The sequence below is a fragment of the Shewanella sp. 125m-1 genome (assembly GCF_052977065.1).
Window position 1 is genome coordinate 115,344 of record NZ_JBRILT010000001.1, and the last position, 115,343, is coordinate 230,686.

Annotated in this window: 91 protein-coding genes and 6 tRNA genes (2 of these 97 cut by a window edge); 52 read left to right on the plus strand and 45 right to left on the minus strand. The window is 44.0% G+C overall.

All coding sequences use genetic code 11. From position 1 onward, the window contains the following. Positions 1–1,095 carry the start of a phosphoketolase family protein gene (locus ACVBIK_RS00515; RefSeq protein WP_447160451.1) on the minus strand. The gene continues 1,272 nt to the left of window position 1, outside the view, so 1,095 of the gene's 2,367 nt are visible here — the first part of the coding sequence; the start codon lies at positions 1,093–1,095; its stop codon lies off the left edge, out of view. Positions 1,096–1,518: 423 nt separating this feature from the next. Here ACVBIK_RS00515 and ACVBIK_RS00520 point away from each other — a divergent pair, with 423 nt between their 5' ends. Both ACVBIK_RS00520 and yaaA read left to right on the plus strand, forming a co-directional pair. Next, positions 1,519–2,988: an alanine/glycine:cation symporter family protein gene (locus ACVBIK_RS00520; RefSeq protein ID WP_447160452.1), complete on the plus strand. Its 1,470-nt coding sequence runs from the start codon at positions 1,519–1,521 to the stop codon at positions 2,986–2,988. Between the two features lie 113 nt (positions 2,989–3,101). Further along, a complete protein-coding gene (yaaA, locus tag ACVBIK_RS00525) occupies positions 3,102–3,875 on the plus strand; it encodes a peroxide stress protein YaaA (RefSeq protein WP_447163711.1) in 774 nt (257 codons plus the stop codon). An 88-nt stretch (positions 3,876–3,963) separates the two neighbouring features. Here the strand turns inward: yaaA and ACVBIK_RS00530 are convergent, their stop codons facing one another. Beyond that, entirely contained in the window at positions 3,964–5,364 is a 1,401-nt protein-coding gene (locus tag ACVBIK_RS00530) for a M28 family metallopeptidase (RefSeq protein ID WP_447168836.1), read from the minus strand. Positions 5,365–5,499: 135 nt separating this feature from the next. Between ACVBIK_RS00530 and ACVBIK_RS00535 the strand changes: the two genes are divergently transcribed. Next, positions 5,500–5,814: an ArsR/SmtB family transcription factor gene (locus tag ACVBIK_RS00535; protein ID WP_012276241.1), complete on the plus strand. Its 315-nt coding sequence runs from the start codon at positions 5,500–5,502 to the stop codon at positions 5,812–5,814. A gap of 199 nt (positions 5,815–6,013) precedes the next feature. Here the strand turns inward: ACVBIK_RS00535 and rpsT are convergent, their stop codons facing one another. Continuing rightward, on the minus strand, positions 6,014–6,280 hold the full coding sequence (gene rpsT, locus ACVBIK_RS00540) for a 30S ribosomal protein S20 (RefSeq protein WP_447160455.1): 267 nt from the start codon (positions 6,278–6,280) through the stop codon (positions 6,014–6,016). 256 nt (positions 6,281–6,536) lie between these two features. Here rpsT and murJ point away from each other — a divergent pair, with 256 nt between their 5' ends. The 12 genes from murJ to ACVBIK_RS00600 all read left to right on the plus strand — a co-directional run bounded on the left by murJ (position 6,537) and on the right by ACVBIK_RS00600 (position 20,267). Then, positions 6,537–8,096 (plus strand): murein biosynthesis integral membrane protein MurJ, encoded by a 1,560-nt coding sequence (gene murJ, locus ACVBIK_RS00545; RefSeq protein WP_447160456.1) that lies wholly within the window; start codon positions 6,537–6,539, stop codon positions 8,094–8,096. A 65-nt stretch (positions 8,097–8,161) separates the two neighbouring features. Beyond that, entirely contained in the window at positions 8,162–9,097 is a 936-nt protein-coding gene (ribF, locus tag ACVBIK_RS00550; protein ID WP_447163709.1) for a bifunctional riboflavin kinase/FAD synthetase, read from the plus strand. Positions 9,098–9,128: 31 nt separating this feature from the next. Next, positions 9,129–11,951, plus strand: coding sequence for an isoleucine--tRNA ligase (gene ileS, locus ACVBIK_RS00555; protein ID WP_447163708.1), 2,823 nt, complete (start codon positions 9,129–9,131; stop codon positions 11,949–11,951). 10 nt (positions 11,952–11,961) lie between these two features. Beyond that, positions 11,962–12,474, plus strand: a complete 513-nt coding sequence (lspA, locus tag ACVBIK_RS00560) for a signal peptidase II (protein WP_447160459.1) — start codon at positions 11,962–11,964, stop codon at positions 12,472–12,474. A 13-nt stretch (positions 12,475–12,487) separates the two neighbouring features. Continuing rightward, complete coding sequence (gene fkpB, locus ACVBIK_RS00565; protein ID WP_447160517.1) at positions 12,488–12,901, plus strand: FKBP-type peptidyl-prolyl cis-trans isomerase; 414 nt, start codon at positions 12,488–12,490, stop codon at positions 12,899–12,901. Positions 12,902–12,903: 2 nt separating this feature from the next. After that, on the plus strand, positions 12,904–13,833 hold the full coding sequence (gene ispH, locus ACVBIK_RS00570; RefSeq protein ID WP_447160460.1) for a 4-hydroxy-3-methylbut-2-enyl diphosphate reductase: 930 nt from the start codon (positions 12,904–12,906) through the stop codon (positions 13,831–13,833). 240 nt (positions 13,834–14,073) lie between these two features. Continuing rightward, positions 14,074–14,589 carry a type IV pilus modification protein PilV gene (gene pilV / locus ACVBIK_RS00575; protein ID WP_447160461.1) on the plus strand — a complete coding sequence of 172 codons (516 nt, stop codon included), beginning with the start codon at positions 14,074–14,076 and terminating at the stop codon, positions 14,587–14,589. Positions 14,590–14,591: 2 nt separating this feature from the next. Then, positions 14,592–15,581: a PilW family protein gene (locus ACVBIK_RS00580; RefSeq protein ID WP_447160462.1), complete on the plus strand. Its 990-nt coding sequence runs from the start codon at positions 14,592–14,594 to the stop codon at positions 15,579–15,581. Positions 15,582–15,583: 2 nt separating this feature from the next. Further along, positions 15,584–16,021, plus strand: coding sequence for a pilus assembly PilX family protein (locus ACVBIK_RS00585; RefSeq protein ID WP_447160463.1), 438 nt, complete (start codon positions 15,584–15,586; stop codon positions 16,019–16,021). Between the two features lie 2 nt (positions 16,022–16,023). Then, positions 16,024–19,569, plus strand: a complete 3,546-nt coding sequence (locus ACVBIK_RS00590) for a pilus assembly protein (protein ID WP_447168837.1) — start codon at positions 16,024–16,026, stop codon at positions 19,567–19,569. A 9-nt stretch (positions 19,570–19,578) separates the two neighbouring features. Then, positions 19,579–19,968 (plus strand): type IV pilin protein, encoded by a 390-nt coding sequence (locus tag ACVBIK_RS00595; RefSeq protein ID WP_447160465.1) that lies wholly within the window; start codon positions 19,579–19,581, stop codon positions 19,966–19,968. Further along, positions 19,968–20,267 (plus strand): TapY2 family type IVa secretion system protein, encoded by a 300-nt coding sequence (locus ACVBIK_RS00600; RefSeq protein WP_447160466.1) that lies wholly within the window; start codon positions 19,968–19,970, stop codon positions 20,265–20,267. The genes ACVBIK_RS00595 and ACVBIK_RS00600 overlap by 1 nt, the downstream gene beginning before the upstream one ends. A 166-nt stretch (positions 20,268–20,433) precedes the next feature. Here the strand turns inward: ACVBIK_RS00600 and ACVBIK_RS00605 are convergent, their stop codons facing one another. After that, complete coding sequence (locus ACVBIK_RS00605) at positions 20,434–20,979, minus strand: GspH/FimT family pseudopilin (RefSeq protein WP_447160467.1); 546 nt, start codon at positions 20,977–20,979, stop codon at positions 20,434–20,436. A gap of 164 nt (positions 20,980–21,143) precedes the next feature. Then, positions 21,144–21,656: a GspH/FimT family pseudopilin gene (locus tag ACVBIK_RS00610; protein WP_447160468.1), complete on the minus strand. Its 513-nt coding sequence runs from the start codon at positions 21,654–21,656 to the stop codon at positions 21,144–21,146. 239 nt (positions 21,657–21,895) lie between these two features. On the opposite strand from ACVBIK_RS00610, the gene ACVBIK_RS00615 reads away from it, so the two are divergent. Beyond that, a complete protein-coding gene (locus ACVBIK_RS00615) occupies positions 21,896–22,234 on the plus strand; it encodes a P-II family nitrogen regulator (RefSeq protein ID WP_012154353.1) in 339 nt (112 codons plus the stop codon). 82 nt (positions 22,235–22,316) lie between these two features. Here ACVBIK_RS00615 and ACVBIK_RS00620 read toward each other — a convergent pair whose 3' ends face one another. Beyond that, positions 22,317–23,333: a LacI family DNA-binding transcriptional regulator gene (locus ACVBIK_RS00620; protein WP_447160469.1), complete on the minus strand. Its 1,017-nt coding sequence runs from the start codon at positions 23,331–23,333 to the stop codon at positions 22,317–22,319. Between the two features lie 419 nt (positions 23,334–23,752). Here ACVBIK_RS00620 and ACVBIK_RS00625 point away from each other — a divergent pair, with 419 nt between their 5' ends. After that, positions 23,753–26,389 carry a TonB-dependent receptor gene (locus ACVBIK_RS00625; protein ID WP_447168838.1) on the plus strand — a complete coding sequence of 879 codons (2,637 nt, stop codon included), beginning with the start codon at positions 23,753–23,755 and terminating at the stop codon, positions 26,387–26,389. Positions 26,390–26,572: 183 nt separating this feature from the next. Then, entirely contained in the window at positions 26,573–28,093 is a 1,521-nt protein-coding gene (locus ACVBIK_RS00630) for a tryptophan halogenase family protein (RefSeq protein WP_447168839.1), read from the plus strand. A 120-nt stretch (positions 28,094–28,213) separates the two neighbouring features. Here ACVBIK_RS00630 and ACVBIK_RS00635 read toward each other — a convergent pair whose 3' ends face one another. Both ACVBIK_RS00635 and ACVBIK_RS00640 read right to left on the minus strand, forming a co-directional pair. After that, entirely contained in the window at positions 28,214–29,773 is a 1,560-nt protein-coding gene (locus tag ACVBIK_RS00635; RefSeq protein WP_447168840.1) for a tryptophan halogenase family protein, read from the minus strand. A gap of 59 nt (positions 29,774–29,832) precedes the next feature. Further along, entirely contained in the window at positions 29,833–30,561 is a 729-nt protein-coding gene (locus ACVBIK_RS00640; protein ID WP_447168841.1) for a SapC family protein, read from the minus strand. Positions 30,562–31,447: 886 nt separating this feature from the next. On the opposite strand from ACVBIK_RS00640, the gene ACVBIK_RS00645 reads away from it, so the two are divergent. The 5 genes from ACVBIK_RS00645 (at position 31,448) to ACVBIK_RS00665 (ending at position 39,755) form a co-directional block, all read left to right on the plus strand. Then, a complete protein-coding gene (locus tag ACVBIK_RS00645) occupies positions 31,448–34,117 on the plus strand; it encodes a family 20 glycosylhydrolase (protein WP_447168842.1) in 2,670 nt (889 codons plus the stop codon). 237 nt (positions 34,118–34,354) lie between these two features. After that, positions 34,355–35,251 (plus strand): N-acetylglucosamine kinase, encoded by an 897-nt coding sequence (gene nagK, locus ACVBIK_RS00650; RefSeq protein WP_447160475.1) that lies wholly within the window; start codon positions 34,355–34,357, stop codon positions 35,249–35,251. Positions 35,252–35,316: 65 nt separating this feature from the next. Further along, complete coding sequence (gene nagA, locus ACVBIK_RS00655) at positions 35,317–36,450, plus strand: N-acetylglucosamine-6-phosphate deacetylase (RefSeq protein WP_447168843.1); 1,134 nt, start codon at positions 35,317–35,319, stop codon at positions 36,448–36,450. 523 nt (positions 36,451–36,973) lie between these two features. Next, entirely contained in the window at positions 36,974–38,131 is a 1,158-nt protein-coding gene (gene nagX / locus ACVBIK_RS00660; protein ID WP_447160477.1) for a transmembrane glucosamine N-acetyltransferase NagX, read from the plus strand. A 310-nt stretch (positions 38,132–38,441) separates the two neighbouring features. Further along, on the plus strand, positions 38,442–39,755 hold the full coding sequence (locus tag ACVBIK_RS00665) for a sugar MFS transporter (RefSeq protein ID WP_447160478.1): 1,314 nt from the start codon (positions 38,442–38,444) through the stop codon (positions 39,753–39,755). Between the two features lie 278 nt (positions 39,756–40,033). On the opposite strand, the gene ACVBIK_RS00670 is transcribed toward ACVBIK_RS00665, so the two are convergent. From ACVBIK_RS00670 to ACVBIK_RS00695, 6 genes are all read right to left on the minus strand, one after another. Then, positions 40,034–40,109: transfer RNA gene (locus ACVBIK_RS00670), tRNA-Thr, on the minus strand. Between the two features lie 53 nt (positions 40,110–40,162). After that, positions 40,163–40,238 (minus strand) — tRNA-Phe (locus tag ACVBIK_RS00675). A 906-nt stretch (positions 40,239–41,144) separates the two neighbouring features. After that, positions 41,145–41,220, minus strand: a tRNA-Thr gene (locus ACVBIK_RS00680). A 53-nt stretch (positions 41,221–41,273) separates the two neighbouring features. Then, a tRNA-Phe gene (locus tag ACVBIK_RS00685) sits at positions 41,274–41,349 on the minus strand. A gap of 826 nt (positions 41,350–42,175) precedes the next feature. Beyond that, positions 42,176–42,251, minus strand: a tRNA-Thr gene (locus ACVBIK_RS00690). 53 nt (positions 42,252–42,304) lie between these two features. After that, positions 42,305–42,380 (minus strand) — tRNA-Phe (locus tag ACVBIK_RS00695). Positions 42,381–42,790: 410 nt separating this feature from the next. On the opposite strand from ACVBIK_RS00695, the gene ACVBIK_RS00700 reads away from it, so the two are divergent. Then, on the plus strand, positions 42,791–43,339 hold the full coding sequence (locus tag ACVBIK_RS00700; RefSeq protein ID WP_447160479.1) for a cytochrome b: 549 nt from the start codon (positions 42,791–42,793) through the stop codon (positions 43,337–43,339). A 92-nt stretch (positions 43,340–43,431) separates the two neighbouring features. Continuing rightward, positions 43,432–44,019: a YceI family protein gene (locus tag ACVBIK_RS00705; protein WP_447168844.1), complete on the plus strand. Its 588-nt coding sequence runs from the start codon at positions 43,432–43,434 to the stop codon at positions 44,017–44,019. Between the two features lie 136 nt (positions 44,020–44,155). On the opposite strand, the gene ACVBIK_RS00710 is transcribed toward ACVBIK_RS00705, so the two are convergent. Continuing rightward, positions 44,156–44,434 carry an oxidative damage protection protein gene (locus ACVBIK_RS00710; protein ID WP_012276265.1) on the minus strand — a complete coding sequence of 93 codons (279 nt, stop codon included), beginning with the start codon at positions 44,432–44,434 and terminating at the stop codon, positions 44,156–44,158. A 2-nt stretch (positions 44,435–44,436) separates the two neighbouring features. Next, positions 44,437–45,501: an A/G-specific adenine glycosylase gene (mutY, locus tag ACVBIK_RS00715; RefSeq protein ID WP_447168845.1), complete on the minus strand. Its 1,065-nt coding sequence runs from the start codon at positions 45,499–45,501 to the stop codon at positions 44,437–44,439. Between the two features lie 232 nt (positions 45,502–45,733). Here mutY and trmB point away from each other — a divergent pair, with 232 nt between their 5' ends. The 6 genes from trmB to ACVBIK_RS00745 all read left to right on the plus strand — a co-directional run bounded on the left by trmB (position 45,734) and on the right by ACVBIK_RS00745 (position 53,219). Beyond that, positions 45,734–46,447: a tRNA (guanosine(46)-N7)-methyltransferase TrmB gene (gene trmB / locus ACVBIK_RS00720; RefSeq protein ID WP_447168846.1), complete on the plus strand. Its 714-nt coding sequence runs from the start codon at positions 45,734–45,736 to the stop codon at positions 46,445–46,447. Positions 46,448–46,497: 50 nt separating this feature from the next. Next, positions 46,498–46,824, plus strand: coding sequence for a YggL family protein (locus tag ACVBIK_RS00725; RefSeq protein WP_447160483.1), 327 nt, complete (start codon positions 46,498–46,500; stop codon positions 46,822–46,824). Next, complete coding sequence (gene glsB, locus ACVBIK_RS00730) at positions 46,824–47,738, plus strand: glutaminase B (protein ID WP_447160484.1); 915 nt, start codon at positions 46,824–46,826, stop codon at positions 47,736–47,738. Before ACVBIK_RS00725 ends, glsB begins: the two co-directional genes overlap by 1 nt. Positions 47,739–48,008: 270 nt before the next feature. Then, a complete protein-coding gene (locus ACVBIK_RS00735; protein ID WP_447160485.1) occupies positions 48,009–48,824 on the plus strand; it encodes a YggN family protein in 816 nt (271 codons plus the stop codon). Positions 48,825–49,190: 366 nt separating this feature from the next. Then, a complete protein-coding gene (locus ACVBIK_RS00740; RefSeq protein WP_447160486.1) occupies positions 49,191–50,132 on the plus strand; it encodes a LysR family transcriptional regulator in 942 nt (313 codons plus the stop codon). 816 nt (positions 50,133–50,948) lie between these two features. Further along, entirely contained in the window at positions 50,949–53,219 is a 2,271-nt protein-coding gene (locus ACVBIK_RS00745) for a hypothetical protein (RefSeq protein ID WP_447168847.1), read from the plus strand. Between the two features lie 101 nt (positions 53,220–53,320). On the opposite strand, the gene ACVBIK_RS00750 is transcribed toward ACVBIK_RS00745, so the two are convergent. From ACVBIK_RS00750 to ACVBIK_RS00790, 9 genes are all read right to left on the minus strand, one after another. Next, on the minus strand, positions 53,321–54,439 hold the full coding sequence (locus ACVBIK_RS00750; RefSeq protein WP_447160488.1) for a TDT family transporter: 1,119 nt from the start codon (positions 54,437–54,439) through the stop codon (positions 53,321–53,323). A gap of 411 nt (positions 54,440–54,850) precedes the next feature. Next, positions 54,851–56,734 carry a DUF885 domain-containing protein gene (locus ACVBIK_RS00755; RefSeq protein ID WP_447168848.1) on the minus strand — a complete coding sequence of 628 codons (1,884 nt, stop codon included), beginning with the start codon at positions 56,732–56,734 and terminating at the stop codon, positions 54,851–54,853. Positions 56,735–56,889: 155 nt separating this feature from the next. Then, on the minus strand, positions 56,890–58,041 hold the full coding sequence (gene hemW / locus ACVBIK_RS00760; protein ID WP_447168849.1) for a radical SAM family heme chaperone HemW: 1,152 nt from the start codon (positions 58,039–58,041) through the stop codon (positions 56,890–56,892). Next, the gene (gene rdgB, locus ACVBIK_RS00765; RefSeq protein ID WP_447160491.1) at positions 58,041–58,640 is read right to left on the minus strand and encodes an RdgB/HAM1 family non-canonical purine NTP pyrophosphatase; all 600 of its coding nucleotides are present in this window, start codon (positions 58,638–58,640) and stop codon (positions 58,041–58,043) included. The genes hemW and rdgB overlap by 1 nt, the downstream gene beginning before the upstream one ends. A 134-nt stretch (positions 58,641–58,774) precedes the next feature. Beyond that, complete coding sequence (locus ACVBIK_RS00770) at positions 58,775–59,209, minus strand: DUF4426 domain-containing protein (RefSeq protein ID WP_447160492.1); 435 nt, start codon at positions 59,207–59,209, stop codon at positions 58,775–58,777. An 83-nt stretch (positions 59,210–59,292) separates the two neighbouring features. Beyond that, positions 59,293–59,580: a DUF167 family protein YggU gene (yggU, locus tag ACVBIK_RS00775; RefSeq protein ID WP_447160493.1), complete on the minus strand. Its 288-nt coding sequence runs from the start codon at positions 59,578–59,580 to the stop codon at positions 59,293–59,295. Continuing rightward, positions 59,580–60,128 (minus strand): YggT family protein, encoded by a 549-nt coding sequence (locus ACVBIK_RS00780; RefSeq protein ID WP_447160494.1) that lies wholly within the window; start codon positions 60,126–60,128, stop codon positions 59,580–59,582. The genes yggU and ACVBIK_RS00780 overlap by 1 nt, the downstream gene beginning before the upstream one ends. Positions 60,129–60,163: 35 nt before the next feature. Next, positions 60,164–60,982: a pyrroline-5-carboxylate reductase gene (gene proC, locus ACVBIK_RS00785; protein ID WP_447160495.1), complete on the minus strand. Its 819-nt coding sequence runs from the start codon at positions 60,980–60,982 to the stop codon at positions 60,164–60,166. Positions 60,983–61,138: 156 nt separating this feature from the next. Then, a complete protein-coding gene (locus tag ACVBIK_RS00790) occupies positions 61,139–61,834 on the minus strand; it encodes a YggS family pyridoxal phosphate-dependent enzyme (RefSeq protein ID WP_447168850.1) in 696 nt (231 codons plus the stop codon). A gap of 35 nt (positions 61,835–61,869) precedes the next feature. Between ACVBIK_RS00790 and ACVBIK_RS00795 the strand changes: the two genes are divergently transcribed. The 3 genes from ACVBIK_RS00795 to hemH all read left to right on the plus strand — a co-directional run bounded on the left by ACVBIK_RS00795 (position 61,870) and on the right by hemH (position 65,171). Continuing rightward, on the plus strand, positions 61,870–62,907 hold the full coding sequence (locus tag ACVBIK_RS00795) for a type IV pilus twitching motility protein PilT (RefSeq protein WP_447160497.1): 1,038 nt from the start codon (positions 61,870–61,872) through the stop codon (positions 62,905–62,907). A 16-nt stretch (positions 62,908–62,923) separates the two neighbouring features. Continuing rightward, entirely contained in the window at positions 62,924–64,036 is a 1,113-nt protein-coding gene (locus tag ACVBIK_RS00800) for a PilT/PilU family type 4a pilus ATPase (protein ID WP_447160498.1), read from the plus strand. 121 nt (positions 64,037–64,157) lie between these two features. Then, positions 64,158–65,171, plus strand: a complete 1,014-nt coding sequence (gene hemH, locus ACVBIK_RS00805; protein WP_447160499.1) for a ferrochelatase — start codon at positions 64,158–64,160, stop codon at positions 65,169–65,171. 92 nt (positions 65,172–65,263) lie between these two features. Here the strand turns inward: hemH and ruvX are convergent, their stop codons facing one another. The 4 genes from ruvX to ACVBIK_RS00825 all read right to left on the minus strand — a co-directional run bounded on the left by ruvX (position 65,264) and on the right by ACVBIK_RS00825 (position 67,108). Then, positions 65,264–65,686: a Holliday junction resolvase RuvX gene (gene ruvX, locus ACVBIK_RS00810; RefSeq protein ID WP_447163675.1), complete on the minus strand. Its 423-nt coding sequence runs from the start codon at positions 65,684–65,686 to the stop codon at positions 65,264–65,266. A gap of 49 nt (positions 65,687–65,735) precedes the next feature. Further along, on the minus strand, positions 65,736–66,296 hold the full coding sequence (locus ACVBIK_RS00815) for a YqgE/AlgH family protein (protein WP_447160501.1): 561 nt from the start codon (positions 66,294–66,296) through the stop codon (positions 65,736–65,738). Between the two features lie 23 nt (positions 66,297–66,319). After that, entirely contained in the window at positions 66,320–66,649 is a 330-nt protein-coding gene (yciH, locus tag ACVBIK_RS00820; RefSeq protein ID WP_447160502.1) for a stress response translation initiation inhibitor YciH, read from the minus strand. Between the two features lie 138 nt (positions 66,650–66,787). Continuing rightward, on the minus strand, positions 66,788–67,108 hold the full coding sequence (locus ACVBIK_RS00825; RefSeq protein WP_447168851.1) for a hypothetical protein: 321 nt from the start codon (positions 67,106–67,108) through the stop codon (positions 66,788–66,790). Positions 67,109–67,277: 169 nt separating this feature from the next. Between ACVBIK_RS00825 and ACVBIK_RS00830 the strand changes: the two genes are divergently transcribed. Continuing rightward, on the plus strand, positions 67,278–67,841 hold the full coding sequence (locus tag ACVBIK_RS00830; RefSeq protein ID WP_447160504.1) for a DUF4136 domain-containing protein: 564 nt from the start codon (positions 67,278–67,280) through the stop codon (positions 67,839–67,841). 117 nt (positions 67,842–67,958) lie between these two features. On the opposite strand, the gene ACVBIK_RS00835 is transcribed toward ACVBIK_RS00830, so the two are convergent. Next, positions 67,959–68,837, minus strand: a complete 879-nt coding sequence (locus ACVBIK_RS00835; protein WP_447160505.1) for a LysR family transcriptional regulator — start codon at positions 68,835–68,837, stop codon at positions 67,959–67,961. Positions 68,838–68,921: 84 nt separating this feature from the next. Between ACVBIK_RS00835 and ACVBIK_RS00840 the strand changes: the two genes are divergently transcribed. The 3 genes from ACVBIK_RS00840 (at position 68,922) to ACVBIK_RS00850 (ending at position 71,100) form a co-directional block, all read left to right on the plus strand. Then, the gene (locus tag ACVBIK_RS00840; protein WP_447160506.1) at positions 68,922–69,335 is read left to right on the plus strand and encodes a PACE efflux transporter; all 414 of its coding nucleotides are present in this window, start codon (positions 68,922–68,924) and stop codon (positions 69,333–69,335) included. Positions 69,336–69,643: 308 nt separating this feature from the next. Beyond that, complete coding sequence (locus ACVBIK_RS00845; protein WP_447168852.1) at positions 69,644–70,246, plus strand: OmpA family protein; 603 nt, start codon at positions 69,644–69,646, stop codon at positions 70,244–70,246. A gap of 29 nt (positions 70,247–70,275) precedes the next feature. Further along, entirely contained in the window at positions 70,276–71,100 is an 825-nt protein-coding gene (locus ACVBIK_RS00850; protein ID WP_447168853.1) for a mechanosensitive ion channel family protein, read from the plus strand. A gap of 88 nt (positions 71,101–71,188) precedes the next feature. On the opposite strand, the gene ACVBIK_RS00855 is transcribed toward ACVBIK_RS00850, so the two are convergent. Continuing rightward, positions 71,189–71,827 (minus strand): trimeric intracellular cation channel family protein, encoded by a 639-nt coding sequence (locus tag ACVBIK_RS00855; RefSeq protein ID WP_447162685.1) that lies wholly within the window; start codon positions 71,825–71,827, stop codon positions 71,189–71,191. A gap of 338 nt (positions 71,828–72,165) precedes the next feature. Here ACVBIK_RS00855 and ltaE point away from each other — a divergent pair, with 338 nt between their 5' ends. After that, positions 72,166–73,182 carry a low-specificity L-threonine aldolase gene (gene ltaE / locus ACVBIK_RS00860; protein ID WP_447168854.1) on the plus strand — a complete coding sequence of 339 codons (1,017 nt, stop codon included), beginning with the start codon at positions 72,166–72,168 and terminating at the stop codon, positions 73,180–73,182. A gap of 109 nt (positions 73,183–73,291) precedes the next feature. Here ltaE and ACVBIK_RS00865 read toward each other — a convergent pair whose 3' ends face one another. From ACVBIK_RS00865 to ACVBIK_RS00875, 3 genes are all read right to left on the minus strand, one after another. After that, positions 73,292–74,137: a hypothetical protein gene (locus ACVBIK_RS00865; RefSeq protein WP_447168855.1), complete on the minus strand. Its 846-nt coding sequence runs from the start codon at positions 74,135–74,137 to the stop codon at positions 73,292–73,294. 142 nt (positions 74,138–74,279) lie between these two features. Then, positions 74,280–75,875 (minus strand): alkaline phosphatase, encoded by a 1,596-nt coding sequence (locus ACVBIK_RS00870; RefSeq protein WP_447168856.1) that lies wholly within the window; start codon positions 75,873–75,875, stop codon positions 74,280–74,282. 162 nt (positions 75,876–76,037) lie between these two features. Then, positions 76,038–77,543 (minus strand): alkaline phosphatase, encoded by a 1,506-nt coding sequence (locus tag ACVBIK_RS00875; RefSeq protein ID WP_447162686.1) that lies wholly within the window; start codon positions 77,541–77,543, stop codon positions 76,038–76,040. A gap of 302 nt (positions 77,544–77,845) precedes the next feature. Between ACVBIK_RS00875 and ACVBIK_RS00880 the strand changes: the two genes are divergently transcribed. Beyond that, positions 77,846–78,214 (plus strand): acyl-CoA thioesterase, encoded by a 369-nt coding sequence (locus tag ACVBIK_RS00880; RefSeq protein ID WP_447162681.1) that lies wholly within the window; start codon positions 77,846–77,848, stop codon positions 78,212–78,214. Positions 78,215–78,317: 103 nt separating this feature from the next. Here ACVBIK_RS00880 and ACVBIK_RS00885 read toward each other — a convergent pair whose 3' ends face one another. The 3 genes from ACVBIK_RS00885 to ACVBIK_RS00895 form a co-directional block, all read right to left on the minus strand. After that, positions 78,318–78,527, minus strand: coding sequence for a hypothetical protein (locus ACVBIK_RS00885; protein ID WP_442529678.1), 210 nt, complete (start codon positions 78,525–78,527; stop codon positions 78,318–78,320). 372 nt (positions 78,528–78,899) lie between these two features. Beyond that, positions 78,900–80,201, minus strand: a complete 1,302-nt coding sequence (locus ACVBIK_RS00890; protein ID WP_447168857.1) for an NAD(P)/FAD-dependent oxidoreductase — start codon at positions 80,199–80,201, stop codon at positions 78,900–78,902. Between the two features lie 433 nt (positions 80,202–80,634). Continuing rightward, positions 80,635–80,997 (minus strand): cytoplasmic protein, encoded by a 363-nt coding sequence (locus ACVBIK_RS00895; RefSeq protein WP_447162679.1) that lies wholly within the window; start codon positions 80,995–80,997, stop codon positions 80,635–80,637. Positions 80,998–81,458: 461 nt separating this feature from the next. On the opposite strand from ACVBIK_RS00895, the gene ACVBIK_RS00900 reads away from it, so the two are divergent. Together ACVBIK_RS00900 and ACVBIK_RS00905 are read left to right on the plus strand one after the other, a co-directional pair. After that, positions 81,459–82,613, plus strand: coding sequence for an efflux RND transporter periplasmic adaptor subunit (locus ACVBIK_RS00900; protein ID WP_447168858.1), 1,155 nt, complete (start codon positions 81,459–81,461; stop codon positions 82,611–82,613). A 489-nt stretch (positions 82,614–83,102) separates the two neighbouring features. Beyond that, positions 83,103–86,258, plus strand: a complete 3,156-nt coding sequence (locus ACVBIK_RS00905; protein WP_447168859.1) for an efflux RND transporter permease subunit — start codon at positions 83,103–83,105, stop codon at positions 86,256–86,258. A gap of 649 nt (positions 86,259–86,907) precedes the next feature. Here the strand turns inward: ACVBIK_RS00905 and yiaY are convergent. Next, positions 86,908–88,056, minus strand: coding sequence for an L-threonine dehydrogenase (gene yiaY, locus ACVBIK_RS00910; RefSeq protein WP_447168860.1), 1,149 nt, complete (start codon positions 88,054–88,056; stop codon positions 86,908–86,910). 511 nt (positions 88,057–88,567) lie between these two features. Between yiaY and malQ the strand changes: the two genes are divergently transcribed. The 6 genes from malQ (at position 88,568) to ACVBIK_RS00940 (ending at position 101,337) form a co-directional block, all read left to right on the plus strand. Continuing rightward, complete coding sequence (gene malQ / locus ACVBIK_RS00915) at positions 88,568–91,030, plus strand: 4-alpha-glucanotransferase (protein ID WP_447168861.1); 2,463 nt, start codon at positions 88,568–88,570, stop codon at positions 91,028–91,030. Then, a complete protein-coding gene (gene glgB, locus ACVBIK_RS00920; protein WP_447168862.1) occupies positions 91,027–93,303 on the plus strand; it encodes a 1,4-alpha-glucan branching protein GlgB in 2,277 nt (758 codons plus the stop codon). Before malQ ends, glgB begins: the two co-directional genes overlap by 4 nt. A gap of 3 nt (positions 93,304–93,306) precedes the next feature. After that, entirely contained in the window at positions 93,307–95,562 is a 2,256-nt protein-coding gene (gene glgX / locus ACVBIK_RS00925; RefSeq protein WP_447168863.1) for a glycogen debranching protein GlgX, read from the plus strand. After that, positions 95,559–98,081 carry a glycogen/starch/alpha-glucan phosphorylase gene (locus ACVBIK_RS00930; RefSeq protein ID WP_447161898.1) on the plus strand — a complete coding sequence of 841 codons (2,523 nt, stop codon included), beginning with the start codon at positions 95,559–95,561 and terminating at the stop codon, positions 98,079–98,081. The genes glgX and ACVBIK_RS00930 overlap by 4 nt, the downstream gene beginning before the upstream one ends. 79 nt (positions 98,082–98,160) lie before the next feature. Beyond that, on the plus strand, positions 98,161–99,423 hold the full coding sequence (gene glgC, locus ACVBIK_RS00935) for a glucose-1-phosphate adenylyltransferase (protein WP_447161905.1): 1,263 nt from the start codon (positions 98,161–98,163) through the stop codon (positions 99,421–99,423). 132 nt (positions 99,424–99,555) lie between these two features. After that, positions 99,556–101,337: a glycogen synthase gene (locus tag ACVBIK_RS00940; RefSeq protein ID WP_447168881.1), complete on the plus strand. Its 1,782-nt coding sequence runs from the start codon at positions 99,556–99,558 to the stop codon at positions 101,335–101,337. Between the two features lie 126 nt (positions 101,338–101,463). Here ACVBIK_RS00940 and ACVBIK_RS00945 read toward each other — a convergent pair whose 3' ends face one another. The 7 genes from ACVBIK_RS00945 to ettA all read right to left on the minus strand — a co-directional run bounded on the left by ACVBIK_RS00945 (position 101,464) and on the right by ettA (position 111,521). Next, on the minus strand, positions 101,464–101,937 hold the full coding sequence (locus tag ACVBIK_RS00945; RefSeq protein ID WP_447161896.1) for a LabA-like NYN domain-containing protein: 474 nt from the start codon (positions 101,935–101,937) through the stop codon (positions 101,464–101,466). Positions 101,938–102,075: 138 nt separating this feature from the next. Continuing rightward, a complete protein-coding gene (locus ACVBIK_RS00950; protein WP_447161895.1) occupies positions 102,076–102,279 on the minus strand; it encodes a hypothetical protein in 204 nt (67 codons plus the stop codon). Between the two features lie 194 nt (positions 102,280–102,473). Further along, positions 102,474–105,587, minus strand: a complete 3,114-nt coding sequence (locus ACVBIK_RS00955; RefSeq protein WP_447168864.1) for a multidrug efflux RND transporter permease subunit — start codon at positions 105,585–105,587, stop codon at positions 102,474–102,476. Further along, the gene (locus ACVBIK_RS00960; protein WP_447168865.1) at positions 105,588–106,703 is read right to left on the minus strand and encodes an efflux RND transporter periplasmic adaptor subunit; all 1,116 of its coding nucleotides are present in this window, start codon (positions 106,701–106,703) and stop codon (positions 105,588–105,590) included. A gap of 482 nt (positions 106,704–107,185) precedes the next feature. After that, complete coding sequence (locus ACVBIK_RS00965; protein ID WP_447163658.1) at positions 107,186–108,280, minus strand: shewanella-like protein phosphatase; 1,095 nt, start codon at positions 108,278–108,280, stop codon at positions 107,186–107,188. Positions 108,281–108,372: 92 nt separating this feature from the next. After that, positions 108,373–109,551, minus strand: coding sequence for an acyltransferase family protein (locus tag ACVBIK_RS00970; RefSeq protein WP_447168866.1), 1,179 nt, complete (start codon positions 109,549–109,551; stop codon positions 108,373–108,375). A gap of 302 nt (positions 109,552–109,853) precedes the next feature. Then, positions 109,854–111,521: an energy-dependent translational throttle protein EttA gene (gene ettA / locus ACVBIK_RS00975; RefSeq protein ID WP_447161890.1), complete on the minus strand. Its 1,668-nt coding sequence runs from the start codon at positions 111,519–111,521 to the stop codon at positions 109,854–109,856. A 279-nt stretch (positions 111,522–111,800) separates the two neighbouring features. Between ettA and glyA the strand changes: the two genes are divergently transcribed. The 4 genes from glyA to ACVBIK_RS00995 all read left to right on the plus strand — a co-directional run. After that, the gene (glyA, locus tag ACVBIK_RS00980; RefSeq protein ID WP_447161889.1) at positions 111,801–113,057 is read left to right on the plus strand and encodes a serine hydroxymethyltransferase; all 1,257 of its coding nucleotides are present in this window, start codon (positions 111,801–111,803) and stop codon (positions 113,055–113,057) included. Between the two features lie 148 nt (positions 113,058–113,205). Further along, positions 113,206–113,655: a transcriptional regulator NrdR gene (gene nrdR / locus ACVBIK_RS00985; RefSeq protein WP_012276315.1), complete on the plus strand. Its 450-nt coding sequence runs from the start codon at positions 113,206–113,208 to the stop codon at positions 113,653–113,655. 68 nt (positions 113,656–113,723) lie between these two features. Further along, a complete protein-coding gene (gene ribD / locus ACVBIK_RS00990) occupies positions 113,724–114,845 on the plus strand; it encodes a bifunctional diaminohydroxyphosphoribosylaminopyrimidine deaminase/5-amino-6-(5-phosphoribosylamino)uracil reductase RibD (RefSeq protein WP_447168867.1) in 1,122 nt (373 codons plus the stop codon). A 3-nt stretch (positions 114,846–114,848) separates the two neighbouring features. Continuing rightward, a protein-coding gene (locus ACVBIK_RS00995) for a riboflavin synthase (RefSeq protein ID WP_447161887.1) crosses the window boundary here: on the plus strand, positions 114,849–115,343 show its 5' portion. It continues 171 nt past the right edge of the window; only the first 495 of its 666 coding nucleotides appear in the window; the start codon lies at positions 114,849–114,851; the stop codon falls past the right edge of the window.

Here is a 115,343-nt window from a genome sequence, read left to right on the forward strand (position 1 = left end):
ATAACTTAAATGTTGGCGACCACAAGTCAGTTCTTTAGGTGGTAGAAGGGACTGAATATCTGCGTCGAAGATCAGCTCACCTTTGTCATTAATGCTATAAAGCTCATCAAATTTGTAGCTTGCAAGCCAAGTATTGAGTGCATCTAGCTGACCTTTGTCGCTAGCACACTTGTTGACGATAACTTGGTGTGACTCGCAGTTACCTTCTAGTTTCTTACCATTATACTCTGCAGTTCCCGTCCAACCCTTGGCTGTACGCATTAAGATCACTGGCCAGCGTGGCTTAACGATATCTTCACCTGCGCGTGCGCGGGTTTGGATGTCGTTAATCATTTCGTATGACTTATCCATGGCGGCAGTCATCTGCAGGTAAACGTCTTCTTCTAATTGGTCATCAACAATAATTGGATGGTAGCCTAGACCTCTAAATTCAAGGTCAAGTTCTTCATGGCTCATACGGCCCATACGAGTTGGACCTGAAATCTTATAACCGTTGATATGAACAATCGGCAGTACCGCACCGTTATTTTTTGGAGAAACTAAGCGGTTCGCATACCAAGAGGCTGCTAGTGGACCCGTTTCAGACTCGCCGTCACCGATAAGGCAGGCTGCAATCAGGTCTGGATTGTCTAAAACGGCGCCCCAGGCAACTGAAAGTGAATAACCTAATTCACCACCTTCAAGAATTTGACCAGGCGCTTCTGGGTTTGCATGGGAAGGGTAACCATAAGCAGCAGAGAATTTCTGACAAATATCGGTGATCCCGTCTTCATTATATGGAATGGTATCGGGGTAGAAGTGGCTTAATGAGCCTTCCATAAATAAGTTTGCTTGAACAGCAGGAAAACCGTGGCCAGGACCTACTAAGTAAACGAATGAGCGATTGTGCTTGGTGATAAGTCTGTTAACGTTAGCGTAGACAAAATTGATACCAGGGCATGTTCCCCAGTGACCAAGTAGCCTTGGCTTGATATCCGTGTGTTCAAGTGCGCGTTTATGCAGCACGTTTTTCTTTAAGTAAATTTGTGATGTCGCTAAAAAGTTAGTTGCTCTAACAAATTTCTTAAGTGCGACAATTTCTTGCTGATGTGCCATAAATAACCCCATTTACGTAATCATAAAGTTAAACAAATTTCATATAACTCACTATATTTGTAATTTTATTACAAAAACGTGTGCTATCTCTGATTTATTGAAAGAATTTTGTACAATTAAATGTAGCTAACTTGCGTGTAACTGTTGTGTTAATTTGGTTAAGTTTGGTGGGGGTGTTTTGGGGTGAGTGTGATGTAGATGTCGGCTAAATGAGAAACTGTGATCTATATCGCTCGGGGTTGAAGCAATGCTATGCTATTTTGCTGCGCGGAATACAGCAGGCGTGATGTAATTTTTTCACGTTTAAGACAATTTTAAAATAAAATCTGCTGTTATTTAAATACTTTAAGAAGGATAAACACAGGACAAACCTAATCTAGTGTTCGACTCGCTAGATTATGCTTGTCATGGGGATTGAATTATATGATAGAAACAACGATTAATTTTCTCAATGCGCTGCTTTGGGGAAAGTTATTAGTATACGGTCTGGTTGGCGCCGGACTGTATTTTACGATTCGACTGACATTTATTCAGATCACTCACTTTAAGCATTCTGGTGAAATTATGCTTAAGAGTCGACAGGGTGAGAGTAAAGGTGGCCTTTCATCTTTTCAGGTATTTTGTACTAGCATGGCGGCTCGCGTTGGCGCGGGTAACATGGCGGGAGTTGCTGTCGCCATCGGTGCGGCGGGCCCGGGTGCCGTTTTCTGGATGTGGCTTATCGCTGTCTTAGGCATGGCTACGGCAATGGTCGAATCGACCTTGGCACAGGTTTACAAGGTACGCGACGAAGATGGTCAGTATCGTGGCGGGCCAGCTTATTACATGGAAAAGGGCCTTGGTCAGCGTTGGATGGGGATCTTATTCTCTATCTTCCTAATTATCGCATTTGGCCTAGTATTTAACGCTGTTCAAGCCAATACGATTACTGGTGCGATGACACAGGTCTTCGGCCTAGATCCTACTTATGTCGGTATCGGCATTGTGATTGTTAGCGCGTTCGTCATTATGGGCGGTTTACGTAAAGTCGCTAAAGTGTCGGAGATCATCGTTCCGGTGATGGCGGTTGCGTATATATTGATCGCTTTTGTCGTTGTAGCAATGAACATCGAAAAACTACCTGACGTATTCATGTTGGTGATCAAGAGTGCATTTGGTTTGCAAGAAGTGGTAGCTGGTGGTGTGGCATACACCATAGCGCAAGCGATGCAAGCGGGTATTGCGCGTGGCCTGTTTTCTAACGAAGCGGGTATGGGTAGTGCTGCAAACGTTGCGGCAAGTGCTTCACCTAATCCAAACCATCCAGCATCACAGGGCTTTGTGCAGATGATGGGCGTGTTTGTTGATACGATTGTTATCTGTACTGCGACGGCTGCGATTATTTTACTTGCGGGCGACGTTGGGGCAAATAGTGATGGCATCAAGCTTACAATCGATGCGCTTACAATGCATGTTGGCCCATGGGGCGGCGGATTTGTAGCATTAGCGATTTTGTTATTCTGTTTTACCTCTATTATTGCCAACTACTCTTACGCTGAAACCAACGTGATGTACTTATCGGGTAACAGTAAGAAGGCGTTACCGGTATTTAGAGTTTGTGTTTTAGGTATGGTGATGTTCGGTGCCGTAGCAAAAATTGGCCTAGTTTGGAACCTGGCCGATGTGTCTATGGGCTTAATGGCCACGGTTAACATCATTGCATTGTTGCTATTGTCTGGCGTGGCTATCCGCGTTATTAACGATTACCGCCAACAATTAAAGAGCGGCAAAACGCCAACATTTGATGCAAGCAAATTCCCTGAGTTATCTAACTTGGAAGGGGACATTTGGACCAGTAAAACGGTAGCTGAAGAGATTAAGTCACAAGAAGTTGCCGATGCAAATCGTGCTTAATCTATAAGCTTTATCAGCACAATCTAAAAAACCACGCCGTTAAAGCGTGGTTTTTTTGTTTTTGATCAGTATGATTGTGTCAGTTTAAGAATATCTCTTTATAGGAATTAGCGATGCTGATTTTAATTTCTCCTGCAAAAACGTTGGACTTTGACAATCCACCAGGCAGCGAAAGCTATTCAATGCCGACGTTACTCGATCAAAGTGAGCAGCTTATCGAGGTGTGCCGTACGCTTACTCCTACAGATATCGCGACTTTGATGAAGGTAAGCGATAAAATAGCTGGGTTAAACGTAGCAAGGTTCGACAGTTGGCAAAAAGATTTCACCCCGAACAATGCTAAGCAAGCCGTATTTGCTTTTCGTGGTGATGTGTATACCGGTCTTGATGCCGATACTCTGCCTGAGGCCAGCTTACAAAAAGCGCAAAAGCAGCTGAGGATCTTATCGGGCTTATATGGGTTGCTTAAGCCTTTAGATTTGATGCAAGCATACCGATTAGAGATGGGGACTCGACTTGCCAATGATAGAGGAGCCAATCTTTATCAGTTCTGGGGCGATATCATTACCGATGAAATCAACCAGACTACACAGGCACAAGGCGAAGAGTTTATTATTAACTTAGCGTCGAACGAGTATTTTAAAGCGGTTAAACCTAAGAAACTTACTGCGAACCTGATAACGCCTGTCTTTAAAGATTGCAAGAATGGCCAGTACAAGGTCATCAGTTTCTTTGCCAAAAAGGCCAGAGGCATGATGGTCCGATATATTCTGGATAATAATATCGACTCGTTAGAAGCACTCACTCAATTTGATACAGCGGGTTATTACTACAGTGAGAAAGACTCGAGCGTTAACGAGCCAGTATTTTTACGCGAAGAGCAATAACGAACCTGCTATTTGAAGCGTAATTTGCAAAAAAGCGGCCATCGGCTGCTTTTTTGTTTAGACGTCGATCTTGAAACTGAGAGTTCTATTATTTTGCCACTATCGGACGTAGCTCTATTGTCGACTGTGCCATTAAATAAGCAAACTGAGCATAAGCAGCCACATTTTGTTGCAGCGCCGCGGGATCAATTTTGTCTAACGTATCGTTAGGCGTGTGGTGATAATCGAAGTAGTCGCTACCATCCTGCCTAAGGGATGCTACAGGTACACCTTTAGATGGCAGCATGGATACATCTGGGCCACCTGAAGCGGTGTTACTGCCCATAACGACCCCATTAGCCGTCATTGGCTGACTTAGCTTAATAAGTTCTTCATATCCTTGCTCACTGGCTCTAAAGTCAATTTGATAGATACGACCCGCACCAAAGTCAGATTCCGCGGCAATATAATGCCTGTCAAGTTCAGCTTCATGGGCTTGAGCATAAGCTTTTCCACCGACAAGCCCTAGTTCTTCAGCGGCGTACAGTACAACCCGAATTGTGCGAGCGGGTTTTACGCTAAGGTCTTGGATCAGTTTTCCTGCAGCGGTTACAATTGCAACACCAGCGCCGTCATCGATAGCGCCAGTGCCTTCATCCCAAGAATCTAAATGCGCGCCAATGAGCACGATTTCATCAGGCTTGGTTGAACCCGTTACTTCTGCTATTACATTGTATGAAGTCGCAACGCCGTGATTCTCAGAGGAAAGCTGCAGTTTCACACTGACCGTTTTATCTCGTTTTAGCATAGCGTTGATTAGATCAGCATCTGGGTTTGACATCGCTGCAGCAGGTATTTTATCCACCCCGTCTTTATAGCGCATCATGCCTGTATGAGCCATGCGGTCATGATCGGTGCCGATTGAGCGGATGATAATCGCGACGGCGCCTTTTTCTGCCGCAGCAACTGCTCCTCTTGAGCGTCCGCCAACACTTTTACCGTAACCTTTACCCGTTTTATGACGCTCTGTGACGTGATCAATAAAGACTATCTTGCCTTGTACATCGGCAATATTGGCTTGCTTTAGAGCATGTAAACTATCAAAGCGGATAATATTCGCTTCTATGCCAGCTTTAGGCGTTGCTATGCTGCCACCTAAGGCTGTTATGACTAGAGGTTGAGGAAATGGCGCTGTGATAGCAGCTTTTGCGCTGCCGCGAGACCATACAGGGACTTGCACCGCTTCTTTATATACATTGTCGAATCCGAGTGAGGCTAATTTTGTTTCGGCCCATTGCACTGCAATAAGATCTTGCTCACTACCTGCTAACCGAGGGCCGACTTCAACCGTTAAAGATTCAACCAGCTCGTAAGCAAGATTAGAGCTAAGCGCTTTTTGTTGTAACGCTGCTGTTACTGCATTGTCTTTATTGTCAGTTGTGATGTGTTGACAGCCAATCAAGGCAAGAAAAACTAACCCAGAGAGTAAGTTGGTGTAGATGCTTTTCATGAGTTTCCTTTGTTTTTATTATGTATGTCCCATTTTTTAAAACAATCTAGCAAAAAGTGTGCTTTATGTCCCGACTATATCTGTAAGGCAACGCTATATTAGGGCGTCGGTTTGTTTTAGGAGAAATAGCTCGTAATGAATATAGAATTAATGCAGCAACGAGCAGACCATGCCGTTGTATTGTTGAAAGCATTGGCTAACGAACGTCGTCTGTTTATCTTGTGTTATCTTCTTAATGAAGGCGAGATGTGCGTTGGTGAAATGAACAAAAAGTTGGGATTAAGCCAATCGGCTTTGTCTCAACATTTAGCTTGGTTACGTAAAGATAATTTGGTTGAAACACGCAAAGAAGCTCAAACGGTTTATTATTCGTTAAAGAGTGAAGAAGTTGCAGAGATCATTAAATTACTGAATAACATCTATTGTGAAAGCTTAAAGACAGTTGCTTAGTCAAACTAAGACCAGTTGTTAGCAAAATTTGCTATGGCTGGTTTTATAGGCTTTGCAGAAGCGATGTAATGGATGACTGATAGAGAGGCTTGCCTCTCTATTTTTTTGCTTGAATTTTGATGATGCGAGTTGTGTACATAAATTACAGGCATAAAAAAACCGGCCGAGGCCGGTTTTTAATTTGCTTTAAAACTAAAAATTAAGCAGCAAGTGCTTTAATTTTAGCATTTAAGCGTGACTTATAACGAGCAGCCTTATTCTTGTGAATAAGACCTTTAGTCGCCATACGGTCAACAATTGGTTGTGCTTTAGCGAAAGCAGCAGTAGCTGTCGCGTGATCACCTGCATTGATTGCAGCAATTACTTTTTTAACGAAAGTACGTAACATTGAGCTACGGCTAGCGTTGTGTTGGCGACGCTTTTCAGACTGAAGCGCGCGCTTCTTTGCAGACTTGCTATTAGCCAAGGTGCAACTCCTAAAACTGGGTTTGGTATTTTTAAGGTCGAGGAATATGCCTTATTTTTGTCACTTTGTCAATGACAATGATTGAATCAATCTGATTAACTCAAAATAATCCAACCAGCTTGGCTATCTTCAACCTAACTCGTGTAATATGTGGCGCAATTCTAGCAGGTATTGCTATGAGACAATAGAGCTAATACTGATTTTTACGTGATATTAGCAAAAGTAATTTAGCTCTGTAGTAGGGGTGGGAGACGTTTTGAGCAAAAAGTTAGTAAAGTCAGGCCTGATTGTGAGTGCCATGACGTTGATTTCCCGTGTTTTAGGTTTAGTTCGAGACGTGGTTATCGCGAACCTCATGGGAGCGGGAAGTAGTGCGGATGTGTTTTTTTTCGCCAACAAGATCCCCAATTTTTTAAGACGCTTGTTTGCCGAAGGTGCTTTTGCGCAAGCATTTGTGCCTGTATTAACGGAGTATCAAGAAAAAAATAGCAGTGAAGAGGTTAAAGATCTCATTTCAAAGGTTGCCGGAACCTTAGGTGTACTTGTTAGCATTGTGACATTAGTCGGCGTGATTGCTTCACCTATCTTGGCGGCTCTATTTGGCGGCGGTTGGTTTTTAGCTTGGCTCAATGACGAACCTAATGGGGCAAAGTTTGAACTCGCTTCGTTAATGCTAAAGATTACTTTCCCTTATTTATGGTTTATCACCTTTACTGCGTTAGCTGGCTCGATATTAAATACTCGCGGCCGTTTTGCGGTGTCAGCGTTTACACCGGTATTTTTAAATATTGCCATTATCGCTGCGGCTATTTTCCTTGCACCAAATATGCAGCAGCCTGAAATTGGCTTGGCATGTGGTGTGTTTTTGGGTGGCTTAATCCAGTTCTTGTTTCAAATCCCTTTCCTGATGAAAGAGAAAGCGTTGGTGAAACCGAGCTGGGGGTGGAGTCACCCTGGCGTGACCAAAATACGCACTTTGATGATCCCGGCACTTTTTGGAGTCTCGGTGTCACAGATTAACTTATTGCTTGATACCTTTATTGCCAGCTTCTTGATGACTGGTTCGATTAGCTGGCTTTATTACTCCGATAGACTATTGGAGTTTCCTTTAGGATTATTTGGCATTGCGATCGCGACAGTTATTTTGCCTGCTTTATCTAAAAGACATGTTAATGCGGAAAGTGCTGAGTTTGCCAAAACCATGGATTGGGGAGTAAAAGCGATAATATTACTTGGGTTACCCGCAATGTGTGGTCTTATTTTGCTCGCCAAGCCAATGCTGATGGTGCTATTTATGCGCGGCGCATTTAGCTATGAAGATGTAGAAATGGCGTCATACAGTTTAATGGCATACGGTAGCGGCTTATTAAGCTTTATGTTGATAAAGATTCTTGCACCTGGTTATTACTCAAGACAAGATACCAAGACGCCTGTGCGTTATGGCATTATTGCTATGGTCAGTAACATGGTATTTAACCTGATTTTTGCGATTCCATTTGGTTATGTCGGTTTAGCTATCGCCACCTCTATGTCGGCGCTGCTTAATGCGGGGTTATTGTATCGTGGGCTACATAAGGCTAATGTTTACCGAGTGAATAAGGCGACGCTGGTCTTTTTAGCCAAGTCTGTGCTTGCGGCTGGGGTGATGTTGCTCGTGTTATTCCAATTCGATCCAACAACCGCTCAATGGCTTGATCTATCCTTTATAGAGCGCAGCTATACTTTGGTTAAGTTGATTGTATTTGCAGCAGTCGCTTACTTTATTTGCTTAGTTTGCCTCGGAATTCGCCCTTGGAAGATGAAAGCTGCTGTTTGAGTGCTGATTATAAAGCCTAGCTGGTATATAATCCGCCCATTTACTCTCATGTGTCGTGTAAGATAATGGAATTAATCCGCGGTATTCATAATATTTTGCCGAAACATCGAGGTTGCGTATTAAGCATAGGTAACTTCGATGGTGTTCACCGTGGTCATGCGGAAGTGATTAATCGGCTCGTCAAAAAAGCAGAGCAGTTAGGTCTGCCTGCTGCTGTAATGACGTTTGAACCGCAGCCACGAGAGTTGTTTCAAGGCGAAAATGCGCCAGCTCGCTTAAGTTTGCTGCGAGATAAAATCGTTTTACTCGATGAGTTAAAGATTGATCGTCTGTTATGTGTCAACTTTAACAAAAAGTTTTCAAGCTATAGTGCCGAAGACTTTATCGAGCAACTGTTAGTTAAGGCCTTAGGCGTTAAGTACTTAGTTGTAGGCGACGACTTTTGTTTTGGTAAGCAGCGTAAAGGTAATTTTGAGATGCTGCGTAAGGCCGGAGAGAAGTTTGGTTTTGTGGTGGTGAGCACTCAGAGCTTTATTCTTGGCGACAAGCGTGTGAGTTCGACCGAAATAAGACAGCAGCTTGCAAAAGGTAACTTAGAGCAGGCTCGGCGTTTGTTGGGGCATCCTTTTACATTAAGCGGTAAGGTTGCTCACGGTGAAAAAATAGGGCGAACCATAGGTTTCCCTACCGCTAACATTGCCTTAAAACGTAAAGTGACGCCGGTAAGAGGCGTGTTTGCAGTAAAAGTCTATTGGGATAATAGCGATATATATGAAGGCGTAGCCAACGTTGGTTTTAGACCTACGGTAAATGGTCAAGTCTGTCAGTTAGAAGTCCATTTGTTTGATTTTGATGGTGACCTTTATGGTAAAGCCGTTGAAGTTGAATTAGTGGCAAAGATTAGAGACGAGCAGCCATTTGGATCGTTAGATGCGCTGAAAAAACAAATTAAAGATGATGCCAATAGAGCGAAAGCCCTACTTGGTAGCGATGCAGGCTGAACAGCTTAGCTAACAAAACGGTAAAGGATCAATGAGCGACTATAAATCTACTTTGAATTTGCCGGAAACAGAGTTTCCGATGCGTGGTAATTTGGCTAATCGTGAGCCAGAGATGTTGAAATCTTGGAACGAGAATGGACTGTACCAGCAGATCCGTGAAAGCCGTAAAGATGCTAAACCGTTTATTTTGCATGATGGTCCTCCATATGCGAACGGTGATATTCATATTGGTCACTCAGTAAACAAAATTCTTAAAGATATTATTATTAAGTCAAAGACCATGTCTGGTTTTGACGCGCCTTACGTTCCTGGGTGGGACTGTCATGGTCTACCTATTGAGCTTAAAGTTGAGCAAAAAGTAGGTAAGCCTGGCCACAAGGTCACAGCGGCTGAGTTTCGCCAAAAGTGCCGTGAATATGCTGCTAAGCAGGTTGACGGTCAGCGTGATGATTTTATTCGTTTAGGTGTATTTGCTGATTGGCAAAACCCATACCTAACAATGGATTTCAGCACTGAAGCTAATATCGTGCGCTCACTGTCTAAGGTGATCGATAACGGCCACCTGCATAAAGGCGTTAAGCCAGTACATTGGTGTACAGATTGTGGTTCTGCTTTAGCTGAAGCTGAAGTTGAATATGAAGACAAGATGTCTCCTGCGATCGATGTTGCTTTCATCGCTGTAGATAAGAGCGCTTTACTGGCTAAGTTTGGTTTGACTGATTACGCTCACGATATCTCAATGGTTATCTGGACGACGACGCCATGGACTCTGCCGGCTAACCGCGCGTTAGCAGTAGGCGCTAATGTTGAGTATACCTTAGTTGAGATGGTGAAAGATGGTCAGACTCAAGCATTAGTATTGGCGACTGATTTGTATGAATCATGTGTTGAGCGCTTTGGCGCACAATCACACACTGTACTGGGTACTGTAGCCGGTAGTGATTTAGAGCTACTTCGTTTTAATCACCCATTCTATGATTTTGATGTGCCTGTTATTTTAGGTGATCACGTCACCGTTGATTCAGGTACCGGTATCGTTCATACCGCACCGGGTCATGGTCAAGACGACTTTGTTGTTGGTCAAAAGTACGGTCTAGAAGTGGCTAACCCTGTGGGTGATAACGGCGTTTATAAGCCAGATACTGAAATCTTCGCTGGTTTACATGTATTTAAGGCAAACAAGAACGTTGTTGAATTGCTAGAAGAGAAAGGCGCGCTGCTTAGTCATGTACAAATTAAGCATAGCTACCCGCATTGTTGGAGACATAAAACGCCAATTATCTTCCGCGCTACGCCGCAGTGGTTTATTTCTATGGATCAAAAGGGTCTGCGTACGCAGGCAATCAGTGAAATAGAGCAAACTAAATGGATCCCTGATTGGGGCCAGAGCCGTATCGAGAAGATGGTAGAGAACCGTCCGGACTGGTGTATTTCACGTCAACGTACATGGGGCGTACCAATTACCCTATTCGTACACCGTGAAACAGAAGAGTTACACCCAGATAGTGTGTCTTTGATGGAGCGCGTAGCTGCTCGTATCGAACAACAAGGCATTCAAGCTTGGTGGGATCTCGATGCATCAGAACTCTTAGGTGAAGAAGCAGACCAGTACCGCAAAGTGACTGACACATTAGACGTTTGGTATGATTCAGGTTCAACATTCTCGACTGTTGTTGCTGCACGTCCAGAGTTCCATGGCCATGATATTGACCTTTACCTAGAGGGTAGCGATCAACACCGTGGTTGGTTTATGTCATCACTCATGATCTCGACAGCGATGAATGGCAAAGCGCCGTACAAGCAAGTGCTTACTCACGGTTTCACCGTTGATGGTCAAGGCCGTAAGATGTCTAAGTCTGTTGGTAACGTGATTTCACCGCAGCATGTGACTAATAAGTTAGGCGCAGACATTCTACGTTTGTGGGTTGCAGCGACAGATTACAGTGGCGAAATGACGGTATCTGACCAGATCTTAAACCGTAGCGCTGATGCATACCGTCGTATCCGTAACACGGCTCGATTCCTACTGGCTAACATCAATGGCTTTAACCCAGCAACAGATATGGTTGCAGTTGAAGACATGGTTGCACTTGATCGCTGGGTTGTTCGCCGTGCAGCTGCACTGCAACAAGAGCTACTAGAAGCATACGAACAGTATAACTTCCACTTAGTAACGCAAAAACTAATGCAGTTCTGTTCAGTTGAGCTAGGTAGTTTCTACTTAGATATTATTAAAGACAGACAGTACACAGCAAAAGAAGATAGCAACGCGCGTCGTAGTTGTCAGTCTGCACTGTACCTCATCTCAGAAGCAATGGTGCGCTGGATGGCGCCAATCCTAAGCTTTACTGCTGATGAGATCTGGAAACTGCTGCCTGGTGAGCGCGGTGAATACGTATTTACTGAAACCTGGTATGAAGGCCTTAAGTCAGTGACACTTGAATCTGATTTGAGTGATGAGTACTGGGATCAGTTATTAGCCGTTCGCGCCGAAGTGAACAAGGTTATTGAAAATGCTCGTCGTGAGAAGCAGATCGGTGGTTCATTAGAAGCTGAAGTGACTTTATTTGCCGATGAAGCATTAGCAGCAATCCTTGAAAATCTTGGTGATGAGCTGCGCTTTGTGTTGCTAACGTCTAAGACTGAAGTCGTTGCATTAGCGGCAGCACCAGCTGATGCGATTGAAACAGAGCTTGCTTCACTTAAGCTGAGCTTGAAAAAGTCTGAAGCAGAAAAGTGTGAGCGCTGCTGGCACCATAGAGAAGATGTTGGCACCGTTGCTGAGCATCCAACACTATGTACTCGCTGCGTGACTAACATCGAAGGCGAAGGCGAAGTTCGCCAATTTGCATAAAGGAACTGTCATGCCCACTACATGGAAAGACAGTGGCCTGCGTTGGTATTGGATAGTTGTGTTGGTATTTGTTGCCGACCAACTATCTAAGCAATGGGTGTTGTCGAATTTTAATCTTGGTGAATCGATTCAGTTACTGCCGGTTTTTAACTTTACCTATGTGCGTAACTATGGTGCTGCATTTAGCTTTTTAAGTGATGCAGGCGGTTGGCAGCGCTGGTTATTTACCTTTGTTGCAGTCGGCTTTAGCGTATTATTATCAGTTTGGCTGCGTCAGCAGCCAAGCAAGATGTGGCGCTTAAACCTTGCTTATACTTTAGTTATTGGTGGGGCGCTAGGTAATCTGATCGATCGTCTGCAGCATGGCTATGTAGTAGACTTTTTACATTTCTATTGGAATACCAGCCATTTTCCTGCATTTAATATCGCCGATTCGGCAATTTGTGTGGGCGCAGCACTTATCATTTTAGACTCATTTATTACGGGTAAAGATGATAAAAAAACTGATGGCGTAAAGGAGTAACTAAGTGTCTGAGATGCATTCAATTTTATGTCATATGAATATAGTGCTTGAAGATGGTTCAACCGCTGAAAGCACACGTTCAAGTGGCAAGCCTGCACGATTTAATGTCGGTGATGAAAGCTTAAGTCCGGCATTTGAAGCTGAGATTATCAACCTCAAAGAGGGAGATAAGCACAACTTTACATTGCAAGCCGCTGATACATTTGGCGAATCAAATCCAGATGCTGTACATCATATGGATAAAAGCCGTTTCCCTGCCGATATGAAGCTTGAGCCTGGTGTGATAGTGAGTTTTGCAGGCCCAGGTGGCAGTGAAATTCCTGGCATGGTAAGAGATGTGGTGGGCGACTCGGTAACAATCGATTTGAACCATCCATTGGCGGGACAAGTGCTCACCTTTGAACTAGAAGTGGTACAGGTACTGTAATTATGAATATTCTTCTGGCCAATCCCCGAGGATTCTGTGCTGGCGTAGATCGCGCGATTAGCATTGTAGAACGTGCGTTAGAGCTTTTCTCTCCGCCAATCTACGTACGCCACGAAGTGGTCCATAATCGCTATGTGGTGCAGAACTTAAAAGATCGCGGTGCAGTGTTTGTCGAAGAGTTAGACCAAGTGCCTGATGAAAGCATCGTGATCTTCAGTGCTCATGGTGTGTCTCAAGCGGTTCGCTCTGAAGCCAAGAAGCGTGGTCTTAAAGTATTTGATGCGACTTGTCCGCTGGTCACTAAAGTTCATCTTCAGGTTGCACGTGCCAGCCGCAAGGGCATTGAGTGTATCTTAATTGGCCATGCAGGCCATCCAGAAGTGGAAGGCACCATGGGGCAATACGATAACCCAGCAGGTGGTGTTCATTTGGTTGAGTCGCCTGAAGATGTCGCGCGGCTTGTGGTTAACGATCCAGAGAACTTATGTTTTGTCACGCAAACAACCTTATCAATGGATGATACGGCCGATGTCATTGCTTCGCTGCAAAAGAAGTATCCTTCGATTGAAGGCCCGCGCAAAGATGATATCTGTTATGCGACACAAAATCGTCAAGATGCTGTGCGTAATGTGGCTGAAAAGGTAGAGTTGTTTATTGTGGTCGGCTCGAAAAACAGCTCCAATTCAAATCGTCTGCGAGAATTAGCTCAGAAGAAAGGAACGCAAGCTTTCTTAGTCGACAATGCTGATGATGTTGACGCAACTTGGTTCAATGGTGTTCAACGCGTAGCGGTAACCGCAGGAGCATCGGCCCCAGAAGTATTGGTTAAACAAGTTGTTGATGCTATCGCTAATATGGCGCCAAGTGTGGTGACAGAAGTCGAAGGACGTCTAGAAGACACCGTTTTTGCTGTACCTGCCGAGCTTCGTTAATACCTAACGACACTCAGATACAAATTGAAATAAAAAAGAGGCCTAGGCCTCTTTTTTTTTGATCAAAATTCAGGTTAACTTTGACTGTTAATCATGTTTATGACTTAGTCACTACAGTTCAACATTCGACTAATTTACTATTAACCTGTATGTTTTTGTATTACTATAAGTTGCCGTTTTTAAACGCTAAAGTAACATCTTTAACGTCAACAATATGACAAACGTAAAGGAATTGACGGAATGGGAACCAGGGAGAAAGGACTTTCATTGATCGAAGTGCTCGTTGCTTTGGTTATTTTAACCGTCGGCTTGATTGGTGTTTTCAATCTCCACGTGGTTTCTAAGCGTGGTAGTTTCGAGTCCTTCCAGCAAACCTTAGCCGCTTATTCAGCGAATGATATTGTCAATAGACTGCGTTTAAACCGCACTCAGATGGCCGCTTATAGCGGAGAGTATACCGGTACTTTGACCAAGCCTGGGAAGTCTTGTGATGTTGCTGTTGGCGCCGTCGTCACCTGCTCAAATGCTGAGACGTTAGCGTGGGATATCTATCAATGGAAGCTGTTGATGGATGGATTAGATGATGTAACTGCGTGCATAGATGCAAACGTGAACGGTAATGTATCGATAGCGGTTACTTGGCGAGGGATCAGAGAAGTCAATGACGGCGCAGAAAATAGTACCTCGTTTGTCAAGGCGTGTGGTGTGGCAAGTGATCGCCGCAGAATATACCTACTTGAAACTGTGATTATATAAATATGAAAAAGTTAGTTAACGCTTATTCACAACAAGGCTTCTCATTAGTTGAGTTGATGGTTGCTATGCTAGTGAGTTTATTTCTAACCGCTGGTTTATTCTCAATGTTTGCCATGTCTTCTTCCAATGTCACAACCACTAGCCAATTTAATCAGTTACAAGAAAATGGGCGTATAGCTTTAGCATTAATTGAGCGTGATGTGAGTCAAGCTGGCTTTATGGCTGAGTTAACAGGTGTTGATCTGAATGTGGGGTCAAGCACCAGTATTATCGCTCCAGCTATCGCCGCTGCCAGTGATTGTATTGGCGGTGGTCCAAACAATGCCAGCTTTCCTGCGAGCGTTACATCTTCAAACTTTAGAAAAATTTGGGGCTACGAAAGTGGAGTGGGTGGAGAGGCCATAGCCTGCTTAGGCACTGTGGTAGCGAATACCGATGTACTTCAAATAAAACGCTTAATTGGGCCGAGTACCACATCCTTTAACGCCAACCGGTATTACATGGGGACTAATTCAAGTGAAGCGGTGATTTTTGCTGGTAGTCAAACTCCCCCGAGTCTAGATAACGGACGGTTTTGGGAATACCAGCACCATATATATTTCATCCAATTGAGTAATGGCGTGCCGGTTTTAATGCGGAGGGTTCTCGGTGTTGGTGGCATGACTGGTTCAAACTCATTAGAGCAACTGGTAGAAGGGGTTGAGGACTTCCGTGTTATGTATGGCTTCGACACGAATGGTGACAGAACAGCCGATAGTTTTATGCCAGCACAAAATGTCACTTCTCCTATTTGGGATGGTTCTCCTAATCAACGATTAGTCGCACTTAGGTTATACCTACTGGTTCGCACTGTAGAAGAAGATAATAGTTATACCGATGAGCAAACTTATGTACTCGGCGATAAGACTATTGCCGCGGCAAACGATGGTTTTAGGCGACGAGTGTTATCGACAACTATCGTACTTGAAAACCCGATATTAGTAGGAAGCTAATCATGCAAAAGCAGAAAGGGATCGTGCTATTTTTTTCACTAATTGTACTGCTGATTATGACGGTAATTGGTGTTGCGTTAGCAGTGAACTCTACGCAATCAATTCGAATGGCAGGCGCCGGTTCTGAGCGGGTAGAAGCCGTTGCTGTGGCTCGCGGTGCGCAAGACCGAGTTATTGCCAATAACCGGGGGACGAATTTAGCGCAGATTAGTAACGTTACAGTTATTGCTGATGGCACATTTGATGTGACTAATACACTAACGCCGTTATCAGATGGAGATGTCGACTGTATGAGAATGCTTCACCCAAATCAAGCCGGGATGATTGATTGCGTGCCAATGGAAATATCTAGTGAAGCAACCTTTGGTCGTAACGATATGGGGCGATTAACGTTAGTTACTGGAATTGAACAAGAAGTTCTCGGTGGAACAGGGAATTAATGATGAAAATAAACAAGTGTCTTAAGTCCATTGTTGTATCTATTTCCATGGCAATGACAGTCGTTTCTGGTGTGAGTTATGCTGATGATACCGAGCTATATGTATTTGAATCGTCTGCACGTTCAGGTTCTCGCCCTCAAGTTCTTATTATCTTTGATAACTCAGGCAGTATGAGTACGGATGAATATACTGAGGAGTTTTATGATAGAGGGGAAACCGTCGATAACTCTACCAAGATTTATTACAGCAAAGGTGGAATAGGGGTTCCAGAGCTCACCAGCCCTAATCACTTCTTTGGCTCTGTTAATGGCTGCCAGTCATCGCGCAGGTATTTACGTTCTTATGGTATGTTCACTGGTTTTGTTCGCCAATATAGCTATACCGGTGAAAATGGTGAGTGGACAGAGCTCCCTGATACTTTAAATGGCAACGTCACTACGCTCGATTGTTTTGAGGACTTTGAAGATCGCGACAAACTGTATTTCGGCAATGCTAGCGGGATCGATAAAGGATTTCCGGTTGATAGCTTAGGCTCTAAAGAAAGTCCGGTTTTGTATACCTATGTTAATAAAAATTCAAATTCATCTGATATTGACTCTTCAGTTGAAACTGCAAAATTGACAAAATTTGGTACCGGTAAGTCAGTGACTTTTTATACTGAGCGTTACGTTAATTGGTATAACTCGACTAAAAGTAAGGGGTGGGAGTCGCGTTTAGATATTGCCAAACGGGTAATGGAAGATACGGTTGTTGCAACGCCTGGCGTAGATTTTGGTTTAGCGGTATTTAACGGAAACTATTACAGTGACCAAAATGGTGGGCGCGTGATCTCAGGGATAAAGCGTCTTAATCCAGCCGATAAAGTGTCTTTGATTAATACTATTAACGATCTTGGTGCTGATACTTGGACACCACTTTGTGAAACCTTATATGAATCTTACCGCTATTTTGCTGGTTTATCAGTTAAATACGGCTTGCAAGCTTCTGGCTTAACGCCTGATAGGGATACCTCAGTAGAAAAAAATGGTATCTATGAGTCGCCATTTAACGCGATGCAATGCTCTAGTAATGCCTATGTTGTTTACATTACGGATGGCTCTCCGACAAACGATACCAATGCTGATTATTATGTTAGCCGTATGAATGGTTACCGTTCATCAGATCGTGAAGGAGGCAGTTATTTGCCTGCACTGGCGAGTATTATGAACCGTAAAGACGTTAATACGTCAATGGATGGTGACCAGCATGTCTCCACTTTTACTATTGGCTTCAGTGATGGGGCTAACAGCGCTGCGCCTATTTTGAAGAAAACGGCAGAATTAGGTGGCGGTAAGTATTTTGCGGCTAAAGATGCATCGGCACTGCAATCCGCTTTACAAGAGGTTTTCTCTCAGATCCTAGAAGTTAATGCCAGTTTCACCTCTCCTTCCATTGCCAGCAATAACTTCGATAGAACACAAACCTTCGATTCTGTTTACTACGCAATGTTCTTGCCGAATAAAGGGCCGCGATGGCTTGGCAATATCAAGAAATTTAAGGTGACGGGTAATGGTGATATTGTCGATAAAAATGGTGCAAATGCTATTGGTGATGACGGTAACCTAAAGGATTCAGCTTGTTCGTATTGGACGCCTAATTCAGTTTGCTCTGCAGCAAGCGGTGGTGGTGACGGTAACGATGTGCGTACCGGCGGCGTGTTACATGAGTTACAAACTACAAGTACCAGTGACCGAACTATTTATGGTGATTTTGGTAACAATGGGAGCCTGTCTGCATTCAGCCGAAGTAATGCGGTAGCCAAAGCGGGCAGTGAAACAGCATTGGCAGCCTATATGGGCATAGATAAGTCGCAAATATCTAGCTACATTGATTGGGTAAAGGGTAAAGACACCGATGATGACGATAATGATAATTCGACATCTGATATTCGAGAAGATGTGTTTGGAGACCCGCTGCATTCTAAGCCGTTAGCGATTAACTTTGGTACTGAAGGCAATCCTGATATTCGGATTGTATTAGGGACTAACCACGGCTTCCTGCACATGTTTAAAGATGAGGGTAACACCGTCTCAGAAACTTGGTCATTTATGCCCTATGAGCTGTTACCCAATATCAGAGAGTTAAGAGCCAATGTCCCAACTGGATTGCATTCAGTGTATGGCTTTGATAGTTCAACAGTGTCATTTGTGAAAACCAAAAGCTCTGGTGAAGTAGAAAAAGCTTGGCTATTTGCAGGAATGAGACGTGGTGGCAAGTCCTATTATGCGTTAGATATTTCCAACCCAGATAGCCCTAAAAAGCTTTGGAAGGTCAGTGCTAATGATCCCGGAATGGCTGAACTTGGGCAAACTTGGTCTGAACCTGTTGTGACTTACATTCCGGGCTGGCCAGCAGGCAATACTGAATACTCTAAAGCAAAACCGGTATTGATTTTTGGTGCAGGTTATTCACCAGCAACTAAAGATAGTGCAGCCGTTGGCACGAACGATTCTCAAGGTCGTGGAGTATTTATATTGGATGCCGAAACGGGGGCGTTAGTGCATTCGTTTGGTCCAAATAGCGGTGCTAATATCACTCAGATACCTGGTATAACAGACAGTATTCCTAATGCGGTAGCTATATTAGACAGTAATGGTGATAAGTTAACTGACCGCATCTATGCATCAGATACAGGTGCGAATGTATGGCGTATAGACTTACCAAGCGCTAATCCTAAGGATTCTAATAAACCATGGACAGCATTTAAATTTGCAGATTTAGGCGGGAATTCCGTCACCAGTGATAGACGTTTTTTCGTTGAGCCTGCAGTAGCCCAAACGGTGTTTACTAATATTGCCGAAGTTGATGTCACTGTTGGAGGGCAAACAAGCAGCACTACAACGTATCAAAGTGTGCCATATGATGCGGTGGTGATTGGCTCGGGCCATCGCCCACACCCTTTGGATGTAAAGCGAAATGATTACTTCTTTACCTTGCAAGATCGTAATGTAGTTACTCGCTCGTTTACCGGATCGGGTGATAATACTATCCCAAGTCCAATTAGCTTTAATAACCTCTACGATGTGACTTCAGGCTCCCCGGCAACAGATACCGAAAATATCGAGTTTGGCAAGACACTCGGTTGGTACTATAGCTTTGGCGGCGTGGGAGAAAAGAGTTTAGCTGCGGCAACAATTATCGAAGGGCGGGTGTTCTTCACTTCTTATGTGCCAGGCCAAGCCTCAGATGCTAACCAATGTTTAGTTAGCGGCGTTGGTCGTCTATATGGATTTGATCTTCACCGCGGGATCCGCTCATATACTCATGAGTATTTAGAAATGGGTGAGAGAGTACCCGATACCCCGCAGCTAGTTGTGCCACCAAATGGTTCAGATGACAGCTACATGTACCTTATTGGTATCGGTGCAGCAGGAGATAAAATGGAGCTTAAAGATTGCCCTGCAGGTAGTATAGATTGCCCACCGCCTCCTCCTTGTGCACCTGGTGACAATAAGTGTGTTGGTGGCGCATTAGGGGTAAACCGAATTTATTATCATGTAGACGAGTAGGTTAGATAGATGTTGAAACATAAAGGTTTTACCTTAATTGAGTTAATGATTACGGTCGCAATTATCGGCATTTTGGCATCAATCGCTTATCCATCATATGTAGAGTATGTGGCAAAAGGTGTTAGAGCTGATGGTTTATCGCTACTTGTTGAGGCGGCAAATAGACAGGAGCAGTTTTATTTAGATAATCGTGTTTATACAACAGACATGACCAATCTGGGCTTTGATAAAAGCCCATATGTGAGTGAAAGTGGTGATTACAGCCTGAGTAGCTCAACCGGAACGGGTAGCTTTACTTTGACGGCGACAGCATTGGCTGGACAAGCTAAAAGAGACAGCGAATGCGCGACAATAAAAATCACTGAAACTGGAGCAAAAACTCCTAAGGCGTGTTGGTAATGAAATGGCTTCTATTTCCTATATTGTCTTTTTCTGCGGCTGCAGTTGCACAGGACCAGCCAGTAGAAAAAGCAGAATATAAGTGTTTTGTAGAAACATCTGTGAGTAAGAAAGTAGTGTTTTATCGTTGGGAGGTTAATCGCTTTCAACGCAACATGAACCGTTTATCTGCTCGTAAAGTTCCAAATGATGGTCGCAGTAATAGACCTTATATTAAAGATGTCTTTGAGTGTGTTTTACTTGATGAGCCTTTCAAGAGTGCTGAAGCTAACGCGTTGGATAAAGTTACACCTAGATAAACATTTCTAGGTAAAAGAGGGGGGAAGTCATCGCAGTGGCTTTCAACTTGCAACCTAATAACCTTTAATGAACTTACCTCTTGATATATTTAAACATCAAAAGGAGTGTATTGCTGTTGCCATTTAGCTGCTACTTTTATTCTATTGTGGCAGCTAAAGATAGCAATTAGCTGCAAGTTAAGCCAGTGGCAGAAGAAGTACGCAGCTTTCCTGATGACATAATATCGACCGCTTTCGCATTCTCGTTGCTTTTACTAGAAGGGCAATAAATAATTTGTCTAGTACCGCCTGATGAAATTCCTGTCAACATCCCTTCGGGGTTAAAGCTGATAGAGCTTAAGTTATAGCTAACAAAGTCATTAGAGTTGAATGCATCGACCTCTCGAATAACCTGATCTTTCACACCATTAGTACTATCAATCGTACCAATAGTGCCGTTATCGATAAAAATACTATAGCCACCTTGCCAGTTTGTGCCACAACTTGTACCTGATAATGGACAGACGGTAACGATAGCGCCGTAACTAATAGCATGGCTTCGAGCGACGGTTAAAGATTGCTGAATATTTCTAATGCTTGAGTCGCTACGAGAAGCTTCGTACATAGCTGTAAAGGAAGGGACGGCAATACTGATCAATATGGTTGCAACGGCTAACGTCACCATTAGCTCAACAAGAGTGAAAGCTTTTATTGTATTTTTGTACTTTCTCATGGCGATTTCCTTTGCCTAATAACGCCATCAGTATATTACACTTTCGATGTATTTTCAGTAACCAAATCCGCCACTTTACATGCCAATATATTGGCTCGAAAGACTTTTTTGACTTTATGCGAGAAGACATTAACTGTATTAATTAGCAAAGGTTCTACAAGCCTTTAGTCACAACTGATATCCGTTTTCTTTGAGAAGCGGATTCGTCCCGACTGACTGACAATGATAGCTCTCGAGTATTCACTGTTTGCTGAGTCTGGACAGTATTTTAATGTGCCGTTAGTACCAGAGGCGAGACCTTCAGGTTGAAACCGAATTGCCGATCGATTGTAACTAATGTAATCCTTTGAGTTAAATGGACCTATTTGATAAATAATTTTGTCATTACCATCAATAATATTAGACTGGCCTGAATCAGTAAAAATACTGATATTACCTTGCCAATCATTGCCACAGGCATGCGCCGTTAACGGACAGACTGTCACCCTAGAACCATAGGCAACCGCATGGTTTCTTGCCATCTGAATTGACTGCTGAATTTTTCTAATATTAGAATCGGATCGCACGCCTGCATATATAGAGTTAAAAGAAGGCACTGCAATTACTGTCAAGATGGTGGCAACAACTAAAGTCACCATGAGTTCAACTAGAGTGAATCCGCTTGATTTATAGTACATATTAACTCTTCCTTGAGTTGCATATTTACATCCTGTAAATATTAAGTGGGGTACAGCCGAAGTATAGTCTACTGATGACGAATTTAAGTGCGCATTGGTATATTGTTCGGTTATATGAAGACTGCGTTTACTTTTGTGCTAACCCATAAATCACTTTAGACTTCATAGTTTTGCTACTGCGTGATAAGCTACCGCGCAGTCAAATTAAGCCTTTCAGCAAGTTTTTAGGGAGTTTTACAATGAAAAAAGTCGAAGCCATTATTAAACCATTTAAGTTAGATGATGTGCGCGAATCACTTGCTGATATAGGTATTACTGGTATGACTGTTTCTGAAGTAAAAGGCTTCGGTCGTCAGAAGGGGCATACCGAGCTTTATCGTGGTGCTGAGTACATGGTTGATTTTTTGCCAAAAGTTAAAATTGAGCTAGTGATTCAAGATGAACTGCTTGAGCAGGCTTTAGAAGTCATCGTTGATACGGCGCGAACCGGTAAGATTGGCGATGGTAAAATTTTCGTGACAGATATTGAGCGTGTTATTCGTATTCGTACCGGTGAAGAGAACGAAGAAGCGGTATAAGCGTTAACGACTTTTTCGCATTATCTGATTGTACAAATAATGCGAAAAAGCAGCTACAGAGTTTAGTTGAACATAGCCGACATTAAATTCGTGGCTTGGCTGATGAGTCTCTGATGACAGGCTCTGGCTGGAAGATTTTAGCTACATCAGACTTTTGTTCTCGGCGTTTAGCGATGAGTAACTCTGTCGCAATATGTGCGATCTCTTCATTGGGTTGATGCACTGTGGTTAGCTTAGGCCAAGTCTGACGTGAAAAAGGACTATCCTCAAACCCTACAATAGATATGTCTGACGGAATATCTACACCTTCGAGTCTTGCTGCAAATAATGCACCTGCGGCGATCTCATCATTACAAGCTACAATAGCTGTCGGTCTCACCTGTTTCTTAAGTAAGACTTTGGCTCCTTCAACACCAGACTCAAATGAATACTTGCCATCTATGATATAGCTTTCATTGAGTGAGATATGGTTATCTTTCAATGCCTGCTTAAATCCGGCTAAACGTTCTTTGGTCGACTCATGCTCATGATCACCGCTTAAGAATGCGATATCTTTATGGCCAAGATCAATCAGATGCTGAGTAATGGAAATTGCACCGGATCTATCGTTAACCATAACGGCTAAGCCTGTGTCTGCTTTGACTTTATCCCCTGCGATAATGCGCACATAGCTAGCATCGATTTTGTCTAGCTCAGCTAAGATAATAGGATCTTCAGATAACGGCGGGGTTAGCACCAAACCGGATAAACGGTTGTGCTTAACTAATTTAGTCAGCTCTTCACAAATATTTTTTGATTTAGAGTTGCAAGGGTGAATGAGCAGCTCGTAACCCAAATCTTTGCAAGCAGAAAGAATGCCATTTTGCATATCGATGATGTAATAAGCATTAGGGTTATCATAAATAAAACCAATTACATATGACTTTGTTCCAGCCAGATTTCGCGCAGCCAAGTTGGGCTGGTAATTAAGTTCTGCAATCGCGGTATTCACTTTGTCGATAGTCTCTTGCTTTACCGAAGGCTCATTATTGGTAACCCGTGACACGGTTTTTATCGATACGCCTGCATGTTTAGCGACATCATTTATGGTGACTTTCATTAAGCGAGATTCTCTTCGTTACACATTCTGCGTTGCCAAACCATGGTAACACAAGATTAACAATTGGCGCTGAGATGGTGCCATTTGCCCGTAAATTTAGCGGTATAGTGCGAAGTTTTATCCAAATTAGCAATGATAAGCAGGCAACTTTTATGTTTTTTTACTCGGATTAAAAAAAAATCACTTATTAGTCACAATGCTTTCTGTGATTTAACTATATGTATTTTAATGACTATTAAGTCGTGCAATATCGGTCATTGTTATTTTATACAATTATAATGAGCTCGGTGGTTATTTTGTTGTGGCGCGACTGTTAATAATTGTGTAATGTTTGCCCTAGACATGACAGCGTTGTCATTCCGCTTCTGGAATGGTTATGGATATAAAAAAAAGATAATAAGTTATGGAAGGGAAACGAGATGCGACCATCTACCTTTAAGAAAAGTGTACTAGCTACAAATATCGCGCTGCTAATGAGTGGCGCTATGTCAGTTTCTGCAATAGCAGCAGAGGCTGATGCGAAAGCTGCAGCAGACGAAAACATTGAAAAAATTGAAGTTCGCGGCATGCGCGCTTCAATGAAAGCGTCAATCAATGAAAAAAGATTTTCAGATTCTGTTGTTGATGCCATTACCGCAGAAGATATTGGTAAGTTTCCCGATGGTGATGTGGGTGAGTCACTCGCTCGTATTCCGGGTGTTACTGTTAACCGTCAGTTTGGCCAAGGCCAACAGGTTTCCATTCGTGGTGCATCAAGCCAATTGACCCGTACTTTATTAAATGGCCACGCTGTTGCATCAACAGGTTGGTTTGATCAGCAAGCTATCGACCGCAGCTTTAACTATTCACTGCTACCGCCTGAAATGGTGAGTGGCATTGAGGTTTACAAGTCATCTCAAGCAGACCTTCCTGAAGGTGGTATTGGTGGTACGGTAATCGTTAAGACTCGTAAACCACTGGATTTAGATGCAAACACCGTTTTTGTTAGCGCAAAAGGCGATTATGGTACGATTTCAGAAAGTATCGACCCTGAGCTTTCTGGTCTTTATAGCTGGAAAAATGATGATGAAAACTTTGGTGTTTTAGTCTCAGCAGCAGGTTCTGAAACTGACTACCAGCGTAACGGTATTGAAACACTGCTTGGTTGGGGTGAAATAGTCCCATCTACTTTCCAGCAAGACCGTAAACGTACCGCTATCAATGTGGCTGCACAGTATCGTCCAACCGATGCGCTAGAGTTTGGTCTGACTTATACCGGCTTAGAGATGAAAGCCAATAACGCCAATACCTCTATCTTCCTATTCCCGACTCAGCAAGGCGTGAATACCTGTAATCAAGTCAATGCCGCAGGCGTTTGTACTGATATTACTCATACTGGTGAAGGTGGATTTGCTTGGGCCCAAACGTGGGCACGTAAAGCAAAAATGACATCTGACACGCTTGATTTTGATTTTAACTATGAAGCTGAAAACTTTACTGTTGATGGCCGTGTGGGTAACACTAAATCAGATGGTGGTACCAGCTTAACCTCTAACTACGGTGGCTCAATTGGCCAACCGGGTGACTTTGCTGGTCGTTATGATGCCACCGGTAAGATTATTGACATCGATATCGCTAAGCAAGACTTTGATGCAGGTGATTTCAATGGCGACCTGTCAACATCTGCTTGGGCATTGAAGAAGCAGCCAAACAGTGACGAAGAAACCTATGCAGATTTAAACTTCACGATCCCTGTTGAGTTAGGTGCAATTACCTCATTTAAGACGGGCGTTCGTTATGCTGATCATGACGTAACTCAGCAAACTGATATCGCAACTGTTGGTGACATTGCAGTGCGTGATCCATCATATTATTACAACGGTACAATTTCATCAGGTGCAGGCTTTACTCTGCCAAAACCTAACTTTGACGCAATGATCAACGATGCGAATGCCGCTATTACAGGTTTTGAGCGTGATAAGTCAGGTTATGGAACGCTGAATGAGAAAAATTTCGCTATGTACGCCATGGCAACATTCCAGTCTGAAGGTATTCGCGGTAACGTCGGTCTACGCTATGTATCTAGTGATGTGAGGTCAGATTATTATGCATTGAGCGATACCGGCCAGTTTGCTGATAATTTAAGTACTGATAAAGCCAGCTACAGCGACGTGTTACCAAGCATTAATATTGCCTTTGATTTAACTTCAGATTTGATTTTACGTACAACCGCCGCGCAGGTGATGTCTCGTCCTAATTACTCTGAGTTGTTTGCGACATCGACCTTACCAGGTTTAAACGATGGTACGCCGCATAACGAAAAGTTAAACATTGGCTCTGTTTCACTTGACCCATTTAAAGCGACGCAGGCTGACGTGAGCCTTGAGTGGTATTTCGGTGGCGAAGGGCTTGCGGCGATTACCTACTTTATTAAAGACGTAAACTCATTTGTCTCTACTAAACAGAAGCTTAAACAACAGATTGGTATTGACGATAATGATGTAAAAGCTGATTGGGAAAATAATGGTAACCCAAGTGCTTGTGGTGAAGGCGTATTTGACTGCTGGACAGTGAGTGAGAAATACAACGCCGATGGTGGTCGAATTGAAGGTGTTGAACTACAGCTTCAAGACTCTTTCGATAATGGTCTAGGTTACTCGGCTAACTATACCTTCGCTGATGCGAGCTCTCCATCAGAAAACTATCCAGATCAAGTGGGTGTGTTCTCTGATTCATCTAAGCACACTGTTAACTTGGTTGGCTTTTATGAGATGGATGCGTTATCTGCACGTGTAGCCTATAACTGGCGTAGTGAGTACATGATGCGTGAGCTGCCAGGTTTCTACGGTAACCGCCAGCACGAAGCATATGGGACACTTGATTTGAGTGCATCATACAGCGTAACAGAGTGGATGGACGTGACGTTCGAAGCGGTTAATATTTTGGAAGAAGATAGCGTTCAAACGGGTGTAGCCCCGCTTGATGCAGAGGTTATCCCAGAGTTTAAAGCTGACTACCCAGTGTGGAGCTTTGAGGGCGAAGCACGTTACAAAGTTGGCGTAGCATTGCGCTTCTAATCAATACAATATAGTCGTCATCAAAAAGCCCAGCATTTGCTGGGTTTTTTATTAAATAACAATCTGATAATTAGCATTTTTTATTGGAGTGCTAAGAACTAAATGCTAAATGCCAAATATTAAATACTTAGTGTGTGCTAGTTTGGTATTGGTCTTTTTGACTCAAGAATATTGAGAGGGTCTATGGATATTAAAAGAATTGCTATCGTAGGTGGCGGCACAGCAGGTTGGCTGGCTGCGAATCACTTAGGTAAGGCTGCGCTAAGCAATCAGCACTTATCGGTAACTTTAATCGAGTCTCCTGATATTCCTACTATAGGGGTCGGTGAGGGCACTGTCCCTGCTATTCGTCAATCGCTTAACAGTTTTGGGATCAGTGAGGCAGAGTTTATTCGTCGCTGTGATGTGACTTTCAAGCAATCAATAAAGTTTGTTAATTGGCTTGATAAAAACAGCCATGGTGAGGAAAACTTTTATCATCACCTCTTTGATATGCCTGCGGCAATGGGAGAAGCGTTAACGGCTCAATGGTTGTCTAAAAAAGATCGCGCTTACGCAGGAACTATATCGCCTCAACACGCAGTTTGCGAGGCATATAAAGCCCCTAAAGCGATCACAGATCCAGAGTACAGTGGTCGTTTGGGGTATGCCTATCACCTTAATGCGGCAAAGTTTGCTGAGCTGTTAGGAGAAAATGCAACAGAGCGCTTTGGAGTCGAACATATTCGTGCGAACGTAAAACAGGTCGTATTAGGTGAAGAGGGTGAAATCAAGTCTTTAGTGACAGATACCAGTGGTACGCTTGATTTTGACTTTTATATCGACTGTTCAGGCTTCGCTTCATTGTTAATTGACGGTTCATTAAAGGTGCCGTTTATCAGTAAGGCTGAGGAGTTGTTTGTCGATAAAGCTGTTGTGGTTCAAGTCGCTACCGCAAGTGACGATATTATTCCTCCCTTCACCGTTTCTACGGCGCATCAAGCCGGTTGGATTTGGGATATTGCATTAAGCAACCGACGTGGAGTGGGCTTTGTTTACTGTTCTAAATACATGGATGATGCGACTGCGGTGAGCAAACTGGACAAGTATTTAGGTGGAAAGCTTTCTGAGCATCAGCACAGAGTTATTCCTATGACGGTCGGCTACCGTGAGCGCTCGTGGGAGAAAAACTGCGTAGCATTGGGTTTAGCGCAGGGTTTCTTAGAGCCCCTTGAGGCCACATCAATCTTATTAACTGACTTTGCAGCAGGTTTGTTAGCGAGTCGTTTTCCTACCTCGACAGAACAATTACCTGTTCTGAAACAGCGTTTTAACCATGTAATGGAGTATGCCTGGGAGCGAGTGGTTGATTTTATCAAGTTGCATTATTGCTTGTCAGATAGAGCCGACTCTCAGTTTTGGATTGATAATCGTTGCCCCGCAACAATGTCTGATACGCTTAAAAGTCGCTTGGCCCTTTGGCAAGATTTTGTACCTAATAGAGAAGACTTCTTTAGTAAATTTGAGGTTTTCGATTTAGAAAACTACCTCTATGTGCTTTATGGCATGCACTATACCACTGAGGTTAATCAGGATAAAAGCGAACTGAATAACAGCGCCTATCAGCAAAGGCTAGATGAGGTTTCAGCTCAGTTAATTACCGCTCTGCCAGAACACCGAGAGCTACTTGAAAAAATTAAGCGCTATGGTCTACAAAGGGTGTAGCGTCTAGCGATGCTCAAATAGCGCTTACGGAGAGCATCTAAGAATCGTGCACCTGGGAATAGTACTCAGAGGAATAGTACTCAGGGATAATATCTAGGGATAACATCCAGGGATAACGTACTAAGAGTACGGATTAGAACCTCTCCACTCTTTACCGTAAAGGGATTGGAGCTGCTGCTGATGTGACGGAAAGTGCTGTGTGACGGTATTAAAGTATTTGATAATATTATCAAGTTTAACCGCTTTATCGCTTGCCAGCTTGTTGGTGTTTTGTGGGTTAAAACGTTCTTTCCCGGCTAACAGGCAGTACCAACTCGGAGTCAGGTAGGCCGTATGGCTTTGTGTCGCTTGTAGCACTGTCTCTAGATCGCCATCAGGTGAATCCCAAACCGCTATGATTTGCTTTAGCTTGTCAGAGCAGGTTTGCAGGTTTCGTGCATCAAGCCAATATTGGCTATCGGTGCGAGTATTTAAAAAATAATGTGCCTGAATGTAGTCTTTAATGGCATCAAACATCGCATTAATCTTGCTGTTAAATAGGTTTTGCTGGCTTAACTCAGCTCTTGCATAGCTGCGAATAAACTCTTCTAGCGTATATTGCACTGCCATTAAGGCTGTGGCCTCAAGAGGCTCGATAAAGCCTTGAGAAAGGCCCACCGCTAGCACATTTTTATGCCAATGTTTTTCAACTCTTCCGAGTCGCATAGATAAATGCTTGGCAGGCATACCTTCACAGTCATTGCCAATATGTGCCCTCAATTCTGCTTCAGCTGTGTTGCTATCAATATACTTTGAGGAATATACATAACCATTACCATAACGGCTACTTAAGGGGATCTTCCATGCCCAACCTGCACTTAAAGCCGCGGACTCAGTGAAAGGTGGCATAGGCTCACAGTTATTGATATTCGATGGGATCGCGATTGCGCTATCGTTGAGCAAACTGTCTGAATAGTCTTTAAATGATGTTTTTAGGGTTTTACCAATTAATAAAGCGCTAAAACCTGTGCAATCAACAAATAGCTCGCTGGTAAGTCTTTCACCGGACTGAGTGAGAAGCTGCTTTATATTATTTTTTTCATCAGTTTCAATATGTTCGACTGTATCTGAGACATGCTTTACCCCTAGTTTTATTGCGCGCTCTTTTAGATATTCACCTAATAATGCAGAATCAAAATGATAGCCATATTCCATAGTGCCATTGAGCGCTATATCGGTGTTTGGACTGCGGTTTTCTTTTGCTAAAAAGCTTTGTAACCAGTAATTATCAGGATGTGCATCGACCGCAAAACCTTGACGCTTTAGGTCAGTGTTATGGATAAACGCCTGACCTGTTTTGGTATCAATATCAGAATAAAACGGATGAAAGTAGCTATTGTGTTCAATGTTAGACAGCCAGTTAGGGAAGCTAATACCACATTTGTAAGTGGCATTACATCTGGGCATCCATTCAGATTCTGCTATTTCTAGGGTTTCAAAAAAACGTTTTAATGCTGGAGTGGAGCCTTCTCCTACACCAATCTTTGCAATTTCGGCAGAATCGATAACGGTAATGTTACAGCCAGCACTGCCCCAAGCATGATGCAAAAGACTTGCGCTCATCCAACCGGCGGTGCCTCCACCTATAATAATTATCTTTTTTGGAGGAGTCGTAGCGATCATTTGGTCTACCTTTGGCATTTGCGAACTATCAGCCGTAGCAACCACAAAGATGCTTTACGGCTGAACTCTCACATTAACTAATGAGTTAAGTCGTACTGATTTTGTTTTTCGATAAGGCGAGGGATCTGCTGCAGTGATAGCAGATGGGCGTAGATAAGCGGTAGTAATCCATTATCTTTTAGTGATAAAAATTCATCATTACTCAGCTGGTTTAAAGTCTGTTCATCAACGACATAGACACCATCAATATTGATAGGTTGCTCACTTTGCGCAAGCTTTATTGTTAGCTGCTTTACGCTAAATAACCCTTTTGCGGCGAGCAACTGACAGATATTGTTTGTTTGTTCATTAAAGGCGGCTATTTCGAGCAATGCTTGAGTACGCTTTTTTAGGTATTCACTTTGCTCTTTGTCGTCGTTAAATACCCGCTGAGCACTGTCATCAGACTCGGTAACTAAAGGGCTGCTAGTATCAATACAGACGAGAACATTATCACTGTCTTGGTTGGGTTTGACTAAAGACAGTGGTGCATTATTAAAACCACGAGGTTTAACTGCTGCGGGCCAGTTACTATTTTGGCAGTACAGATTGAGGCTATCTTTAATCCCCATCATAGCGACGGGAATAAATTGGCCTGTTTCGCTATTTTTTACAAATACTAGCGGAAACTCTATCGCCAAATGATGAAGCTCATGAAAAACCACTGGTATCAGGTTTTGATCGGCAAAACGGCTGTAATCTTGTGACTCGCTAATGAGCAAGTTAAGGTGATGGTCAGAATTAAGAGGGACGATATTATTGTTCATTCTACTGAGTCCTTTGGTACAGCCATTTAGACTGTGGCATAAATAGCTGTGAGTACAGCTTCGTAAATACAGCTTCAATAAATACAGCTTTGTATATACTGGCTCGATAAATACAGCTTCAATAAATATAGCTTTGTAAATACAGGCTCGATAAATACAGCTTTGTAAATACAGGCTCTATAAATACAGCTTCAATAAATACAGCTTTGTAAATATTGCGTCGTTAAATATTATTTAGCCTAAAGTAGGGCAACACTCATGTGTGTTACTTGTTAACGATAGGTATACTAATAAGTGACAGCGCTGTCAATAATTGACCTTAAACAGCTAAGCAATTTGTTGTCTTCGAGTGATACTGGCAATAGAGGAATGAAATGGGGTTAACGTTACTCGCATTGAGTGCTTTTTAATCCTCAGGGGGGAGATCGCTTTAACCGGGGGGATTTCTTAACTACATGTTTAAAAGAAGCTTTATTAGATATTTTTAATTGCTAACAGTGATTCAGGGCTCAAGTGTCAAATAAATGTAGTTGTTTTGTACACTTTTGTGTATATTTAAATGACAGCGTTGTCATCTGCTTGTGTGACAGGTTGTTTGTAAGGTCTACATGAAGAGGATGAGGTCTCCTACTTCATGTTTTGGCAAACATGATGTTTGTTACTCCTATATAGTCTCTCCCCAGAAACTAGTATGGGCCGAGTGCTTTATGAGTACTCGGCCATTTTTTTATCTGGCACAATGGAAGAGACGCGTAGGTTGGTATAGGGGTTCGCTTACTTCTAAAGGGGAGGAAGTGGCGAGACTAAATCCAAATAAATCCAAATAAATCAAAATAAATTAAATTATTTCACCTTTGATATAAGAATATTGATAACGAGGAAAGTAATGAAAATTAACGTGGTAGTCGCCGCAATAGCATTGGCACTAGCGGCAAGTGCTTGCTCTAACCCAAATGAAGCCCCAGCAAGTTCAAAGGCATCCAGCCCGCAAACTTTCAATCAAGGTGTTTTGACGCAATCAATTCTTAATAACATTGCCGATACCCTCGATGTTCAATATACCGTTGTAACCAATGTTCCCGATGATAACTGTGATAAAAACGTTAGTGATGGACGATGCTTCTTAGCCGAAATTGCGCTCACTTCCCAAATGGATATCAGCAATAAAGACTGGTCTATCTATTTCTCTCAGATGCGTCCGATTCAAAGCATCGTTGGCGATGAGTTTGATATTACGCGAGTGCAAGGCGATCTACACAAGATAACACCCGCTGCAGGCTTTAAAGGGCTTACACTCGGCGAAACTAAAACCATCCAGTTTAGAGGCGAGCTGTGGCAACTTTCTGAAATTGATGCCATGCCAAATTACTATATCGTTGCTGAAGGCCTTGAACCCGTCATTATTCGTAGTACACAAGTCACGGTTGATCCTGAAACAGGCATGGAGGTGCGTCCCTATGTCAGTGCCTTTAGTAATAGCGAAACCCAATATAAACGCCGTGAAATCGACAAGCTAGAATGGGCTACAACAGGAGTGTTGTATCGCAATAACTTAGCTATGCCTAATAACGTGGCCTTGGCTGAAAACAGTATTTTACCAACACCCGTTAAGGTTGAAATTAAAGCCGCGAGTCAGCCTGTTTCGCTGCAATCTGGGTTAAATGTCGAGCTCAATGACGTCAGCTTAGCTGCGGTTGATGCTGCGCTACAAAGATTAGCGCGAATTGGTGTGAGTCAAAGTGATAAAGGGCTCAAGACCGTGCTATTGCCATTAACCTCAGCAGCGACTACAGGACAATATCGTTTGGATATTTCTCCTGAGATGATCAGTATTTCTGCCGCCGATGACGCGGGCTTCTCATATGGTCTTGCCTCATTGGCATCTCTTGTCGATGCCAATACGTTAGAGGTTAACCCAATGCTGGTGGAAGACTCACCACGTTACGATTTTCGCGGCATGCATATCGATGTCTCGCGTAACTTCCATAGCAAACAGTTGATTTTAGACCTGCTAGATCAAATGGCAGCATACAAGCTTAACAAGCTGCACCTGCACATGGCCGATGATGAAGGTTGGCGTTTAGAGATTGCAGATCTTCCTGAGCTAACAGAGGTTGGCAGTAAGCGTTGTCATGATCTCAATGAAGATAGCTGTTTATTGCCTCAGCTGGGCAGCGGCCCCTTTAGCGATGCTAAAGTGAATGGCTACTATAGCAAAGCCGATTACATTGAAATTCTAAAATACGCTAACGCAAGACAAATCCAAGTGATCCCATCGATGGATATGCCGGGTCACTCACGCGCAGCGATTAAGTCAATGGAAGCAAGGTATCGCACTTTGATGGCTGCAGATAAAGCCGAAGCTGCAAAACAATATCTATTGTCCGACAGCGAAGATAAAACGGTTTATTCATCAATACAGTACTACAACGACAACACCTTGAATGTGTGTATGGAATCGACCTTTACCTTTATTAATAAAGTCATTGATGAAATCGCTGCTATGCACAAACAAGCGGGTGTGCCGCTTAACCTTTATCACATAGGTGCCGATGAAACGGCAGGTGCTTGGTTAGCGTCTCCAGCATGTAAGGCCTTTATTGCTAACAATGATAAAGGCGTAACTAGCATGGAAGAGCTCGGTGCTTACTTTATCGAAAGAACGGCTAAGTTACTTGCTGACAAAGGTATAGAGGCTGCCGGCTGGAGTGATGGTATGAGCCATACACGCCCTGAAAACATGCCCAAACAAGTCCAATCAAATATTTGGGACGTAGTCGCTCATGGCGGTCATCAACGCGCTCACACCCAGGCTAATCTTGGTTGGCAGGCTGTGTTAGGTCAGCCTGAAGTCTTATATTTTGACTTCCCGTATGAGGCCGACCCTAAAGAGCACGGCTATTACTGGGCGAGTCGTAATACCAACTCACAGAAAATACATAGCTTTATGCCGGGTAACTTGCCAGCCAATGCAGAGCAATGGACTGACATCGAAAACTTGCCTTTTGAAGCCGATGATACGCTTAAAAAAGATGAGGCGGGTAACATCATTAGCGGACCATTAAAAGCCTCAATGCAATTTACGGGTATTCAAGGTCAGCTATGGAGCGAAACCGTGCGCAGTGATGATGTTGCTGAATACATGATGTTTCCTCGAGTAATGATGCTCGCTGAGCGTGCATGGCATAAGCCACAGTGGGAAGTACCTTATCAATACCAAGGCGCGGTTTATAATCAACAAAGTGGCTTCTTTACTAAAGAGATGCGTCAAGCTCAGGCTGATGATTGGCACCGTGTGGCAAACACCTTAGGTGCTAAAGAACTTCTTAAGCTAGATAAAGCAGATATCGCCTATCGAGTTCCTACAGCTGGTGCTGTCATCAAAGATGGAAAATTGTTTGCCAATGTGATTTTTCCAGGTCTTAGTATTGAATATCGTGATGCAACAGGACAATGGCAGGCATATTCAGATGGTGTAGCAGTTACCGCGCCAGTTGAGGTGCGTGTTATTGCAGCTGACGGTAAGCGTAAAGGGCGCGCTCTAATTGTTAGGTAACAATTACTTAACAGGTGTGTTGGTTGTAAATGTAAGTATTAACTAAGCTTGAACGTAGCAGTGCTAAGGCGTTGCTGCGTTTTTTTGGTTTTTGTGAGCAAGTTTAAAAAACAAATGACAACGCTGTCATTGTTGTTGTAACATGAGGTTAACTTGGTGGGCTTTATTCGCAATTCGCGTATATAAAACCTAGATCCATTCTGCACTAAAAGAATGAGAACAATAAAGAGGTCTGTCATGGGCATGAGCCAGACGAAAGAAGAGTCCCTATACATAGGAATCGACGGTGGTGGTAGTAAGTGCCGTGCAACAATTTACACTCGTGACTATCGAGTTCTCGGTACGGGTGTCGCAGGGCGCGCCAATCCCCTTCATGGTTTAGCTCAAACATTTCAATCCATTGAAGAGTCTAGCCAACTGGCATTGGCTGATGCGGGTCTGACTCCCGCCGATAGCAAGCGTTTAATCGCAGGCCTTGGATTAGCCGGAGTGAATGTGCCTAGGCTGTATCAAGATATCGCCACTTGGCAGCATCCGTTTGCCAGTATGTATTTGACTACCGACTTACACACAGCCTGTATTGGTGCACATCAAGGCCTAGATGGCGCGGTTATTATCACAGGTACAGGCTCTTGTGGTTACGCTCGCGTAGCAGATAAAGAGCTGTTTTTAGGCGGCCACGGCTTTGCCTTAGGTGATAAGGGAAGTGGCGCTTGGCTGGGGCTTAAGGCGAGTGAAAGCGCGTTATTAGATTTAGATGGCTTTGGTGAGAAAACCTTATTAAGTCAGCGACTCTATGAATACTTTGAGGTTAATAGTGCATTAGGCATTGTTGAAAACCTCGCTGGGCAGTCATCAAGTACCTACGCCAAGCTTGCTAGAATCGTGTTTGAATGTGCGGCGCAAAATGATGGCGTCGCTCTGGACATAGTGCGTGAAGGCGCAGGCTATATAAGCGAACTAGCTAGAAAGTTATTTGAGTTAAATCCGCCTCGATTTTCTATGATTGGTGGATTAGCTGAACCATTAGCAGCTTGGTTAGACGAAGATGTATTAGGTAGACTTTCACCCACACTGCAGCCGCCAGAGTGGGGCGCAGCCTTTTATGCTCAGCAGCAAGATGCGAAGGCTTAAGCGCGGGCATGTATAGCAGATAGAAAACAATTCAATGGCGCCATATTTGAGTAAGCGAGAATAAAATGAAGCAGACGATAATTGCAGATCGCGTGTTTGACGGAACTCGATTCCATACTGACTTGCCTATCACGTTTGAAGACGGCCATATATTGGCGTTTGATACGGTGCAGGGGGCCAGCGAGTCACGCGTAAGCGGCCTTATTGCACCAGGCTTTATTGACGTACAAGTTAATGGCGGTGGTGGGGTGTTATTTAATGCCTCTCCGAGCTTACGAGGCATTGAAGCCATTGGCCAAGCTCATGCTAAATTTGGCACTACGGCTTTTCTACCGACGTTAATTACCGATGATGTCAGTGTTATGCGTCAAGCTGCTGATGCCGTTGCAGAGGCGATAACGATAAACAGTGCAGGAGTTGTAGGTGTTCACTTTGAAGGGCCCCATTTAAGTGTGCCTAAAAAAGGTGTGCACCCACAGCCTCATATTAGACGCATTTCAGATGCGGAACTTGAGGTTTTTAGTCGTCAAGATTTAGGCATCAAAGTCGTTACTCTCGCACCTGAAAATGTGAGTCCTGAAGTCATAGAGGCCTTAGTTAAAGCTGATGTAAGAGTGTGTCTAGGCCACTCTAATGCAGATTACGAGACGGTGAAAAGAGCACTAAAAGCTGGCGCTTCAGGTTTTACTCATCTATTTAATGCCATGTCTGCACTAGATTCAAGAAATCCTGGCATGGTTGGTGCTGCGCTTGAGAGCCAGGATGCCTGGTGTGGCTTGATTGTTGATGGTCACCATGTTCACCCAGCTTCGGCAAGAGTCGCAATCAATGCCAAGCCTAAAGGTAAGGTGATGTTAGTGACTGATGCAATGCCGCCAGTCGGCTTGGAGGAGGAGGTCAGCTTTGAGCTCTTTGGTACTCAGGTGCTGCGTGTTGGCGACAGGCTCAACGCTGTAACGGGTGAGCTTGCGGGCTGCGTGCTCGATATGGCTGGTGCAGTGGCTAATACTATCAATATGTTGGGTGTTGAGCCTGCAGAAGCACTGCGAATGGCATCGCTATACCCAGCTGAATTTTTAGGTATTAGTGACAAGATGGGAACACTTAAGCTTGGCGGCCGAGCCGATATGGTGCTGGTTGATAATAACTATGGTGCCGTGCAAACCTTCATTGCTGGTGAGCGAGTTTTTAAGCGTTAGGCTGTCTAGATACTCTTATCTGGATTCTCAGGTCTAGGTGCTGCTGTCTAGATGAGCTATGTTATCGAGCTTATGTAGAGCCTAAGTGTTAGACATTCGTCTGTTAAGTGCTCTTTTATTAAGGTTTTTTCTATTAAAGACTTTGTTGCTAAGGGCTTTGCTACTAAGGGCTCTGTAGCAAAGAGCCTTGCATTCAAGACCTCAGTACCCAAGGATTAAGTACTCACGGATTAAGTACTCAAGGATTAAGTACTCAAGGATTAAGTACTCAAGGATTAAGTACTCAAGGATTATGTACTCAAGGATTATGTATCCAAGGGCTCAATCACTAAGCATTTTAGAGCTCTGTATTTAGGAGCTCAGCACTTAAGCACTCAAGTACTCAGCACTCAAGTACTCAGTATCTAAGAATTTACAGTTAACAACGAAGCTGTCAATCAAAGCCTCAGTAGTGAATACTAACTTGAAAAACAAAGGCTTTGATTTATACCCATTATAAAAAGTCGTAGAAAGGGTCGTTACCATGACAATAATAACAAATAACCCCCAATCAAATGAAAAGCCCAGAGTAAAGCTTAGGCTCAAGTCTTTAGATGCATTACGTGGCTTTGATATGTTCTGGATCTTAGGTGGCGAAGCTATTTTTGCTGCTTTGTTGGTGATGACCGGTTGGGCTGGCTTTAAGTGGTTTGACGCGCAAATGCATCATAGTGCTTGGAACGGCTTTACCTTCTACGACTTAATTTTCCCGTTATTTATTTTCCTGTCAGGTGTCGCATTAGGCTTGTCACCAAAACGCCTTGATAAGTTGCCAATACCTCAACGTTTTCCTTTATATAAACATGCGGTAAAACGACTGCTGTTATTACTGTTTTTTGGCGTGATTTATAACCATGGCTGGGGTACAGGGGCACCATTTTCTGCTGGCGACGTTCGCTATGCCAGTGTGTTAGGCAGAATCGCGTTTGCTTGGTTTTTTTGTGCTTTACTGGTTTGGCACACTAGCTTGCGGACACAAATTATCACCGCGATTACAGTGCTAATTGGTTATGCTTTACTACAAGCCTTTCCCGTTATATCCCTTGATGACACAGGTCCATTTACTGTGACGGGCTCAATTAATGCGGCAGTTGATAGTTTGTTTTTACCTGGAGTGACTTATCAAAATGCGGCGGTTGATCCAGAAGGTATACTCTCGACGATCCCTGCTGTAGTTAATGGCTTAATAGGAGTGTTTGTGGGGCACTTTATCGTCAAGCCCCATGCTCAAGGTGACTGGTATAAAGTGGCTATATTAATGGCATCGGGTATCGCGTTCGTTGGGGGAGGCTGGTTGTTATCTCCTCTCATTCCTGTGAACAAAACCCTATGGACCAGCAGTTTTACCTTAGTGACATCGGGTTGGAGCATACTGCTCTTGGCACTGTTTTACGCCATCATTGATGTCATTAAAGTGCAGAAATGGGCCTTTTTATTTACGGTCATTGGCTGCAACTCAATTGTGATTTATATTGCTTCGAGTATCGTAAATTGGAACTACACCGCAAGCAGCTTATTTGGTGGCGTGATTTTAAGTTTGCCTGAGAATGCGCAGGCATTAGCAAGCGTTATAGGCTTATTATTGGTGCAGTGGTTGGTACTTTACTGGATGTATAAGCGCGAGATTTTCATCAAGGTTTAAGTTGTTAGCCTTAAACTTACTCTTAAGTTAAATCTAAAGCTTGGGCTTTATACTGCCTGGGAGTAAGCGGGGAGGCAACTTTAACTAAGTTAAATAGGTTGTTTAAGTAAAAATGACAGCGTTGTCTTTTTTGCAATAATGCTTTAACATCGATGAAACATTGGGCTTTGAATTAGCACTACGTTAAAAAGCTAAGCACAGAATATAAGCAGATGACAGTCTGCAAAAGCTAAGTGGTATCAATGAAGGATGGGGTAGCAGTTTAATCTGGTATCATAAAATCAATTACTATAAGAAGCAGGTTTAATACATGACAGCAACGACTCAGGCTCAAGTTAGCCCCAAGAGCAGCTTACTGCCTATGACCATTATAGGTGTGCTCTTTTTCATCTTCGGATTTGTGACTTGGCTTAATGGCTCACTGATCCCCTTCCTAAAAATCATTTGTGAGCTTAATGAATTCCAAGCGTTATTTGTTACGTTTGCGTTCTATATAGCTTATACGGTGATGGCGCTACCAATGTCATCGATACTTAAGAAGACGGGTTATAAAAATGGTATGGCGATAGGCCTAGCTATTATGGTTGTTGGCTCATTACTCTTTATTCCCGCTGCCCAGAGTGCCAACTTTATCCTATTCCTAGGAGCGTTATTTGTATTGGGTACGGGATTGACCATTTTGCAAACCGCATCTAACCCTTATGTTGTGCATATTGGCCCTAAAGAAAGCGCCGCAATGCGTATTAGTATTATGGGTTTGATTAACAAAGGTGCTGGTGTCATCGTACCTATCTTATTTACTGCATTGGTATTATCAGGTTTTGAAAATTTTACTGCCGATCACTTAGCGGCATTGAGCGAGGCCGACCGTTTAGCGCAGATCAATGAGCTATCATCAAGACTGGTGATGCCTTATATTTATATGGCTATAGCACTGACGTTCTTAATTGGTTTAGTTAAGTTTTCATCGCTGCCAGAGCTAGAGTTTGAAGTGGCTGATGATCATCAAGAAAAGGGTGGTATTACTCACTTTCCACAAGTGGTACTAGGCGCAGTTGCTTTGTTTGCTTATGTTGGTGTCGAGGTTATTGCTGGTGACACAATTGGTTTGTACGGTGAGAGTTTAGGGGTAAATAACTTTGCTTCACTGACGTCTTACACCATGGTGTTTATGGTGTTTGGCTACATTATTGGTGTGACTTGTATTCCTAAGTTTATTAGTCAAGAAAAGGCACTACTTGGCTCAGCTCTAGCGGGGATTGCCTGTATTATTGGTGCTGCGTTAGGTTCTCGTGAAAGCACAATGATTGCTGATATTCTTTGGGGCTGGAGCGGTATTCCGGTGATCCCTGATACGGTGACATTTGTCGCTATGATGGGTTTAGCTCATGCACTTGTATGGCCATCAATCTGGCCGTTAGCACTAGAAGGTTTAGGTAAGTACACGGCTCAAGGTTCAGCTCTATTAATCATGGGGATCTCAGGTGGTGCAATCTTACCTTTGGTATTTGGTAAAGTGGCCTACTTTGCAGGCAATACACAGGTTGCGTATTGGGTTGGCTTACCTTGTTATCTGTTTATCTTATTCTACGCCTTAAAAGGCCATAAGATGCGCAGCTGGTAATCAGCTTAGTCACTCTGTCATGCCTCTTTAATGTTGAGGTTTGATCCATAAAGGAGCCTAAGGGCTCCTTTTTGTTTTTTTAAGGGCAAAGCATGGCAAAGGTGGGAAAAGCGTTCAGGAACAACATAACGCTTATACAAAGTGCTAGAGTGCTATAGGAGACGCATGGGAGGTTAGGCGTCTATCTCGTTAGATTTTTCTTTAGTATTAAGAACTTTAAATGATGAGCAATTACAGATACAAAAAAGCCACTCTATTGAGTGGCTTTTTTGTTTTTATGGTGCCGGCACCAAGAGTCGAACTCGGGACCTACTGATTACAAGTCAGTTGCTCTACCAACTGAGCTATGCCGGCTTATTTGTTTAACCAGTCAATTAACGATTGTTAAGTCACTCATTAAAAAATGTTGGTGCCCGAACCCGGAATCGAACCAGGGACACGAGGATTTTCAATCCTCTGCTCTACCGACTGAGCTATTCGGGCAACTAATCGCTACTAATGTAGGCGTTAGATTTGCTACTTCAAACAAACCATTTAAAGCCTGTCTCGTTTGGAGTGCGCGTATAATATAGTGATGTTTTATAAGGTGCAAGTGCTTTTTTGTTTTGTGGCGACGAATCGCAATCTAAAGCTGTCTAAAGTAAGTTATTTACCACTGTCATTGCTCAAGTACTGCTCAAGATAGTGCGCTTAGACACAGATTAAGACAGTTAATGATGACGATTTTATTGCGTGGGTTAGCTATTGCTAACAGGTGGCTTTTGAAAATAACCACTGACTGAAGGCTCATTATACCAATCAGTATAAGAAGTTGATCTACTCAGAGTGTTTCTTGGCAAACTCTTTCAAGGCGAATGGATGACATAATAGTTGTTTCCTTCTGAGCCTATTCAATGCAGAAGGAGGCCGCAAAAACGCTCCTTACAGGCCAGTTTTAGCGGCTCTGATACTGTGTAACGAGCTTAAACGTAAAATGACTATGCTCTTCACTCGTTGCAAACCACATGGTCTTGTATGTTCCCGACATACATAAGGCATTTCCTCTATCCGTTAAGGTTTGCTGCTGGAAATATCATAAATGCAAGCTTGTATGAATACGCGACTATATGAAAACAAGGCTATATGAATACAAGGCTATATGAATACAAGGCTATATGGATATAGGAGGCTGAGTAACGCAGGCGCAGTTACCGAAGAGCCATGAATGGCCTTGCCTCTGCAGCGCTAAGCTCTGGCTGAGGAAGCAAATCTTTATACTGACTTTGATTACCTGTTAAAGGGGGAGCAGCACCAGTAGTGTTTTAAACGTTAACCGCATGTCGACTAAGAATACATTGTTAAATTACAGACACAAAAAAGCCACTCGAAGGAGTGGCTTTTTTGTTTTTATGGTGCCGGCACCAAGAGTCGAACTCGGGACCTACTGATTACAAGTCAGTTGCTCTACCAACTGAGCTATGCCGGCTTATTTGTTTAACCAGTCAATTAACGATTGTTAAGTCACTCATTAAAAAATGTTGGTGCCCGAACCCGGAATCGAACCAGGGACACGAGGATTTTCAATCCTCTGCTCTACCGACTGAGCTATTCGGGCAACTAATCGCTACTAAATGTAAGCGTTAGATTTGCTACTGCAAACTTGATGGCGTTAAAGCCAGTCCCGTTTGGAGTGCGCGTATAATATAGCGATGTTTTTGAAGGTGCAAGTACCTAAGTGTGCAACTGCGCAACAAATAAGCTCTCCCCGAGGTTTGCGCTTGTTTTTAAGGCTGCTTGAGCTTTATTTGCGCAGTGGCGCCATTTGCTTCGCCACTATGAGCTGTAAGCTTTCACAGCAAAGGGGTAAGTCAGGTAAATATGTTTGCTGGCAAAGCAAGATACTATGAACGCTAGGTGCTATGAAAACTAGATACTATGAAAGTTAGATACTATGAAAGTTAGATACTATGAAAGTTAGATACTATGAAAGTTAGGTGCTATGAACGCTAGATACTATGAACGCTAGGTGCTATGAAAAATAACCGAATCATGATGCTTGCGATTTAAACAGTAAGCAAAGCCGTCAGTTTCAGTCGTAAGTTCATTAGTAAGCTAAGCAGAATTTAGCAAAAGGCGTTAGCAAAAGTAAGCTATAGCTAAAAAGGGTAGGTTGCAGTCATTCGAAGTCGATTGAATCGGGCTGCGTCACATTGGGTTTGGCTAAATCAGGTTTCATCATATTAATTGTGATAGTTAAGTATGCATGAGTTACAGTGGCTACCTGACATAAATTATTCAGTCAGGTGAGCAATCTCTGGTGTGATCGAAAGATAATTTATTGAGTGATGTAGCTTAGGTATAGATTGGGTATAGCTTTGGGAATATGCTTGCTGATTTTAGATACAAAAAAGCCACTCTATTGAGTGGCTTTTTTGTTTTTATGGTGCCGGCACCAAGAGTCGAACTCGGGACCTACTGATTACAAGTCAGTTGCTCTACCAACTGAGCTATGCCGGCTTATTTGTTTAACCAGTCAATTAACGATTGTTAAGTCACTCATTAAAAAATGTTGGTGCCCGAACCCGGAATCGAACCAGGGACACGAGGATTTTCAATCCTCTGCTCTACCGACTGAGCTATTCGGGCAACTAGCGATACATAAATGTAAACGTTAGATTTGCTACTGCAAACTAGATGGCGTTAAGGCCTGTCCCGTTTGGAGTGCGCGTATCTTATAGCGGGATATAAAATCCTGCAAGGGCTTTTTTACTCATTAATGATTGTTCGGCTAGTTTGTGTGCAGCTTGATAAATCAGAACAATCAACTGAGCCGATGCGCTCATCAATTGATTAACCGTTGCGCTATTAATAAAGCGTTAACGAAAACAGCAATAGTAATACCGCGATGTTTGAGCTGCTCTATTCAACCATGAGCAGTTTGCTTAGCTATCGAGCAAAACCTTTCTAAAAAATAGAATTTAACCGCCTAAATTTGCTGGTTTTATGTTTAAAAATAGTTTGTATGATGGGTTCATTAACTAGGTGCTGGGAAAATTATGTTTCGCAATACAGATAACTCTTACGGCTTGGTGGCCATTTTGATCCATTGGTTATCAGCCATTGCTGTGATTGGACTGTTTGCCGTCGGCTTTTGGATGGTCGATTTAACCTATTACAGCAGTTGGTACCAAACTGCCCCCCACCTGCATAAGAGTATTGGGTTGTTATTGCTGCTACTGACTTTAATTAGACTCGTTTGGCGTTATTTTTCGGTTAAACCGGCCGAGTTGACGACCCATAAGCCTTGGGAAAAACGTGCAGCTCACTTAGCGCACAATGCACTTTATCTATTAATGCTGCTGATTATGCTCAGTGGTTATCTCATTTCGACGGCGGATGGCAGAGGTATTTGGATATTTGATTGGTTAGAGGTGCCAAGTTTTGGTGAGTTGATAAGCAAACAAGCCGATATCGCTGGGGCTATTCATCAATATTTAGCTTATGGGCTAATTGCTCTGGTGGTTATTCATGCTATAGGCGCATTCAAACATCACTATATTGATAAAGACAAAACCCTAAGCAGAATGATTAAGCCATTGCCATAGGGCCTTAAAGTTACGCCGCTATGACAGCAAAGATTAACCCGCTCAAACGATTTAGCTCATTTAATCGAGCGCACGATAAACAAGGATAGAATATGAACAGCCAATTTTTAGCTCTAGCATTAACAGCATCAGTAACCACTTCTACGAGTATGGTAAGTACCGCGCAAGCCGCAGACTATGTGATAGATACAGAGGGCGCGCATGCCTCTATCGAATTTAAAGTAAGCCATTTAGGTTATAGCTTTGTGGTAGGCCGTTTTAATCAATTTGCAGGTGATTTTAGCTTCGATATCAACAATATTGCAGATTCTACAGTCAATGTGACTATTAAGACAGCCAGCGTCGATTCTAATCATGCTGAGCGAGATAAGCATTTACGTAGTGGCGACTTCTTAAATACCGGCAAATTTCCGCAGGCAAGCTTTGTATCAACATCAGCAGTAGACAAGGGCGACGGCAATTTTGTTATTAATGGTGACTTTACTTTTAATGGTGTCACAAAGCCGTTAGCCATAGATGCCAAAATAATAGGTGAGGGCAGTGACCCATGGGGCGGCTATCGTTCAGGTTTTGTTGGCAGCACTGAATTTGCCTTAAAAGACTATGACGTTAAAGTCGATTTAGGGCCAGCATCAGCTAATGTGGTTTTAGATTTAGTGGTAGAAGGAATTCGTAAGTAATTTCAAGTCACCAAAAAGTGCTTTAAATAGATAAAACAAAACGCCGCTTAAATTAATTTAAGCGGCGTTTTTGATGACATTACATTGTGGCGCAGACTAAAGCTGCGACCAGCTCGAACTAATGCTAAACAGTCAGTTACTCGTCGTCTTTTTGCGGCACGTAGCCTTCAATTTCGACATCTTTACCTTCAAACAAAAAGTTTACCATCTGCTCTTCTAAGAACTTACGGTCATCAACATTCATCATGTTCAGTTTCTTTTCGTTGATCAGCATGGTTTGTTTTGACTGCCAAAGTGCCCAAGCTTCTTTACTGACATTGTCGAAAATACGCTTGCCCAAGTCACCTGGGTAAAGCTGAAAACCTAGGCCTTCTGCTTCTTTGTTTAAGTACACGCAGTTTACTGTGCGAGCCATGATTACTCCTTAATTAATACAGAACCTAAGTCAGCCAGAATTCGCTCAGTAGCGGCGGCTAAACCAACTTTAGGTGGATGAGATAAGTTATACCAGAGCGCGGAACTTTGTTCCATGATCTGGTTATTGCTAATACCACTTACTCGGACCAACACCGGCTGGATATCGAGGTGAAAGTGGCTAAAAGTGTGTCTAAAACCGACTAACTCTTGTTGCGAGGTCATTTTTAGTTGCTTGTCTTTAATATAAGCGTCGAGTTCGGCGCGCTCTGCAAATTGAGGAAAGCACCAGAGACCGCCCCAAATACCCACGGGTGGTCGTTTCTCAAGATGCACTTGATGCTCATCTTCTATGACTAATAGCCAAGCAAACTTTTCTGGAATGGATTTATTTGGTTTTTTACCTGGATATTCGGTCTGCCGGCCACTTAACTGGGCTTTACAGTCCATGGCTACAGGGCATTGGGCGCAGTTAGGCTTGGATCGCGTACAGACAGTTGCACCAATATCCATCATGGCCTGATTATATTTTTGAATATCTTTAGCTGGGGTTAACATTTCGGTTAATTGCCAAAGTTGATGCTCGACAGGTTTTTTACCTGGCCAGCCTTCGATTGCACCATGGCGAGCTAAAACACGCTTCACATTACCGTCGAGAATAGCAAAGTTGAGTCCTAAAGATAGCGAAAGCACTGCACCTGCCGTTGAACGACCAATACCAGGTAATGCCAAAACATCATCAAAGTGAGTTGGAAACTCGCCATTAAAATCAGACTGCATTATTTGTGCGGCTTTATGTAGGTTTCTGGCGCGCGCGTAATAACCAAGTCCAGTCCAGTGATGCAACACTTCGTCCTGCTCGGCACAGGCTAGGCTATCAATATCTGGAAATCGTGCGATAAACTTTTCGAAATAGGGGATAACCGTAGCAACTTGCGTTTGCTGGAGCATGATCTCTGAAATCCATACTTTATATGGGGTTTTATTGAGTTGCCAAGGAAGTTGTTTACGACCAAAGTTGTCGTACCATTCGATAATTCTTGTTGAAAAAAGCGCGGTAGTTTTCATCGGCGCAGTGTAACTTTAGCCTAGGGTTTAAACAAGCAAAGCACAGGGCTTTTTATGGCAAAGTGGCTGGAGTTGTAAGCAAAATATGGCTTATTTAGCTGTAAAGCAAAGGCACTGCTCGCACAAACTGAGATTATTGGTATAATTTCGCCACAATAAGGCTTGCACTGAAGGTTGAACTTTGGATAATGCCTTTCTTTTTTAAATTATGCTGTCTTAAGCGAGGGCGAAAATGAGCGACGTAACAACCGCTGAATTCAATGAAGAAGGTAAATACCTTCGCAAAGTGAGAAGCTTTGTATTGAGAGAGGGCCGTTTAACTAAAGGCCAAGCTCAAGCAATGGAGCAGCAATGGCCAATCATGGGCCTAGATTACACTCCAGAATCGATTGATTTAGTCGAAGTATTTGGTCGTGAAGCAGATACCGTTCTAGAGATCGGCTTTGGCATGGGCGCGTCATTGGTAGAAATGGCTAAGGCGGCTCCTGAGCTTAACTTTATCGGTATCGAAGTGCATAAACCCGGCGTCGGTGCATGCTTGGCAGAAGCTGCTGAAGCGGGCGTGACTAACTTACGTGTTTATCACCATGATGCAATTGAAGTACTTGAAAATAGCATTGCTGAAGGCAGTCTGGCTTGTGTGCAATTGTTCTTCCCAGATCCTTGGCATAAAACTCGTCATCATAAGCGCCGTATCGTTCAAGCACCATTTGCTGAATTGATCCGCAAGAAACTTAAGGTTGGCGGTGTATTCCATCTGGCAACAGATTGGGAAAACTACAGCGAACATATGCTAGAAGTGATGAATGCCGCGCCTGGTTATAAAAACCAATCTGCGACAGGTGATGTTGTTGAACGTCCAGAACATCGTCCATTGACTAAATTCGAAGCGCGTGGCCACCGTTTAGGTCATGGGGTTTGGGATCTTATGTTTGAGCGTGTTTAAGCGCTAAACCGAATTTATATACTGTAAATAAGCTATCTAGGAGAACAACCATGGCAGCAAACCGTAGCCGTCGCTTACGTAAGAAATTACGCGTTGATGAGTTCCAAGAGTTTGGATTTGACGTTAACTGGATTTTTAATGAGTCAGTAACAGAAGAGCAAATTGATGCAATCGTTGATCAGTTTATCGATGAAGTGATTGAACCTAACGACCTAGGTTATCACGGCGGTGGACACAAAGAGTGGGAAGGTATTATTGCCACTCAAGGTATCGGCAAGTGTACAGAAGAGCACCGAGCTGCAGTTAAAGCATTCTTTGACGCTCAACCTGTATCTGATCTCGAAATTGGCGAGCTTTACGATATTTGGTGGGGCTAATGCCTGAATTGGCATTACTTGAAGAGATCCTAGAAAAAGTACGACCTCTTCTAGGACAGGGTAAAGTGGCTGACTATATTCCAGCCCTTGCCCAAGTTGATGCTAATAAGTTAGGTATTGCAGTGACGACCTCTGACGGTGTCACTATAGGGGCTGGAGATTATCTCGAGCCCTTTTCAATTCAGAGTATTTCTAAGGTATTTAGTCTTACCTTGGCGCTAATGCTGTATGAAGAAGATGAGATTTGGTCGAGAGTCGGTAAAGAACCCTCAGGCCATTCTTTTAACTCTTTAGTTCAAGTTGAATTGGAAAAAGGCTTACCGCGAAATCCATTTATCAATGCTGGTGCGCTGGTTATTGCCGATCTTTTGCAAAGTCGTTTAGGTGCGCCTAAGCACCGTATGCTTGAGATTGTTCGTGGTTTAAGTGAAAACAATAGAGTGGGATACGATAAAATCGTTGCCGCATCTGAATATCAACACAGCGCAAGAAACGCCGCGATAGCTTACTTGATGAAATCATTCGGTAATTTTAATAACGACGTTGATACTGTGTTGCACAGCTACTTTCACTATTGCTCACTTCGCATGAGCTGCGCAGATCTTTCCCGTGCTATGTTTTACTTAGCTAACTCAGGTAAAAGCCTTGCTGGTAAACAGTTAATTAGTCCTGTACAGAATCGGCAGTTAAATGCGTTATTAGCCACATCCGGCCTTTATGACGGTGCGGGTGAGTTCGCTTATCGCGTCGGTATGCCGGGTAAGAGCGGTGTCGGCGGTGGCATTATCGCGGTGATCCCTGGTGACATGTCTGTATGTGTTTGGTCTCCGGAGCTTGATGCCAATGGCAACTCTTTAGCGGGCACGGCAGTGTTAGAAGCCTTGAGTCAGACTTTAGGCCGTTCGATTTTTTAGTTTTACTCAGTCAATTGTCTACAGCCAGTCACTATAGTCAGTTTCTACAATTAGTTCCTACATCAGTATCAACATCAGCTGTTTTTGATATTTGGCCAATTGTTAGCTTAATTGGCCAAATATATTATTTAGCAGCGTGTATCACCTCTATACAACTCAAGTGATAACCTTTAAAAACATGGTGTTAGCTTGTTTGGCATGGTCTATGCTTTATTTACATCAAGATTGAAAATAATATCATACAGACTATAGCGATAAAGGATTGATGCGATGAAAAAACTACTTACCTCTGTTGGGATCTCAGCCGTGTTGCTATCAGCAACGAGTCTACAAACCGTTGCCGCTCATAGCGACCAGTCAATGAATAAAGAGTGCGAAGTCGCGCTTAATTATGACGTCACGGTAGAGCCTAAGAAACTGATTGTCAGTGAGGTTGGTGATGAAAAGTATCGCATCGAAATGGATGAGCTATTTGTTAATGGCAAGCAAGTGTCACTTAATAAACAGCAGCAAGCATTAGTGAGTCAGTATTCACAAGAGGTTTCTTCGCAAGTACCTGAGGTGATTGAACTGGTTAATGATGCGGTTGGAATGGCTTCTTCTGCAGTGAGTCTTGCGTTAACCCCACTGTTAGGTGATAGCGCAGGTGCTAAGATTGACGAAATGATGTCAGGTCTTGAGCAACGAATCGAAAGCGTAGCGTACCAACATGGCGATACGTTTTACCTTGGCTCGACAGAGTCATCACTAGAAGATGCCTTTGGAGAGGAGTTTGAGCAAGAGATGGAAGAGTTAGTGCAGAACTCACTCGGCAGCATGATGATGACTTTAGGCGCACAAATGATGTCGGGCGACGGTGATAGCTTTGAACAGAAGATGGACTCTTTTTCTCAAAAGATGGAAACCATTGGTGATGATATCGAGATGCAGATGGAGCAGCAAGCCGCTGATCTAGAAGCCCGTGGCGAAAAGCTATGCGAAAGATTTAAAACCTTAGTGGTACTGGAGCAACAGTTGCGTGACGAGATCCCAGAACTTGCTAGCTATCCTTTAGTTGAATCCTCTAATACCACTATGCTTGAGTAAACATTACTTCACTGGACTCGTTACTAAGATATACGCTTGGTAAAACAATGAAGTAAAGCTGTTGCCTTGATTGATTTGCAACCTCCCCTGCATCCCCCCTTTATGCAGGGGTTTTTACATTTAAAGCCTCACTAGACTTTTGTACTACCGATCCCCTTTGTACCTAGCCCAAACTACATATTTGATGAGTTATGGGGATTTTTTGGTATACTTCTAAAAATAAAAACAAAAACCAACTATTGGTTACATAATACAAACTCTACTCTAGCGTACATATATTCACTTAAGATATTGTTTTTAATAGAAAACAGCATGTCTTAGCGATGGAAGTACTATTACTGTCGTAAACACCTTAAGGCGATTTACATGTTAGAACTTTTAGAACCAATCGCAATTTTTACCCATGTGGCTCGAGCGGGCAGTTTTAGCTCTGCGGCGAGAAAGTTAGGCATATCAAAGTCTAAAGTAAGTACCCAAGTGGCCGATCTGGAGCATAAGCTTGGTGTTCAATTGATTCAACGTACCACAAGAAGCTTGAGTTTAACTGAGGCGGGCCATCTATTGTATGCCCAAGGAGAAGAGTTATTAAGAGATGCCGACCAAGCTGTTGCTAGCGTTCATAATCTTAATGATGCTACCCGAGGCGTATTGAAAGTGGGTATTTCTCAGTCATTCGGTACCATGCACATCATCCCTGCTTTGCCAGAGTTTATGGCTAAGCATCCAGAGCTCGAACTTCAAGTTAGCTTACTTGACCATAAAGTCGACGTGGTTAGTGAAGGTTTAGACCTACTACTTACGATGTCAGAGCAATTGCCACTTGGGATGGTTGCAAGACCACTGATGAAATGTCAGTTCTTGTTAGCCGCGTCGCCATCATATGTAGAGAAGCATGGTGTACCTAGCCGCCCAGAGCAGTTAGTAGACCATAACTGCTTGGTATATCAAGGTGAATGGCATGAGCACAGTATCTGGCAATTTAAGCAAGGTGATGATTACTGTGAGATTGGCGTAACAGGTAATTTCAGAGTCGATAATGCCCCAGCATTAAAGTCGGCGGCGGTAAGCGGACTCGGTGTGGTTTATCTAGCAAGCTATCTGCTTGAAGATGAGCTGGAAAAGGGGACTCTGGTGCCAATTCTTGAAGACTGGCAGTTGACTCATCATTTGCCATTACAAGCGGTTTACCCAAGACGTAAACACTTAGCACCAAAGGTCAGTGCCTTTATTGATTTTATAAAAGATCATATCGGTACACCGCCATATTGGGATGCGCCTTTAAAAGAATTGTATGCAAAACGTAAGTAAAATGGAGAAACATTGTTTTATATTTTGAACGGTGTGAAATCTTGCTAATGTAGTGAGTTCTTAAGTGCTTTTTATTCAATCACTTAATCCCTGCTGTACATTGTTTAGTCAAGCTGAATTTAGCCTTGGCTAAACAACTTAAAATCATTTCAGTTGAAGTTTGTTCTCGTTTTAATACAATTGCTGGCAGTTGATTCAAAAGTTCTGAGTCCTATAGTGTAATCGAGAATGACCCCTCTCTATTGTGCTATACAGAGCAGCTAAAAGCATTTTGCATCAATGCTGACAGACGGTTTAAGAACTAAAACAATGTCAGCCTTAAAACCATCACCTAGTTTGGTTTACCCCGGTTATTTATAGCCGGGGTATTTTTCTTTTTGGGCTGTACCAAAGCTTAAATACCTTCCCTTGTTCTGCATTTGAAACAGTTTGAAGTTCGTTCTATATCAAGGTCTTTCACTTTTGAATCATTTCAGTCTGGTGAATAATGAAAGTCGTGAGCAGTCTGCTTACTGGGCTGGCAGGTGAACCGCGCTACTGTTTATAACCGAGGAGATGAGTTTAGCGAGCCTTATCATCATCGGCATCTGCTGGTGGCCTGGGTATAGAAGCCATTGTTAGCCGAATTTGCTTGCAGGGTTAATGACCAAGCATATTTCGGCCTCGAGTTTAGTTACGGCCCAGATTGGTATAAAGCGCTTGATACTTGAAGTGAAACTATCTTAAGCTACAGATAATATTGGAAAATATTATCTTCTCTTAGCTTTATCGTTCGATGCTTTGTAGAGCCATTTATTTCATGAGACATGTATTACATTGAATAAATTTATTAAGTCACTTTTTTCGCGTTCTGCTGATCTTGGAACTGCATCTGAAACCGTAGCTGAAACTATCTCTGCAGAAAAGATTTCAGCAACAATTACTTCGGAAACAACTACCTCAGCAGAAAAGATTTCAGCAACTACGACCTCAGAAACAAGTGCTGAGCATGAATACTCTTTTCAGCACCATAGGTTGTACTACGATGGATTGATTCAGCTACAAATCGTTAAACGCAGTGGTTTCAATATTGAGCTATTGAGTCAGTTTGAATTGGTTGGTAGTGATAACTGCGAACTGCTTTTGGTTGAGTGGCTTGATGATGAGCGCTTTATTGCGGTGGATTCAATAGGCCGAATTTATAGTGCTTGTTTCAGCTCTGGTGCCCGCTCTGATATCAGCAATGGCATAAGCTCCGACATGAGTTTAAATACATCCTCAGCTTCTAGCTCTCAAAGCCGCAAGCCAAGCAAGCTGAGTTTAGTTGCGCTAACATCGCTAGAGTTGTACCCAACAAATGATGCCTGCTGTAACAATGGCAAGCTTTGGCTCGTTGGCGCCAAGCAGGGTGGGCGACGCAGCGCCCGGTCAATGTACTGTATCGATATAGGCGCAGCCTTAAATAGGCAGGCAAGCGCGGCTGCAGAGAATTACAGCCATACAAAAGTTGGCTCTTTTGAGCTCCTCTGTACCGATATCAGTTGTTATGAAATGCCATTTAGGTTTGTTAACGGCAGTATGGTGTATTTGGCTGATAATGAGTTTGTGTTTTATCAGCGTGAAAAGCGCAGAATGCATCAACTGGTGAGCTTTAGCCCTCTTAGTTCTGAGATGAAAGTTCATCCACTTGAAGGCAAGCCCGCACCGACGGAAATTTCTGTTCGTAATACTTTTTTCATGGATAACCAACGCGGTATTGCGCTGCTTGCCAATGCTGAGACGGTTAGCATGACTGTATCAACTGATACTGACGCTTCTGAATCGATTGCCGAGGCTCTTAATCAAGCTGAAGTGATTGCTCAGGCTGAAGCTTTTGATCAGGCTGAAGCTCCAGGCTTTGATTTTGTATTACAGCTAATCGATTTTAAGCAGAAAAAGGCACTGTGGAGCCGCAGTGTTAGGACACTTAATCCATCACAAATTTGTGCCAGTTATCAAGCTGAAGAGCTTGTGGCGTCATTAACTGCGATTGCCGCTGGCGATAGCAGCTCAAGTCACCATGATGAGCTGCAAACCTTTGTAGAGTGTCTAACCTCGGCCACTGTTGCTGCTGATGGCAACAGCATTTGGCTTGGCTGGCAAGATGGCGTGGTGCAGCAGCTATCGTTAACGGGTGAATGTATATTCCCTATGAAGCAACTGATGCAACGAAATAGTGGTGGCATTCTTCGCTCTTTGCAGGTGTTTGGGCTCGAACCCGTTGTGATTAAATCTCAAATTGATGACCAATTATTGGTGGCGGTTGGTGACGAGGAGGATGGGCGTATTTGGCTGATGGATCTCGCTGATAAAAAACAGGGTTCTTCAGCGAGTCTTGTTTCAGCGGTATGTCGGCAAAAAGGGGTCATATTAGATATACCTGCAGGGCTGACTGAAGTGCCGACTCAGAGTGGGCAAGTCGATATTTTTTATCAAGATTTAAATGATACGTCAGCAAAGCTGGCAACGCTTGAAACACTGAACGCTTTAATGCCGAAGCTACAGCTGCATTACCACGCCAGTTATGAGCTGATGAATAAAAATGCCCCCAACTTGGATGCAAAGCTAGAGCTAAGTAATGAGCAGAATAAAGTTTTAAATAAAACGCCAAACCAAGCTCTAAAACAAGAGCAAGCTCAAGATAAGCCGTTATCACTATTCTTTGGCTTTGTTACTCAACAAGTCAACGGGTGTACCGTCCAAAGTGAGTACGATCTGTTTGCTTCAGCAGGTTACGATGAAAAGGGCGCAGACTTATTAGCAAGTATCATCAAGCAGTTTGCCAGCTGGGACTGTGCCGCTCATCTGTCAGGTCTTAAAGGGGCGCCGGTAATGGCCGATGCAGTGTTAGCTCTAGCTGACAAAAAAGAGTATTTAGATATTCTTGCTGAGTACTTTAACGCCATTGGTGCTAATGAGCCTATACATCCCTTTCATGTACACAGGACGATGGTTGTGATCCGTGAGCAACACGCTGACTCTCCTGAATTAGCAGCCTTTATGGCGAAGGTGCATTGGCCTTGGAATGATGTCAGTTTTAGCGTGCCTAATGTCGGAGCTTACGACTAAATGTGATGGCCTAGAACCTAGAATCTAGGCCTTATTTCCTGGCGCCTAGAACCCAGAACCCAGAACCTAGAACCTAGGACTGAACATTTTCATGATGTTTTTCAGAGCTTGCCCTTCTTAGAAACGACATGGTTTGATGTGGTTGGGTTCTTCATAATATGGCCACCTTTAAATCCCTTTATTGTGCCAGTCGCTGCGATAATCCAGGCACAAATTAAGCCGGCAAATAAAATAACTGCAGCCCACTCAAACGCAGGTAGCCTAGTATGTAAAGCTAATTGTGTGGTTCCGGTAACGCAAGTACCAACAGGGAAAGTAAATGCCCACCAAGTGAGCGCAAAGGGCATTTTTCTGCGCAGAGCGCGCAGTGTTAGTAAGCTTGCTAATATCGACCAGAAAAAAGCAAATCCCCAGATAGGCACCCCATAAAGAATTGCCATAGTATTCATGCCTGTAGAAATCGGCTCATCGACCACAAATAGCGCCGCGCTACCCAGTGCTCCAGCCGCAGTAACAGATTGCCCGAGAGGCCCTAAGACAATCCAAAGGGTCGGAACGCGCGCGCTGCCTGATGTGCCTGAGTAAGCTAAGCGGCTCCAGATCATGGTGATAATGATTAGTGCACTAAGTAAGCTAATGCCAAACATGGCGTAGCAGGCATAAAGCAGCGTTTGTTGTAGGGCAATATTTTCAGAATGGGGGATTAACATGGCGCCAATAGCAGCAGAGACCATAGGCGGTACAACGGGCATCAACCAACCACCAAAAGCGGCGTCTTCCCGGACCTGATGATGGGTAAAAAGACGAAATGGAATAACAACGGCGGTCAGCAGCCCAAGTAGTGTTCCTACTATCCACAGGCTCCAGGCTAGCGTCATTGCGGTCTCTACGGCCATAACTTGTGAGCCGTACAACAGCGCGCCTCCTGCTATAGTCATCATCGCCATGGGAGGTGCACCAAAAAATTGCGACATCACCGGGTCGTTAAATTGTCGTTTGATAATGTGGGGCTTGGTAATGGTCTGAACTATTTTCAGTAATAGCATAGCAACTAACATCAAGGATGCGAGTAACCAGATAATCAGCCCTATGTCGTTTAAGTGCCCGCCAAACATAGGTAGCCCGATTGCGGCGTTAGCGATGATGCCTGTGCCCATAACAGAGGCAAACCAGTTTGGACCTATCTCTGTGCTTAGCTCAACTTGCGTATTTTCAGACATATATTCCCTTAACCGCAGCATGTTTACATTTATCTTATTAAAACTAATTTGTTTGAGGTGATAAGTACAATTTTGAATCGAATTTACTGTTTACATAAACCGTTAGGCTGCAATCAATGGCTAAGGCCGTGAGGTAAATTAGAATATTTTAGGGCTGGTGTCTTGTTGATCAACTTAGAAATGAAAGCGGGCACAATATAATTGTGCCCGCTTTCATTTAGATTTCTATATTGCGCTAGAGCGACTGCAATTAAGCGACTGCAGCTAGGCTTCTATCGCTCAGTCATTGTGGCAGGCTGGCTCATCGTGGCTAAGCTAGAGCAACTAAGCAACTAAGCAACTAAGCAATAGCGACTGAGCTCGCCTGACAGCACCTGGATGACTATTTACAACCGTTATTAATCGCTGTTATTAGCTGTTTTGCTCTATCCATAGGTCGATTTCACTTTCGAGTACATCTAACGGTACTGGACCATTTTTAAGGACTATGGTGTGAAAATCGCGAATATCAAATTTATCGCCTAGGGCTTGCTGCGCTTTGTCTCTTAAGGCTAGTAGCTTTAGCATTCCCACTTTATAAGCGGTTGCCTGAGATGGCATCACAATATGGCGCTCAACCATTTTTACTGCATCAGATTTGGCATTGGGCGTGTTAGAAACGTAATACTCGATAGACTCTTCACGCGTCCATTTTTTAGCGTGAATACCGGTATCGACCACTAAACGACAAGCGCGCCATAACTCCATCGCTAAGCGGCCAAAGTCTGAATATGGGTCAGAGTACATGCCCATCTCTTTCGGGAAATACTCACTGTAAAGCCCCCAGCCTTCGATATAAGCGGTATAGCCGCCAAACTTACGAAACTTTGGTACACCATTAAGCTCCTGGGCGATAGCTATCTGCATATGGTGACCCGGCGTGCCTTCATGGTAGGCCAACGCCTCCATCTGATATTTTGGCATGGCTTTCATGTCATATAGATTGGCATAGTAGGTACCAGGGCGGCTTCCGTCTGGTGATGGGTTGTTGTAAAACGCCTTACCTGCTGATTTCTCTCTAAAGGCTTCAACCTGTTTAACTATCATAGGTGCTTGAGGTTTGACCTTAAACACTTCATCGAGCCTGCTGCTCATGGTGTCGATAAGTGCGGTGGCCTCTGTGAGGTATGCCTGGCGGCCTTTATCGTCATTGGCGTAATAGAACTGCTCGTCTTCGCGCATAAACTTGAAGAACTCGGTTAATGAGCCTTCAAAGTTAACTTTGGTCATGATATCGCGCATTTCGCTGTGAATACGCGCCACTTCAGATAGACCTAGCTCATGGATATCATTAGCGGTCATGTCGGTTGTCGTCGTGCGAGCTAATGCATTGTTGTAGTAAGTCTCGCCCTGTGGAAATTTCCACGCGCCGTCACGAGTATCGGCTTTAGTTTCAAGCTTAGTCATGTAGGCGATTAGCTTGTCGTAGGCAGGTTTTACATCGTTAACTAATGCCGTTTTAGCATCGCGTAATAAGCTATCTTTGTCGCTATCGCTCAATTCAAGGCTTGATACTTTGCGTTTAAAGTCAGCCCATAGCGCGCTATCTTGTGCCATATCGCCCTTATTAGACTCAGCAGTGAAAGGTGCGCCAGCTACGATATTTTTGCTGTCGGTTATTACATAAGGGAAGACAAACTTAGGCGCAACAATGCCCCTAGTTTCACGCGCTTCTAAGGCCGCTTGTAGTTGAGATAATCGCTTAGGCACACCTTGTAGGCGGCTAATATAGGCTTTGGCATCTTCAACGTTGCCAATTTGGTGCTGGTTAATCAAGAAAGAGGCGATTTGTGAGTGGCCACCATACATCTGGTTGACCGGGTAGCTATGGTAACGCCACTTGTCATCTTTAATGCTTTGCTCAAGCTTTTGAGTTAATAGCTGATAGCTAAGTAGAGTCTGTCTATCGAGCTTACTTGGGTCGATTTTTTGTAGCAGAGTTAAGTGTTTTTTATCTCGTGCAAGGGCTGCGTCATCGGCGGCATCACCCATCTCGTCCCATTTGTCATAGTCAGTTTTAATCCCAAGGTGCGTTTGTGAAATAGGGCTCGCCATAACATTTTCCATGAAAATGCTTTCAAATAAGAGGTTGGCTTTTTCTGACTCGCTTTCAGCCTTATGAGCAATGCTCTCACTTGGACTTAATAATTGTACAGAGGATGAGGCGGCAATCGCTGTGGTGCTAAATGTGGTAGTGGCACTAAATACAATTGAAAGTGATAGGGCGATAGAGCTGATTTTTGTTTTTATAGGCATTTTTAGGCTTCCTTAGAATTATGATTGTTATCCTAAAGAAGCCGGCGGTTAATTTTTTGATCTAAGTGTTAGTAAATGTTTCTATGCGAGCCGGTATTAACATCTTTGCTTTTTTATTCAGCTAGTTAATTGGTGTTTGTAACAGATGGAACGCGCTATAGAAACTGTGACAGCAACTCATTGACGAACAGGTGACCTTTGCTAGTCAGTTGCCAATGTTCATCAGACTCGGTCATTAAGCCTTTGGCACAGGCTTGTTTGATGCCGTCACTAATGGTGTCTCGTGATAAACCGGTACGCTGCTCAAATTCCACCTTAGGAATGGGGCTCATTAGGCGTAAGCGATTCATTAGATACTCTAATGCTCGATCTTCTTGCGCAACTTCGGTGGTTTCGTAGGTATAGTTATCTGCTGTTAAATAGCCCTTAGGGTGCTTTATTTTAACTGTGCGGATAATTTTGCTGTCGCTAACGTTATTATCGTTAATTAGGGTGATTTTACCGTGGGCGCCACAACCGATCCCCAAGTAGTCGCCAAACTGCCAATAGTTAAGGTTATGTCTGCACTGATAGCCTTCTTTAGCATATGCTGAGATCTCATATTGCTGATAGCCCAGCTCAGCTAGACGTTTCTGGCCTTGTTCGTAGATCTGCCACAAGTTTTCATCATCTGGTAACTGCGGTGGTTTAGAATGGAACAAGGTATTTGGTTCTATGGTGAGCTGATACCAAGACAAATGCGGCGGCGCGAGTTCTGCTGCTGTTTCAATATCGGCAAGGGCTTCATCAAAACTTTGGTTTGGTAAACCATGCATTAAGTCTAAGTTAAAGCTTTGGTAGCCTGAAACTTTGGCTTTTTGCGCAGCAACTTGAGCCTCATCTTTATCGTGAATACGACCAAGCAGATTGAGCTTGTCAGTCGAGAAACTTTGTACGCCAATAGAAAGACGAGTTACACCTGCTTTATTGTATGCTTCAAAATCATCATGCTCTAGGGTGCCAGGGTTTGCTTCCATGGTGATTTCAATGTTGTCGCTAAAGGGGATGAGTGCATCCACCTCTTCGAGTAAACGCCCTATATGCGCAGCATCGAACAAAGAGGGCGTTCCGCCACCGATAAAAATCGTGTGTAGTTGCCTACCTTGCACATAATGCAGATCTTGTTTGAGATCCTTAATCAGTGCATCAACATATTCAGCCTGGGGTAACTCTCCATGTTGGCCATGGGAATTAAAATCACAATAAGGGCACTTTTGTACGCACCAAGGAATATGAATATAAAGGCTTAACGGTGGCAGGGTTAGCATTAGTTAAAGATACCTTGTTGCTTCATGGCTTGAATTAACAATACCAATGCTTTACCACGATGACTGAGCGTATTTTTCTCATCACTGCTTAGCTCAGCTGCGGCGCATTCGTGTTCTGCAGGGATAAAAATAGGATCGTAACCGTGGCCATTTTCGCCTTGTGGGCCAAAACCTATTGTGCCTTCCCATGCTGCCTGGCAAATAATTGGGGTTGGGTCTTTAGCGTGGCGCATATAAACCAAAACACACTGAAAACGTGCATTACGCTCGGTTTGGCCTTCAAGTGCATTTAATAGTTTTGTGTAATTTTGCTCATCTTTAGCGCCTTCACCGGCATAACGCGCCGAGTAAATACCTGGGGCGCCTTGTAGGAAGTCAACTTCTAGACCCGAGTCATCAGCGATGGCTGCATGACCGGTAATTTCCGCGGCGTGCCTTGCCTTGATAATGGCATTTTCAACAAATGTAGTACCAGTTTCAGGGACTTCAACAACATTGAACTCACTCTGAGCTAAGATCTCGACGCCGTAATTAGCCATCAATTCAGAAAATTCTTTGAGTTTACCTTTGTTGCCGCTGGCAAGGACGATTTGGTTCATGGGATTCTTTCGATGAGTCAGTTAATAATGGCGGCAATAATAGCCGAGATACGGTGTTTTCGATAGTAGCAATCGCGTTGAACAATTAAAAAAATAGAGGCGAAATGCCCCTATTTATTCAATTTAATGAGAGATTATTCGACGTAGAATTTTTGTTTGAACTTGAGTGTGGTATTGAGCTTTTTACCGGACTTAATTGCGATCTTGAAGTTGATCTCTTGATCGTCACGATACGGAACTTCGGCAATATAATAAATAGAGTTACCTTCGCGAATTTCCCTAAACTTTAAGTCGATTCTGGCATCGAGTAAGTTATTGGCGACGCCTGAGATCTCAACAGGAACGGCAGGGTGACCTTTGACGCTAGTATCAAGCACTGAAATATTGATGATGCCGGTGTAGCTACTACGTTTAATACCATAACTCTTGGCAATACTCGGGGTTAAAAAGGTGCTACTAAGGGCTACATAGTGGATATCGTAGTTACCCACTTTTTCTTTTTGTTCGGCAAATGCATTGCTGCTTAAACAAAAGCAGAGCATTAGCACAGCGGTTAAAGAACGGATCATATTCGCTTTCCTTAGGAAGATATCTTGCTAACAGTATAGAACTTTGTTGGGCTCAATGCGCTATTGGAATAATACGCATAAGGTTACAAAAGGTTTTGTATTTCAGCTGGGATAAGCTTAGGAGCGGTGATTTTTACCTGTTTATGGCGTCCCATTTGGCCTTTCACTATGGCAATATCGCCCTTCGGTACTTTAAAGGCTTTTGATAAGTACTTAGTTAAATGGGCGTTGGCTTTGCCATCAACGGGTGGGGCTGTGATAGCAATTTTTATCTCTTCACCATGTAGGCCAACAATTTGGTCACGACTCGCTTTAGGCTGGATATAGAGTTGAAGCAGCAGGTCACCCTGCTGCAATATGGCTGGTGTCACTATACGCTAGCCCAAAATGGCACGTACTGCGCGAGTAAGATATTGACGAAGTTAAGAATAATCATCATGACCAGCAATGACAGATCTAAGCCGCCCATTGGCGGTAAAATACGGCGAATTGGCGCAAGCAATGGCTCCGTCAGTTGACCCATTACCATCTCAATTGGGTTACTGCCTTGGCTTACCCAACTTAAAATTGCACGTAAGATTAGCATCCAGAACAGCAGTACACCCGCTTCTTTAATCACAGAGACTAGCGAGATAAGTAGCAGTGTCAGTACATCAATCGCTGCGCCAGCCATCAGGCTTAAGATAACAAACTTTGCTATCACGACGGTTATTGCCAGTACGAAAGAGGCGGTGTCAAAACTACCAAAAGAGGGCAGTACTCGGCGTAATGGGCCAACAATCGGGTGGGTGGCTTTTACAATAAATTGGCTAAACGGGTTATAAAAATCAGCTTTGGCTAGCTGTAGCCAAATACGTAATACCACAACCATCAGGTATAGATCGAATACCGTGCTTATCAGAAAACTAAATGCATTCATCTGTTTACTCTACTTGTTCAAGTTAAATTTAAAAACTAATACTGCTTTGCCATCTCTTCAGCGCGGGCGATGCAATTGTTCATTGCGCTATCGACCAAGCCTCGTAAGTTACCTTTTTCAAACGTCTCAACGGCTTGCGCTGTTGTGCCCCCTTTTGAGGTGACGTTTGCTCTTAGCTGAGCAAGGCTTAGCTCAGGGTTTTGCTTCACCATTAACGCCGCACCTAGAGCTGCTTGCTGCGCCATATCTCTAGCGGCTACTTCAGACATCCCCCCTTTGACAGCACTTTCTACCATAGATTCTAAAAATAGGAAGAAATAAGCTGGAGAGCTACCCGCTAGTGCAATGACTTGGTTTAAATCGTCTTCCTTGTCGACCCAAACAATTTCACCACCTGTGGCCATTAGCGTTTCGCAAATAGCTTTTTGCTCAGCAGATATATCTTCACCTGCAAAAAGGCCCGTTAAGCCTACACCGATTTGCGTAGGAGTATTAGGCATAGTGCGGATTAGTTTGATCTCTTGCTTAAAATAATCGCCATAACGCTTTGCGGTAACCCCTGCTGCTATGGTGATAATCAGTTTGCTTGAGAGATCTAAGCCGCTAAGCTCTTCGCCAACAACTTGCATTAAATGCGGTTTAACGCCAAGTACGATGACCTCTGCTGCTTGTGCAGCTTTAAGATTGTTATTTGAAACCTTAATACCAAAATCGCTGACCATAGCATCTAGCTTTGGTTGGCTAGGGTTAGTGGCTTCGATTAGTTCAGGGTTATAACCGCTGTTGACTAGGCCGCTAACGATGCTGCGAGTCATATTGCCCGCACCAATAAAGCATACTTTTTTTTGCGTCATGAAGATCTCTTGTTGTTTTAGTTGGTTTTATGGCAACTTTAGCTATTAATATCTGGGCTAAATCGTGAATTGCAAGCTGTTGGCACTTAAATGTATCGTGCTAGCAATCATTTCATCTTACGATTGTTTGCCAAGCACTATTATCTTAAATCTTATCTAACTGTAATCGCGAGCACCAAATATAGCGCTGCCAATACGTACCATGGTTGAGCCGTGAGCGACGGCAAGCTCTAGATCGTTACTCATGCCCACAGACAAGGTATCGACACTATCAAAGCGCTGTGCTAATTCACTATAAAGGTTTTGCAGTGCGGCAAGCTCTTTGGTTGCGGTTAGCTCATCGACATCGGCCGAGGGGATCGCCATTAAGCCGCGTAACTTCAGTTTGGGTAATTGCGCTATTGTATCTGCAAGCGCTAACACCTCACTGGCAGCTACACCAGACTTACTTTGCTCCTGGCTAATATTGACTTGAATGCATACATTGAGCGCTGGCATTGAATCTGGGCGCTGCTCGTTAAGCCTTTGAGCGATTTTTTGGCGCTCAACCGTGTGCATCCAGTCAAAGAGTGTCGCGACCACTTTAGTCTTATTTGATTGCAGTGGACCGATAAAGTGCCACTCAATATCTGGGTAGTCCTGACTGAGTGCATTAACCTTAGATTCGCCCTCTTGCACATAGTTTTCACCAAAGCGGCGTTGCCCTGCATGATAGGCTTCTATGATTTGGTTATTGGGCTTAGTTTTGCTTACCGCTAGCAGTTGTACATCTTCTGCTCGACGAGAAGCCTTTTGCGCCGCTTGAGCGATCCGATGCTGGGCGATTGCGAGTCTGTCTGTTATTGTTGTCATGTTGTAAGTTTTTGGTTGAATGGATATCCCAAACTATGGAAATCACAGAGTTACTTGCCTTTAGTGTAAAACACAATGCGTCAGATCTACACCTTTCAGCGGGTGTTTCTCCCATGATCCGTGTTGATGGTGAAGTGAGAAAGATTAATTTACCTGCTTTAGACCATCAAGGTGTGCATAGCCTAGTCTATGACATCATGAATGATAAGCAGCGTAAGGATTATGAAGAACATTTAGAAATCGATTTTTCGTTTGAAGTTCCAGGTCTTGCACGTTTTCGTGTTAACGCCTTCAATCAGTCTCGTGGTGCGGCTGCGGTTTTTCGTACCATTCCAAGCGATATTTTGAGCTTAGAGCAGTTAGGTGCCCCCGAAATCTTTAAGAAGATCTCAAGTTTTCCTCGTGGTCTAGTGTTAGTGACTGGGCCAACCGGCTCAGGTAAGAGTACCACCTTGGCGGCAATGATAGATTACGTCAATGATAACCGCCATGACCACATTCTAACGATTGAAGATCCGATAGAATTTGTGCATCAAAATAAACAGTGTTTGATTAACCAACGTGAAGTTCACCGTCATACCCACAGCTTTAACGCCGCGCTACGAAGTGCACTGCGTGAAGATCCGGATGTGATCTTAGTCGGTGAGATGCGAGACCTTGAAACCATCCGACTAGCAATGACCGCAGCGGAAACGGGTCACTTGGTATTTGGTACCTTACATACGACCTCTGCTGCTAAAACGATTGACCGAATCGTCGATGTATTCCCTGAAGGCGAGAAAGGTATGGTAAGAACCATGTTGTCTGAATCTTTACAGGCGGTTATCTCTCAGACCTTGATTAAAAAGGTGGGCGGAGGCCGAGTGGCTGCTCACGAAATTATGATGGGTACGCCTGCTATTCGTAACCTTATCCGTGAAGATAAAGTCGCGCAGATGTATTCGGCAATTCAAACAGGTATGGCTCATGGTATGCAGACCCTTGACCAGTGTTTACAGAACTTGGTTAATCGCGGTCAGATCACCCGTGAAGATGCCATGGCTAAGAGTTCGAATAAACAAACCAACTTTTAATAGGGATAGTTAGGCTATGGATGTTCGTCCTTTTCTAAAGGTGATGATTGATCGTAAGGCATCGGATCTGTTTATCACTGCAGGTTTTCCGCCAAGCGCAAAGGTTGATGGTGAGCTGCGCCCACTGGGGGAAAACCCGTTTACTCCGGCGCAGTCGTTAGACTTTGTTGAGTCGTTGATGACAGAGGCACAAAAGTTGGAGTTTCACGAGTCTCGTGAATGTAATTTTGCCTTCGCCGCACAAGATCTGGGCCGATTCCGTGTCAGTGCCTTTTGGCAACGTGAAGCCCCTGGTTGTGTGATGCGCCGTATCGAGACCAAGATCCCTGATGTCGATGAGCTAATGCTGCCACCGATCCTTAAAGACTTAGTGATGAGTAAACGTGGTCTGGTGATCATGGTGGGCGGTACAGGCACAGGTAAGTCAACTTCACTTGCGGCTTTGGTTGGTTATCGCAATAACCATGCACGTGGGCATATTTTGACTATTGAAGACCCAGTGGAATTTGTCCATGACCACAGGCAGAGCATTATTACGCAGCGTGAGGTGGGTATTGATACTGAGTCCTTTGATGCTGCACTTAAGAGCTCACTACGTCAGGCTCCTGATGTGATTTTGATTGGTGAAATTCGTAGCCAAGAAACCATGGAGTTTGCGCTGTCGTTTGCTGAAACGGGTCATCTATGTATGGCTACCTTACATGCTAACAATGCTAACCAAGCCCTTGACCGAATTATGCATCTTGTGCCTGAAAGTAAGCATCATCAATTGTTATTTGATCTGTCGTTAAACCTGCGTGGCATTGTGGCTCAACAGCTAGTACCCAAAAGTGATGGTACGGGACGGCGTGCGGCGATTGAGGTGTTAATTAACACGCCTCGTGTGGCAAGTTTGATTGCTAAAAATGAGCTACATTTGCTAAAAGATACCATGGCAAAATCCAATGAGCAGGGCATGCAGACGTTTGACCAAGCCTTGTTAAAACTCTATAGCGATGGTGAAATTAGTTACGCTGACGCATTACATCACGCCGACTCACCAAATGACTTGCGCTTGATGATTAAGTTACAGAGTTCAGATCCCGCGAGTAGCAGTTCGATGGATGGAGTGACACTCAATTTAGATTAATTAACAACGGTTTAATAAAAGCTGGCAATATCTTGTATTGCCAGTTTTTTTATGATTAATGTTGATCTCAAAGCGGATCAAAACGTATCTGTAGCTATCATTAAAAGGTTAAGGAGTTATCTTGGCTAAGTTTTCAGGATTGACCAAAGAAGTTGGGCATAAAAAGCGCGGTAAAACTGGGGTGTTGTTAGTTAATTTAGGAACCCCTGATGCGCCTACAGCATCAGCTGTAAGACGTTATCTGGCAGAATTTCTAGCCGATCCGCGTGTAGTCGAGATCCCAAAGTTGCTTTGGATGATCATTTTACACGGTATTATATTGCGTGTACGGCCAGCAAAATCTGCAGCACTTTATCAACAAGTGTGGACCGAGCAAGGCTCACCTTTGATGGATATCACGCGTCGTCAAACCCAAAAGTTGGCAGAGCACTTCGATCAAGCTGGAACAGACGTGTCGGTTGATTTTTGTATGCGTTACGGCTCGCCATCAGTGTCATCGACCCTGCAACGAATGCATAAAGAGGGAGTTGATAAAATAGTGGTGTTGCCGCTTTACCCGCAATATTCGGCGCCAACAACAGCATCGGCTTTCGATGCCATAGCTAAAGAGTTGGCAAGCTGGCGTTACCTGCCTGCGCTGCATTTTATCAATACTTATCATGATCATCCTGACTTTATTGATGCCTTAGCGGCATCGATTGCTAAAGACTTTGAGCTTAATGGTCAGCCACAAAAGTTAGTGCTCTCATACCATGGTATGCCTGAGCGTAACCTGCATTTAGGTGACCCTTATTACTGTTTCTGCATGACAACGACTAAGCTGGTGGTTGAAAAGCTAGGCCTGAGTGAAGAGCAATATATAACAACATTCCAATCTCGTTTCGGTAAAGCTAAGTGGCTAACGCCTTATACTGACGCGACAATGGCTGCTTTACCTGGTCAAGGTGTTAAAGACATTGCTGTTGTTTGTCCGGCTTTTAGTGCCGATTGCTTAGAAACCTTAGAAGAGATCGCCGGTGAAAACCGTGAAATCTTTGAAGAGGCTGGTGGTGAACAATATCGTTATATTGCAGCGCTAAATGATGATGACGCCCATATTAAGATGATGGCGAATATCGTTAAACCGTATATTTAAGCTTATACCGGCGTGATACAAAAAGGGAGCGACTCAATCAATAGTCGCTCCCTTTTTAATATTGATGTGGGTTACTCAGATTTTGCACCGAATTACAGATATTGATTCTCGAAGTAACTTTCAACAATCAAGACTGCAGACATAGCATCAACCTGACCTTTGGTCAGTGCCTTGTAGCCACCCATTTCAAAGAGTCTTGCTTTGGCATCGGCAGTGGTAAGGCGCTCATCTTGAGTCTCGACCTTGATACCAAAACGGCCATTTATTCGATTCGCAAATTTTCTGGCTCGTTGAGTCATCTCTTGTTCTGTGCCATCCATATTAAGTGGCAAACCAACAACAACAAGATCGGGTTTCCATTCGGTGATGAGTGCGCCAATTTCATCCCATTTTGGAATACCATCGACCGCTTTAATTGATAATAGAGGTCGTGCACTCGCAGTGAGCTCTTGACCAATAGCGATACCAATACTCTTGGTACCGTAATCAAATCCTAAGACGCTTTTATCGCCCATCTCTGTGTATTCCTATGTATTTATGCTACTACAGTACCGATTACGGTAATCATGCATGGCCTGTGAGGTTAGAGAGTTGCCAAATGTCGAAACCGAGGGACTCAGTTGCTTGTTGCCAACGTTCGTCGTGCTCTACTTCAAACAGTAGTTCTGCCGTTGCTGGGATTGATAGCCAAGTGTTTTCAATTATCTCTTGCTCTAGCTGGCCACGGGTCCAACCTGCATAGCCAAGAGCAATTAAGAATTTCTCTGGCGCTTTATCTGAGCCTAAACAGGTGAGTACATCTTGTGAGGTTGTTAGCATGATCTCATCGCTGACAGCCTCGCTGTTGCTCCAGCAATCTTGTGTGCTGTGGAGTACAAAACCTCGCTCAGGATTAACGGGCCCACCAACTAACACCTCAGCAGCCAAAGCTTCAATTGCTTCAGGCTCTTCAGTCAGCTCCATCTGCTCTAAAAGTTCATCAACAATAATGCCGCTGGGTTTATTAACAACAATGCCCATAGCGCCTTTTTCGTTGTGCTCACAGATATAAATGAGTGAACGTTCAAAATAGGTATCTTGCAAAGATGGCATCGCGATTAAGAAGTGATTCTGTAGACTGTCCATAGACTTTTCCATATTAGGCGCGTTTAGCCACCAGCCAATTTGACAGTATAATTGAGCTTCTCGAGCAACGTTTTCACTTGCTCTCTATTATCGGTTTGCACTTCAATATTGAAGTCTTTTACCGTACCACCACAGCCACATTGTTTTTTCAGTTTTTGTGCCAAAGCTTTTAATTCTTTTTCAGGTAAACCTAGGCCCTTAATAACTGAAACCCCTTTGCCTTTACGACCCTTACTGTCTTTATGAATTCTGACGATGCCATCACCTTCAGGAGCAGATTGGATCGCTTTTTCGGGGGCTATTCTACCGCTATCAGTGCTGTAGACTAAAGATACGTTTGGATCAGATTTCATATATATGGTCGTTGGTTAACTTATGGCTGCAGTTTAGCAAAGATGCAGGCAATACGGGAGAGGCAAGCGAAAGAGAATCATATCTGTTGAGAGGCGAGCTAGAGCAAAAACTGCAGCTCTTTACAGAATTTAAAACCTTTATAGGTAAAGCGCGAGCTCAATGAATAACGAGGCAAAGGTTAAGCATGCTAGCGGTGCAATATATTTATGTGTATTTGGCAAGGCTATAGCGCAAGACGTTAGAACAAAACCGATTGCAGTACCGGCAAAGTGCGTTACGGGGGCTGTTGCAATCGCAATCACCACCCAGCTAAGAACGACTAATGGCAATATGACTAATGAGTATTTGCTGAGTTTGTCAATTGATGAGGTGTCAGTGGCTGTGGTTTCAGTCACTTTTTCTGGGGTAATTAAAAACACGATAGGGGCGATAGCAAACGCGGCCATAAACCAAAGCATAATGATTCTCTTAAATACACTAATTGATAATCATTATCATTAAGCTGGGCGATGAAGTCAAGCTCAATGACAGGTGTCTTTACTAAAATAGAGTTGTAGATTAATAGATTGCTCTGTAAGCTGGCTTAATAAGTGCTCAAAATATATATGATTATTGTTGGAGTAAAACATGAAGAAGTTATTGATTGTCATTGCTGCGCTGGCGTTAAGTGCATGTAGTTCACTTAAGACAAGTTCAGACTATGATCCAGGTGTAAACTTTTCAGAAGTGAAAACTTACGCTTGGGTTCAAAAGAAAACTGATGATGCAACTTATCATCTCGATGGGCTTATGGATCAACGCGTTCGCAAAGCGGTTGAAGATCAGCTACAGCTAAAAGGGCTAACAAGAACTGATGCTGCAACAGCCGATGTTTTAGTAAACTACTTAACTAAAGTCGACAAGAAAATTAATGTAGACACATTCAATACCAACTACGGCTATAACCCATATTACGGCCCAGGCTGGGGTTGGAGTGGCAGCGCTGGTCATAGCCAAACAACGGTTCGTGAATATGAAGTCGGTACTTTAATTTTAGATATGGTCGACCGCAAGACGGGGCAGCTTATCTGGAGAGGTTCTGTTGCAGACACAATGCGCGACAAAGATACGCCAGAAGAGCGTGTCGAAGTGGTTAACGAAGCGGTAGGAGCATTACTGCTTAACTACCCGCCAAAGCCTGAAGGCAAGTAAAGCTTTTATATTAGTCAGCTTTACACCAGCTAGCTTTGAGTAAGTTAGCTCAAATATGAAAACGGCCAAATGGCCGTTTTTTTTAAACCATCTTTTAATCAATGTGAACCTTTTTGCTTAATTGAGCAGATCTCTCATCAATACTCTTAGCTGACGATTAAGCGAGTTATCGAGTCGGCTTTTATGTTGAATCACATCAACATTGGCTTGCCAACCGAGCTGCTCGAAATCAATCTTAAGCTTACATAACTGCTTTTCTGCAATGGCCTCTTCACACATGTGCAGTGGTAACAAGGTCCAGCCAAAACCTGCCTTTGTTAACTCAAGCAACATGTAGTAGTTATCTGCATGCCATACATCCGGAGAGTGAGGGGTATTAAACCAACCTTTTTGTTTTGCTTTAGAACCAATAACTAACTGTCTATGTAGTTTAAGTACGTCGATATGAGATGAGGTCGACTGTGCAAGCGGGTGGTTAGGGCTTACGAGCAACTCAAACTTTACGGTACCTAATGATTCAAAATCGAGACTCTCAGAGTAAGTCAGTTCGCTAAAGACGATGCCTAAATCGGCTCGCTTAGTATCTACCAATTGAATGATATCTAGACTCGAAGCACATAGGAGCTCAAGTTCACACTCTGGATATTGATTCGATAGGTTGCTGAGCATTGCTGTAAACCTGTCATAAGGGATCCCTTCGTCCACAGCGAGCGTAAGTTTTAATTCTTCTTGCTTGTCGAGTGCGGCAACTTGCTGGTTGAGCCGTTGGTGTTGAGCTATCACGGCTTTAGCCTGAGGCAGTAATTGTTCCCCTGCACGAGTTAATACCGGATAGCGATGACTTCTATCAAATAAAGTCTGATTCGTATCGATTTCGAGGTTAATAATGTGCTGGCTAATTGCAGACTGAACCTTGCCAAGCTTTCTCGCTGCGGCAGAAAAAGATCCTGCCTCAACGGTCGTTACAAATGAGTAGAGCTGTTCAATGGTTAACATATCAGTAAAGGTGATGGTATCTAATTATTAAGTATCGTAATTAAAGATGATAATAGCGACAAGTAAATTTTAGGACGCATAAAAATGACGTTTAAAGACAGAATCACTCACGCTATTCTTTTTGAGGCAATCGCGTTGGCCATTATTGTTCCAGTAGCGTCGATGCTATCGGGTACAGAAGCCACATCTATGATGGCAGTGGGTGTTGGACTGAGTCTGTATACTGTTGTTTGGAATTACATTTATAACATTTGGTTTGATAAGCGCTTCGGCGCAGACAGAATTAACCGTAGCTTAAAGGTGCGAATTGCCCATACCTGTGGCTTTGAAGGTGGACTGATATTTATAACCGTACCAGCCATTGCGTGGTTTTTAGACTTGACGCTATTACAAGCTTTAGCCATGGAAGCCGCTTTCTTAGTGTTTTTCTTTTTCTATGCTGTGGCTTTTAACTGGTGCTACGACACTATCAAAGTCAGGTTAAAAGCGACAAGTTAGAACGCTATTAATAAACACAAATAAGCCGTTATTACATCAGTAATAACGGTTTTTTTATGCTTTGCGTTCGGTCTTTATTGTTGCATGAGGGGAAAATAGCCCTAAAATCGAAATATGCTAGATATTAGCTATGCTTGTAATGCTTAAGTTAATTATTCTGCTGTGTTTTTAAATTATTTGGCGTAAAATGTTGACCGCCTAGCCCGTGGTGATAGATGTTGGGTCTCGCTGGTAAAATCGAACATTTCTAGTCAGATATAAGGTTTATCGATAAAAGCTTAGTAGAGTGTGTTAGGTTTTTAGAGGAGATGACTTTGGTAAAGTTGATGCTGATGTTGCTTATTACCATGAACTTATCGGCAGGGTTATCGGCTCGGCAGTGGCAAGATACCGATCTTGATGGAGTGCCAGATTTAAAAGATGCTTGTGAAGATACTGCCAGAGATCTGCGTGTCGATGCTCGAGGTTGTGATCATCGTCAAGGCAGTGCAGTGGTCATCGAGCAGCTTAGAATCGTGCCAAACTTATGTTTTTCGACCAGTGATGGGCGTTTATATCCGGCTGGCTGTAAAGAAAATAGATCGGTGGTTGTTAAGTTTGAATTTGCTCAATCCCAAGTTTTAATGTCCCAGGTAAAAGCATTTGAGCTGCTAACGCGTTGGCTAGCCGTGACAAGAGTGCCACTGTTGCTCGTTGGCCATACGGATTCTATCGGTGACAGGAGCGTTAATCAAAAGTTGTCGCGAGAGCGAGCCGAGCAGGTAAAGAAAGTATTAGTTGAGCAGTTTGGGTTTGCTGCCAATAGATTTCAGGTTAAAGGTATGGGGAGTCAATTCCCGGTTGCCAGTAATCAAAACGCGTATGGTCGTCAACAGAACCGACGTGTCGAGTTTTTAGTTATTATTCAATAGTTTTATCATATATTTAAGGGAGTATGTAAATGGATAACTTGCAAGGTTTAATGGACCAAGCACCAGAGCTAATCGTCACCTATGGCATGAAGATACTTTTTGCCATTATCATTTTTGTCATCGGTAAGTTCTTATCGAATATAGCAAAAAAACTAACTACAAAATTATTGAAAAAGCGTAAAGTCGATACGACGGTCGTGTCGTTTGTTGCCAATATGGCTTGGGCATTGGTGTTTGTATTTACCATCGTTGCCACGCTTGGCCAAATTGGTGTGCAAACCGCCTCGTTAGTTGCTGTTATTGGTGCCGCGGGTTTAGCGGTAGGCTTGGCACTTCAAGGCTCACTGTCTAACTTTGCCGCTGGCGTGTTAATGGTGCTGTTTAGACCATGCCGTGTTGGTGACTATGTTGAAGCTGCTGGCATTGCGGGTACGGTAGATGAAATCACTATCTTCTCAACTCGACTGCTGACACCTGACAATAAAGTGGTTATCGCACCAAACTCGGCAATGATGAATGGCACCATTGTTAACTATTCCGCGATGGAGACTCGTCGCTTAGGTTTAGTGATTGGTGTTTCGTATGATGCAAATCTAGCTGAGACGAAAAAGGTACTGTCTAGCATTCTTGAAAATAACCAGTATGTGCTAAAAGATCCTGCATACACAGTAGCCGTTTCAGAGCTTGCTGATTCATCGGTTAACTTTGTGGTTCGCCCATGGGTAAATGGTTCTGACTACTGGCCTGCGCATTTTGAAATTCTAGAGCAGATTAAAATTGCACTAGATGAAGCTGGCATTGGTATTCCATACCCACAAATGGATCTCTATGTAAAAGAGACTCCAGCCGCTTAATGACTATCAAATAGTATTAAACTTGAGTGAATAAAAAAGGTCGGCATTAGCCGACCTTTTAGTTTCTATAGATTATACCGAATGAGCATTAATGCGCGTTATCAGATTGGTACTGATAATCAAATTTGGGCATTGACCACTTATAACGAATTGCTAGCATTCTAAAGCTAAAACCAAAGGTTAACGATATTGAAAGGTTAATCCACTCCGGCACGCCATAAAACTTCATTGCCACATAAGCCGCAGCGGTTAATAGTGCGACTAAAGCGTATAGCTCTTTCTTAAAGATAAGTGGTACCTGGTTACAGAGAATATCCCTAATCACACCACCAAATACGCCTGTAACGACACCCATAACGATAGCTATTTCAGGGCTAAAACCTAGCATTAAGGTTTTTTGAGCGCCAATAATTGAAAACACAGCCAAACCGATGGCATCGATGGCCAAAAATAGTTTAGACAGATGACGCATAACTGGTGCAATCATTACAGTGAGTAATGAGGCTGCAGCAATGGCAATCAAGTAATGGACATTTTCAATCCAAATCAATGGGTAGTTGCCGAGTAAAATATCGCGCAACGTGCCGCCACCTATGGCGGTAACACAACCTATTATGACTACACCAAACAGGTCCATCTGTTTTTTACCTGCAGCCAGTGCACCTGTCATCGCTTCGGCAAGAATACCGATAAGCCACAAAAAGCTGATAACTTTAACTTCTAACATAATTTGCACTAGCTAAATAAAAGGGAGACGATTTTCGCTCTTTTTACGATAAAAATACAATGATAAAAGATATGTTGTTGCATTATTTTTTCTAATGGTTGTTTTCTTGCTCCTGCCTAAAGTCTACATATTTGCTGGGTTTTGAGTTTTTCGGGATTAGATTTCTATTTTATTTGTATTCATGTTTGTTAAATTTAGGCGTTAGAGCTACAGGCTACGCTTTGCTGACTATTTTTTTATGTTTGTAAACTTTGCAATTTGAACTGGCAGTTCATTAAACGCCGCAGTAATATTAGCCTTTGTTTGATAATTCCAGATCAAGAGACTTGAGGTTAACAATGATTGATTTTCGCAGTGATACGGTCACTAAGCCTACGGCTGCTATGCGCGCCGCGATTAGTCAGGCTGAAGTTGGGGATGATGTTTATGGCGACGATCCAAGTGTTAACTACCTTGAAGATATGGCCGCTGAAATGTTTGGCTATGATAATGCACTTTTTACCTCTTCAGGGACTCAAGCGAACTTACTTGCGTTGATGGGGCACTGTGAGCGCGGTGACGAATACCTTTGTGGTCAACAGGCGCACAACTATAAGTTTGAAGGCGGAGGGGCAGCAGTTCTAGGCAGTATTCAGCCTCAACCCCTCACCAATCAGGCTGACGGTAGTATCTTATTAACGGATATTGAAGCAGCGATTAAACCTGATGATATCCACTTTGCCCGCACACGCTTACTGAGCTTAGAAAACACCATAGGTGGAAAGATTGTGCCGCAAGAATATCTTGCCTCGGCGCAAGCATTGGCTTTCGAGCGAGGTTTGAAAATTCACCTCGATGGTGCCCGTGTTGCTAACGCAGCGGTGGCGCAAAACATGCCAATGACAGAGATCACTCAGTATTTTGACTCGGTTTCAATTTGTCTTTCTAAGGGGCTATGTGCACCCGTAGGTTCTATTTTATTAGGTGACGAGCGCTTAATTACTAAGGCGAGACGTTGGCGTAAAGTGTTAGGTGGTGGTATGCGCCAGGCAGGTATTTTGGCATCGGCAGCAACGCTGGCGCTAACAGAGCAGGTAGAACGCTTAGCTGAAGATCATGATAATGCCGCTTACCTTGCAACGGAGCTTGCGACTATCGAAGGCTTCGAAGTCGATATGTCACAAGTGCAGACTAATATGGTGTTTGCTGTGGTGAGTGACAAGATTGATACTAAAGCACTTGCGCTTGATTTGAAGGCCAAAGGTATTTTATTGAGCCCAGGTAAAACCATCCGTTTTGTGACGCACGCGGATATTTCAAGAGCCGATATCACCCACTTTATTAGCGAGCTAAAGGGGCTGTTGAGCCGCGTTTAACTGGTCTGATTTTGCGGATGGAAAGATAAAAACCTAGGTCTACGCCTAGGTTTTTTTGTTATTAAACAGTCGAAGCCAAAGGGGATAAGGTATTAAGGGGGATGCGGTATTAATGCTGGTGGCCACTTTCACCACTAGATAGCTGATTCCCCTGGCTGTCATAAAAGCCAGAACTGCCGTGCTGAATAAATCCTTGGTGGATCATTTTTGCAATAAAAGGGTCTGACTCATTGTCACCAACATCGGCAAAGTCCATATCGTTATAATTTGAAATTAAAGCAGCAAAGGCATCAGATGAGAAGGGCTCTATTTCGGTTAACTGGTAACTGAACTGCTTACCTTTTTGTTGCACCGTCATCGTTACTGGCAGCATTAGTTTTGTCATCCAGACGAGATTGAGTGTATTACCTGCTAACAGACCTTCGTAGTGTGCTACCGCTTGGCAGCTTAGGTTGGCTGAGTGATGCGTTTCATGTTGTTCGGGGCTAGGTGCTGCAGTTTCATGCTGGGCGTTTGATAACTGCTTGATTAACTCCGGTGAAATAAGATGCGTTAACTGCTGTAAATCGAAATGCATGTTCAAAGATAATAAGTCACCCTTGCGATAGGTGATAGAACGCTGTTCTGTGGGAAAGTAACGCACATACTCACCTTGTTTATCCCACATTTCAAAGCTCGTCGGACTGCGCTGGTAAATGACTTTATCAGCGCTTCTAAGCAATGTTATTGTGCTTTGTTGACCAGATGCATTCGTGGCGCTGTAAGTCGCACTGAGGTGAGCGGGGTTAATTTGCTCACATTGTCTGGTTGGATCGGCATTAGCCGTTGTGACATAGGCACTGAGAAAGCACAGACTCAATAAACGATTGAAGATTATCGCCTGTGATAACGGTTTCTTGGGGCGGTTTACATTGCCCTTAGAATGATTGGATTGCGAAATGAATGAAAACGGCATCTTGATTCCTATTAATGGTTCTTACTTAATGCTTCTTACATAATGAAGATGTTGAAGACTCGAATTCGAGAGTATTAAGGCATTAATCAATGCCACCGAGTGAACAAACCTCGGTGGCGATTAATGCCTTACCCTTGGTGTTTTATTGCGCCGCTTCAGCTTTTTCGACTAAGTTTCCAGCATGATTCATTACGTAAAATAGATGATTTTGCTCCACAGTACCTTGGATTAAATGCGCTCCAGGGCCGCTGGCAAAAATGGCAACATCTTCACCTGCGTGAGTTTCACTCCCTAGTGGTACTAATGCTTCTTGATGGAAACCTGCACTTTGGGTGTCGACATAGTTTAGATCGAAGCGCCCTGGCGCTGCAGCGTAGCCATAACGCTCATCGCCACCACTTGCGAGGTTGGCGTAACCTAGTCCATTGGCATAACCAACAGTGGTATAAGGTAAACCATTTGAGTCAGTAGCATTGGTCACGACGGGTAACCCGTCAGAACCATTACTTTTAACTAAGCCTAAAATTGGGTTACCGCGAGTGGGGTAGCCTGCAATGGTAAACACATGGCTGTGATCTGCCGTTACCATGAGAAGGGTATCTTTAGTCGATGTTTTTTCCATGGCGACACGTACGGCTTCTGACAGTGCAATGGTGTCATGCAGCGCACGGGCAGCATTACCTGCGTGGTGAGCATGATCGATGCGCCCGGCTTCGACAATCAGCACAAAGCCTTTGTCGTTCTTTTGCAGAATATCAATTGACTTGGCTGTCATTTCAGCAAGAGATGGCTCGCCACTAGCACCGTCAATGGTACGGTCAAGTTCGTATTCCATATGCGATGAGTTAAATAGTCCAAGTGCATGATCGGTCGTTGTTGGGTCGAGGTTTAAAAATTCATCTCGGTCGGCAACATAAGCGGCATTAGTGTACTTAGATAACCATTCACTGGTTAAGTCTCTGCTGTCTGTACGTTTACCTGACTTACCTTCAGGATCGGTCACTGTCGTTGGAATAAAGGCGCGGCGCCCGCCACCCATGACCACGTTTAGCCCTGTACCATAATCAAAATCCAGTAATTGAGATGCGATATCACTGCAACCATTGGCGATGGCTTCTGCAGGGAGGTCGGCATCACTTTCCCAATTACGTTCAGGGGCATGGGCGTAAGTGGCTGCAGGAGTGGCGTGAGTAATACGCGCTGTAGAAACAACACCTGTTGACAGGCCAGCCATTGCTGCAAGCTCTAAAGAGGTGACTAAGTTTTGGCCTTCGGTCGATGCACAGTTAGCGCGGGTAACACCTTCGGCTTGTGAAATCACCCCTACATCCGTTTTAACACCAGTGACCATTGCCGTCATAGTGCCGGCCGAATCTGGTGTTTGACCGTCAACGTTATAGGTTTTGGCAAGACCTAGATAAGGTAAGGTTTCGAAAGACAATGAGTGCTCTTCACCGGTCTGGCCTTTTAGTTGGCCTTCTAAAATGCGTGCAGCAGTGACGGTTGAAACGCCCATGCCGTCACCTACGAATAGGATGATGTTCTTAGCTGCGCCTGATTGATTATTGATGCTCAGCCCTTGGGCTTTAGTGACGCGCGATTGGCCATCAACATACCATTGGTTGACGCTTGTCCAATCTTGACCATTATTGCCATCTTCGCCTTTATCACCGTCATCGCCACACGCGGCAAGTCCCAGCATGGCAGTTATTGATATTACCAGTAATTTCTTATTCATTTTAAACTCCATAAATCGGTACTAGTGCTGACTGTTTTAGTCAGTGAGAGTCATGTGTGAACACCGCTTATGGTTAGTCGTCATCGGATTGATCCGAGTACTCTAAACCGTGCAGCTTTTAGCCTTCATACTAAAAGCATTAGTGCTCATAGCTCATAGCGTTTAGTATTTGGTTCCGCCAAGCTCTTGGGCTTGATTGATGATGTGAAAAATTACGTTTTGCTCAATAACGCCTTGAACAAGATCTGAACCCGGCCCAGTTGCGTGCAGAGTAATATCTTCGCCGGCATGGGTTTCACTACTCATAGGCACAAGTGCCTGCTGCATAAACTCTTTATCTTGAGTATCAACCGAGCTTAAGTCATCACGCTGACCGACAACTGCGCCGGGGCCATTGGTGTAACCCACGGTGGTATAGGGCTTGCCATCTTGAGCAACGGCAACGCTGCCATCAATGTTGTGGACCAGACCTAAAATCGGGTTACCGCGCTTAGGGTAGCCTGCAATGGTAAACACGTGGCTGTGGTCAGCTGTGACCATGATGAGGGTCTCTTCTGGGTTGGTATTTTCAACCGCAGCTTGCACTGCATTAGATAACTCAACCGTATCCATCATGGCTCGGTAGGCGTTACCAGCATGGTGAGCATGATCGATTCTGCCTGATTCAACTATCAGTAAATAACCGTCTTCATTCTTGTTCAACAATTCAATAGACTTAGTTGTCATCTCAGTTAGTGAAGGCTCACCAGCGGTATCATTAGCGCGGTCAGCTTCATACTGCATATGTGATGAGTTGAATAAGCCAAGTAGGTGCTCTGTTGACGCGACATCAACAGCATCGAAACCTGCTTTATCCCAAACGTAAGCGGCATTACTTAGGTTGTCAGTCCAGACCTTGGTTAAATTTACGCCATCATTTCTGCGGCCAGATTTATCTTCACCGTCAATCATATCGCTGGGAATAAAGTTTCTACGTCCACCGCCTAGTGCAACGGTTAACGCATCCGCTTCCTCACGCATGACTAGCTGGTAGGCGATATCTTTACATTCGTTGGTTATCGCTTCATCGGGTAGATTTGAATCAGCCTCCCAGTTTCGCTCTGGAGAAGTGGCATAGGTTGCTGCGGGGGTTGCGTGAGTAATTCGTGCAGTAGTGACAACGCCAGTAGAAAGGCCTTTGGCATTGGCTAAATCAACCAAAGTAACTAACTCATTCCCTCTAGACGATAAGCAGTTTGCCCGAAGGCTAGTATCAGAAACTGATAACACGCCGGCTTTGGATTTTACGCCTGTCGCAATAGCAGTCATGGTGCCTGCTGAGTCGGGGGTTTGTTGGTTAGTATTGTAGGTTTTAACCAGTGCGGTTTTTGGAAACTTCTCGAAACTTAAGAAGTTTTCTTCTCCACCTTGGTTACCCGTTTGTCGCTGGCCTTCAAAAATACGAGCGGCTGTTAAGGTTGATACCCCCATGCCATCACCAACAAAAAGAATGACATTCTTGGCTTTCGGTGTCGTTGTTTGCTGGGTTTTATCGCTGACAAGTTTGGCACTATCTTTATACCATTGGCTGTCTGTTTGATTGCTAGGCAATACAGAGGCCGTTGCCGCTGCAGTTGCTAGACTACAAGAGATAATCACAGCTATTTTGTTAATATTATTCACTATTATCACCGTCAGTTAATAAGGTTTATATAAGGTTTCCTTGTGCGAGGTGATTGTCATGCAAAAGCATGACGGTATTGAGTCGGATTTATGTCGGTTTTGTTGCTTAAGCAAGTGTTCAGCTGTAAAGCGGGGCATAACGAGTTAAATTGTCGGAGCACTTTTTAGGGGCAAGCGGCGCCACATTAGTGCAATCACACTAATTGAATAAACCTTTGTGAACGGTAAGTGCTTGAATTTCATTGTTTACCATTGTCGGCGTTATTTTTGCTACTACTAAATAGATATTTAACTTATAGGGCAGCAAAATGAAATATTACAGTCGTCGTTTTATTAAACCTGAGCACTTAAACCCAGCTAACTTTCTTTTTGGTGGGCAGCTATTAAGTTGGATTGATGAAGAGGCTGCCATATTTGCTGGCTGTCAGATGAAAAGCCAACGTCACGTGACTAAAATTATCTCGGAAATCAATTTTTTATCACCTGCGAGGCAGGGAGATGTCATTGAATTTGGTTTAGAGCTGATAAGTGCAGGGGCTACCTCAATCACCATCTCTTGTGAGGTGCGTAATAAGCTCACTCATTTGCCAATCGTGAGAGTCGATAAAATTGTATTTGTGCATGTGAATGAAAAAGGGCAACCCACAGCACACGGTATGCGGGCAAACGCTGCTTAACGTCGAGGCTTAATCGTAAAGGCGAATAATTTGGAGAAAAAACAAAAGGCGCAATATTGAATATTGCGCCTTTAGCACGATAGAAACATCTTAATACTCAATATCAGTCTTCGCTAAGATCTTCTTTTACCGAGTTAACCGCATCTCTTGAGGCGTGGCCTATGGCGCGGGTGGTATCTCGAGTGGCATGGCCAATATCAGTTGTCACTTCTTTAGTGGTAGTGCCAATTTGACGTCCAGCGTCTTTCAATTCTGCGCAGCCGGTGAAAACGAGAGTGCAAAATAGCGCTGCTACTAAAGTTAACTTTTTCATAGGGGAGTTGTCTCTTTCTTATAATATTGCTGGCATATTGCCAGTATTATCTAAGCTGCGCTAGGGCAGATCATCACGTTATCAGGGTAGCCTTCTAATAAAGGCTGATTATATTTTTTGTTTGGTGTTACTAAGCCGCTGTTTCTAACTTGAGAATTCATTGCTATAAATCGCCTGCACATACGCCGGCCGCAGGCCATGGGAACCACTTTAGTTGGAGGCCACTCTTAGCCTGAAGATATAGAGCTTGATGGACTTTGTTATCAAACGAAGTTTGATTTTGAAGTGTCGCAGAACTGAACAAGCCAACTCAAATTGGCAAAAAATGTTGCTGGTGCTATACCAAAATACCAGCAACATTCACAAAGCTAATTAGTGCAGCTTCAAATGTGGGTGCACTATACGGCTGATCCCTTTGGCTAACATCAATAGCGTGCCTTTTATTGGTCCATGAAGTTCAATAAGGTGTCTTCTATAAAGAGAGGTATAAACGAAGCGAGCAATCTTACCTTCTACCATTACGCCGCCACCGATAAATGACATCAAGTTACCTACCGTGTGGAACTTAGACAGGTTAACCAAAGCACCTAAGTCTTTATAGACATAGTTATTTGAGGCAGGTTTACCTGCTAATAATAACTTAATATTGTCTGCAGTCATTAGTGCCATTTGGCGTGCAGATTGACCACGTGGTGGTACCCAGCTGCCATCTTCTTGAGGACATGCTGCGCAGTCGCCTATCGCGAAAATAGCGGGATCGCGTGTGCTCTGCATATTTTGTTTAACCATGACTTGATTAATATGATTGCTTTCAAGGCCGCCGATATCTTTTAAGAAGTCTGGCGCTTTAACACCTGTAGACCAGATCACCATATCTGAAGGGATAAATTCGCCTTCAGATGTGTGCAGGCCATCTTCTGTGACTTGATTGATACGAGTATTGGTCATCACTTTGACACCAATAGCTGTCAGTTCTTTTGCGACTGAAGCTGAGATCTCTTCCTTTTCAACCTTAGGTAAAATGCGCTCATCGGCTTCAATCAGGGTAATTTCTAACAGGCTACTATCGATTTTATAGCCGAAACCACGTAACTGATCGACCGCATGGTGCATCTCTGCAGACATTTCTACACCGGTTGCTCCAGCACCTACGACAGCAATTTTAATTTTGTCATCTAACTGATGATGGCTTGCATAGCGCATGAACTTATTTAACAGCATGGTACGAATTTCCATGGCTTGTTCTGTGCTATCTAAAAATACGCAGTGGTCGCGCACACCAGTAATATTAAAGTCGTTTGCGATACTGCCAATAGCAATTACCAAGTAATCGTAGTCAATACGACGAGCCGGAAGTAATTCATAGCCTTTATCGTCATTAATGGCCGCCAGCGTGATCTGTTTGGTTTCTCTATCTAGATCTATCATCGCACCTTGCTGAAAGTGATAACCATGGCTCGCTGCATGGCCTCGGTAGCTGATGGCATCGATACCAATATCGAGCGCACCCGTTGCAACTTCATGCAGAAGGGGTTTCCAAATATGGCTTTCAGCGCAATCAACTAATGTGACTCTGGCTTTGCCTTTACGTCCCAGCTGATGACCGAGTTTGGTGGCGATCTCCATACCACCAGCGCCGCCACCTACGATGACAATATTTGGCATTTCATGCATGATTTTTATAATCCTTAATCAGATAAAACTGAAAATAAATCTAGGGTGTAGTGAGTAATACAATGGGCATTGGTTTTAAGGTATAAACACTTTTATATTAGTAGCTTAAGGTTAATTGCTAATTGTTTTACATACAGAATAGTTTTGATGAGAAAACCAGAAAAGTGTAGCAGTAGATATAAAAAACGGCAATTAGAGGTCTAGAGAGTTAAAACCTAGGGAAAGAGAAGGTGTTCTTTTTTATCTCGTTGTATTTTATGACTTTTAATTTTTTTGTTTGAGCGTTTTTATGGGTTTCTTTGGCTAAAGCTAACTCGTGATTTGTGAGCTGAACAAGGGGAGGAAAGTCAGAAGTGTGAACTTGCTCTTTTATGGAAGTAAAATATAAAGCGGCATGCTCTAGAGTCTAATCACTAAAGCATGCCGGCAATGATTAAAGCTTGCTTAAGCGAGACTTATAATCTTCGATAACATGCTCCATGATTTCTTGTACCGATGTGTCTTTAGTCTTGTTATCCATAAACACTTTGAAAGTCACTAATGCATGCTTGTCATCGTTGAGACGGTCATTTTGCATGGCGAAGTAGGCTTGCTCTTGCTCACACTCTCTGACGACAAACCCTTCATGTTCAAATAGTCGGTTGCCAGAATGGCCGTGCCATTTAGTAATTCTATCTAGTGCGATTTCGCAAGAGCGGTTGAGCTCAACATGGTTTCGCCAGCTAGTTGGGTGTGCGGGATCCTTAACGTGAGGACATCGGACTGTGTAGTTGTATACATGAGAGATTGCTGTCATAAATTACCTACCTGTTCGCTGTGACTAATGCCATCTTAGGCATCGTTTTTAATCTTGGTCAACCACCTAGGTGGCTTGAGCGTACTTTCTGTGTAGTTAGAGCAAAGATGGGTTAACTCAATATCTACTAATTCTATAGCGCTTTAATATAACGCCTAGTTAACACTCTAGTTGCTGTACCTATTGTTTACCATGACATTTGGCTTAATAACCTTGTTCCAGATCTCACTTTTATCGATACAGGTAAACTAAGTAGTCGCTTTGGCTAATAAAGCATCAGTTGAAGTGTTTGTATTGTTGATTGTTAAGCAGCGGAGTGAATTGGCCTTAATCAGGCTTCACGTATTAGTTATGTTGCCTTTTTTGATGTTCTGTTGCGAAAAGGTATCTTTTGTTGGTGGGTTAAGCCTATAATTTCAGGATAAAAATATAGCGCAGACCCTATCTACCTGGAGGCTTAAATGGCCGGTTCAACAGTTTCAAACCTTAAGTTGTGGATGTTAATTTTTAGCGCCACGGCACTCACTGCCTGTGGTGACGCGCCCGCGCCGCAACAAGCCATGTTGCCTAGTGTTATTGTCAACACCGCTCATACACAGTTGATAACACCTAAATCAGAAATTGTTGGCCGAACTAGGGCATCAGAAGATGTGATTATTAAGTCACAGATCCAAGGTCAGTTACTCAAGCGTAGCTTTATTGAGGGTGATGATGTTACTGCGGGGGATCTATTATTTGAAATCGATCCATCGACCTATGAAGCAGAATTAGCGCAGCAAAAAGCAGTATTAAAGCAAGCGGTTGCATCAAGAGATGTGGCGGTTATGAATTGGGAACGTGGCCGTCGGTTATTGCCTGATGGCATGATCAGTGCGCAGGATATGGATGAACTCACCAGTCGAAAATTGACCACCGCAGCTGGAGTGGTTCAAGCCGAGGCTGCCGTGCAGTCCGCAGAGCTACAATTAAGCTATACCAAGGTATATGCACCAATATCTGGGCGGATCAGTCACTCAAAAGTCAGTACCGGCGACATCATTACCCCGCAATCTGAAATGGCGAGTTTAGTGCAGCTTCAACCTATGTGGGTCAATTTTCAAGTCGCAGAAAAGAAGCTGATCACTGCTCAACAAAACTTCTCTAAGGCTGTCGATAGAGACGTAAAAATTACTGATATTGTTATGCGTCTTAGATTACCCAACGGCACCATGTTCAATGAAGTCGGCTATATCGACTTTGTTGGCAATCGCGTTGACGCGGCTACCGGGACTTTACCTGTTCGAGCCACGTTTAAAAATGATGACAAGCTGATGCTTCCAGGTTTGTTTGTCACCTTAGTGATTGAATCACCCATCACCGAAAGTGCACTACTTATCCCTCAAGCTGCAGTGCAGGAAGATCAACAAGGTCGTTTTGTTATGGTGCTCAATGAGCAAGATGAAGTTCAAAAACGTATTGTTGAGCTGGGTGACCGTTTCGGCGTTGAATGGCGTGTATTGGGTGGTTTAGTCGATGGTGAACGCATTGTGGTAGAAGGGCTGCAAAAAATTCGTCCAGGCATCAAGGTTAATCCAGTAGAGCAAGAAGTTATTCCTTTCAAAGAAGATGAAAAATAATAGCCGGAGCAGTCAAGATGAATGTATTTATTCACATCTGCTCCGTGATCCCTTTTGGGGTCTTCGACGAGCAACGCCTAGATTTGATTGGGGAATGTCATGATTAGCGAATTTTTTATTAAAGCAGGTGCCCTAAGTTTGCCGCTTTTGGCGGGAGGGATTTCATGATTAGTGAATTTTTTATTAAAGTAGGAGCCCTAAGTTTGCCGCTTTTGGCGGGAGGGATTTCATGATTAGTGAGTTTTTTATTAAAGCAGGTGCCCTAAGTTTGCCGCTTTTAGCGGGAGGGAACTCATGATTAGTGAATTTTTTATTAAAGCAGGTGCCCTAAGTTTGCCGCTTTTGGCGGGAGTGAACTCATGATTAGTGAATTTTTTATTAAAGCAGGTGCCCTAAGTTTGCCGCTTTTGGCGGGAGGGATTTCATGATTAGTGAATTTTTTATTAAAGCAGGTGCCCTAAGTTTGCCGCTTTTTGCGGGAGGGAACTCATGATTAGTGAATTTTTTATTAACAGGCCGAAATTTGCCTTTGTGATCTCAACGGTTTTGACCTTGGTTGGTCTGATCGCCATTCCAGTGTTATCTGTGTCAGAATTTCCAGAAATAGCACCGCCACAAGTAAGTGTATCAACCAGTTACTCTGGTGCCAGCGCTGATATTGTCAAAGACACCATAGCCCAGCCTTTAGAAGCCGAAGTGAACGGTGTTGAAGGCATGATATATATGGAGTCGAAAAGTGCTAACGATGGTAGTTACTCGTTAAATGTTACTTTTGAGGTAGGCACCGATGCCGATATGGCTCAGGTGAAAGTACAAAACCGAGTGCAGCAGGCCATGCCGCGTCTACCTGAAGAGGTAAAGCGTCAGGGGGTTAAGGTCGAAAAACAAAGCCCTAACATGCTGATGGTGGTTAACCTGGTTTCACCTAATGAAACTTTTGATTCTCTGTTTATTACTAACTATGCTGGCTTAAACGTAAAAGATGCGCTAGCGCGTCAATATGGTGTGTCTAAAGTACAGGTCATTGGCGCACTGGATTATGCCATGCGTATTTGGCTGGACCCTGACAAAATGGCAAGCCTAGCGGTTACTGCGAGCGATGTTATTGCAGCGCTACAAGAGCAAAATATTCAAGTGGCAGCAGGACGAATTGGCGCAGCGCCAGTCGATCCTGAGCAGCAATTTCAGTATACATTGCAGACCAAGGGGCGTTTAAAGGACCCTAAAGAGTTTTACGACGTGATGATTAGAGCGAATAACGATGGCTCTAAGGTGGTGGTTGGCGATGTTGCTAGAGTGGAGCTTGGCTCTCAAACCTATGATGCTCAAGGTAAGCTAAATAACAAGCCATCGGCAATTATCGCCATCTATCAATCACCAGATGCAAACGCCTTAGAAGTCGGTAAAGCGATTAAGGCTGAAATGGAAAACCTGTCTGAGCGTTTTCCTGATGATCTGCAGTATGAAGTGCTGTATGACACCACTGAGTTTGTTGAAACCTCAATTAAAGAGGTGGTGCAAACCCTGTTTATCTCTATTGCGCTGGTGGTTTTTGTCGTATTTATCTTTTTACAGGATGCACGCTCAACCTTAGTGCCTGCTATTGCCATTCCAGTTTCGCTTATCGGTACATTTGCCTTCTTACTTGCTTTTGATATGAGTATCAATACTGTTTCTTTATTCGCGCTTATTCTCGCGATTGGTATCGTCGTCGATGATGCGATTGTGGTGGTGGAGAACGTCACTCGTTTGATGCAAGATGAAGGCTTATCACCTAAAGAGGCGACATCTAAAGCGATGAAAGAGGTCACAGGGCCGATTATTGCGACGACCCTGGTATTGCTTGCGGTATTTGCACCAACGGCTGTGATGCCGGGGATCACTGGACAGATGTATGCCCAGTTCTCCGTGACTATCTGTATCTCTGTACTTATCTCATCAATTAATGCACTTACCTTAAGCCCAGCTCTTTGTGCATCATTACTACGCGCGCCTAAGACACATACGAAAGGCTTCCATGCTGCCTTTAATAAGTATTTTGAACAATTTACGGGCAAGTACATGAAGTTAGTGTCGTTGCTGACACGTAAGCTGGTCATCGTTGGCGTGGTGTATGTTGGTCTAATCCTTGTGACCGGGGGGGTCGCCAAAATGTTACCGTCGGGTTTTGTACCGATGGAAGATAAGAAAGCCTTCATGGTGGATATTCAGCTACCCGATGGCGCCTCACTTAACCGTACCGAAGATGTGATGCGAGATCTGGTTGAGTTAACGCTTGCCGAACCGGGTGTGGAGAATGTGATCCATGCCAGTGGCTTTAGTATTTTAACCGGTTCAGTGTCATCAAATGGTGGTTTGATGATTGTCACTCTATCAACTTGGAGTGAACGTGAATCCCCCGACATGGTTGAGTCAGCGATTGTAGCTAAGCTACAAGCTAAATATGCCGCTAACCCTGCAGTGAAGGCGATGGCATTCTCACTGCCGCCAATTCCTGGCGTAGGTAGCGTGGGGGGCTTTGAGTTTGTATTGCAAGACACTCAAGGGCGCAGTCCCCAAGAGTTGGCCTCTGTGATGCGTGCTTTAATTATGAAAGCCAATGAGCAACCTGAAATCGCCATGGCCTTTAGTAATTTCCGCGCCGATGTGCCACAAATGTTTGTTGATGTTGATAGAGATAAAGCTAAAGCACTGGGGATCTCGTTAAATGAGATCTTCTCGACGATGCAAACCATGCTTGGCTCTATGTACGTCAATGACTTTAACCGTTTCGGTAAGGTGTTTAGAGTTATTTTGCAGGCAGAATCAGAGTACCGTAACTCCGATAGAGATATTTCACGTTTCTATGTGCGCTCTAAGACTGGCGAGATGGTCCCCTTAAGTACGTTGGTGACAGTGACACCAATTTTGGGGCCTGACGTGATGAATAACTACAACATGTTTAGTTCGACCACGATTAATGGTTTTCCGGCTCCCGGCTTTAGTTCGGGTGATGCGATTACGGCAATGGAGCGCGCGGCCAACGAGTCGCTTCCGGCTGGTTACACCTTTGAGTGGACAGGACAAACTTATCAAGAGATTAAAGCGGGTAACCTAGCACCGCTGATTTTCTCGTTGGCGTTAGTCTTTACTTACCTATTCCTAGTGGCTCAGTACGAGAGTTGGACAATTCCATTTGCCGTTATTCTAGCGGTACCAATAGCGGTATTAGGAGCATTCCTTAACATCTTGTTAGTGGGGTCAGACTTAAACCTCTATGCTCAGATTGGTTTGGTGCTCTTGATTGGTCTTGCCTGTAAGAATGCGATTTTGATTGTGGAGTTTGCTAAACAGTTGCACGAAGAGGGTAAGAGTATCATTGAAGCTGCACAGACGGCGGCGCGATTACGCTTTCGTGCAGTATTGATGACGGCGTTCTCATTCCTTTTAGGGGTATTGCCATTAGTGATAGCGACGGGCGCAGGCTCAGGAAGCCGCCGCGCGTTGGGTTACTCTGTGTTTGGCGGTATGTTAGCGGCCACTATTGTGGGTACGTTATTAGTGCCGGTATTTTACGTTATCATGCAAAAGATGCGTGAAAGGGCTAAAGGCTTACCTAAAGAACCTGAGGAGTCTCAAGTTCAAGAGCATCAAGTAAAGCCATAAGACATTAGCCTACGGTTATCGCTTTAACTAAATTGCCTGCTGCAAAGCAGGCTTTTTTATGCAGAGTGATTGTGGGACTTAAGCGAGTATCGGTTATGAAAGTAAGGTCTGCCTTGGTCGTTGGCGCTAGCATGCATAACCACAATCAATATTGTTATGATTTAGAATGTACTTTATGAAATGGCGCGAAGTGGTGCGGTTAAATTGCTGCAGAAAGGAAAAAACCCACTCCGAGGAGTGGGTTTCTAAGCTTGCTTTAACTTTTGCAGGGAAAAAGCGAACCAGATAATTATATCAAACATGTATCGCTTTGTATCCTACCTCCAACATTAAAATAATCTTAAAGTAGTACTCTTTTGCTACACATTGTTAAAAATTAGCAGTTTTTTTTCTAAAAAAATTAAATCTAGAGCAGATTGTCGGCAATATGGTTAACGACTCATTATCGAATGAGAAGAGCATAAAAGGCGCAAGTCAAATTATGGGAGCTAAATTTGCTTGCGACCTTTCACCTCTTACTTAACCGTTAAGTGTTTGCTCTGGGTAAAACTAGACTTTGACTTTTTAGAGCGAGTTAATGCGTATTAACTATTGCTCTTAACTAAAGCGCATTAACTATTGCTTCTTACTTCTTACTATTGTTTCTTAACTAAAGCGCATTAGTAAAAATTTGGCAGATCTCTGCGTGAGTCGCTTGCTTAGGGTTGGTAAAACCACATGCATCTTTAAGTGCATTGTCAGCAAGTGTTGCAATATCTTCAGCCTTGACCCCTAGCTTAGTGAGGTTCTCTGGAATATTGACTGCAACAGATAACTTCTTAATGGCTGTGATTGCGGCCTCTGCACCTTGCTCATCACTCATTGCTGCTACATCTACGCCCATGGCTTTGGCAACATCTTTTAATCGAGCAGGTACAACTTGCGCGTTGTAGGCTTGCACATGAGGCAGTAGTAATGCGTTACATACGCCATGTGGTAGGTCATAGAAACCGCCGAGTTGGTGCGCCATTGCATGCACATAACCAAGGCTCGCATTGTTAAATGCCATACCGGCTAAGAACTGTGCGTATGCCATTTGATCGCGCGCTTCAATGCTTTGGCCATTTTCAACGGCCTCGACCAAGTTTGCTTGAATGAGCTCAATCGCTTTAATCGCGCACGCATCCGTTATTGGGTTCGCGGCAATCGATACGTAAGCCTCGATGGCGTGGGTTAATGCATCCATACCTGTCGCAGCGGTTAGGCCTGCAGGCTTTAGTAGCATTAACTCAGGATCGTTTACGGAAAGAATGGGGGTCGTGTTCTTATCTACGATGGCCATCTTAATATGACGCTCTTCATCGGTAATGATGCAGAAACGGGTCATTTCACTCGCAGTGCCTGCGGTGGTGTTGATGGCAACGAGGGGAAGTTGTGGCTTAGTTGATACATCTAAACCTTCATAATCTTTAATGCTACCACCATTGGTTGCAACTAATGCGATGCCTTTTGCGCAGTCATGTGGCGAGCCACCACCAAGAGAAATCACGAAATCACAGTTGTTAGCGGTTAATATTTCAAGACCTGCTTCGACGTTACCCACTGTTGGGTTAGGTTGTACACCATCGAAGATGACAGAGTTAATATTGTTGCTTGCCAACTTGTCTGTGACCTGGGCTACCAGACCAATATCAACGAGAGGTTTATCTGTAACAATTAATGCATTTTTAAAGCCTAGTGACTTGATGTCACCAATCGCTTCAGTAACAGCATCTTGCCCTAAGATATTGACAGATGGGATAAAAAATTTAGCAGCCATAAGAATCACCTATTACGCTTTTAATGTTAAAAGTTGTTATCTTTTCTGGTAATTAAAGTACCAACACTAGTTTGATAAAGGTGTGACCAACTTCAAATAAGGCGTTTATTTAGCTAAAAATAGCCCGAAAGTTGGATCTGTCTTACTAATTTTGTAATTTTATGACATGGAGACAAGTATTCAGTTAAGCACAATTTTTCAGGTATTCGCTCTACTGAATTTTGATATTACTGTTCGCTCTTAATCTCTTATTTTATGGCTAATATCGTTCAATATCGTTCAATATCGGTCAGCGGCTGCGCTAATTTTGTGCAGATGTCTGCCTGACTGTTTAATGCCTTTTTTAGATGTTTCGATTACATCTGTTTGTACTTCCCATTTAACGTGCTGATTTTATTAGCATGAATAATGTCACCCTGTTGCAATAAAACTGTCTTCAAGCTGTTATTTGTCTTTGGCATGGTAACTGCTCTATTAAGTTTTTGAATGGCGAAGTGCAAGGATGACAGGTATGGGGCTAGAAAAGTTACTGTATTTGCAAGGCGTAGCGGCGGAGTTTATCGACTGCCATGGCGCGTACATCCGGATCTCAGAGGAGGATAGGCTTAATATATTAGCCTGCATGCTAGCACCCCATGAGCAGCATAAATGTGAACCCGCAATGGTACGCCGTCATCAACTTCAGTCTTCCCCATGGATAGAGCAAAGAAACTATCTACTTGATGCTAAACCTTGGACACAACTATTACCGGTATTTCAGCATTGCGATATTAACCAGCTAACCCTAGAGGTTTATCTGCCACAAACTTATCGGCAGGTGCTTAATATTAAGCTGCAGCTTGAATGCGGTGAGTGTTATCAATTTAGTTGTACGCCGCACAGTAACGAGCACTGTGAGGTTATTGGTAATTATCACATCGCTGCAGATGTGTATCTGCATTATCGATTAACAATATCAGCGGCTTTAATGGGTATTGAGTTACCTCACATCGGCCTTGGGTATCATAAAGTCAGTGTCGAGCTTGATACCTTAGGGGCTATACCTGAAGCGTCATTGAGTCAAGCCTTAACTGAATCGAGCAAGCAGCATGCTACGGGGACTTGGCTGGTGGCACCTGTTGAGACTTTTCAGGGAGCAGAAGCGGTAGCGCGGGCCAGTAAATTTACTAAATCTACTAATGCCACTAAGTCCACTAATGCCAATAAGCCCACGAAAGCCTGGGGACTGAGTATTCAGCTTTATAGTCTACGCAGCGAAAACCAGTGGGGGATAGGTGATTTTGGCGACTTAATGCAGCTTATCGATATGCTTGCTAAGCATGGCGGGGCATTTATTTTACTTAACCCACTACACGCACTCGATATTGCCAATCCAGATGCAGTGAGTCCTTACAGCCCAGATGATCGACGTCGACTTAATCCACTTTATATTAATATTGAGCAAGTGGCAGAATTTGAACTGCTGAAGCTTGAAGCGCTATTAACGGCATTAAATCGTGGTTACGCACCGAGTAAAGCACATAAGCCATCGGTAAGTGATGACAGCTTCAAAGGAGTTGCTAGTCTTGATGCGTTAAAAAGGGTGTTAAACCAATCAAACTGGTTAAATTATCGAGATATTAGCCACTATAAATACATCGTTTATCAACAGTTATATCAGGCATTTTGTCAGCAACACCTAGAAGTTAATACACCTAGAGCGCGGCTATTTAAACAATTTGTCTGCGAGCAAGGCGCGGCGCTTAACCAGTTTTGCCAGCATCAGTCTGCAGCCCAAAAGTGTAACCGTGACGAACCGCAGTTTTTTGCTTACTTGCAGTTTATCGCTGAGCAGCAGTTAGCCCAGTGTCAATTGCACGCTAAACAGTTGCAGATGTCTATCGGGCTAGTCCGCGATCTTGCCGTTGGGGTATCGGCCGATAGCTGTGAAGTCGCGTCTCAGCCTGAGTTATTTTGTACCCATGCCAGTATTGGCGCGCCGCCCGATGAGTTTGCACCTCAGGGGCAAAACTGGGGACTGACTCCTTTTGATCCAATCGCGCTTAAATCCACTGGTTATCAGCATTTTATCGATTTATTACGCTCGAATATGCAGTCTTGCGGGGCCCTTCGTATCGATCATGTTATGTCACTACTGCGTTTATGGTGGTGGCCAAAGGATAGCGAGCTTGGTGGCGGGGCTTATGTTTATTATCCGCAGGATTGCTTGATTGCGATCTTATGCATCGAAAGTCAGCGTGCTCGCTGCCAGATTATTGGTGAAGATTTAGGCTTGATTCCGCCAGAAATAGTGTGTCGCTTGCAAGCTGCTGGGGTGATGTCAAACCAATTGTTTTATTTCAATAAGCAAGATGATCAGTTTACTCCCCCGGCGGATTATAAACGTCGTTGTTTAATGATGTTAGCCAATCATGACGTCCCAACATTAAAAGCCTGGTGGCAAGGTAGCGACTTGTACTTACGTCGCTCGCTTGAGCTTATTGATAGTGATGAAGCGCTTAAGTTTGCACAAGATGAGCGCGCCAAGAATAAGATACAACTGCTCAATCTGTTGATCAACCAAGGTGCGATGTCTAGTCAGTGCAAATTACATGAGATTGATTATCCGCAATTGTTACAGGCTTGGATAAAGGTGAGTGCAGCCGGTAATGCTGAATTATTTAGTGTACAGCTGTGCGATCTTACATTAGAGCGTTTAAGCGTTAATGTGCCGGGCACGTGGCAGCAATACCCTAACTGGCAGCGACGCTTACCTAAAACATTAGCTGAGATAGCAAAAGATGACCGCGTGCAGCATTTGATGCTGCAAGTGTCGGCAGGTCGCATGGCGGGTTTTGCCGCTAATACTAAGGACGCAGTTCAACATAGCAGCAGTGATACTGGCTCAGAGCTGTGCAGGGACAAGACGTTTGATAGTACAAGCTCGTCAATTTCTGAATATTCAAACCACACCAATACGGACAACCTTCTATGAACTCTATTGCTATGACTCAACATGCTGGTGAATTGCAAAGCGGTGGCGATATTGCGCTACTTAATAGCGAATATGTAGACGTATTTGGTTTGCTAGGCATGCACAGTATTAATCAAGGTAAGGCTTTGAGTGTACGTTGCTTCTTGCGTGGTGCGCTAAGTGTTGAGGTCATTTGCTATAAAACAGGTCGTAAAGTTGCCAGCCTAGAAAGACATAATGAAGAGGGGATATTTAGCGGCATTATGGGGCGTAGAGTTAAACCTTTTTTGTATCTATTGCGCGTGCAATACCCTTTGAACCAAGAAGATATTATTGACCCTTACCAATTCCCGAGTTTGTTAGCTGATGATGACGTATATCTGTTTGGTGAAGGTCGACAAGAGCACGCTTACCAGTTTCTGGGTGCTAACTGGCGCAGCGTTCAAGGTATCGAGGGGGTGCATTTTTGTGTATGGGCTCCCAATGCAAAGCGAGTCTCGCTTCTAGGGGATTTTAATCATTGGGACGGCGCCGTTCATGTTATGCGTCAGCATTTGGCCAATGGTTTATGGGAGATTTTTCTTCCCAGCGCCAAAGGGGGTCAACATTACAAATTTGAAATTGTTAGCTGCCATGGCGAACGGTTAGAAAAGTCCGATCCTTATGCCAAGGCGATGCAAGCTGCGCCAAGTAATGCTTCTTTGGTGCCGCAGCAAACTTTATATCAATGGCAAGATAGCCAATGGCTTCAGGCTCGCGCTAAGGTCAAATGGCATCAAGCGCCGATGTCAATTTATGAAGTTCACTTAGCATCATGGCGGCGTAAAGGTGAGCAGGGTGAAGAGTATTTTGACTATCAAGACTTGATTGAACAGCTTATTCCCTATGTCGTTGATATGGGCTTTACCCATTTACAGTTAATGCCAATCAGCGAGTATCCGTTTGATGGCTCTTGGGGGTATCAGCCTGTTGGCTTGTTTGCGCCTACTTGTCGTTTTGGTGATCCCCAAGCCCTTAAAGCTTTTATTGATGCCTGCCATCAAGCTGGGATCGCAGTGATCTTAGATTGGGTGGCGGCGCATTTTCCAAAAGATCCCCATGGATTAGCTCAGTTTGATGGGAGTTGCCTGTATGAACATAACGATCCTCGCCAGGGGGAACATCCTGATTGGGACACGCTTATCTATAATTATGGCCGCGGTGAGGTACAAAGCTACCTGTTGAGTAATGCGTGCTATTGGCTTAAAGAGTTTCATTTTGACGGACTCAGGTTAGATGCCGTGTCATCTATGCTTTATCTCGATTACAGCCGAGAACCCGGAGAGTGGCAGCCTAATGAGTTTGGTGGTCGAGAAAACTTAGCGGCCATTGACTTTTTACAGGCGCTGAATCAGCGCATGTACCAAGCGTTTCCGGGGATCTGCATGATAGCCGAGGAGTCTACCGCTTGGCCGGGGGTGACTCATATGCTTGATACGCAAGACGCCGAGCGACACGGCTCACACAATTTGGGCTTTGGCTTTAAGTGGAACATGGGCTGGATGAATGACAGCTTAGGTTATATTAAGCGCGACCCGATTTACCGAGTACACCATCACCAAGAATTGACATTTAGCTTAGTGTACCAATATACCGAGCAGTTTATTTTGGCGCTTAGCCACGATGAAGTGGTACACGGTAAAGGCTCTTTACTGCACAAAATTCCCAATGATGATTGGCAAAAATTTGCCACCCTAAGAGCCTATTATGGCTTTATGTGGGGTCATCCGGGGAAAAAGTTGCTGTTTATGGGCAGTGAGTTTGCTCAGCGTGATGAATGGAGCCATAACAAGAGTTTAGATTGGCATCTACTGCAATACGCGCCCCATCAAGGAGTGCAATTGTGGCTTAAAGATCTCAATAGACTTTATCAGTCGAGTGAGCAATTGTGGCAGCTAGATGGCGAACCTGACGGGTTTCGTTGGTTAGATTGCAATAACAGCCAAAGCTGTATTTTTAGCTTTATGCGCAGTAGCAGGGCCGTCGATAGTAAACAAGGTGATAGTAAAAAAGGCGAGAGCTCAATTATCTTTATTATCAATATGACGCCACAGGTGCATGAAGGCTTTCGTATCGGTTTACCCGATAAGCATGATTATATCGAATTACTCAATAGTGATAGTCAGGCCTATGGTGGCAGCAATGTCGGCAATAGTGGCGTTATTTTAGCGCAAGAACAGCCCTATCAGGGACTGGCTTATAGTGCTGAGATCACGATTGCTCCACTTGCTTGTTTAGTCTTAGGTCGGGGCTAAAGCGTGCAAGTACTGAAGGGAAGACCTTACCCTCTTGGGGCGACCTTAGATGACAATGGGGTTAATTTTGCGCTGTTTTCTGCCCATGCAACCAAAGTCACGCTGTGTTTATTTGACCGCAGCGGTCGTTTTGAAACCCAGCAAATCGTATTGACCGAAAACACACAACAGGTTTGGCACGTGTATTTGCAAGGCGTAGATGCCGCTCAGGTTTATGGTTACCGGGTTGATGGCTTATATGAACCTCATTCAGGGCACAGATTTAACCCTTACAAACTGTTACTCGACCCTTACGCTAAGCAGTGGGTGGGTGAGTTTATTGAGCACGAAAGTCACTATGCTTATCAGGTGCAAACTGCTGATGATGTGGGAAGTGCACATGATAAGAGCGGCAACTATGACAAGAGTAGCGATCAGGATTTATGCTTAGATCTGCGTGATAATAGCCAATATATGCCAAAGTGTAAGGTGGTTGATTGTCGAAATCTGCCCCCAATAGCCCCACTCAATCACATAGTTCAAGCTGCATATCGTCATAATGAAGTTGGCTGTCATAGCGGCAATCATAGCGGCAATATGAGTGGAGATGAGCCAACAGCACTAGAGCAAAGCATTATCTATGAGCTGCATGTAAAAGGCTTTTCTCAGCAGCATCCCCAGATTGAACCATGTTTTAAAGGCACTTTTCTCGGTTTAGCTCAGCCTAGCGTACTGCAATATCTCAAACAGTTGGGGGTGACGGCAGTTGAGTTATTACCCGTCCATAGCTTTATCTCCGAAGCGTTTCTGCAAGATAAACAGCTAACCAATTACTGGGGATACAACAGCCTTGGGTTCTTTGCCCCCCACAACGCATATTTAAGCCAAGGTAACATTGACGAGTTTCGCCAAATGGTGAGCGCGCTGCATCAATCCGGTATCGAGGTGATCCTCGATGTGGTTTACAACCATACCGGTGAAGGAAATCACCTTGGACCTACGCTGAGTTTTAAAGGCATAGATAACCTAAGCTATTACCGCTTACTGGCGAACGATAAACGCTTTTATATTAATGACACAGGCTGTGGCAACAGTTTGAACATCACTCACCCGCGGGTATTACAACTGGTTCTCGACTCGTTACGATATTGGGTCGAGGTGATGGGGGTTGATGGTTTTCGGTTTGATCTGGCCAGCGCGCTTGGGCGAGAGGCCTATGGATTTGATCCGGGATCCGGTTTTTTTGATGCTATCGCGCAAGATCCCGTGCTTAATCGAGTGAAATTGATCGCTGAGCCATGGGACATTGGTCCGGGCGGTTATCAGTTGGGGGGCTATCCACAAGGGTGGAGCGAGTGGAATGATCGATATCGCGATACCTTAAGGCGGTTTTGGCGCGGCGATATGGGTATGTTGCCAGAGCTTGCGCGCCGATTTCATGGCTCAAGTGATCTGTTTGAGCCGTCAAAGCGTGGCCCCTGCGCGAGCATCAACTTTATAACCAGTCACGACGGTTTTACCTTGCAAGATCTTTTGAGTTACAGCGAGCGTCATAATCACGCCAATGGCGAAGATAATCGCGATGGACACCAAGAAAACGTTAGCAGTAATTACGGCGTAGAAGGGCAGACCGAGCAGGCTGAGATCCAGTCATTACGTCATCGACAGGCGCGTAATATTTTGACCTGTTTAATGTTGTCCCAAGGTGTGCCCATGTTACTGGCAGGCGATGAATTTGGCCACAGCCAACAAGGCAACAATAACGCTTACTGCCAAGATAATCCGCTTACCTGGCTTAATTGGAACCTGGCAGATTGGCAGCAACAACGTTTGCTGTTTACTCAGGCGCTCATCGCGCTAAGAAAACGTTACAGAGCGCTGTGTTACAAGCGTTATATCCATAACGACTCCTCTGATGATTCACCACAGTTACATTGGTTTTGCCGTCAAGCTGAGCCCATGAGTAAGGTGCTTTGGGCTGAAGGACAAACTCGCAGTTTAAGTCTTATTTTAAGTGGTGAATTAGAGGGGACATCGGGTAAGCAACAAGCCTTACTGTTAATGCTTAATAGCGACGAGCAAGCATTACAGTTCACCGCCCCCACGCTAGCCAATTTCTCACCATGGCAGCGACTTATCGATACTCATAGTGAACATTTTAGCGGCCAAGTCTGCCTTGACGCAAAGTCGCAGTTTACGCTCGAGCCCCAACAAACCTTATTGTTACAAGACAGAAGTGTAATGTTGTTTTACGCCCAATCTAAAGGAGTGACTGCATGACGACGCCTGTAAAAACAAGCGCTAAGACCTCGCTTAAAAAACAAAGCAAAGATAAAACATCGGCTGTAATCAAGGAGCAGGAGCAAGGCCTAGAAGCGATTCAAGCGATTGACCCTTGCAGTTCGCTCGGGGCTAGAATGCAGCGTCATGTTAATAATGGACTCGGTCGAGACTTACATGACAAGCAAGAGTTGTTTAATGCCTTGGCTTTAAGTGTTAAGGAGCAAATGCTTGAAAGCTGGCGCGCCACTCGTCAAGCCGATTGTCAGTTTGAGCGTAAGCAGGTGGCGTACCTGTCATTAGAGTTTCTTATGGGGCGGGCCATGGGGAACGCCGTTATGAACCTAGATCTGTTGCAGCAAACTAAAGAGGTGTTGCAAAGCTATGCGGTAGAGCTCGAAGAGATTGAGCAGATGGAGCATGACGCAGGATTGGGTAATGGTGGCTTGGGCCGCTTGGCGGCTTGTTTTCTTGATAGCTGCGCCAGTTTAGATCTGTGCGTCACAGGTTACGGCATTCGTTACGAATACGGTATGTTTGCGCAAAAGCTGGTGGAGGGTTTTCAAGTAGAGCGCCCTGATCGCTGGCTTCGAGAGGGTAACCCATGGGAAGTACGGGTTGCTGAGCATAATGTCACAGTGCCATTTTTTGGCCACACCAGTAGTTATGTTGACCCAAGTGGTCGTCGTAATGTGGTCTGGTTAGATACGCAAGATGTGTTAGCTGTCGCCTATGACATGCCGGTTCCTGGCTATCAAAATAATCGTATCAATACCTTAAGGTTATGGAAATCAGAAGCTACAGATGATTTTGACTTAGAAGAGTTTAATCAAGGCGATTACACCGAGGCGGTGGCGCGAAAGAACATGGCTGAGCAGATCACTATGGTGCTCTATCCAAACGATGCCAGTGAAAACGGTAAAGAGCTGCGCTTAAGGCAGCAATACTTTCTCAGCTCTGCCAGCTTACAAGATTTACTGAGAACCTGGGTTCAGCGCCGCGGTAATGATTTTAGCCAATTTGCCAAATTTAATGTGATGCAGCTAAACGATACGCATCCGAGCATTGCCATTCCTGAGTTAATGCGGCTGTTAATTGATGAACACTTTTTAGAGTGGGATGCCGCGTGGCAAGTGGTAACACAAACCATGGCGTATACCAACCATACACTATTACCTGAAGCGCTTGAGCGCTGGCCTGTACGGATGTTGGCGCACATGTTGCCTAGGATTTTAGAGATTATTTATGAGATCAACGCCCGTTATTTAGAGCAAGTGGCGCATCACTGGCCTGGAGATGCACAGCAACTGGCGGCAATGTCGATTATCGAAGAGGGCAGTGAACCCCATGTGCGCATGGCCTACCTAGCAATTGTGGCAAGCTTTTCGGTTAATGGCGTGGCAGAGCTGCATAGCAAACTCTTGGTGTCGGGCTTGTTTAAAGACTTCTATCAGCTATGGCCTGAAAAGTTTAATAACAAGACAAACGGTGTCACCCCAAGGCGCTGGCTAGCCCATTGTAATTCGGAGCTCGCATCATTGCTGACCAGGCGTTTGGGCGATGAGTGGGTGACAGATTTGAGTCATCTCAATGCCTTGAATGCCTTTACCGATGACAACGCTTTCCTGCAAGAGTGGCGCCAGGTCAAACAGAATAATAAAGCAAAGCTGGCACAATTGATTAAAGCCGAGTGCGATGTCGATTTTGATGTTGAGATGCTGTTTGATGTGCAAGTTAAGCGTATTCATGAATACAAACGCCAGTTACTCAATATCTTGCATGTTATCCATCTATACCACCAAATTCAGCAAGGCCATACCAGTGAACTGGTCCCCCGCTGCGTACTGATTGGCGGTAAAGCCGCGCCGGGGTATGCCATGGCAAAACTGGTCATTAAGCTTGCTAGCAATGTGGCTCACATGGTCAATTGCGATCCCGCAGTATCTAAGTATTTACGCGTAGCCTTTTTACCCAATTATAACGTCAGCGCGATGGAAAAAATCTGCCCAGGGACGGATCTGTCAGAGCAAATTTCGACAGCAGGTAAAGAAGCGTCGGGCACTGGCAATATGAAGTTTATGATGAATGGTGCCATTACCATCGGCACCTTAGATGGTGCCAATGTTGAGATGCTTGAAGAGGTGGGCAAAGACAATTTTTTCCTGTTCGGGCTAGATGCTCAAGAGGTGATGCGTCAGCGCCAAGATTATTGTCCGCAGCATTTTATTGATGCTTCTCCGGCTTTAAGTGAAGTGTTGGCGCTACTTAAAAGTGGTCATTTTAGCCTGCTTGAACAAGGGATCTTCTCACCAATCATTGATGCCATCACCAATAAAAATGACCCATGGATGATAGCCGCAGACTTTGAGTCATACCGTTTAGCGCAAGAGAAAGTGTCCAGAGCCTATAAAAATCCGATCACATGGACACAAATGAGTATCCGTAACACCGCTGCAAGCGGTCGTTTCTCTAGTGATGTCACCATCGCTAATTATCGTGACGAAATCTGGAAGGCTTAACCATGGAACAGATACAGACTCAGATAAATAACGCACGACATAATCTCGATTTTTGTTCAAGGAGTGAACGCTAATGACTATCACCAACCCACGTTATATTAGTAACTTAACCCGCGATACTTATGCCATTATTCTTGCGGGGGGCAGAGGTTCTCGCTTACATGAACTGACGGACTGGCGCGCTAAACCTTCATTATATTTTGGAGGCAAATTTCGCATTATCGATTTTCCGTTATCTAACTGTATTAATTCTGGGATCCGCAAGATTGGTGTGGTGACTCAATATAAATCTCATTCACTGATCCGTCATGTGATGCGCGGTTGGGGGCACTTTAAGAAGGAGCTGGGTGAGTCGGTTGAGATCTTACCAGCATCACAACGTTACTCGGAAAACTGGTACCAAGGTACGGCTGATGCAGTGTTTCAGAACATTGATATTATTCGCCACGAGTTGCCCAAATACGTGATGATATTATCGGGCGATCACGTATATCGCATGGATTATGCGGGGTTGTTGGCAACTCACGTTGAATCGGGGGCTGATATGACAGTTTCCTGTTTAGAGGTTCCGGTTGCAGAGGCCGCTGGTGCATTTGGGGTGGTTGAAGTGGATGAAACCAAACGTATTTTAGGTTTTGAAGAGAAACCTGAATTACCTAAGCATTTACCTGAAAACCCTGAGATGTGTTTAGCCTCTATGGGCAACTATGTGTTTAATACAGAGTTCTTATTTGATCAACTTAAGCGTGATGCTCAAAACGAAGATTCAGATCGGGATTTTGGCAAGGATATCATTCCAGCCATTATTAAAGAGCACCAAGTGTTTGCCCACCGTTTTCGCAGTGCCTTTCCGAACGAGGAAGCTTACTGGCGTGATGTGGGGACATTAGATTCGTTTTGGCAAGCCAATATGGAGCTGCTATCACCGACACCAGCACTTAACCTTTATGACGCCAAGTGGCCGATTTGGACGTATCAAGAGCAACTGCCGCCAGCTAAATTTGTATTTGACGATGATGAACGTCGCGGCATGGCATTGGACTCGATTATTTCTGGTGGCTGCATTATCTCTGGCTCAACGGTGCGCCGCAGTGTGCTATTTAATGAAGTGCGAGTGTGTTCATTTTCCAGTGTCGAAGACTCGGTTATCTTGCCTGATGTGGTGGTGCTACGAAATTGCAAAATCAAAAATGCGATTATAGACAGGGGCTGCATTATTCCCGAAGGGACTGTGATTGGCTATAACCACGAGCATGACAAAGCCAAAGGCTTTAGAGTTTCGGAAAAAGGTAAAGTGTTAGTCACGCGAGATATGTTGGGCTTACCTGTGGGGTATGAGTGATTTATGCTGCCGCACAATAATATCGACAACCAGACTCAGGCGCTGAACGTGGGTAATGGTCTGAGCCAAAACCATACGCTAAGCAATGAGCTTAATCGTGCGCCTACTGAGGTCACCCAGGCTCGGGTATTAATGCTGGCCGCTGAAAACGGAGCGATTCCAGGCGCGAAAGTTGGCGGCATGGCCGATGTGATCAATGACTTACCAGTGGCGTTAGCGGAGCTCAATATTGCCGTTGATGTGGCAATGCCAAGTTTTGGCTCATTGATAGCGGCGGCCAATGCACATTGGCTGGCAGATGTTGACGTTGAGTTTTCAGGGAAAAAGCAACAGGTCGGCGTGTACCGCGCGCTAAACCCTAAGCTTGCTAATAGTCATTTCTACTTATTTGAACATCCACTTTTTCATGGCAGTCATGGCGCTTATTTTCAAGGTGAGGCCTCTAGACCATTTGCAGAAGATGCAACTAAGTTTGCCTTGTTTAATCTTGCTGTTGCAGAAGCGCTGCGCATCGATTTTCTAACTGAAGACGGAGCGCAGTACTTTGCTGATAAACCGAGTCATATTCATCTGCATGATTGGCATAACGGATTATTTGCGGTGCTGCGTGCCTTCGATAGTCGCTATGGTTTTTTGCAAGATTTACCTTGTGTGTTCAGTATTCATAATTTGGCATTGCAGGGGATCAGGCCTTTTAACGATGAGGCGTCGTCATTTGCAGCCTGGTATCCGCACTTAAGTGCCGAGCTTACTGAACTGCAATGCAGCTTGATTAAAGATCCACGCTATAGCAACTGCATTAACCCAATGCGGGCCGGTATTGTGCTCAGTGATAAGGTTCACCTGGTATCGCCAAGTTATGCCTTAGAGGTGCTCAGCCCCTCATTACCCGAGCAGGGTTTCTTTGGTGGCGAGGGCTTAGAGCTGGACTTGCAACATCAGCGTAATCGCAACAACCTGGTGGGTATACTTAATGGCTGTATGTACCCACAAGCACTGGCAGATGTTGAAAAAGAGGTCGAACAAGGCGGTGATAACGAGCATTGCAGCAATGTAGATGCTGAAGTTACCAAGCAAGAGGCTAACAAGAAAAAGCCTAGCAAGAAAGCCAATCAACAAGGCCGAGTCGATTTAACTAGGCAGGTTATCGAGCAGGCGTTAAACACGATTATTCAATGGCAGGTGGGCAAGGCACAGGTAAGAACGCAAGACTTTATTGCTCAATGGCGTTTGCAGCAATGGCTGGCAGAGGTGACTCATCATATCGATTTAAACAGTGCCAATGCAAAAGAGGCCACTCACACTGAAGATACTAGGTTTATCATGACCTCTGTTGGTCGCCTAACGGATCAGAAGGTGATGTTGCTGCGTAGCCGTTTTGAGATCGACAATGACGACTGCACTTTACGAGGCCGCACGGTATTAGAGGCCTTGCTGATACGCATGGCAGCTTTCGATGTTAATGCACGTTTTGTCATGCTGGGGAGCGGTGATGCAGAGATAGCCCGTGAGTTTTCAGACATAGCGGCTAAACATCAACAGTTTATTTTCTTAGATGGTTATGATGAACAGCTATCCGATAAGCTTTACAAGCTAGGTTCACTATTTTTAATGCCCAGCTCGTTTGAACCTTGTGGGATCAGCCAAATGTTGGCGATGCGCGCGGGGCAGCTCTGTTTAGTTAATCGGATCGGTGGCCTTAAAGATACGGTACATCATCTAGAAACAGGTTTTACCTTTGAGGGGGGCGATATTCCATCTCAGGGCGCGGCGCTATTGCAGGTCTTTGATGAGGCTACCACTATGGTGGGAAGTGCACGTTGGAATGCTATGCAACAAAGCGCCAAGGCGCAGAGATTTGATTGGCATTCACAGGCAAAGCGTTATCAGGCGTTGTTATACGACTGCACTTGAACAATAAGCTGGTTAACGGGCTTGTAGCAACTCACTTGAAAAGTAATGGCTGTTAACTGGATAAATAAATTATGGCGGACAGATAGTCCGCCATAACACTTGTCGCTCACTCAAAAAATGTCACTGTTACAGCAGTAAGCTGTCATTGATTTCGTGGAACTGTTCAGTTGAGTCAATCAGTGATTTGGCCGTTAAACTAGGCACGCCATAAACTTGGGTTTCAACACCATATCTTTGTTTTATTTTTTGCATTAACAGATCAAAGTCACCATCGCCAGATAGCAAAATCACCGCGTCGACTTCACTTGCGGCTTCCATGATGTCAATGGTAATACCTACGTCCCAATCGCCTTTAGCTGAGCCATCGCTGCGCTGAATAAAAGGCTTAAGTTTTACCTCAAACCCTATGTGTTTTAATGCATCTTGAAACTTGAGCTGGCCATCATCACCGCGATGAATGGCATAAGCGGTCGCTTGAACTATGTCACCTTCATAGCCTAAATGTTGCCACAGTTTGCGGTAATTAAATTGCCGTCCGTATGCTTGGCGGCACGTGTAATAGATGTTTTGTACATCAACAAAAAGGGCAATTTTTTTCACAGAGTACTCATTGGGTTAGCGTGCTATAGCTTAATGATGAACATTATTGTTGCAGCACTGAGGTTACTTTTCATTGGCAAGCAAAGACAATAGCGCAGCTTGGCTATTGAGTGAAGTCCAGTATTGGGAAAATTATCGCTAAATGTAGAGATCTACCAGATGGGAGTCATTATTATCTGATTGTCGGCGATCGTAGACATCTAAATGAGGACTGTGAGGGTATTTACTTTGGTTGCCACTTAAGCGGCGCTCTGCGATAAATTGCCCATTAATAAAAACTGTCTCGTAGATCCTTGGTTCGGCTTCCTGCCAATCTTTTTGTTTAAACTCTGCTTCCTGCATAAGTTCCACCTAACGCTATAAGTCATTATTCGAGCGTGAATAACGGCTGTTTATGTGTGATTTAGCAACCTTGATACCTTTTAGTATAGAAAGAATTGATTAAATCGCAGCAGTATCGGTAAGGTAAGTGGATTGCCATATAAACAAAAAGGAGCTCAATGAGCTCCTTTTTTACGCAAAAACGGGAACTTACGCTATTGTTTTGCGGGGTTTGAATGCAGATGTTCTGCAATGGCTTTATCAAGTTGTGACTCGACAAAACCGGGTGATTTAGTTGCTCCAGAGATCAAGCGATACATAGCGGGGATCACTAGCAAGGTCACAAAGGTGGCAAAGGCCATGCCAAAGAACACCACTGTACCAACGGCTATCCGGCTTTCAGAGCCTGCTCCTGTAGACAGGATAAGCGGGATTGCGCCAATTAAGGTGGTAAAGGCTGTCATTAGAATGGGGCGCAAGCGTCTTACAGAGGCATCGATAATCGCTTGTTCGATCTCAAGACCTTTATCACGTAGCTGGTTAGCAAATTCAACAATCAAAATACCATTTTTAGTTACCATGCCAATCAGCATTATCATGCCTATCTGGCTGTAAATATTCAGGCCTTGACCAGTTAAATACAAACCTAAGAAACCGCCAAATACTCCCATAGGAACAGTAAACATGACGACCAATGGGTTAATAAAGCTTTCAAACTGCGCGGCTAAAACAAGATAGGCTACCAGCAGAGCTAAACCAAAGACCATAAACACACTGCTTTGGTTTTCTTTAAAGTCTTTAGACTCGCCAGTATAGGCAACCGAAATATCGCTTGGCAGCATCTCAATGGCTTTCTGGTCAAGAAAGTTCAATGCCTGGCCTAACGTATAACCCTCACCTAAATTGGCCTTTAAGGTGATTGATTTCTGTTTATTGTTATGGCTTAGCTTTTGTGCTGACGCCACCTCTTCGATGTGGGTGATGGTGTCTAGGGTGATTAGTTCACCTTTGGCTGAGCGCATATAGATTTGGCTTAAGTCTGCTACGTTACTAAAGCTGTTTTCGTTACCGCGAAGGTAAACATCGTATTCTTCACCGCGCTCAACAAAGGTGGTTTCACTGCGACCGCCGAGCATGATCTCTAAGGTTTCAGACACTTGGGCAACACTTATCCCAAGCTCTGCAGCGCGTTCTTTATCAACTGTGACCACAAGTTCCGGTGTGGTTTCTTTATAATCGATTTCAGGGCTTTCAAAGATTGGACTATAAAGTGCTTCCTCTTCTAAAGCTTGTGCCCATTTAAAGAGCTCTTGGTAATCACTGCCACCAAGTACAAACTGAACCGGTTCGCTCGAGCCACCTCTAAAACCGGGTAATAGCGGGCGCACCATAACATCGGGAATGCCTTTTAACGCGTTGGCAATGACACCTAGGGCTTGCTGCGCATTAACGGTTCTTTCGTTCCAGTCCTCAAGTTGAATGATGACAAAGCCTGTTTGATCACCTGCTCGGCCGCCAAAGGCTGGCGCTTGCACACTGAAAGACTTGACCACACCTTGGCCTAATAGCGGCATTAACTTATCTTCCGCAATCTCCATATTGGCTGCCATACGGTTATAACTGGTGCCTTCAGCGCCTTTAATAAAGGCAAAGATAACGCCTCTATCTTCTTGGGGGGCTAGCTGAGCGGGCACTTGCTGCATTAACCAGCCGCTACCTATAATGCAGGCAATAATGACCAGGGGAGCGGCAACTCTAAATGACACTGCCTTACTTACCATCTTGCGGTAGGCGTGTTCTAGTTTGCTAAATATTGACTCAACCCAGAGGTTAAAGCGGTTTGGTTTAACGTTCGCTTTAAGTAACTTACTGCCTAATACCGGTGTTAAGGTTAGCGCAATAAGTGACGAGAACAGCACTGAGACCGCTAGCATTACCGAAAATTCGGTAAATAGCAGGCCGACCATACCCTCCATAAAGGAGATAGGTAGGAAAACCATGACAAGTACGGCGGTGGTTGCAATAACCGCAAAGCCGACTTCTCGAGTACCGTTATAGGCAGCTAAGAGAGGAGGCTCGCCCTTTTCAATATGGTGGAAGATATTTTCCACCACCACGATGGCATCATCGACCACAAGGCCAATAGAGAGGATAAGTGCCATGAGGGTGAGTAGGTTAATCGAATAACCCAACATATTGGCAGCAATAAAAGCTGAAATCAGTGACACAGGGACAGTCACTGCCGGAATTAACGTCGCCCTTGCTTGGCCGATAAAGATGTACAGTACTAAGACAACCAGCAATGCCGTTACAGCTAAAGTACTAAACACTTCGTCAATTGAACGGTCAATAAACACTGTTGAGTCATAATCGACAATCAGTTTAGTGCCTTCGGGTAAGAATTTTTGAATACGCTCCACTTCTTTGTGGACGTCTTGAGCCACTTCAAGCGGATTGGCGTCAGACTGCGGTACAACGCCTAAGCTAATATTGACCACACCATCGCTTTTAAACGTTGAGTTTTCATTCATCGCACCAATAAATACATTGGCGACATCTTTAAGATAAATAGGTGTACCATCGGCTGCAGTGCGAATAACGAGGTAGTCAAAATCTTCAGGAGTTTGATACATACGCGCTGTGCGTACCGCCATCACGGTGGTGTCGTTTCGCACTTCACCGCCGGGTGTTTCAACGTTTTCTTTATTGAGCACGCTGACGATATCTGATGCGGTGACATTGCGGCCAGCCATTAGCTCAGGCTTAAGCTGTACATACATAACCTTGTACAAACCACCTGAGATATCAACACTGCTCACGCCAGAGATAAGGCTGAACCTATCTTCTAAAACACGCTGAGCGTAATCGGTCAACTGCGTTCTGTCCATGACAGATGAGCTTAAGTTGACGTAAACAGAAGGCTCACCGGTACCGTTATCCTTTGATACGATAGGGTCGTTGGCTTCATCGGGAAGTCGGCGTTGTGCACGCGCTACCGCGTCACGAACGTCGCTGACCCCTTCGGTTAAATTCCATCCTAAAAGGAAGGTCACTGTAATACGTGACATGCCGTTTCGGGTCACCGACTCAATTTGGTCGACACCGCTAATACCGGTTAACTCGCCTTCAAGTGCGGTAGTAATTTGGCTTTCCATAATGGTTGCAGAAGCACCTTCATAGGTGGTCATAACGGTGACCACTGGGCTTTCTACATCGGGCATTTCACGCACGGCAAGCTTACTAAAGGATACCGCGCCAAATACACACAGTAATAGGCTTAAGACGATGGCGACAACAGGGCGTTTTACTGAAACATCAGACAACCACATTTAGATGCTTCCTCGTGCTTGTTGCTCTTTAGCCGTCTCTTTTGCATCTTCTTTGTGTGCTAGTGCAACGTCGGCTAAATCGTCTACGCGTAGCCCGTCACGCATATTGACTAAACCTTGTACAACGACTTTGTCACCAATGCTTAGTCCGCCGGTAATTAACACTTCATTTTCGATGCGAGCGCCAAGGGTCACTTTAGTGCGTTTGGCAATTCCGTTTTCGTCAATGACATACACAAAACGGTTAGTGCCTGAGTATTCGAGTGCTTGTACCGGAATGACGGGTTCAGACACACTTGGAAATAGCAGGGTTGCTGACATCATCATGCCCGGTTTTAGCTGCAGGTTTGGATTATTGAATTGCACTCTCACCCTAAGATTTAAGGTGTCTTGATTGACTCGTGAGTCAATGGCGATAACCTTGCCGATAAAGTCTGTATTTGGCCATGCACGGCTTTTGGCGCTGACTCTCATGCCAACGCTGAGTTGTGACAGGTGATTTTCCGGTACCTGCAGATCAAGACGCATGCTGGATAAGTCATCTAGGGTTAATAGCTCTGTACCTGTGGTGACCATTTTGCCTTGACTGAAATCAATCAGGCCTGCAGTGCCGGCAAATGGCGCAGTTAAATAGTGATAATCAAGGTCGGCCTGTGCGGCGGCTAAACGAGCGCTCGCCATATCGACACTGGCTTTTTGGGCGTCAATTTCAGTTTGGGTGATAGCATTTTTATCTATCAGTTTTAGAAACTCTTTTAACTTACGTTTTTCATCGGCTAAATAGGCGGCTGCCTCGGCAAGGGCTGCTTGTGCTTTTGCATCATCAAGCTGGATCAGTATCTGGCCGTTATCAATTTTTTGCTCTGTGCTGACTAGAATAGACTTTATCTTACCTGCAATTTGCGGGGCGATATAAACTGATTGCTCGGCATCAAGTTTACCGATTAAGGACAGCGACTGAGAAAGATCGTGTTGCTGAACAATGCCAGTAACGACAGGCACGGTGCGAACAGGTCTTTGTTTGAGATCTGTTCGTTTCGCTTCAGTCAGACTACTGAAGGTTATTGCGCCAGCAACAATCAATAATATAGGGATAAGAATATATGAGGATTTCATGAATGATTACTTACACAGCCAAAGTTGAGATTATTTTAGATAAAATTTCAACCTCATAGGGTAAAGCAATGTAAAGTAAAGAAAAGTAGAAGTTAATGCTTTACCTTTTGCAAACAATTTATTGGCAATTTTAACTTGCTGTAACCTTTGTTACGGCTTTTGCTAGGTTTGTATTTTATCGGTCGGTTAGCGGGGAAGGTTATCTATGAGCCAGGGAGCAGTAGTCGGTAAAGCTGAGGGATGGCAAAGAAGTTAAATTATGTGGGGTTAAATTAAGCGGAGTGAAGTTGATCATGACAGGGCTGTTGCTTAGCGATAGTTAACTGGCCAACATTCAAACTAAAGCTAACCAAGCATTAACTAGCAAACTTGGCTCTAGGTTCTAGGTTCTAGGTTCTAGGTCCTAAGTTCTACGTTCTGCGCTCTAACTTAATGCACTGGTAGCAAACATGCCCCTAGTGCACTAGATCGCGAGTGAAAGGCTACAATGCTTGGCGAGAACCATCGAAAAGGCCTCGTACTAATTCATGATTTTCAATCAGTAACAACTCACCTTGCTTACCCCGCTTAATGCTACTATCGATGGCGATGACCTTATTGTTAAATAGTCCAAGTACCCGCTTTTGAGAAGTATGGCCAACGGTTATATGCTTGACGTTAAAATAAGCCAGTATTTTATCGAGTTCAGCTTCGGTAAAACTATCTTTAAAATAGCCTCGATACCAGGTTGGTCCATTGCCATAAAATAGAAAACTCAATAACTCATCTTGTTTTAGCTCAGCCTTAGGTCGACCTATGTTAGCGCGAAACAGACGATTCGCTTCCTCGATAGTTAACTGGCGCTCTAACCATTCACTGCTGATCCCGCCATGCATATATAGCACGTCATTAATCTTAACTAAGGTATTTTTACTTCTTAGCCACTGACCAATTTCGGTGTTATCCGCGTAAAGTTCATCGTTACTTCTGTTTAATAGTTTACTGGCTAGGTCGTAACGTTGATGCACGTATCTAAGATCGCCACCGAGTACCATCTGCTCATGGTTACCCATGAGTAGGTGCAGCATACCGCCAGCCGCTTTGGCTTGTCTGTCTAGCTGGTACATAAACCAAAGTACTTCGTTGATTTGGTCGCCGCGGTCAAACATGTCGCCTGTCATCACCATATGACCATCGCCAAAGGCCCAGTTATGATCGGCATCAATGATTTTTTGATTTTTTAGTAAGGTGATTAATACATCGTACTGGCCATGAACGTCACTGAGTGCGACCACTTTTTTTATACCGCTGTAGCTATCAGGCATGACCTGCTTTATGGCATGACTCAGTGTAGGTTGTGGTAGCTGACCGCAGTTATCTGGGCGTTTAAGTGTGCGCTCACTCACTCGAGTCGTTTTAAGTTCTGCATTACAGATCCAATAGGCGGTCTGTTCATGTGACTCTTGGCTGGCATTGGCCTTCTGATCAGTTGTGACTTCTTGGATCAGGTAGGGCCCATCAAATTGATAGTCTTCATTGGCGCTAAGCTGCGTTGACAGCAAGAGCAGCGTTGCGGCATAGAGTAGAGGTTTAAACATAATGTGGTAACTCTTAATATTAGTTATTTGTATCGATTGGTACTGTAACTTGCTTCTTTTTTTTATCGTTTTACTTGGGTGGTTCTTGCTACTTACCAGCCGATTAAATAGCGGCTACGTTTACTGAGTAGCTTTTTAATGATGATGGCAATCAAGTAAGAGATAGCTACAACCACTAAGGTGACGATTAAAGTGGTAAAGATATTACCTTGGCCATTTAATCCCAAAAAATCTGGGCTGTCATAGAGCATCCACCACGGCGTTGTTATCCATGGGTGGATAAAGTAAATCGCAAAACTGACTTCTGCTAGCTTTTGTAGTGGTGCAATCGAGATATGCTCAAACTTGTTCAAAATTGCCAGTATCACCAGCGTGAGTAAGATTTTTTGTGGCAGCATTAAGTCTGGCACTGTCATTTCAAATGGGGCTTTATTAAGCGTGCCTGCACCAAAGTATTGCGCCTGTATAAGCGCTAAGGCAATACCCGTGAGTAACATCGGCAGCCAATACTTATCGATAAACGGGAACAGTTTATCGCGATGCGCCGAGCCCCAAACTCCAAGCAGGTAGACGGGTAAGAAGTAGACTAAAGACTGAATCGCATTGAGGTTTGATATGGGGCGATGCACCATAATGGCAATGATTAAAAGCGGAATCGCGTAGTAGAGTACTTGCTGCTTTTTAATGAGATACATGACCCAAGGCGATAGGGCGAATAACATCATTCCCATTGGAATATACCAATAAGCGGTAAGGGTACGGCCAGTTATTACGTACCAGCTCGCCGCCGCTGCAGGGCCGGAAATATCTGCCATTTCCTTATGCATCATGGGGTCGGTTCCCACTGTGAGATGCCAAACAATCCAAGGCAGAGACAAAAGTAGATAAGGAAGGAAAACAAATTTAGTTTTGCTCTTCATATACTTTTTGTAGTCCCAGCGGTGATAAAACACATGGTGAAAAAGAAAGCCGGAAATAAACACGAAAAAGACCGTGCCATTCATCATTAAGTTAAACCAGGCTTTATCGGCAAAGGTTTCAATTTGCCAACCCGCTGGGCGATAGCAGTGCGCCATGACGATAAAGATAATCGCAATACCACGGAAGTGATTAATACTATTTAAAAAAGCTTTTGGCTTGCTAATGCTAGGTGTGACGTCTGTTTCTGCTGTGACAGTTTCTTCAGTAACTTTATTTTCCCTAATAAGGGACCCAGCGGGCTCTGTCTTCAGCTTATCGGCCGTTACTGCGGGCTGCTGTTTGTCATCCATTGCTTTGCTCGTCCATAAATGTTCGTCGTTTAATATATCGAGTGCACGACTTGTTGTTTTTAATTGGCTATTTTATACCAATGGATATCTTCGCATAATTAGCAGGTATTTTGTTACGCAGTTGAAAAATATTTATTGGCCATCTATTTATTAGATGACTGTTCATTAGGTTCATTAGGTAGCTATTTATTAGGTGGCCACTTATTCGCTAGCTGCTGAGGAAGGCGGGAGTAAACTTAACGGGACAAGTAGATAATAAAAAGGAGGCCAATGAGGCCTCCTTGTTTAATCGAGTGTAAGAATTATTTAACCATGCGCTTATACTTCAAGCGATGTGGCTCAACAACATCAGTACCCATAGTTTCTTTCAACCATGTTGAGTACTCGGTGTAGTTACCCTCATAGAAGTTCACCTTGCCCTCATCACGGTAATCTAGGATATGGGTCGCGATTCTATCGAGGAACCAACGGTCGTGCGAAATCACCATGGCACAACCAGGGAATTCAAGTAACGCTTCCTCTAGTGCACGTAAGGTTTCAACGTCCAAATCGTTGGTTGGTTCATCGAGTAGCAGTACGTTACCGCCAGCTTGTAGAAGCTTAGCTAAATGCACACGATTACGTTCACCACCTGATAGGCTGCCGATAATCTTTTGCTGATCGCCACCACGGAAGTTAAAGCGGCCTACATAGGCACGGCTTGGAATTTCGGTGTTGTTGATGCGCATGATATCTTGGCCATCAGAGATCTCTTGCCAAACCGTGTTCTTGTCATTCATTGAATCACGGAACTGCTCAACAGAAGCGATTTGTACAGATTCGCCTAACTCAACGCTGCCACTGTCTGGCTGCTCTGCACCTGAAATCATCTTAAATAGCGTTGATTTACCCGCGCCGTTAGCACCGATAATACCAACGATAGCGCCTTTTGGTACTGAGAAAGTCAAGTCGTCAATCAGTACACGATCGCCATAAGATTTAGTCAGGTTAGTGATTTCAATAACCTTGTCACCTAGGCGTGGTCCTGGTGGAATAAATAGCTCGTTGGTCTCGTTACGCTTTTGGTAGTCGTTAGTATTAAGCTCTTCAAAGCGAGCCATACGCGCCTTACCTTTAGACTGACGGCCTTTAGCCCCTTGGCGCACCCATTCAAGTTCTTTGGCAATTGTTTTTTGACGCGCGCTTTCAGTAGCAGATTCTTGGGTTAGACGGGCATCTTTTTGCTCAAGCCAAGATGAGTAGTTACCTTCCCATGGAATACCTTCACCACGGTCAAGTTCTAAAATCCAACCAGCGGCATTATCAAGGAAGTATCTATCGTGGGTAATGGCCACAACGGTACCTGTGTACTCTTGTAAGAAGCGCTCTAACCAGGCTACCGATTCGGCATCCAAGTGGTTGGTTGGTTCGTCGAGCAACAGCATGTCTGGCTTTTCAAGCAGTAAGCGACAAATTGCCACACGGCGGCGTTCACCACCTGAAAGCACTTCAATTTTCTCATCCCAATCGGGTAGTCGTAGTGCGTTAGCGGCACGGTCCAAAACTACATCTAGGTTGTGAGCATCTTGCGATTGAATAATGGCTTCTAACTGGCCCTGCTCTTTAGCAAGGGCGTCAAAGTCAGCATCGGGCTCGGCATAAAGCGCATAAACTTCGTCTAAACGTACCAGTGCATTTTTGGCTTCGGCCACGGCTTCTTCAACCGCTTCACGTACAGTTTGGTTTGGATCAAGTTTTGGTTCCTGCGGTAAGTAACCAATTTTTAGGTCCTGCATTGGGCGCGCTTCGCCCTCAATTTCAGTATCCAAGCCCGCCATAATGCGCAGTAGGGTGGATTTACCAGAGCCGTTTAAGCCTAAGACACCGATTTTTGCGCCAGGGAAAAAGCTTAATGAAATATCTTTTAAGATCTGTTTTTTAGGCGGGACAATCTTGCCCACTCTAAGCATGCTATATACAAATTGAGCCATGTTATTTCTCTTTGATTGTATTTTTTCTACGTTGATTGGCGGCAATTCTACTTGATTCGATACAGAACTTAAATCTGAATTCGAGCAGTTTCATTCACAGTTAACGCATAAATCTGTTAGCTAGGTATTGGTGGTTATTTATACCGATTAGTGCTTTTTACGAAACTCTCTCATCTAGAAATGCAAGTAATTTCATGTTGTAAATACTGGGATTGTGATCGAATGCGCTGTATCATACCGCGCAACCCTACTAGAAGAATTTTACAGCTGGAGTGAGTAATGCTGAAAAAAGATATGAATATCGCGGATTACGATCCACAACTATTTGCAGCAATTGAAGATGAAACGCGTCGTCAAGAAGAGCACATCGAACTCATTGCTTCAGAAAACTACACTAGTCCTCGTGTTATCGAAGCTCAAGGTACACAGCTAACTAACAAGTACGCTGAAGGTTACCCAGGTAAGCGTTACTACGGTGGTTGTGAGCATGTAGATATCGTTGAAGAATTAGCTATCTCGCGCGCTAAAGAGCTATTTGGCGCTACATACGCTAACGTTCAGCCACACTCTGGCTCACAAGCAAACGCAGCTGTGTTTATGGCATTGCTACAAGGTGGCGATACCGTTTTAGGCATGAGCCTAGCCCACGGTGGTCACTTAACTCACGGTTCTCATGTGAGCTTCTCTGGCAAGCTATACAATGCTGTTCAGTACGGTATCGATGAATCAACAGGTAAGATTGATTACGCTGAAGTTGAGCGTCTTGCTTTTGAGCACAAGCCTAAGATGATTATTGCGGGTTTCAGCGCATATTCGGGCATTGTTGATTGGGGTAAATTCCGTGAAATCGCTGATAAAGTAGGTGCATACCTGTTTGTTGATATGGCGCATGTTGCAGGTTTAGTTGCCGCGGGGATCTACCCGAGCCCTATGCCACACGCTCACGTTGTGACAACAACAACGCATAAGACACTGGCTGGCCCACGTGGCGGCTTGATTCTATCTGCGATTAACGATGAAGATATCTACAAAAAGCTAAACTCTGCGGTATTCCCAGGCGGCCAGGGTGGTCCTTTAATGCACGTTATTGCTGCTAAAGCCGTTGCATTTAAAGAAGCACTAGACCCTGAGTTCACGACTTACCAAGAGCAAGTGGTTGTTAACGCTAAAGCGATGGCGCGTACGTTCATTGAACGTGGCTATGATGTGGTATCTGGTGGTACTGAAAACCACCTATTCTTGCTTGATTTAATCAGCAAGGACATCACAGGTAAAGATGCTGATGCCGCTCTTGGCAATGCTAACATTACCGTTAACAAGAACTCTGTACCAAACGACCCTCGCTCACCATTTGTGACCTCTGGTCTGCGTATCGGTTCACCTGCAATTACCCGTCGTGGATTTGGTGAAGAAGAATCGGTGCTGTTAACTAACTGGATGTGTGACATCTTAGATGACATTTCAGATCTTGCCGTTAGCGAACGCGTTAAGAGTCAGGTTCTGGAATTGTGCGCTAAGTTCCCTGTTTACGGTTAACCTTAAGCGTTTAATCAGGTAGACTCCTATGGCCGCATTTATGCGGCCATTTTTGTTATTATTCGAGCATACTTTTGATTCGAGCCTACTTTCTGAGGTTTTGCTAAATTCAGTGAGTGAAACTACCTAATTTCTAACCGGAGGCTAAATGCATTGTCCATTTTGCAGCGCAACTGACACAAAAGTGATTGATTCGCGATTAGTCGCTGACGGCCATCAGGTTCGTCGACGTAGAGAGTGTGTTCAATGCCATGAACGTTTTACTACCTTTGAAGGTGCCGAGCTTGTGATGCCTCGCGTAGTGAAACAAGATGGCAGTCGCCAGCCGTTTGATGAAGAAAAATTACGTGGTGGCATGTTAAGAGCCGTAGAGAAAAGACCTGTGTCTATGGATCAAATTGAACAGGCATTAACTAAGATTAAATCGACTTTACGCGCGACCGGTGAGCGTGAAGTTAAATCAGAAATGATAGGTAATCTGATGATGGACCACTTAGTCAACTTAGATAAAGTTGCCTATATTCGTTTTGCTTCTGTCTATCGTGCTTTTGAAGATGTTTCAGAGTTTGGTGATGCAATCGCTAAACTGCAAAAATAACCTATGCTACATGGGCTAAGCCAACCGCTTAGTCCTCAAACAATCGAACAATCGGAATTGCCGCCATTATGTGGTCTATCGAAGACAGTCAAATGATGAGCCTGGCCATTGAATTGGCACAAAAGGGCATTTACACCACTCGTCCAAATCCTTGTGTTGGCAGCGTTATCGTCAAAGATGGCGAAATTGTTGGCGAAGGCTACCATATTCGTGCTGGCGGTCCTCACGCCGAAGTTTACGCCTTAAATATGGCTGGAATCGATGCCAAAGGGGCTACCGCCTATGTCACGCTAGAACCTTGCAGCCACTATGGCCGTACGCCTCCTTGTGCTAAAGCATTAATCGAGCACGGTGTAAGCCGTGTTGTCATTGCCGTTACCGACCCCAATCCACAAGTGTCTGGTCGTGGCATTGCCATGCTGCGAGAGGCTGGCATTCAAGTCGATGTGGGCTTGATGACCGAAGAAGCGAAGCAAGTTAACCTAGGCTTTTTAAAGCGAATGGAGAAAGGCTTGCCGTGGGTCACGGTTAAGCTTGCTGCGAGTATCGATGGTAAGACTGCGCTGTCTAATGGTGTGTCAAAATGGATAACGGGACCTGAAGCGCGCAGCGACGTTCAGCGGCTTCGTGCGCACCATTGTGCATTGGTCACAGGTGTTGAGACGATACTTGCTGATGATCCGAGCCTCAATGTGCGTCATAGCGAATTAGGCTCGCTTGCACACCAGTTAGCACCAGCAGAAATTCATCAACCACTGCGGGTAGTATTAGACAGTCAAGCACGCCTTGGCGCTGAGCTAAACTTATTTAACACAACAAGCCCAATTTTGTTGGTGTCGACAATCGCGTACCCCGAGAATGTGAAAGCAGCTTGGCCAGCTCATGTGACTCATCAAATTTTGCCCGCGGTTGATTCTCGTATTGACCTGCAAGCCTTGTTGGGTTTATTGGGGGAGAGTTGTAACTCAGTACTCGTTGAAGCTGGGGCAACACTCGCAGGGGCCTTTGTTAACCAAGAGCTTGCAGATGAAATCGTGCTGTATCAAGCGATGAAAATCTTAGGCTCTCATGGGCGTAATTTGCTCGCGCTAGATGATTTTCAAGCCATGATGGACATACCGCGTCTCAACCTAATCGATGAGCGCAAAGTGGGTAAAGACACCCGCTTAACGTTAAGAGTGAGTAATTAGTTTATGTTTACTGGGATTATTGAGTCAGTTGGTCACTTAAGAAAAGTGCAGCGCCGTGGTGATGATATTCGTTTAACCGTCGCCAGCGGAAAACTGGATTTGTCAGATGTTAAACTTGGCGACAGTATTGCCACCAATGGTGTGTGTTTAACCGTTGTTGAGTTAATGAGCGACGGTTATGTGGCAGATATTTCAGCCGAAACAGTCAATTTGACGGGGTTCTCTCATTATCAGGTTGGAAAAGCCGTTAACCTTGAAAAAGCCGTTACCCCCACAACCCGTTTAGGTGGGCATATGGTCAGTGGTCATGTTGATGGTATTGCCCATGTGGACGACAGACAGTTTCGGGGCCAAGCGATTGAGTTTTGGCTAACACCACCTGTAGAACTGGGCCGCTATATCGCCCATAAAGGTTCAATTACAATCGATGGTGTGAGCTTAACCGTTAATGAAGTGCAAGGGCATAGATTTAGGCTGACCATAGTACCGCACACTGCA

What these genes read in the sequence shown, in the direction of transcription:
- ACVBIK_RS00535 (WP_012276241.1), top strand. Translation starts at nt 5,500, where the DNA reads ATGAATATAGAATTAATGCAGCAACGAGCAGACCATGCCGTTGTATTG.
- rdgB (WP_447160491.1), bottom strand. Translation starts at nt 58,640, where the DNA reads ATGAACCAAATCGTCCTTGCCAGCGGCAACAAAGGTAAACTCAAAGAA.
- proC (WP_447160495.1), bottom strand. Translation starts at nt 60,982, where the DNA reads ATGACGCAAAAAAAAGTATGCTTTATTGGTGCGGGCAATATGACTCGC.
- ACVBIK_RS00940 (WP_447168881.1), top strand. Translation starts at nt 99,556, where the DNA reads ATGCTGGCCGCTGAAAACGGAGCGATTCCAGGCGCGAAAGTTGGCGGC.
- ACVBIK_RS00530 (WP_447168836.1), bottom strand. Translation starts at nt 5,364, where the DNA reads ATGAAAAGCATCTACACCAACTTACTCTCTGGGTTAGTTTTTCTTGCC.
- ACVBIK_RS00900 (WP_447168858.1), top strand. Translation starts at nt 81,459, where the DNA reads ATGGCCGGTTCAACAGTTTCAAACCTTAAGTTGTGGATGTTAATTTTT.
- yaaA (WP_447163711.1), top strand. Translation starts at nt 3,102, where the DNA reads ATGCTGATTTTAATTTCTCCTGCAAAAACGTTGGACTTTGACAATCCA.
- hemW (WP_447168849.1), bottom strand. Translation starts at nt 58,041, where the DNA reads ATGCTAACCCTGCCACCGTTAAGCCTTTATATTCATATTCCTTGGTGC.
- ACVBIK_RS00635 (WP_447168840.1), bottom strand. Translation starts at nt 29,773, where the DNA reads ATGCCAAAGGTAGACCAAATGATCGCTACGACTCCTCCAAAAAAGATA.
- ACVBIK_RS00770 (WP_447160492.1), bottom strand. Translation starts at nt 59,209, where the DNA reads ATGATCCGTTCTTTAACCGCTGTGCTAATGCTCTGCTTTTGTTTAAGC.
- ACVBIK_RS00885 (WP_442529678.1), bottom strand. Translation starts at nt 78,527, where the DNA reads ATGAAAAAGTTAACTTTAGTAGCAGCGCTATTTTGCACTCTCGTTTTC.
- nagA (WP_447168843.1), top strand. Translation starts at nt 35,317, where the DNA reads ATGAAGCAGACGATAATTGCAGATCGCGTGTTTGACGGAACTCGATTC.
- ACVBIK_RS00790 (WP_447168850.1), bottom strand. Translation starts at nt 61,834, where the DNA reads ATGACAACAATAACAGACAGACTCGCAATCGCCCAGCATCGGATCGCT.
- ACVBIK_RS00595 (WP_447160465.1), top strand. Translation starts at nt 19,579, where the DNA reads ATGTTGAAACATAAAGGTTTTACCTTAATTGAGTTAATGATTACGGTC.
- ettA (WP_447161890.1), bottom strand. Translation starts at nt 111,521, where the DNA reads ATGGCTCAATTTGTATATAGCATGCTTAGAGTGGGCAAGATTGTCCCG.
- glsB (WP_447160484.1), top strand. Translation starts at nt 46,824, where the DNA reads ATGCCTGAATTGGCATTACTTGAAGAGATCCTAGAAAAAGTACGACCT.
- ACVBIK_RS00665 (WP_447160478.1), top strand. Translation starts at nt 38,442, where the DNA reads ATGACAGCAACGACTCAGGCTCAAGTTAGCCCCAAGAGCAGCTTACTG.
- ACVBIK_RS00835 (WP_447160505.1), bottom strand. Translation starts at nt 68,837, where the DNA reads ATGTTAACCATTGAACAGCTCTACTCATTTGTAACGACCGTTGAGGCA.
- ACVBIK_RS00840 (WP_447160506.1), top strand. Translation starts at nt 68,922, where the DNA reads ATGACGTTTAAAGACAGAATCACTCACGCTATTCTTTTTGAGGCAATC.
- ACVBIK_RS00895 (WP_447162679.1), bottom strand. Translation starts at nt 80,997, where the DNA reads ATGACAGCAATCTCTCATGTATACAACTACACAGTCCGATGTCCTCAC.
- ACVBIK_RS00750 (WP_447160488.1), bottom strand. Translation starts at nt 54,439, where the DNA reads ATGTCTGAAAATACGCAAGTTGAGCTAAGCACAGAGATAGGTCCAAAC.
- ACVBIK_RS00955 (WP_447168864.1), bottom strand. Translation starts at nt 105,587, where the DNA reads ATGTGGTTGTCTGATGTTTCAGTAAAACGCCCTGTTGTCGCCATCGTC.
- ribF (WP_447163709.1), top strand. Translation starts at nt 8,162, where the DNA reads ATGGAATTAATCCGCGGTATTCATAATATTTTGCCGAAACATCGAGGT.
- ACVBIK_RS00520 (WP_447160452.1), top strand. Translation starts at nt 1,519, where the DNA reads ATGATAGAAACAACGATTAATTTTCTCAATGCGCTGCTTTGGGGAAAG.
- ACVBIK_RS00615 (WP_012154353.1), top strand. Translation starts at nt 21,896, where the DNA reads ATGAAAAAAGTCGAAGCCATTATTAAACCATTTAAGTTAGATGATGTG.
- yiaY (WP_447168860.1), bottom strand. Translation starts at nt 88,056, where the DNA reads ATGGCTGCTAAATTTTTTATCCCATCTGTCAATATCTTAGGGCAAGAT.
- ACVBIK_RS00815 (WP_447160501.1), bottom strand. Translation starts at nt 66,296, where the DNA reads ATGGACAGTCTACAGAATCACTTCTTAATCGCGATGCCATCTTTGCAA.
- ACVBIK_RS00960 (WP_447168865.1), bottom strand. Translation starts at nt 106,703, where the DNA reads ATGAAATCCTCATATATTCTTATCCCTATATTATTGATTGTTGCTGGC.
- ACVBIK_RS00950 (WP_447161895.1), bottom strand. Translation starts at nt 102,279, where the DNA reads ATGCAGGAAGCAGAGTTTAAACAAAAAGATTGGCAGGAAGCCGAACCA.
- ACVBIK_RS00710 (WP_012276265.1), bottom strand. Translation starts at nt 44,434, where the DNA reads ATGGCTCGCACAGTAAACTGCGTGTACTTAAACAAAGAAGCAGAAGGC.
- glyA (WP_447161889.1), top strand. Translation starts at nt 111,801, where the DNA reads ATGCTGAAAAAAGATATGAATATCGCGGATTACGATCCACAACTATTT.
- lspA (WP_447160459.1), top strand. Translation starts at nt 11,962, where the DNA reads ATGCCCACTACATGGAAAGACAGTGGCCTGCGTTGGTATTGGATAGTT.
- malQ (WP_447168861.1), top strand. Translation starts at nt 88,568, where the DNA reads ATGGGGCTAGAAAAGTTACTGTATTTGCAAGGCGTAGCGGCGGAGTTT.
- ACVBIK_RS00870 (WP_447168856.1), bottom strand. Translation starts at nt 75,875, where the DNA reads ATGAATAAGAAATTACTGGTAATATCAATAACTGCCATGCTGGGACTT.
- ACVBIK_RS00620 (WP_447160469.1), bottom strand. Translation starts at nt 23,333, where the DNA reads ATGAAAGTCACCATAAATGATGTCGCTAAACATGCAGGCGTATCGATA.
- ACVBIK_RS00830 (WP_447160504.1), top strand. Translation starts at nt 67,278, where the DNA reads ATGAAGAAGTTATTGATTGTCATTGCTGCGCTGGCGTTAAGTGCATGT.
- ACVBIK_RS00780 (WP_447160494.1), bottom strand. Translation starts at nt 60,128, where the DNA reads ATGAATGCATTTAGTTTTCTGATAAGCACGGTATTCGATCTATACCTG.
- ACVBIK_RS00825 (WP_447168851.1), bottom strand. Translation starts at nt 67,108, where the DNA reads ATGCTTTGGTTTATGGCCGCGTTTGCTATCGCCCCTATCGTGTTTTTA.
- ACVBIK_RS00705 (WP_447168844.1), top strand. Translation starts at nt 43,432, where the DNA reads ATGAACAGCCAATTTTTAGCTCTAGCATTAACAGCATCAGTAACCACT.
- ACVBIK_RS00625 (WP_447168838.1), top strand. Translation starts at nt 23,753, where the DNA reads ATGCGACCATCTACCTTTAAGAAAAGTGTACTAGCTACAAATATCGCG.
- ACVBIK_RS00585 (WP_447160463.1), top strand. Translation starts at nt 15,584, where the DNA reads ATGCAAAAGCAGAAAGGGATCGTGCTATTTTTTTCACTAATTGTACTG.
- ACVBIK_RS00880 (WP_447162681.1), top strand. Translation starts at nt 77,846, where the DNA reads ATGAAATATTACAGTCGTCGTTTTATTAAACCTGAGCACTTAAACCCA.
- ACVBIK_RS00800 (WP_447160498.1), top strand. Translation starts at nt 62,924, where the DNA reads ATGGATGTTCGTCCTTTTCTAAAGGTGATGATTGATCGTAAGGCATCG.
- ACVBIK_RS00855 (WP_447162685.1), bottom strand. Translation starts at nt 71,827, where the DNA reads ATGTTAGAAGTTAAAGTTATCAGCTTTTTGTGGCTTATCGGTATTCTT.
- mutY (WP_447168845.1), bottom strand. Translation starts at nt 45,501, where the DNA reads ATGAAAACTACCGCGCTTTTTTCAACAAGAATTATCGAATGGTACGAC.
- ACVBIK_RS00740 (WP_447160486.1), top strand. Translation starts at nt 49,191, where the DNA reads ATGTTAGAACTTTTAGAACCAATCGCAATTTTTACCCATGTGGCTCGA.
- ACVBIK_RS00755 (WP_447168848.1), bottom strand. Translation starts at nt 56,734, where the DNA reads ATGCCTATAAAAACAAAAATCAGCTCTATCGCCCTATCACTTTCAATT.
- fkpB (WP_447160517.1), top strand. Translation starts at nt 12,488, where the DNA reads ATGCATTCAATTTTATGTCATATGAATATAGTGCTTGAAGATGGTTCA.
- ACVBIK_RS00725 (WP_447160483.1), top strand. Translation starts at nt 46,498, where the DNA reads ATGGCAGCAAACCGTAGCCGTCGCTTACGTAAGAAATTACGCGTTGAT.
- ACVBIK_RS00735 (WP_447160485.1), top strand. Translation starts at nt 48,009, where the DNA reads ATGAAAAAACTACTTACCTCTGTTGGGATCTCAGCCGTGTTGCTATCA.
- nagK (WP_447160475.1), top strand. Translation starts at nt 34,355, where the DNA reads ATGGGCATGAGCCAGACGAAAGAAGAGTCCCTATACATAGGAATCGAC.
- nagX (WP_447160477.1), top strand. Translation starts at nt 36,974, where the DNA reads ATGACAATAATAACAAATAACCCCCAATCAAATGAAAAGCCCAGAGTA.
- nrdR (WP_012276315.1), top strand. Translation starts at nt 113,206, where the DNA reads ATGCATTGTCCATTTTGCAGCGCAACTGACACAAAAGTGATTGATTCG.
- ACVBIK_RS00965 (WP_447163658.1), bottom strand. Translation starts at nt 108,280, where the DNA reads ATGTTTAAACCTCTACTCTATGCCGCAACGCTGCTCTTGCTGTCAACG.
- ruvX (WP_447163675.1), bottom strand. Translation starts at nt 65,686, where the DNA reads ATGGGCGATAAAAGCGTCTTAGGATTTGATTACGGTACCAAGAGTATT.
- ltaE (WP_447168854.1), top strand. Translation starts at nt 72,166, where the DNA reads ATGATTGATTTTCGCAGTGATACGGTCACTAAGCCTACGGCTGCTATG.
- ACVBIK_RS00640 (WP_447168841.1), bottom strand. Translation starts at nt 30,561, where the DNA reads ATGAACAATAATATCGTCCCTCTTAATTCTGACCATCACCTTAACTTG.
- ACVBIK_RS00890 (WP_447168857.1), bottom strand. Translation starts at nt 80,201, where the DNA reads ATGCATGAAATGCCAAATATTGTCATCGTAGGTGGCGGCGCTGGTGGT.
- ACVBIK_RS00845 (WP_447168852.1), top strand. Translation starts at nt 69,644, where the DNA reads ATGACTTTGGTAAAGTTGATGCTGATGTTGCTTATTACCATGAACTTA.
- yciH (WP_447160502.1), bottom strand. Translation starts at nt 66,649, where the DNA reads ATGAAATCTGATCCAAACGTATCTTTAGTCTACAGCACTGATAGCGGT.
- trmB (WP_447168846.1), top strand. Translation starts at nt 45,734, where the DNA reads ATGAGCGACGTAACAACCGCTGAATTCAATGAAGAAGGTAAATACCTT.
- ileS (WP_447163708.1), top strand. Translation starts at nt 9,129, where the DNA reads ATGAGCGACTATAAATCTACTTTGAATTTGCCGGAAACAGAGTTTCCG.
- glgB (WP_447168862.1), top strand. Translation starts at nt 91,027, where the DNA reads ATGAACTCTATTGCTATGACTCAACATGCTGGTGAATTGCAAAGCGGT.
- ACVBIK_RS00630 (WP_447168839.1), top strand. Translation starts at nt 26,573, where the DNA reads ATGGATATTAAAAGAATTGCTATCGTAGGTGGCGGCACAGCAGGTTGG.
- pilV (WP_447160461.1), top strand. Translation starts at nt 14,074, where the DNA reads ATGGGAACCAGGGAGAAAGGACTTTCATTGATCGAAGTGCTCGTTGCT.
- ACVBIK_RS00970 (WP_447168866.1), bottom strand. Translation starts at nt 109,551, where the DNA reads ATGGATGACAAACAGCAGCCCGCAGTAACGGCCGATAAGCTGAAGACA.
- ACVBIK_RS00905 (WP_447168859.1), top strand. Translation starts at nt 83,103, where the DNA reads ATGATTAGTGAATTTTTTATTAACAGGCCGAAATTTGCCTTTGTGATC.
- ACVBIK_RS00795 (WP_447160497.1), top strand. Translation starts at nt 61,870, where the DNA reads ATGGAAATCACAGAGTTACTTGCCTTTAGTGTAAAACACAATGCGTCA.
- ACVBIK_RS00580 (WP_447160462.1), top strand. Translation starts at nt 14,592, where the DNA reads ATGAAAAAGTTAGTTAACGCTTATTCACAACAAGGCTTCTCATTAGTT.
- ACVBIK_RS00610 (WP_447160468.1), bottom strand. Translation starts at nt 21,656, where the DNA reads ATGTACTATAAATCAAGCGGATTCACTCTAGTTGAACTCATGGTGACT.
- ACVBIK_RS00865 (WP_447168855.1), bottom strand. Translation starts at nt 74,137, where the DNA reads ATGCCGTTTTCATTCATTTCGCAATCCAATCATTCTAAGGGCAATGTA.
- ACVBIK_RS00700 (WP_447160479.1), top strand. Translation starts at nt 42,791, where the DNA reads ATGTTTCGCAATACAGATAACTCTTACGGCTTGGTGGCCATTTTGATC.
- ACVBIK_RS00645 (WP_447168842.1), top strand. Translation starts at nt 31,448, where the DNA reads ATGAAAATTAACGTGGTAGTCGCCGCAATAGCATTGGCACTAGCGGCA.
- ispH (WP_447160460.1), top strand. Translation starts at nt 12,904, where the DNA reads ATGAATATTCTTCTGGCCAATCCCCGAGGATTCTGTGCTGGCGTAGAT.
- ACVBIK_RS00590 (WP_447168837.1), top strand. Translation starts at nt 16,024, where the DNA reads ATGAAAATAAACAAGTGTCTTAAGTCCATTGTTGTATCTATTTCCATG.
- ACVBIK_RS00930 (WP_447161898.1), top strand. Translation starts at nt 95,559, where the DNA reads ATGACGACGCCTGTAAAAACAAGCGCTAAGACCTCGCTTAAAAAACAA.
- ACVBIK_RS00850 (WP_447168853.1), top strand. Translation starts at nt 70,276, where the DNA reads ATGGATAACTTGCAAGGTTTAATGGACCAAGCACCAGAGCTAATCGTC.
- ribD (WP_447168867.1), top strand. Translation starts at nt 113,724, where the DNA reads ATGTGGTCTATCGAAGACAGTCAAATGATGAGCCTGGCCATTGAATTG.
- ACVBIK_RS00605 (WP_447160467.1), bottom strand. Translation starts at nt 20,979, where the DNA reads ATGAGAAAGTACAAAAATACAATAAAAGCTTTCACTCTTGTTGAGCTA.
- ACVBIK_RS00600 (WP_447160466.1), top strand. Translation starts at nt 19,968, where the DNA reads ATGAAATGGCTTCTATTTCCTATATTGTCTTTTTCTGCGGCTGCAGTT.